The following is a 110,193-nucleotide window of genomic DNA, read 5'->3' as shown; positions in this document are numbered from 1 at the left end:
CGAAGCCCTGCAGGAACTGGCCGAACTCGGCGCGCTGGGCATGGTGGTGCCGGAGGAATGGGGCGGCGCCGGCATGGACTACATGAGCCTGGTGCTGGCGCTGGAAGAGATTGCCGCCGGCGACGGTGCCACGTCCACCATCGTCAGCGTGCAGAACTCCCTGCCCTGCGGCATCCTCAACCGCTTCGGCAGTGACGCACAGAAGGAAGCCTGGTTGAAGCCGCTGGCGCGTGGCGAGAAGCTCGGCTGCTTCTGCCTCACCGAACCGCACGTCGGCTCGGACGCCTCGGCCATCCGCACATCTGCCGTGCGCGAAGGAAATGAGTGGGTGCTCAACGGCGTCAAGCAGTTCATCACCACCGGCAAGCACGCCGACATGGCGATTGTCTTCGCAGTGACCGACAAGGCCGCGGGCAAGAAGGGTATTACCTGCTTTCTGGTGCCGGCCAATGCACCCGGCTACCAGGTTGGCCGTATCGAAGAAAAGATGGGCCAGAAGGCTTCGGATACCACCCAGATCCTCTTCGAGGACTGCCGTATTCCGGCCGATGCGGTGATCGGTGAGGAGGGGCAGGGCTACAAGATCGCCCTTTCCAATCTGGAAGCGGGCCGCATCGGCATCGCCGCGCAGTGCCTGGGCATGGCGCGCGCCGCGCTGGAAGCGGCGGTCAAGTACGCGCAGGAGCGCGAAGCCTTCGGCAAGCCGATCTTCGAGCACCAGGCGGTGAACTTCCGCCTCGCCGACATGGCCACCCGTCTGGAAGCCGCGCGCCAACTGGTGTGGCACGCCGCCAGCCTGAAGGACGCCGGCCGTCCCTGCCTCAAGGAGGCCTCGATGGCCAAGCTGTTCGCCTCCGAGATGGCCGAATCCGTATGTTCGGACGCCATCCAGGTGCACGGCGGCTACGGCTATGTGAGCGACTTCCCGGTCGAGCGCATCTACCGCGACGTGCGGGTGTGCCAGATCTACGAAGGCGCTTCAGACATCCAGCGCCTGGTCATCGGCCGCGCGCTCGCCGACTGAGACAGAGACCCCATGAGTTGACCGGTTCCGCGGACCCCAACGCCTCCAGGACCTCCCTGCCTCCCTCTCCATGCCTGGGGGTGTCCGCGGAACCTTCTTTATTCACAGCCCTGCGCACGCAGGTGGAGACAGCACGATGACCCAGCCGATTGATTTCTACTTCGATTTCTCCTCCCCCTACGGCTACTTCATGGCCGAGAAGATCGACGCGCTGGCCGCCGCCCACGGGCGCAGCGTGCGCTGGCGGCCCTTCCTGCTGGGCGCGGTGTACAAGCACACCGGATCCAGGCTCATGCTCGACGCCCCGCTCAAGGGGCCCTACGTATTCCGCGACTTCGAACGCACCGCCGCCTTCTACGGCCTGCCCTGGGTCCTGCCGCAGCCTTTCCCGGTCGGCACCCAGGTCGCGGCGCGCGCCTTCTACTGGCTGCTCGACCAGGACGAAGCCATGGCCCGCCGCTTCGCGCTGGACATCTATCGCGCCTACTTCGCCCAGGGGCGCGACATCTCGCAGGAAGCCGTGGTGGCGGACGTGGCCGCGGCAGTCGGCGCCGACCGCGCCGCGCTGGTCGATGCACTCGCCGGCGAAGCCATCCGCACTCGCCTGAAGGACGAATGCGCGCGTGCCATCGACAAGGGCGTGTTCGGTTCGCCCTATGTCATCGTCGATGGCGAACCCTTCTGGGGCGTGGACCGCATCCCGCAGATCGAGCGCTGGCTGGAAACCGGCCGGTTCTGAGTGCGGCACGGACGTCCGTGCGACGCATCCTGTTGATTTCGCTCCTCGCCCTGCTTTCTTGAAGGACGTCGGGAACCGATCGCGTCCCGCGCCGCGCGCTGACCTTTGGCTCAGGACCGGACCCGGCCAAGGTCGGGCGGTTTGCTGCCGGCTCCGTCCTCGGCAGGATCCTGCGCCCCCGCCGCCGCCCTGTACCGCCCCGGCGCCACCCCCGTCCATTCCCGGAATGCCCGCGAAAAGCTCTTCTCGTTGTCGAACCCCACCGCCGCGGCGACCTGCTTCACCGGCTTGCGGGTCTGCAGCAGCAGCTTGATGGCGCGCTCGCGGCGCGCCTCGTCTTTCAGGCGTTGCAGCGACACGCCTTCTTCCTTCAGCTGGCGGTGCAGGGTGCGTACCGAGATGTTGAGCTGGGCGGCGACGTCTTCCGCAGTGCGGGCGATGCCCGGCGAGGTGGCGAGGATCTGGCTCACGCTGTGCACCAGCAGGCGGTCGCGGCGGTACTGGTGCACGGTGAGCGGCAGCGCGCGCTGCAGCATGGCGCGCAGGGCGTCTTCGTCGCGGCGCAGCGGCAGGGCGAGGTAACGGGCATCGAAGCTGAAGCCGGCGGCCTCGGCGTCGAAGCGCAGCGGGCCGGGGAAGAGGTAGGGGTAGGCGTCGGCGTGCGGCGGGGCGGGGTAGGGCAGGGTGGTCTCCAGCAGCGCGATGCGCGAATCGATCAGCCAGCAGGCGTAGCCGAGCAGGTTGCGCAGCATGGAGACCAGGCAGAACTCGAGCATCGCGCCGAAGTCCCGCCGCTCGGTGATGCGGATGGTGGCGCTGTGGCGGGTGTGGGCGAATTCCAGCTCCAGGTCGTCGGTGAGCAGGCGGTGGTGGCGGCACCAGCGCTTCAGCGCCACTTCCAGCGTGGGCGCGGTGAGCGAGGCGCGCGCCAGCATGCCGTAGCTGCCCCACGGCAGGCGGCGCGAGAACCAGCCCAGCGCTTCGTCGTCCAGTTCCTGCATGGCCAGCGCGGAGATGGTTTCCATCTGCGCCGCGGTCACACGCGCGGCGGGGTCGGCCAGTGCTGCTTCCGGGATCTGCGCCTGGCGCAGCGCGCTGGCCGGATCCAGCCCTCGTTCGCGGTAGCCGAGGACGATTGCGCGGATGAAGGCGGCCGGAGTGGCAGCGCGGCCGCGGGTGAGCTCGGCAGGGGCGGGGAGGTGGGTCTTCATGGGGTGGAATCCTGCTGTTGTGTGGCAGGAATTGCAACCTTGTTGGCAGGCACGGGGTGGTGTTTGGGGCTAGGCTTCGTCTGAATGGGATACAGCGGCCAGTTAGCAGGTTCCTTCCCCTTGAGGGGAAGGAACCTGCTAATGGAGGCCAGCGGAAACAAGACAAGAGGACGAGGAGACATGAGCACGATCAAATCTGCCATCAACCCGCGCAGCGCGGAGTTTCAGGCCAATGCGGCGACCATGCGCGGGCTGGTCGACGACCTGCGCGGCAAGGCGGCCGAAGTCGCCCTGGGCGGCGGCGAGGCGGCGCGCGCCAAGCACACCGCGCGCGGCAAGCTGCTGCCGCGCGACCGCGTCGGCCACCTGCTCGACCCCGGCACCGGCTTCCTCGAGGTCGGCCAGATGGCCGCCTTCGGCATGTACGACAACGACGCGCCCTCGGCCGGGGTGATCACCGGCATCGGCCGGGTGCAGGGCGTCGAATGCATGATCGTGGCCAACGACGCCACCGTGAAGGGCGGCACCTACTACCCGATGACGGTCAAGAAGCACTTGCGCGCGCAGGAGATCGCCGAGCAGAACAACCTGCCCTGCGTCTATCTGGTGGATTCCGGCGGCGCCTTCCTGCCCAAGCAGGATGAGGTCTTCCCGGATCGCGACCACTTCGGCCGCATCTTCTTCAACCAGGCCAACATGTCGGCCAAGGGCATCCCGCAGATCGCCGTGGTGATGGGTTCGTGCACCGCGGGCGGCGCCTACGTGCCGGCGATGTCGGACGAAACCGTCATCGTCAAGAACCAGGGCACCATCTTCCTCGGCGGCCCGCCGCTGGTGAAGGCGGCCACCGGCGAGGTGGTGAGCGCGGAAGACCTGGGCGGTGGCGACGTGCATACGCGGCTTTCCGGCGTGGCCGACCACCTGGCCGAGAACGACAACCACGCGCTGTCGATCGCCCGCCGCATCGTCGCCAACCTCAACCGCGTCAAGCCGCAGGGCCTGGCGCTGGGCGAGGGCGAGGCGCCGATCTACGACCCGGAAGAGATCTACGGCATCATCCCCAGCGACACCCGCAAACCCTTCGACGTGCGCGAGATCATCGCCCGCGTGGTCGATGGCTCGCGCTTCGACGAGTTCAAGGCGCGCTACGGCACCACCCTGGTGTGCGGTTTCGCCCAGCTCCATGGCTACCCGGTGGGCATCGTCGCCAACAACGGCATCCTGTTCGGCGAATCCGCACAGAAGGGTGCGCACTTCGTCGAACTTTGCGGCCAGCGCGGCATTCCGCTGCTCTTCCTGCAGAACATCACCGGCTTCATGGTCGGGCGCAAGTACGAGAACGGCGGCATCGCCAAGGACGGCGCCAAGATGGTGACCGCCGTCTCCACCGTGCAGGTGCCCAAGATCACCACGCTGATCGGCGGCAGCTTCGGCGCCGGCAACTACGGCATGTGCGGCCGCGCCTACTCGCCCCGCTTCCTGTGGACCTGGCCCAACAGCCGCATCAGCGTGATGGGCGGCGAGCAGGCCGCCAGCGTGCTCGCCACCGTGCGCCGCGACGGCATCGAAGCCAAGGGCGGCGCCTGGAGCGCCGAAGAGGAAGAAGCCTTCAAGGCGCCGATCCGCGAGCAGTATGAACTGCAGGGCCATCCCTACTACGCCACCGCCCGGCTGTGGGACGACGGCGTGGTCGATCCGGCGCAGACCCGCCGCGTGCTGGGGCTGTCCCTGTCCGCCGCGCTGAATGCGCCGATCCAGCCGACCAAGTTCGGCGTGTTCCGCATGTAAGCCCGACGAGGAGCGCAGACACGATGTACGAAACCCTGGAAATCGAACTGCACAAGGGCGTGGCCACGGTGTGGATGAACCGCCCGGAGGTGCACAACGCCTTCAACGCGCAACTGATCGCCGACCTCACTGCGGCCTGCCGCCAGCTCGATGCCGACGAGGCGGTGCGGGTGGTGGTGCTGGGCGGGCGCGGCAAGAGTTTTTCCGCCGGTGCGGATCTGAACTGGATGAAGGCCGCCGGCCAGGCCAGCGAGGCGGAGAATTTCGCCGACGCGATGAAGCTGGCCGGCATGCTGCGCGCGCTGGCCGAGATGGACAAGCCCACCATCGCGCGGGTGCATGGCGCCGCGCTGGGCGGCGGCATGGGGCTGGCGAGCGCCTGCGACATCTGCGTGGCGGGGGAAAAGGCGGTGTTCGCCACCTCCGAGGTCAAGTTCGGCATCATCCCCTCGGCGATCAGCCCCTACGTGATCCGCGCCATCGGCGAGCGCCAGGCCTACCGCTACTTCCAGACCGCGGAGCGCATTGCCGCCGCACGTGCCGCCGAACTGGGCCTGGCGCACGAGGCGGTGGCCACGGAAGAGCTGGACGCCAAGGTCGCCGAGATCGTCGACGCCCTGCTGCAGGGCGGCCCCAAGGCGCAGGCCGCGGCCAAGGCGCTGATCCGCGCGGTGGGCAACCGCCCGGTGTCCGACGCGGTGGTGGAAGACACCGCGCGGCGCATCTCGCAACTGCGCGCCACCCCGGAAGCGGCAGAAGGCCTCACCGCCTTCCTCGACAAGCGCCCGGCGGCCTGGGTGCCGCAGGCCTGACTGCCCTTCACTGTGAGCCATGGACGCCGATCCCGCATGGACCTCCGCGCTGCGCGAGCTGACCCCGCTGCTGGACTGGAGCGGGCTGCCGCTGGACGTGGCCTCGCTGGCGGTGCTGGCCGCCGGCCTGGGCTGGGCGAGCGGGCTGCGCCTGTATGCGCTGGTGTTCGTGCTCGGTGCGCTGGGGCGCTGGGGTGGGGTGCAGCTGCCCGGCGGGCTGGAAGTGCTGGCCAGCCCCTGGGTACTGGGCCTGTCCGGCGTGCTGCTGTTCACCGAGTTCTTCGCCGACAAGCTGCCCTGGCTGGATTCGCTGTGGGACGCGCTGCACACCTTCATCCGCATCCCCGCCGGCGCGGCGCTGGCGGCCGGGGTGATGGGCGACCAGGGTGCCGCGCTGCAGGTGGCCGCTGCCCTGCTGGGCGGTTCGCTGGCGGCCGGCACGCACTTCGCCAAGGCCGGCGCGCGCGCGGCGATCAACACCTCGCCGGAGCCGGTGAGCAACGTGCTGACCTCGCTCGGCGAGGACGCGCTGTTCCTCGGCGGGCTGTGGCTGCTGGTCACCAACCCGCTGTGGTTCGTGTTCGGGCTGGCGGTGTTCGTGCTGTTCGCGGGGGCGCTGATCGTGCTGCTGTGGCGCTTCATCAAACGCATTTTCCGGCCGCGCCAGCCAGCGATGAATGGGTAGCCTGGATGCAGGCCGCAGGCCGGAATCCGGGTGTGGCGCGTGCGGGCCTGCCTGGCCGCGTCCCGGATTGCGCTGCGCTCCATCCGGGCTACGTGGTGGGGCATTGAAGATTGATCCCGGCGGCGTCAGCCGGCCGGCAATGACATGACCTGATTCATAGGTTGGGGGAGACAAGCAATGTTTGAAAAAATCCTGATCGCAAACCGCGGTGAAATCGCCTGCCGGGTGATCAAGACCGCCCGCCGCATGGGCATCAAGACGGTGGCTGTTTACTCCGAGGCCGACGCCAATGCGCGCCATGTGCGCCTGGCCGACGAGGCGGTGCTGATCGGCCCGGCGGCGGCGCGCGAGAGCTATCTGGTGATCGAGCGCATCATTGCCGCGGCCAAGGCTACCGGCGCGCAGGCCATCCACCCGGGCTACGGCTTCCTGTCCGAGAACGAGGATTTCTGCCACGCCTGCGACGAGGCCGGGATCGTCTTCATCGGCCCGCCGGTATCGGCGATCCGCGCCATGGGCTCCAAGTCGGAGGCCAAGAAGCTGATGGAAGCGGCCGGCGTGCCGCTCACCCCGGGCTACCACGGCGACGACCAGGCACCCGCTTACCTGCACCAGCAGGCCGACGCCATCGGCTACCCGGTGCTGATCAAGGCCGCAGCCGGCGGTGGTGGCAAGGGCATGCGGCTGGTGGAGCGTACCGAAGACTTCCTCGACCTGCTGGCCTCCTGCAAGCGCGAGGCGGCCTCGTCCTTTGGCGACGACCATGTGCTGGTGGAGAAGTACATCACCCGCCCGCGCCACATCGAGATCCAGGTCTTTGGCGACACCCACGGCAACGTGGTGTACCTCTTCGAGCGCGACTGCTCGGTGCAGCGCCGCCACCAGAAGGTGCTGGAAGAGGCGCCCGCGCCCGGCATGACGGCCGAGCGCCGCGCGGCGATGGGCAAGGCCGCGGTGGATGCGGCCAAGGCGGTGGGTTACGTCGGCGCCGGCACGGTGGAGTTCATCGCCAACCAGGACGGCTCCTTCTACTTCATGGAGATGAACACCCGCCTGCAGGTCGAACACCCGGTCACCGAGATGATCACTGGCCTCGACCTGGTCGAATGGCAGTTGCGCGTGGCTTCCGGAGAAGCGCTGCCGCTCGCCCAGGAACAGTTGCAGATCCGCGGCCACGCGCTGGAAGCGCGCATCTACGCGGAAGACCCGGCCAAGGGCTTCCTGCCTTCCACCGGCAGGCTGGTGCACCTGGCGCCGCCGGCCGAGAGCCTGCATGTGCGGGTCGATACCGGCGTGGAAGAAGGCGACGAGATCAGCCCGCACTACGACCCGATGATCGCCAAGCTGATCGTCTGGGACGTGAACCGCGACCGCGCGCTGGCCCGCATGCTGCAGGCGCTGGCCGACTACCGTGTGGTGGGCGTGGCCAACAACATCGAATTCCTCTCGCGCCTGACCGCCTGCCCGGCCTTTTCCACCGCCGATCTCGACACCGGCCTGATCGAGCGCGAGAAGGACTACCTCTTCCCGCAGGAAAGCGCGGCGCCGGATGAAGTCTTCTTCATCGCCGCGCTGGCCGAGTTGCTGCGTGAATCCGAGCGTGCCGAAAAGCGCGCGCGGCGTGACAGCCACCCGGCCTCGCCCTGGCATGCGCGCGACGGCTGGCGCCTCAACGCCACCGCCCAGCGCGTGCTGCTGTTCCGCTGGCAGGAGCAGGAAGCCGCGGTCACCGTGGCCTACCTGCCGGACGCCTACCGCCTCACCCTCAACGGCCACGGTGTTACCGCGCGCGGCGAGCTCAACCCGCGCGGCCTGCTGCGCGTGGATCTGGACGGCAAGCGCCTGGACGCCACGGTGATCGCCGCCGCCGGCCGCCGTCATGTGTTCGCCCAGGGCCGCGCCTGGCCGCTGGCCGCCATCGACCCGCTGCACCACACCGGTGAGGGCGGTGGCGCCGAAGGCGGGCTGGTGGCGCCAATGCCGGGCAAGGTCATCGCTCTGGTCGCCGCCGAAGGCGCCAAGGTGGAGAAGGGCGCGCCGCTGCTGATCCTGGAGGCGATGAAGATGGAGCACACCATCACCGCGCCGGCCGCCGGCACCGTGAAGGCCTTCCGCTTCGGCGTCGGCGACCAGGTGGGCGACGGCGCCGAACTGGTCGAGTTCGAACCGACTGCGGCCTGAAGGAAAGAGCAGCGGTGCTGCCCGTTCCCCTCACCCCCGCCCCTCTCCCGCGAGCGGGAGAGGGGCGATTCAAGGGTCGCCAAAAGACAATATGGCTGGAGAATGTGAAATGACGCTCCCGAGAAAGGTCCGCCTGGTGGAAGTCGGCCCGCGCGACGGGCTGCAGAACGAGAAGCAGCTGGTGCCGGCCGACATCAAGGTCGAGTTGATCCGCCGTCTCGCCGCGGCGGGCTTGTCCACCATCGAGGTCACCTCCTTCGTTTCGCCCAAGTGGGTGCCGCAGATGGGCGACAACACCGAGGTGCTTACCCGCGTGCTCGGTGGCGCGGCGCCCGCCGGGCTCGACTACCCGGTGCTCACCCCCAACCTCAAGGGCTTCGAGGCCGCACTGGCGGCCGGCGCCCGTGAGGTGGCGGTGTTCGGCGCGGCCAGCGAATCCTTCAGCCAGAAGAACATCAACTGCTCGATCGCCGAGTCGCTGGAGCGCTTCCGCCCGGTCACCGAGGTCGCGCAGGCCGCCGGGGTGCGGGTGCGCGGCTATGTCTCCTGTGTGGCCGGCTGCCCGTACGAAGGCGCGGTGGCGCCGGAAAAGGTCGCCGAAGTCGCGGAAACCCTGCTGGCCATGGGGTGTTATGAAATCTCCCTGGGCGATACCATCGGTACCGGCAACCCGGTTTCGATCCGCCGCATGCTCGACGCGGTGCTGCGCCGCGTGCCCGCCGAGCGCCTCGCCGGCCACTACCACGACACCTACGGCATGGCCGCGGCCAACGTCTGTGCCTCGCTGGAGATGGGGGTGGCGGTGTTCGACGCCTCGGTCGGTGGCCTGGGCGGCTGCCCCTACGCGGCCGGCGCCTCCGGCAACGTCGCCACCGAGGACCTGGTCTGGCTGCTCCATGGCATGGGCATCGATACCGGCATCGACCTCGACGCGCTGGTCGACACGGCCGCCTGGATCAGCGCCGAGATCGGCCGCGAACCGGCTTCGCGTGTGGCGCGCGCGGTGCTGGCCAAGCGGGCGAAAAGCTGCGCGTAGGCCAAGTCGATCGGGGTGCGACAGCGGGCACGAGGAGCACTTGCGTTGTCTATAATGTGTATGAATTCAGTAAAGGATACACATCGTGCGCACCAACATCCTGATCGACGACGAACTCATGCAGAGCACCCTGCGCGCCACCGGGCTCAAGACCAAGCGTGAGGTGGTGGAACTGGGCTTGCGTACCCTGCTGCGTCTGCGTCAGCAGGAGGAGATCCGGCGCTATCGCGGCAAGCTCGACTGGCAGGGTGACCTGGACGCGATGAGAACCGATCGATGATCCTGGTCGACTCCAGCGTCTGGATCGACTACTTCCGTGGCACGGTCACGCCGCAGACCGAACGGCTGGACGCGGTGCTGGGGGTCGAGTTGCTTGCCACGGGCGACCTGATCCTCACCGAAGTGCTGCAGGGCTTTGCCAGTGAGCGCGACTTCGACCAGGCCCGCAGGCTGATGACCGCACTGGAAGTTGTGGATCTGGCGGGCCAGCAGATCGCCATCCAGGCCGCCCGCAACTTTCGCACCCTGTGTGCGCGGGGGATTACGGTGCGCAAGACGATAGACACCTTGATCGCCACCCGCTGCATCGAGTCCGGCCTGCCGCTGCTCTACAGCGACCGCGATTTCGACCCCTTTGTCGAACACCTTGGATTGGTGTCCGCACTGCCGGATACCTGACGGCGAACCGAACACGCCGCACATGGACCAAGCCATTACAACAACGACTGCACCCCCGACCCGACCATGAGCATCCCTTCTCCCTGCATCAACGTCTGCCGCATGGACGCCGAACGCCACCTGTGCGAAGGCTGTCTGCGCACCATTCCCGAGATCACCGGCTGGAGCCGCGCTGACGACGCCGAGCGGCTGCGCATCCTCGCCGCGGTGGCCGAGCGCCGCGCGGCGCGCGCATCTGCCGGGGAGGGCGCGCAGTGAGCGGCGATGCGCTGTGCGTGGGGGTGTGCATGATCGACTGGGATTCCGGCGTGTGTCTGGGTTGCGGGCGCACCGCGGAGGAGATCAACGGCGTGCCGGTGGCCGAGCCGCCGGCGGCGGAGATTCCGCAGCCGCAGCAGTCCGCGGTGAATGCACCGCTGCCGCCCAACGTCGCCGACATGCTCGGGGAGGGCAGCGATTGAGCGCCGCTGCCTGCTTGCCGGACAGCGTGCAGGTCTTCGAGCGCGGCTGGCTGTCGGCCAACAACATCCTCTTCGACGACGGCGACAGCGCCGCGCTGATCGACAGCGGCTACTTCAGCCACGCGCCGCAGACCGTTGCGCTGCTGCATGAGGCGCTCGGCGGCCGTCCGCTCGCGCGCCTGATCAACACCCATTCGCACTCCGACCACATCGGCGGCAATGCCGCGGTACAGGCCGCCTTCGGCTGCGAGATCACCGTGCCGGCCGGCATGCTGGCGGCGGTGCAGAACTGGGACGAGGACGCGCTGCTGCTCAGCGTGGCGGCGCAGCAGGGGGCCCCCTTCCGCGCCGATCACGCCCTGGCCGCGGGTGAGAGCTTCGTTGCCGGCGGGTTGGTCTGGCAGGCGCACGCCGCCCCCGGGCACGACATGGACGCGCTGGTGTTCCACAACCCGGAACGCCGCATCCTGATCTCCGGCGATGCGCTGTGGCGCGACGGTTTCGGCATCCTGTTCGCCGACGTGCTGGGCACCGGCGACGGTGTCGGCGAGGCGCGCCGCACCCTGGAGGCCATCGCCCGACTGCCGGTGGAGGTGGTCATCCCCGGTCATGGCGCGCCCTTCGTCGAGGTGGACGATGCGCTCGAACGCGCCTTCGGCCGCCTGCGCGCCTTCGAGGAAGACGGCGCGCGCATCGCCCGCAACGCCATCCGCGCCTGCATCACCTTCACCCTGCTCGACCGGCGCGAGATAAGCATTGAAGAACTCACCACCCATCTGGCCGAGGTGCCACTCTACCGCGAGGCCAACGCCCGCTTTCTCGGGCTGGGTGCCGAGGCGCTGACCGACTGGCTGGTGCAGGATCTCGTCCGTGCCGGCGTGGCGCGGCGTGACGGCGAACAACTGCTGGTCGCCTGAGAGGGCGAACGGCCGGTTGCCTTGCCCTTCTGAAAGGCGGCGGGACAGCACGCCGGCGCTTGCATGGGGTGCAGCTTTGCCGGGCCGCGCCGGCCACCCGTCCGCCGCTTGCGCTATAGTGAGCGCCTGATCCGGCAACCGCCGGCCGACCCGCCGTTCAGTTCTCCGACCCGCTCCGCCATGCAGATCATCCTCATCAGTGGCCTCTCCGGTTCCGGCAAGAGCGTTGCGCTCAACGTGCTGGAAGATGCCAGCTTCTACGTGGTCGACAACCTGCCCGCGACCTTGCTGCCGCAACTCGTCGCGCATCTGCGCGAGGCCGGCTACAAGCGCGTCGCGGTGGCGGTGGATGTGCGTTCCGGCGACAGCATCGCGGCCTTGCCGGAGCAGGTGGCGGCATTGCGCGGGATGGTGCGCGACCTGCGTTTCATTTTTCTCGAAGCCCGTGACGATGCGCTGATCGCGCGCTTCTCCGAGACCCGTCGCCGCCATCCGCTGGCCGAGGAAGGGGTGTCGCTGGAAGAAGCCATCCAGCGCGAACGCGACCTGCTCGCCGACATCGCCGAGCTCGGCCACCGCGTCGACACCTCCGAGCTGCAGGCCAACACCCTGCGCGCCTGGGTAAAGGATTTCGCCGACATCGGCGCCACTCAGGGCCTTACCCTGATGTTCCAGTCCTTCGGCTTCAAGTACGGCATCCCGCTCGATGCCGACCTGGTCTTCGACGTGCGCTGCCTGCCCAACCCGCATTACGACCCGCGCCTGCGCCCGCTCACCGGGCGTGATCAGCCGGTGATCGACTTCCTTGCCGGGGTGCCCGAAGTCAGCCGCATGGCCGAGGATATCCGCAACTTCATCGACACCTGGCTGCCCGCCTATGTGCGCGACAACCGCAGCTACCTTACCGTGGCCATCGGCTGCACCGGCGGCAAGCACCGCTCGGTGTATCTCGCCGAGTGGCTGGCAGCCCATTTCCGTGGTCGTCTCAGCGTGCTCGTGCGCCACCGCACCGCCGCGCGTCGCGCCAGCGACGCGGGTGGCTTAACGCCGCAGTGAAGCAGTTCCCGCGGCTGGCCGAATGGCTGCCCCTGCTGCGCCCCGGCGACTATCTGGTGCTGCTCGCCGGCGTGCTGCTGTGCGCTTTCGCCACGATGATGCTGTGGCGTGGCGGGGTGCCCGAGAAGGCAGTGATCCGCGCCGGTGGCGAGCTCTTCGGCGAGTACCCGCTCAACGCGCCGCGCCAGGTCGAGGTGCCGGGGCCGCTGGGGATTTCGGTGATCGAGATCGAACCCGGGCGCGCCCGCGTCGCCGTCGATCCCGGCCCGCGGCAGTATTGCGTGCGTCAGGGCTGGCTGACCCAGGCCGGCTCGGTGGCGATCTGCGCCCCCAACCAGATCAGTCTCAGCCTCAGTGGGCGGGGCGGACAGTATGACTCGCTCAACTATTGAACTCACCCCCACGGTCGAGGACCGCCGCATCGCCCGCCATGCGGCCGCGGCCATCGTCCTCACCGTGGCCGAGGCGGCCATTCCGCTGCCCCTGCCCGGAGTCAAGCCGGGGCTGGCCAACATCGTCACCCTCATCGTACTGGCACGCTGGGGCTGGCGCGAGGCGGTATGGGTGGGCCTGCTGCGCGTGCTTGCCGGCAGCCTGCTGCTCGGCCAGTTCCTCGCCCCGGGCTTCTTCCTCAGCCTCTCCGGCGCGGTTGCCAGCCTGCTCACCCTGGGCTTCGCGATGCACCTGCCGAAGCGCTGGTTCGGCCCGGTGAGCCTGTCCATCTTCGCCGCCTTCGCCCACATCGGCGCACAACTGGTGGTCGCCCGCCTGTGGCTGGTGCCGCACGACGGGGTGTTCTACCTCACCCCGGTATTTGCCGCCGCCGCAGTGTTCTTCGGCCTGATCAACGGCCTCATCGCCGCCCGCCTGCTGCGCGACCTGCCGCAAGCGACCTGACCGGGACAGGTAACGACCGCGGTGCTGAGGTGATTGAAGGGCTCAGCGCGCAGCGGCGCGACGCAGTCCGCACAGGGCGGCACGGAAGCCGGCTTGCGGGCGGTTCGTCAGTGTCAGCCGGCCGCCGTGCAGTGCCATGATGCGCGCCACGATGGCCAGCCCCAGGCCGCTGCCTTCGACCTTGCTGTCGCCGCCGCGAAAGAAGCGCTCACCCAACCGTGCCAGGGTTTCCGCCGCAACGCCGGGGCCGTTGTCTTGTACCGCCAGGTGCAGGGTGTCGCCGTCGTCCTCAAGTGTCACCTCTATTGCGGCTTGCGGCGGGGTGTAGCGCAGGGCGTTGTCGAGCAGGTTGCGCAGGGCGATCTGCAGCAGATCGGCGTCGCCAGCCACTTCGGGGGTGTCGGCCGGCAGGCTGTGGGTGATGTGCTGGGAGGCACCGGGGTTGGCCTGGCGCACGGCATCGATGGCGCCCTCGACCAGCGCATGCAGGTCTACCGCGCCCGGCGCGGGCAGCGCGCTGAGCGGGTCCAGGCGGGCGAGGCGCAGCAGTTGCTCCACCAGCCGGGTGGCGCGGTCAACGCCGCATTCGATCTGCTGCAGGGCGTGGTCGCGCTGTGCGTCTTCGCGGCACAGGCGGGCAACCTGGGTGTGCACCTTGAGTGCCGCGAGCGGCGTGCGCAGCTCGTGCGCGGCATCGGCGGTGAAGCGGCGTTCGTTGTCCAGCGTGCGGGTCACACGCTGGAACAGGCGGTTGATCGCGCCCACCAGCGGCAAGGCTTCGGTGGGTACGTCCTGGTCCGGCAGCGCGGCGAGGTTGTCCGGGCTGCGCGCGGCGACCTCGCCGGCCAGGCGGTCGAGCGGGCGCAGGGCGCGCAGCACCGACAGGTAGATCAGCAGGATCAGCACCGGCGAGAGCGCCGCCAGCGGCAGCACCGTCTGGCTGGCCACCTCGAGGGCGGCGCGGTCGCGCAGGTCGATGGACTGCGCCACCTGCACGCGGAAGCGGCCGTCACCCGAGGCCACGTTGAGCACCCGCCAGGAGGCGTCCTTGCGCAGGATGTCGCTGTAGCCGGCCACGCCCAGCACCGGCAGGTTCGGCGCGGCTTCCGAGCGCGCCAGGATGCTGCCGTCGCCGCGGCCGATCTGGAACTCCAGCGGCGGTTCGTAGATGTTGTCCGCGGCGCCGCGCACGGTGGCGAGCCGTCCGGCCAGTTCGCGCAGGTCGTCTTCGTTGTCGTGCAGGATGGCCAGCAGCAGACGCCCGGTCTGTGCCAGGTTGCCGTCCATCAGTTCCTCGGCCTCATGCTGCGCCTGGGTATAGCTCAGCCAGCCGGTGAGCAGCCACAGAAGCAGCACCGCGGCGCACACCGCGCCCAGCAGGCGCCAGCGCAGCGAGCGCAGGCGGGATGGGGCGGTCTTGGCGATCGTGGCGGCTCCTCTCATCGCCCCTCGCCCAGCTGGTAGCCCAGGCCACGCACGGTGCGGATGAAGTCGGCGCCCAGCTTCTTGCGCAGATGGTGGACATACACCTCAACGGTGTTGCTGCCGGCTTCCTCGCCCCAGGCGTAGAGGCTTTCCTCCAGCTGGCTGCGGCTGCGGATGTGCTGGGGATGGCGCATCAGCTCCTGCAGCAGGGCGAACTCGCGGGCGGACAGCGCCACGTCCTGGCCGGCGCAGGTCACCCGCTTGCTGGCCGGGTCCAGGGTGACGTCGCGATGGCTCAGCACCGGCTGGGCCTGCCCGCCGGCACGGCGCAGCAGGGCGCGGATGCGGGCCTGCAGTTCGGCCAGGTCGAAGGGCTTGGTCAGGTAGTCGTCCGCCCCGGCGTCCAGTCCGCCGATCTTGTCGGCCTGGGTGTCGCGCGCGGTCAGCACCAGCACCGGGCTGCGGTCGCCGCGCCGGCGCATCTCCTGCAGCACGGCGATGCCGTCCTTGCCCGGCAGGCCGAGGTCGAGTACGCAGGCGTCGTACTGGTGGCTGGCGAGCGCGGCGAGGGCCTGCTCGCCGTTGCGCACCCAGTCCGCGGCGTAGCCGGCCAGGCTCAACCCGGCGCGGATGCCGTCGCCGAGCAGGGGGTCGTCTTCCACCAGCAGAATGCGCAATTCAGCGTCCTTCCTTGTCGAGACGGGCGAGCAGGGCGCGGGCTTCCTCGCGGCGGCCCTGGTCGGCGAGCTCGCGCCCGGGGCGCGGCGGCGCCTGCAGGGCCTTGCGCAGATGTTCGCGCCCTTCGGCCACGCGGCCTTCATCGACCAGATACTCGCCGTAGAAGAAGTTGGGGTCAATCCCGTCCGGGTTGAGGGCGAGCGACTTGCGGAACAACTCCTCCGCACGCGCCTTGTCGCCGAAGCTCAGCGGCCAGCGCGGCACCTTGGCGTACAGGGTGGCGAGGCTGGTGTAGGCCGAGCCGTTGAGCGCGGCCTCGTCGAGCTTCAGGCTCTCTTCCAGCAGGTCGCGCGCGCGCTTGGCCAGCGACAGCGCCCCCAGGCCGCCGCGGGCACCGGCTTCGCTGGAGACCACGATGCCCTCCCAGATCAGCGCGGGGGCGAGGTTGGGGTGCGACTCGCTGAGCTGGCGGGCCTGCTCGGCGAGGGTATGGTAGAGCTCGGCCTGCTGCTTCTCGGGTTGCCTGTACTTGATTTCCGCCCAGCGCTGCTGGATGGGGCGAATCACTTCTTCAGGTGCTTCGGGCTGTGCCGCGGCGCTCAGGCCGAAGCACAGCGCGGAGGCCGCGAGCAGGTTGCGGATGATGGTGCTGGGGCGTGACATGGAAGGTGTCCTCGTGCGTGGTGTGTGGGGTGGCGTTTAGCGCGCGTCCGCGGGAGCGGAGGCGTGGCGCTTGATGATGGCGAGCTTGCCGGCCAGGCCGCGGTCGAGCAGCCGCGGGGCGGCGCCGTTGAGCCAGGCGAACAGGCCTTCCGGGAAGCCGATGTGGCGCTCGTCGGGGCCGTGCTGCAGCATCGCGACGATCTGCGCGGCAACCGTGTCGGGGCTGTCGCAGGCGCTGCCCAGCGCGCTGTTGAGCGCCACTACCGCGGGCGGGTTGAGCGGCGTGTCGATGGCGCGCGGGGCGACGTGCAGCACGCGTACCGGGGCGTCGGCCAGTTCCCGGCGCAGGGCCTGGGAGAAGGCGCGCAGTCCGGCCTTGGCGGCGGAATAGGCGGCGAAGCCGGCAAACGGAATGCTGCCGAAGGAGGAGCCGATGTTCACGATGGCGGCGGCCGGCTGCTCGCGCAGCAGTGGCAGCAAGGCCTGGGTGAGGTGCATCGGCGCGGCCAGGTTGGTGGCCAGGATGGCGTCCACGGTGGCGCGGTCCTGCGCTTCCAGCAGGCCGAAACCGCCGATGCCGGCGTTGTTGATCAGCACGTTGGCGCGAAAGGCGTGGGCCGCGCCGGCCAGCGCGGCGACGCCCGCCGGCTGGGTGAGGTCCACCGCCAGCCGCTGCACCTCGCTGCCCCCGGGCAGGGGGATGGCGGCCAGACGGGCGGCGTCGCGCGCGGTGAGCAGCAGGGCCGCGCCGGCGCCGGCCAGCTGGCGGGCGAGCGCCTCGCCCAGGCCGCCGCTGGCGCCGGTGAGTACGATGCGGGCGTCCTTCAGTTGCATGGCACGGCCTCGGCTTCGGTCTCGGCCGCAGCGGCCGGCAGGGCGCGGAAGATGTCGCCGTAGAGCTTGAAGAACACCCTGGCGGCGTGCAGCACTTCGGCCTGGTCCTGCGGCGTCATGCGTTCCAGCAGGCGGGCCAGGTGCTGGGTGTGCTCCTGGTCCAGCGTGCCGTGCGAGCGCAGGTAGCTGAAGGCCGCGTCGGGCAGGCCGAGGGCCTGCTGGATGCGGTCGGCGGCGGTGAGCGCCAGGGCCACGCTGGTGCCCTCGAGCACGAAGACCATGCCGAAGAAGGCGGCCGGGTTGCCGCGGTTGATGATGTCCCAGGCGTAGGCCACCATCAGTTCGGCCGGCAGCTCCGGGCGGCTGGCGCGCACCGCGTCGGCGTCGCCGCCGGCGGCGGCGATGTCGTTGAGGATCCACTCCTCGTGACCGATTTCCTCGGCGATGTATTCGGCCACCGCCGGGCGCATCCACGCTAGGCGCTCCGGCAGGCGGCCGCCCAGGGCCATCAGCAGGGGCGTGGTGTGGCGCACGTGGTGGTAGGCCTGGGTGAGGAAGGCAAGGTAGGCGGCGCGGCTGACCTTGCCCTGCAGGCAGTCGGCGACGATGGGCGCGCCCACCAGGTGCTGGCGGTCGGCGGCGGTGGCGTGCTGAAGTTGCTCGTAGAAGGACATTTCGGTTTCCTTGTCGGTGAAGGGCGTAGCGTCGTCGGCCGCGCCGTACAGCGCGGCCAGGGTGTGGGCGTGAGCGGCGGCGATGCGCGCACGGAGCGGGCGGCCGTTGCCGGTGGCCAGGCCGTTGGCGGCGGTGAAGGGGGCGACCGCGGCCCAGTGGGCGACGCGGGCGTAGTCCGGCAGGCCGGCGTTGACCCGCTCGACGAGTCCGCCCAGCGCGGCCGCGTCCGCCCCCTGGGCGGGGACCAGCAGCGCGGCCAGCGCGGGGCGGCCGTCGCCGCTCACCACCGCCTGCATCACCCGCGGGTCGGCCAGCAGGGCCGATTCGATCCACTCCGGCGAGACGTTGCGCCCGAAGGAGGTCACCAGCAGGTTGCCGCGCCGTCCGTCCAGATGCAGATGGCCGCGCTCGTCCAGGTGGCCGAGGTCGCCGGTGGCGAACTCCGTGTCCGCCGGCGCTGTCTGGCCGGCGTAGCCGAGGAAGGCGCGGGTGCGTACCCGCACTTCGCCGTCTGCGCAGCGCAGCGCGGCATGGGCGAGCGCTGCGCCGCAGCCGTCGCCGTCGTCTCCCGGGCGGTTGAGGCAGACCACCGAGCCGGCTTCGGTCAGCCCGTAACCCTGGTACGCGGGGATGCCGAGCGCGCGCGCGTGTTCGATCAGTGCCGGGGCCACGCGGGCGCCGCCCACGGCGACGAACTGCAGTGCCGGGCTGGCGCGCTGTCCGGTGGCGGTCAGCCAGGCGGTCCACGCCTTGAGCAGTTCGGGCACCAGGATCAGGCTGGCGGCGGCGCTGTCGCGCACCTGGCGATCGAGCGCGGCCGGGTCGAAGCCTGCGGCGCCCTGCCAGCCCAGGCTGGCCAGCGGCGGCAGGTGGATGGGCATGCCGCGCAGTAGCGGTGCGTGGATGCCGGCCACGTTCTCCAGCAGCAGGGCGAGCGGCAGCGCCGCGAGGTGGCGCGTCAGCGGCAGCTCGTGCAGGCGCTCGACCACTGCTGCGGCGGTGTCGCGCAAGCCGGCGGCGGACAGGCACACGCCCTTGGGTGCCCCGGTGCTGCCGGAGGTGAAGGAAATCTTGGCGGTGCCGGCGGGCAGCTCCACGGGCGCCACCACCCGGCGCATCCAGTGCAGCCCCTGCCACTGCCCGGTGAGGCAGAAGCCCAGGTCGAGCGCGCCGATGCGTTCGGGCTGGTCGGTGATCACGGTGTCGGCGCCGCTGGTGTGCAGGGCGTGCTGCAGTTGTGCCGCGGTGAAGAAGGCCGGCAGCGGCAGATGCACCCGGCCGGCGTCCTGGCAGGCCAGCTCGGCCAGCACCCAGGGCGGGCCGTTGTCGGCCAGCACCGCCACCACCCGGCTGTCCGCCAGGCGTTCCTGCAGCGCGCGCAGTTCGTCGCGCATCGCGGCCGCGGTCCAGCTGCCGGTGGCACCGCTGAGCACGGTGTCCTGCTGCGGCCGGCGGGCGAGCAGCGCGCTCCAGAAGGCTTCAGCCACGGGCACCTCCCTTCTCCAGCGCGAGGCGCAGGCGCCCGGCTACCACCACCGGGCGGGTGTCGTAATAGCGTCCCCAGGCCTGCGCCTGTGCTCCCATGCGCTGCGGGTCGGCCGGGGCCAGGGCCAGCGGCGGCAGGTCCAGGCGGCGGAAGATGCCGATCAGCTCGCTGGTGGCGGTGAAGGCCACCCATTCGAAGCCGAGCTGGTCGAGGTGGGCGGCCAGCGCCAGGATCACCGCCACGCTGCCGCCCGGGCGTTCGGCGGCCAGGTTGCCGACCTCGACGATGCGCCCGCGCGGCACCGGTTGGCCGGCGAGGCGGGAGATGGCGTGCTCGATCGGCTCGTCCAGGTACTGCTCCAGCATCAGCGCTTCCGACTCCGCACCGCGCCAGCCGGCCGCGGCGACGATGCGCGGCGCCTGTTCGAGCAGCATCAGGTTGGGTGCGAAGCCCGGCACTTCTGCTTCGTAGCGGCGCCGGAAGACGTCGCGGATGAAGTCCTCCGCCGCAGCCCGGCGCGGATGGCCGGCCACCGCGTGGCGTACCAGCGGCTGGTGCTGGGGGCGGGAGTGGATGCGTTGCAGGGCGCCCGTCATGATGGTCCTTGGGGAACGAAGTGTCGCCAAGGTAAGCGGCGGGGATTAAAGCGGGCTTAACCGGGTATCGCCCCGTCAAGGGGGGGGAGGGCTGAGCGCCGCGTTTCAGGCTGCGGGAAGTCGCAATATCACCCGCAGCCCTCCCTGCGGTGAATGCTCCAGTGCGACGTCACCGCCGTAGAGCTGGGCAAGGTCGCGCACGATGGACAGCCCCAGGCCGCTGCCCGGGGCGCGCTCGTCGGCCCGCACGCCACGTGCGAAGACGGCTTCGCGGATGTCCTCGGGCAGGCCGGGGCCGTCATCGTCGATGAGAATGTGGAGTTGCCCGGCGTCGGTGGTGATGCGCGTGCAGACCTGACTGTGTGCCCACTTGCAGGCGTTGTCGAGCAGATTGCCGAGCATCTCCTGGAGGTCCTGCGTTTCGCCGCGGAAGGCGGCGTCTGCCGGGCATTCCTTGAGTTCGAGGTGGAGCCTGCGGTCACCATGCACTTTCGCCATCACCCGCAGCAGGCCGTCGACTGCGGGGCGCAGCGGGGTGCGCAGCCCGCGGGTGCGCACGGCGGCGGCGGCGCGTGCACGGGCGAGGTGGTGGTCGACCTGCGTGCGGGCGGTGGCGACCTGCTCGCGCACCAGTTCGCCGAAAGGGTTGTGTTCATCTGCTGCGGCATTGGCGAGGACGGCCAGCGGGGTCTTGACCGCGTGGGCGAGGTTACCGGCCTGGGTACGGGCACGTGAGACGACCTCGGCATTGGCGGCGAGGGCAGCGTTGAATTCGTCCACCAGCGGCTGGAGCTCTGCGGGAAAGCGCCCTGCGATGGCTGCGCTGCGACCCTCGCGCACCTGCGCCAGCGCCTGGCGCAACGCGGCGAGCGGGCGCAGGCCGATCAGGACCTGCACGATGGCTGCCGCGACGAGGCCGCTGCCGAGCAGGAGCAGTGCACCGCCCAGCGGAGCATTGAAGGCGGCCAGCGGTGCTTGCAGCAGGGCGCTGTCGGCGGAGACGATCAGGCGCCAGGCCACCGCAGGGGCTTCACTGGGGCGAATGACCCGCTCGACGGCGTGCGCGGGGTGTCCTTGGGGGCCAACGATGCGGTGAATGTGGATCTCGCCGTCGGGCGGGGCGTCGTCGGGCACCGCCAGGGTGGTATCCCACAGCGAGCGCGAGCGCAGGCTGCCGGTCTCGGCGGAGGCACCATCGGGCAGGCGGTCGATTTGCCAGTAGAGGCCACTGTAGGGGCGGGCGAAGCGCGGGTCGGAGAGCGCTACGGCCAGGTGCGGGACATCGTCAGTGACCAGCGCCGCAGTGAGCTGGTCGAGGTGGGTGCTGAGTTCGGCGTGGAACTGGCGCTCCAGGTGGCGGTGAAAGAGTTCGGCCAGCCCCCACCCGGCCACAGCCAGCGTGGCCAGTATCCAGGCGAGGGTGCCGGCGAGCAGGCGCAGGCGCAGCGAGCGCTGCCAGCTGGAGCTCATGGCGGGCACTGCAGACGGTAGCCGAGGCCGCGAACGGTTTCGATGAAGCCGGTTGGCAGCTTTTTGCGCAAGCGGGCGATGAACACTTCGATGGTGTTGGAATCGCGGTCGAAGTCCTGAGCGTAGAGGTGCTCAACGAGCTCGGTGCGCGAGACGATCTGTCCGCGGCGGTGCATCAGGTAGGCGAGCAGGCGGAACTCGTGGCTGGTGAGGAGCATCGCCTGACCGTTCGCCGTCACCTGGCCACGGCGGGTATCCAGTACCACGGCGCCGCAGGAGATCTCGGCGCTGGCCTGGCCCGCCGCACGGCGGATCAGCGCGCGCAGGCGGGCAAGCAGTTCCTCCATGTGAAAGGGTTTGGTGAGGTAGTCGTCGGCGCCGGCGTCGATGCCGTCTACCTTTTCGTGCCAGGCGTCGCGTGCAGTGAGGATCAGTACCGGCATGGAGCGCCCGCCGTTGCGCCAGCCGCGCAGCACACTCAGTCCGTCGAGCAGCGGCAGGCCGAGGTCGAGGACCACAGCGTCGTAATCCTCCTGGGTGCCCAGATGGAGGGCGTCGCGGCCATTGTCGGCATTGTCGACCGCATAGCCGGCGGCACGCAGCGCGGTGTCCACCTGGGTGGCCAGGCGCGGGTCGTCTTCCACCAGCAGGAGGCGCATCAGCGTACCTCCTCGCGCTTGTGCCGGCTGCGGCTGCGCAGCAACTCGCCGCTGCGCGCGTCGACTTCGAGTTTGTGTACCCGGCCTCCCTCCTGCAGCAGCTTGATCTCGTAGATCCAGATGCCGCGCTCGTTCTCCAGTTCGACTTCGAGGATCTGGCCGGGATGGCTGTGCTCAAGCGTCGCCAGCACTTCGGTGAGCGGCAGTATCTCGCCGGCCTGCAGGGCGCGGCGGGCGCGTTCGTGGTCGTCGCTGCCGCCGGCCGCAGCCGGCAGGGTCAGTGCGCAGAGCAGGAGAACCAAGGGGGGGAGTGAGGAGATGGGTTTCATGGAGGGGGCAGCGCGCCGGGGGCGGGAGGGTGGCTGTGTCCGTACCTTTTTAGCGCAGCCGAGGTGAACCGGGGATTAACGCTGCCTTCAGGGCGTGTTCAGTATTCGCCGCGCACACTGAGCCGCAGGTTTCAACCATACAACAGGAGATCAATGATGAAAAAGCGCTTACGGATCATCGCCGCGGTGGTGGCGCTGACCTTGCCCCTGAGCGTGCCCGCGGCCTCCATCGACGCCCAGCTGGAGCGCTACGCCACCGCCGCACGCAGTGCCGGCAGCGGTTTCGAAGGATTCGTTGCGGCGCGCGGCGAGGATTTTCATACCCGTCGCTTCTCAGGCGGCCGGCCGGATACGCCATCCTGCGCCGCCTGTCATCGCGACGATCCCCGTCAGCCCGGGCAGACGCGCACCGGCAAGTCCATCGAGCCGGTGGCCTTGTCCGTTTCGCCGGGACGCTATGCGGATCCGGAAAAGATCGAGAAGTGGTTCAAGCGTAATTGCCAGGAAGTGCTGGGGCGCGAATGCAGCGCGCAGGAGAAGGGCGACTGGTTGAGCTACATGCGCAGCCGCTGAACGAGGAGGCCAGAGATCATGAACGGGATGGATAGACGGACAGCCGTGCGGCTGGTGACAACGCTGCTGGCACTGCTGGTGCCCAGCCTGTTCGTGCTCGATCGCGCACGGGCCGGCGGCGACCACTTCTACCCGCCGGTGAACGACCCGGTGGTGGCCGAGGAGTGCGGCGGCTGCCATCTGGCCTTCTCGCCGGCGATGCTGCCGGCGCGCAGCTGGCAGGCGATGATGGCGAATCTGGAGGACCACTTCGGCGACGATGCCAGCCTGTCGCCGCCGACCGTGGCCCATATCGAGCGTTATCTCGTCGAACGCGCAGCCGATGCCGGGGGCGCGCGCTACGCGAGCAGACTGCTGCGCGGCGTTACCGAAGCTCAGACACCGCTGCGCATCACCACGCTGCCGCGCTGGGAACGAGAGCATCGCGAGGTCACTCGTGCCGAGTGGGCCGACCCCAAGGTGGGTTCGAAGGCCAATTGCGCGGCCTGCCATCGCGATGCCGAGCGCGGTTATTTCGACGACGACTGAGAGCGCCGCCGAGATGAACGGACGATGAACACCGCCTTCAGCGTGCGTTCAGCCACCACGGCGCAACATGCATCCACGGTCCGCCGCGCGGGCCGCACATATAAACCTGAAACAGGAGCAAGCACCATGGCCATCAATCGCCGTTTCACTACCTTTGCCGCCGTTCTTGCCTTTGCCGCCGCGCTCGGCGGTTCGGCCGTGCTGGTACCGCCGGCTTTCGCTCAGGATGCCGGCGCCCAGCGCGTCAGCGAGCTGAGCGCCGGGCAGATCGTGCAGCGCCTGGAGGCCGATGGCTATACCGCGATCAACAAGTTCGAGCGCAAACGCGACTACGTCGAGGTCAAGGCCATCGATGCTCAGGGCCGGCGCGTCGAGCTCAAGCTCGACCCGGTAGACGGTCGGGTCATCGAGAGCGAAACGAGGGTGCACGCGCGCAGCCGCGATGACGCCCAGCCGATGCCGCGGCGCTGAGGCGCTGCCAATCATCCACATTCATTGAGCGGAGGGGTTCATGCCAGTCATCCTGTGGGCCTTCGTGGCCTCCGTAGTCGCGCTATGGGGAGTCGATGCTGCGACCTCCGGTGCGGGCGCCGGTTCGCTGCCTTGGGTGGTGCGTACCCAGGGTCTCTACCTTTCCGGCTTGCTGTCGATTGCCATGATGTCGCTGGCGATGGTACTGGCGACTCGCCCGGTGTGGCTGGAGCGCCCGCTCGGGGGCATGGATCGCATCTACCGGCAGCACAAGTGGGCCGGCATCCTCGCGGGCGTGTTCGCCCTGCTGCACTGGCTCGTCGAGATGTCCGACGGGCTGATCAAGTCGGTTTTCGGGCGTGGCGGACGTCCCGCCAAGGAGAGCTTCGCCGGGTGGTTCGAAGGCCTGCGCGATGCCGGGGAGGAACTGGGTGAGTTTGCCATCTACCTGCTGCTGGCGATGGTCGTGCTCAGTCTGCTGAGGCGCTTCCCCTACAAGTTCTGGCGTCATCTGCATCGCGCCATGCCGGTGCTGTACCTGATGCTGGCCTTCCATGCCGCCGTGCTCGCGCCTGTGCAGTGGTGGCAGCAGCCCGTGGGCTTGCTGATGGCGGGGTTGCTCGCTGCAGGCTCGGTAGCGGCGCTGTGCTCGTTGAGCGGTCGCGTCGGACGCGGTCGGCAGGCGCGCGGGCAGGTCGTCTCGGTCAATCGCCCCGCCGCTGACGTGACTTCCGTGGTCTGCCGCCTGGAGGGCGACTGGCGTGGCCACCGCGCCGGGCAGTTTGCTTTCGTCACCTTCGAACGCTTCGAGGGCGCCCACCCCTTCACGATTGCCAGCGCAGACAGCGGCGATCGTACTGTGCGATTCGAGATCAAGGCCTTGGGCGATTACACCCGCAGCCTGCCGCAGCGCCTGCAGGCGGGCATGCCGGTGACCGTTGAGGGGCCTTACGGGCGCTTCGAGCTCGACCGCCGCGACCACCGCGCACGGCAGGTCTGGGTGGCGGGCGGTATCGGCGTGACGCCTTTCCTTGCCTGGCTGTCAGCCTTGCAGAGTGATCCGCGGGGGGCGCCGGAGGCGGACCTGCATTACTGCACGCGGGATGCCGCCAAGGACCCTTTTGCCGAACGTTTGCGCGGCTTGTGCGAGGGCGTGCCGTCGATACGCCTGCATGTTCATGACGGTGCGCGGGGCGATCACCTCACTGCCGCGCAGTTGCACGGCGCGCCGGGGGGTACTCGTCTGCGCACCGAAGTGTGGTTCTGCGGTCCGCAGGGGCTGGCCGACCAACTGCGCCGCGGACTGGCCGGTGAGTGGCGTGTGCGCTTTCATCAGGAGGCGTTCGAGATGCGTTGAACACTCGGTCGTGGGCATGTCCGGCGCTGCCCGCGGCGGAACAATCTTCCGGAACGCCTGCGCGCTTCACGCGTCCAATCCGCCAACGCACATGCAGCGGAGCGAAGATGCGCGCCTGGCTGAAGGCCCTCGGAACGGCACTGGTATGGATAGGCGGACTGGCCTTCGGCCTGTGGGCCGGGCTGTCCGTGGTGTTCGCGGCGCTGTGAGCGGCCTGCGTGGGGCGGCTCAGCGCGTCGACTGGAGGATGGCTTCGGGGATGCGGTCGAGGGGCAGCACGGTGTCCACGCCGCCGAGCTTGATGGCTTCCTTGGGCATGCCGAAAACCACGCAGGTCGATTCGTCCTCGGCAATGGTGCGGGCGCCGGCGTCGTGCATTTCCTTCATGCCGCGCGCGCCGTCGTCGCCCATGCCGGTCATGATGATGCCGGTGGCGTTGCGCCCGGCGAACTTGGCGCAGGAGCGGAAGAGGACATCCACCGAGGGGCGGTGACGATTGACCAGCGGACCGTCGACGACGTCGACGGTGTATTGCGCGCCGCTGCGGTTGACCATCATGTGCTTGCCGCCGGGGGCGATGAGGGCGCGGCCGGGGATCAGGCGGTCGCCGTGGCGGGCTTCGCGGACTTCGATCTTGCACAGGCCGTCGAGGCGTTCGGCGAACATTGCGGTGAAACGCTCGGGCATGTGCTGGACGATGACGATGGGCGGGCAGACCGCGGGCAGGCGGGTGAGCACGGCTTCGAGGGCCTGGGTGCCGCCGGTGGAGGTGCCGATGGCGACGAAGCGCTCGGTGGTGCGCACCATGCCGGCTCCGCTGCCCAGCCCGGCGGCCGGTGCGGCGGCGATGACGGCATCGGCGGTGAGCTTGGGGCGGTGTCCGGGGGCGGGCGCGGTGCTGCCGGCGAGGCGGCGGAGATTGGCGCGCGCGGCGGCCTTGACGGCCTGGACGATGTCGTTGGAGCTGTCCTCGAGGAACTGCTTGAGCCCCATGGTGGGCTTGGTGATCACCGCAACGGCGCCGGCGGAGAGGGCGTTGAGGGCGGCTTCGGAGCCTTTTTCCGCCAGCGAGGAGCAGATCACCACCGGCGTGGGGCGTTCGGCCATCACCTTGCGCAGGAAGGTGAGTCCGTCCATGCGCGGCATCTCGATGTCGAGGACGATGACGTCGGGCCAGGCGCGCTTCATGTGATCGAGGGCGAACAGGGGGTCGGAGGCGGCGCCGATGACTTCGATACCGGGATCCTGGCTGAGGGCCTGCTTGACGACCTGGCGCACCACGGCGGAGTCGTCGACGATCATTACACGGATGGTGGGCAAGGTTTGCTCCTTGTTGCGGGGACATCGCCACGGTCCTGGAAGGCCAGCCAGGCCTCGCCGCTGGCGACGTCGAAGATCAGTTTGCGGTGGCCGTCGCCGCCGAGGTGCTCGGCCACCACCGGGATGCCGCGCTCGGCGAGCAGGCGGTGGGCGACGGTGATGTTGCGCAGGCCGACGTCGAGGGCCGGCGGGCTGCTCTGACGGCCGGGAAACATGTTGCCGCCGCCGAACACCTTGGCCTGGAAATCGGCCGCGCGTGCGCGATGGCGGCTGATCTCGCGGTCGAAGAGCTGCATCGCCTCGTCGGCATAGCGGCCGTCGAGCGGCGTCTGCGGGCTGCGGATGCGGTTCGGCAGCATGAAGTGGCACATGCCGCCGATATGACGGGCGGGGTGCCAGAGGGTGATCGACACGCAGGACCCCAGTACCGTGCGGATGCGTGCGGGCGCCTTGCAGAAGTGCAGGTCGCCGATGCCCAGATAGATCTCTTCGCTCACCGCCATGCCGCGCTCACAGCTTGCGGTAGATGGTCGGCCGCACGGCCTTCAGGGCGTCGGCGTCGACGATGCCGTTGAGGGTTTCCGAATGGCCGACGATGAACCAGCCGCCGGGTTTGAGGCGGGTGAGGAGGTTGGCGACGACCTTGCGCTTGGTGTCCTGGTCGAAATAGATCATCACGTTGCGCAGGAAGATGACATCCATTGGCCCCACCGCCGGCGGGGGCTCGACCAGATTGACCTGCATGAAGCTGATGCGGCTGCGCAGTTCGCGGCTGATCAGGAAGGTGCCCGCCTGTTCGCGCACGCCTTTCAGGCAGTACTTGCGCAGCAGGGCCTGGGGGATGCCGCGGCTGCGCTCCAGCGGGTAGTGGCCGCGGCGGGCGCGTTCCAGCACCTGCGTGGAGATGTCCGAGGCGGTGATCTTCCACGGCGTGCTGCCGAGGTTCTCGGCCAGCACCATGGCCAGGGTGTAGGGCTCCTCGCCGCTGGAGCAGGCCGCACTCCACACTTCCACGCTGCCCGCAGCACGGCAGGCCGGCAGGATGTGCTCGGCGAGAAAGTCGAAGTGCTTGGGTTCGCGGAAGAAATAGGTCTCGTTGGTGGTCAGCAGATCCACCATGGTCTGCAGTTCCTGCGCATCGTTGCCGCTGGCCACCAGGCGGTAGTAGTCGGCGAAGCTGTCGAGGCCGAGGGCGCGCAGGCGTTTGCTGAGACGGCCGACCAGCAGCACCTTTTTGGAAGGCGCGAGATAGATGCCGGCCAGCTTGTGAAGCAGGGACTGGAAGCGGGCGAAGTCCTGGTCGCTGATGCTGGCCGGTACGGCGGCGGCTGAGGGCATGGAGTCCTGTGGCGGGCGCAGATCAGAAGCGCTCGAAATCCTGTTCGTCGAAGGAGGCTGCGCTGACCTTGGGCAGGGGCTTGCCGCCATTGCGCGCCGGAGCAGCGGCCTTGCCGCGCGGGGCTGCCGGGGCCGATGGTTTGGCGCGCGCCGGCGCGCGCGATGCGGGGTTGGCAACGCCCGCGCCGTGCTCCTCGGCGATGCGGAAGAACTGCATCAGGCCCTGCAGCTGTTCGGCCTGCGAGCCCATCTCCTCGGCGGTGGCAGCGAGTTCCTCGGAGGCCGAAGCGTTCTGCTGGGTGGCCTGACTCAGCTGGCCGACGGCCTGGTTGATCTGGGTCACGCCGCCGGCCTGTTCCTGGCTGGCGGAGGCGATCTCCTGCACCAGATCGGAGGTCTTGCGGATCGACGGCACGATCTCGTCGAGCAGGGTGCCGGCCTTCTCGGCCAGCTTGACGCTGGAACCGGCCAGCTCACCGATCTCCTGCGCGGCGACCTGGCTGCGCTCGGCGAGCTTGCGCACCTCGGCGGCGACCACCGCGAAGCCCTTGCCGTGATCGCCGGCGCGGGCGGCCTCGATGGCGGCGTTGAGCGCCAGCAGGTTGGTCTGGTAGGCGATGTCGTCGATGATGCCGATCTTCTCGGCGATCGACTTCATCGCCTCGACGGTGTCCTTCACCGCCTTGCCGCCGTCGCCGGCCTCGGTGGAGGCCTTGGCGGCGATGCCGTCGGTGACGCGGGCGTTCTCGGTGTTCTGGTGCACGCTGGCGGTGGTCTGCTCCAGCGTGGAGGAGATCTCTTCCACGCTGGCGGCCTGTTCGGAGGCCCCCTGGGAGAGCGACTGGGCGGTGGCGGAGACCTGTTCGGAGGCCGAGGAGAGGTTGTCGGCGGCGCTGCGTACCTCGCCGATGATCTGCGACAGCTTCTCCACCATGTTGTGCATGGCGCTGAGCAACTGGCCGGTCTCGTCGGTGCTGGTGGCCTCGATGTCCGCGCTGAGGTCGCCCTCGGCAAGGGCATTGGCGACTTTCACCGCCTCGGCCAGCGGGCGGGTGATGGAGCGCGCGATGAAGAGGCCGAGGGCGAGGGCAAAGACCACCGAGCCGATCAGCATGCCGATCATCAGGTTGCGCACGCTGAGGTAGTTGGCCTGCGCTGCGGCAAAGGCCGTGCGGGCATCGTTGAGGACGTATTCGCGCAGTTCGTTGGCCGCACCCTGGGCTTCGGTTTGCAGCGGATTGACCTTGAACAGCAGGGTCTGGTTGCTCGACAGGTACTCGCCGGCGTTGAGCTGACGGTTGGCGGGGACGATGCCCTCGTCGAAGAGGCGCTTCAGCGCAGCCTCGAGGCGCGTGGTGAGGTTGCGCTGGGCGTCGCTCATGCTGCGCCCGGCGAACGCCTCCCAGAGGGTGTCGAGCTCGCGCTGAATGCGTTCGACGGCGTTGGTGTGCTGGCTCAGCGGGTGGTCGTGAAGTGAAGAGAAGCTGCTCGTGGGGTCGTGCTGCAGGCCCAGCATGATCTGCCCACGGGCCTCGTTCATCAGTACCTCGACGCGCCCGAGATCGGCCACCGGCAGCAGGTTGTCGTTGTACTGGTGTTCGAGTTGGTCATTCACCGTGGCCAGCGAACTCAGCCCGGCCAGCGCGGTGGCCAGCAGGACGGCGAGCAGGACGGCGAGCAGGATGCCGAGGCGGGCGCCGATCTTGAGATTGTTGATGTTCATGATGGACCTCTGCGAGTGCGGGCGTGGTGGCGGGCTCAGTGCGCGGTGTCGTCGCCGTCGCTGCCGCTGCGGGCGCCGACGGCGGCAAGCTGGGCCATTTCGTCGACCGACAGGACACGGTCGATGTTGAGGATGATGACGAATTTGCCGGCCACCTTGCCCATGCCCTGGATGAAGTCGGCGCGGATGCGGGCACCGAAGCTGGGCGGCGGCTCGATCTCGGCGGGGGGGATCTCCAGCACCTCATTGACGCTGTCGACGACGATGCCGATGTCCTGGCGTACCTCGCTGTCCTCGATCACATGGGTCATCTCGACGATGACGATGCAGGTGCGCCGCGCCACCGTGGTCTGGTTGCCGCCGAAGCGTGCGGAGAGGTCCACCACCGGCACCACCGCACCGCGCAGGTTGATCACCCCGCGGATGAACTCCGGCATCATCGGAATCTCGGTCAGCGCGCCGTACTCGATGATCTCCTTGATGTTGAGGATGCCGATGGCGAACACCTCACTGTTGAGCGTGAAGGTGAGGTATTGCTGCGAGCCCTGGTTGCCTGCGCTCAGGGCCAGGCTGGCGGCATTCTTGGCGATGACTTGTCCCATCTCAGGCATCCTCAGAAACGTTCGAAATCCTGTTCGTCGAAGGAGGCGGGGGCCTTCTTCACCGGCTTGCCGGCTTTTGCACGGGCCGCCGGCTTGCTGCGCGCGGGCTTGGCCGCCGGCACCGGGGCGCTGCGGCTGGCAACGGCGACGCGCTCCTCGGTGACGCGGAAGAACTGCATCAGGCTCTGCAGTTGTTCGGCCTGCGAGCCCATCTCCTCGGCGGTGGCAGCGAGTTCCTCGGAGGCCGAGGCACCTTGCTGGGTAGCTTGACTCAACTGGCCGACGGCCTGGTTGATCTGGGTCACGCCGCCGGCCTGTTCCTGGCTGGCGGAGGCAATCTCCTGCACCAGATCGGAGGTCTTGCGGATCGACGGCACCATTTCGTCGAGCAGGGTACCGGCCTTCTCGGCCAGCTTGACGCTGGAGCCGGCCAGCTCACCGATCTCCTGCGCGGCGACCTGGCTGCGCTCGGCGAGCTTGCGCACCTCGGCGGCGACCACCGCGAAGCCCTTGCCGTGATCGCCGGCGCGGGCGGCCTCGATGGCGGCGTTGAGCGCCAGCAGGTTGGTCTGGTAGGCGATGTCGTCGATGATGCCGATCTTCTCGGCGATCGACTTCATCGCCTCGACGGTGTCCTTCACCGCCTTGCCGCCGTCGCCGGCCTCGGTGGCGGCCTTGGCGGCGATGCCGTCGGTGACGCGGGCGTTCTCGGTGTTCTGGTTGACGCTGGCAGTGGTCTGTTCCAGCGTCGAGGAGATCTCTTCCACGCTGGCGGCCTGTTCGGAGGCCCCCTGAGAGAGCGACTGGGCGGTGGCGGAGACCTCCTCGGAGGCCGAGGAGAGGTTGTCGGCGGCGCCGCGCACCTCGCCGATGATCTGTGACAGCTTGCCGACCATGTTGTGCATGGCGCTGAGCAACTGGCCGACCTCGTCGCGCGAAGTGGCCTCTACCTTCACCGTGAGGTCGCCTTCGGCGAGGGCGTTGGCGACTTCGACGGCTTCGTTGAGCGGGCGGCTGATCGAACGGGCGATGAAGAAGGCGAAGCCGGCGCCGAGGATCACGGCGATCAGAGACAGGGTGATCATCAGCGTGCGCGACTGGGCGGCGAGCTCCGCGGCCAGCTGCCCTTCTTCCTCCATCAGCTTGTCCTGATACGCGATCAGCGCCGTGATGCCGCCGATGTAGGCGTTCTGCGCGCTACGCATGTCGGTCATCAGCAGGCGGGTGCCGGCGGCGGTGTCGTTGGCGGCGATCAGCGCGCGCAGGCGGTTGAGGGCGTCGACGTAGCCGGCGCGGGTGTCGTCGATGTCGCGCAGCAGGGCGATGCCCTGCGGGGTCTGGATGGTGGCGCGCAGGCGGTCGAGGTTCTCGGTGATTTTTGCCGAGGACTGCGGGATGCGCGCCATTTCGCGCTCGCTTTCCTGGGCGCTGCTGACCAGCATGGCGTTGCGGGTGGCGCGGGCGACGACGTTGATCTCGTCGAGGACGTTGTTCGCCCACACGGTCTTGATGTAGCGGTCACTGACGATCAGGTCGACCTGCTGGGAGAGGGCGTCGATACGCAGCACGCTGACCACGGCGATGACCAGCATCAGCACGATCACTGCAGCAAAGGCGATGCCGAGGCGGACGGCGATCTTCAGGTTGGCAATCATCGGTGAACTCCAGGGTTGTTGTTCTCTATCGCTATATCGATCGGGTGGAGGCGGGGCCTCAGCGGCCGTGGGCGGTGTCGTGGGCATGATCCTCGCCGCGCGCAGCCAGTTGGGCGAGCGCCTGCACGTCGAGGATCAGCGCCACCTCGCCGCTGCCGAGGATGGTCGAGCCGCCGATGCCGCGCAGGTTGCGGAAGAGGTGGCCGAGCGGCTTGATGACGGTCTGGAATTCGCCGAGGAGCTGGTCGACGACGATGCCGGCCTTCTGTCCGGCAGCCTTGACCACCACGACGTTCTCGCGCTTCGGTCGTGCGCCCGGCAGTTCGAAGAGTTCGCGCAGGCGGATGAAGGGCAGCACCTCGCCGCGCAGGTTGAGGTAGTTGCGGTCGCGCGGCTGGTCCTGCAGCTCCATGCACTCGACCACCATGTCGAGCGGGACCACGTAGCTGGCCTCGCCGGCGCCGACCAGGAAGCCGTCGATGATCGCCAGGGTGAGCGGCAGGCGGATGGAGAAACGGGTGCCCTCGCCGACCTTCGAATCGACCTCGACGCGGCCGCGCAGGCTCTGGATGTTGCGCTTCACCACGTCCATGCCGACGCCACGCCCGGAGAGGTTGGAAACCTGCTCGGCGGTGGAGAAGCCGGCCTCGAAGATGAGACCGTAGATTTCGTTGTCGGAGAGGGTCTGGCCGGCAGCGATGATGCCGCGCTCGACGGCCTTGCGGGTGATCTTGTCGCGATTCAGTCCGGCGCCGTCGTCGACGATCTCGATGACGATGCTGCCGGAGTCGTGGAAGGCGTTGAGTTCCAGGCGCCCGCGCGGGTCCTTGCCGTGCTCGGCGCGCACCTCGGGGGGCTCGATGCCGTGGTCGATGGCGTTGCGCACGAGGTGCATCAGCGGGTCGCCGATCTTTTCCACCACCGACTTGTCGAGCTCGGTCTCGCCGCCGGAGATGACCAGCTCGATGTCCTTGCCGAGCTCCCTGGAGACGTCGCGCACGACACGGTTGAAGCGGTTGAAGGTCTCCCCGATCTGCACCATGCGCAGTTGCAGCGCGGAGTCACGGATGCTCTCCACGAGGCGGCTGACGATGGAGGTGGCCTCGGTGAGATCGGCCTGGCCGGCACGGCTGGCGAGCAGGTTGACGCTGGCGCCGGCGATCACCAACTCGCCGACGAGGTCGATGAGGCGGTCGAGCTTGTCGGCGGGGATGCGGATCAGTCGCGCTTCGGCGGCCTTCTTGTCACTGACCTGCTTCTGCTTGACCACCGCGGCTTCGACCAGCTCGGGCTGCACGACCTTCTGCTCGACGAGGATCTCGCCGAGTTGCGGTGGCGGCGCGGCGAGCGCGCTGTCTTCGTCCTCGTCGGGGGGCAGCAGCGCGGCGGCATTCTGGGTCGCCAGCCCTTCTTCCAGTTCGGCCTGGGTCAGCGCGCCGATGCGCACCAGGATCTCGCCCAGACGCATGCTGTCTTCGGGCAGCGCCATCACCAGCTGCATGTAGTCGGCGAGCTTGCTGCGCGGCGGCAGGATGTGCAGCGTGCATTCGTCGCGGACGAAATCGAACACGCGTTCGATGGCGGCCTTGTCGGCGCTGGAGGCGAAGCTGATCTCGAAACCGAGGTAGCAGGCCTCCGGGTCCATCTCGTCGGCTGCCGGCATGGCGTCGGCAATGGTTTCCAGGCGTTCGATGCTGCCCAGTGAACCGAGGTAGCGCAGGAAGGACAGCGGATCCATGCCGCCGCGCAGCACGTCGGGGCCGAAACGCAGCGAGATGTGCCAGCAGTCGGTCTCCACCACGCCGCCGCCGCTGCTCAGCACCGCGTCGGCGGCCGGGGCGGCAGGGTGGGTGGCGGCGTCCGCGCCGCCGGCGTTGAGCCAGTCGCGCTGCAGGCGGGCAAGGAGGGCGTCGCCCTCGCCCTGCAGTTCGGCGTCGGGGGCTTCGGCGCCGGATTCGAGCACGCCGATGAGGTTGCCCATGTGGTCCGAGCACGCCAGCAGCAGGGCGACGAGGTCGGCATTGGCGTTGATCTCGCCGTTGCGCAGCTTGTCGAGGGCGCTTTCCACCACATGGGTGAAGGCCACCAGGAAGTTGCACTCGATGACCCCGGCGCCGCCCTTGATGGTGTGCGCGGCGCGGAAGATGGCGCCGAGGATGTCGGCATCGTCGGGGCTGTTCTCCAGCTCCAGCAGGGCGGATTCCATCGCCGCGAGCTGTTCGCGGCTCTCGGTGACGAAGACGGAGGTGATTTCATCCATGCTCAGCGCGCCTCCTGGGCCGGAATCAGCATCGGGTCGCCGAACTCGGCGGCCATGTTGTAGAAGTCCACCAGTTCGCGCACCGCCGCGCTGTGGGCGACGATACGGGCCTGCTTGCCGCGCCGCAGCGCTTCACGCTTGAGCAGCACGAGGAGCTGGAAGCCGGCGGTGTCGATCTCGGCGACGGCGGAGAGGTCGAGCTCGAGCTCGTCGCAGGCGCCGAGGGCTTCGATCAGGCTGCTCTTCTGGGCGGCGGCGTTGTAGATCGTCATGTCCTCGACGATCGCCAGGCGCTGGCTGCTTGTGCGGGCCTTGTCAGTCATCGTGTCTCCCTTGTGGCTGTAGGCGCGTGGGCCGGGGGCTCAGAACAGCTCGATCTTGGCGCTGCCCTTGCTGCCGCCGTCCCCCGTGTCCTGGTGGAGGGCATCCTGGTGCACGCTGCGCTGGCTGTCCATCACGTAACGCGCATAGAGCTCTTCGAGGTGCTGGGTCAGCGGCACGTACTTGAAATCGGGGTTGTCGGCCTGCAGCAGGCGCTCGGCGAGCCCGCCGAGGTGCTCGTCGAGGCGGCTCAGGGCCTCGGTGGTGTGCTCGATCTGCTGCCGGGTGACGTCCTGGAACTGCACGCTGGCGAGGGTGTCGAGGAACATCGCGGAGAGTTCTTCGCTGCTCGCCTTGACGGTCTGGATGACGGTCTCCTGGTGGCGCAGGATGTCCTCGTAGCTGCGTCCGAGGCCGATCAGCTGGTCGGCGAACTGGCCGAGCGCGGCCTGCTCCTTGTCGAGATTCACCGTGGACAGCTTTTCCTTCAGCTGGATCTCGATGGTGCCGGCAACGCCCTGGATGCCCTGGTTGATTGCCAGCACTGCCTTTTCGGTTTCCGCGGAGAGCTTGCGAACCTCGTCGGCGACCACGGCGAAGCCGCGTCCGGCCTCACCGGCGCGGGCGGCCTCGATGGCGGCATTGAGGGCGAGCAGGTTGGTCTGCGCGGCGATGTCCTTGATCAGCTTGGTGAGCGACTCCAGCGAACGGGCTTCCTCGACCACCTGGGCGACGCGCGCCTGGTCGTCCTGCGCTTCCTGGATGCGGGCGTCGATGTAGCGGCGCATCTTGTCGATCAGGCGCTGGTTCTGTTCGATGTTCTCTTCGGAGTGCTCGACCAGGTCACTGGACTCTGCCGAGCTGGTGGTGACGAAGTCATTGAGGCGGGTCACCACCGTGTCGATGGCCTGCAGGCGCTCGGTGATGCTGTAGGCGGCCTGCTCGGTCTGCTGCACGACGCTGTCGAGCTGGCTGCGCAGCACGCCGTTGTAGGTCGGTACCGCCTGCAATTCGGCCGCGACTTCGTCGCTGAGCGTACCCATGGTGCGCGAGGACTGTTCGATGCGCTGCTGCGCCGAGGCCAGGCCGAACATCTGGTCGCGGAAGAAGGCCAGCGACACCAGGCGCTGGGCGAGGTAGGCGACGCCGACAATGAGCACGGTGCCCATCGCGTCGCCGAGCGGCTGGGCGATGCCGAGGCCGGTGAGGAACTCGTCGTGGAACCACTCGTTGAGGAAGAACACCGTGGTCCCGGCACCGAGCGCGACCACGACGGCGACGATGATCGAACGTCTGAGGAGGGCGGTGAAGTCCATGGAGGTCGTTCCGTGACGGGGGCCGGCGGCGCTCAGCGCATGACCAGCTTGATGGTGTTGAGCAGTTCGTCGGCGGAGGCGGGCTTGACGATCCAGCCCGAGGCGCCGGCAGCCTTGGCCTCGACTTTCTTGGATTGCTGCGATTCGGTGGTCAGGAAGAGGATGGGCATGAAGCGGTAGGCCGGCAGCTTGCGCACTTCCTTGATGAACTCAATGCCGTTCATGCCCGGCATGTTGAGGTCGGTGATGAGCAGGTCGACCTTCACCCCGCCCTGGAACTTCTTCAGCGCGTCGAGGGCGCTGGAGGCCTTTTCGACGCCGTAGCCGGCCTTGCTGAGAATGCCGGAGATGCTGAGCAGGATGGTGGCCGAATCGTCGACGATGAAGATGGTTTTCATGTTATCTGGAGTCCGCTGCTGTTTTCCTGAGACGGGTCCCGAGGGCGGCCCCAGAGCCGCTTTCGAGGCCCGTCTCGCCTGAGTATACGACGCTTGTGCGGTGCAACTTTAACGCGCTTTGGTGGCAGGTGTGCAAGAGCGGATGGGCTTCTGCGGTGGCTGTAAGTGTTCAGCCTACGTGCTGGCGCAGCCAGGCCAGCAGGCGCTCCCAGCCGTCTGCGGCCTCCGCGCTGCGGTAGCTGGGGCGGTAGTCGGCATGGAAAGCGTGAGGGGCGTCGGGGTAGAGGACGATCTCGCTGGGGCTGGCGGCAGCGCTGAGGGCGTCGCGCATCATGTCCACGTCCTCGACCGGGATGCCCTGGTCCTGGCCACCGTAGAGCCCCAGCACGGGCGCGTGGAGCGCGGCGGCGACGTCGATGGGGTGCTGCGGGGTGTTGCCGGCAGGAGCACCGTCAAGGCGCCCGTACCAGGCCACGCCGGCCTTCAGTTGCGGGTTGTGGGCGGCGTACAGCCAGGTGATGCGCCCGCCCCAGCAGAAGCCGGTGATCGCCAGCTGCGCCGGATTGCCGCCCTGGCTCGGTGCCCACGCCGCGCAGGCGTCGAGGTCTGCCATCACCTGGGCGTCGGGCACCTTGGAGACGATGGCGGAGATGATCTCGGCGACGTTGTCGATCGCCGCCGGGTTGCCCTGGCGGAAGAACAGCTCCGGGGCGATGGCCAGGTAGCCTTCGTGGGCGAGGCGGCGGCAGACGTCCTGGATGTAGGCATGCACGCCGAAGATCTCCTGCACCACCAGCACCACCGGCAATTGCGTGCCGGTTGCCGGGCGGGCGAAATACACCGGCAGGGCGTCGCCGCCCGCGGGCACCGTGGCGTTGCCGTGGCTCAGCCCGGTGGCCGGGGTGTCGATCACCGTCTGCGCCATCACCGGCTGCACCGCGAGGGCGAAACTCGCCGCGCCCAGCGTGGTCATGAAGCCGCGCCGGTCCACGCGGGCGGCGGGCAGCAGGCTGTCGAAATGGGCTTGATCGTTCATCGTCGTCTCCTCTCGTTGTGGGTGGGGATGATGCACTGACTCAATGTAGCCCTTGCCGTTCCGCTCGCCAGGAATTCAGCGCCTCCCGCGCGGCAGGATGATGCGCCCGCCGCGCCGCTGCGCGCCGCTGCCGGCCAGCGCACCGAGGCCGTTGCCGCCATGGGCGTGGCAGATCGCGCAGGCCAGCGCATCGGCGGCGTCGGGGCCGGGGGCCGCGGGCAGGTCGAGCAGGCGCTGGACCATGTGCTGGACCTGCTCCTTGCCGGCCTTGCCATAGCCCACCACGGCCTGCTTGACCTGCAGCGCGGTGTATTCGGCGACCTCCAGGTCGCACGATACCGCGCCGCAGATCACCGCCCCGCGGGCCTGACCGAGCAGCAGGGTGGATTGCGGATTGACGTTCACGAAGACCTTTTCCACCGCCACCTGATCCGGCGAGTAGGTGGCGATGACTTCGCGCACGCCGTCGAGCAGGGTGCGCAGGCGCCCGGGCAGCTCGCCGTCCGCGGTGCGGATGGTGCCGCTGGCGACGTAGCGCAGTTGGCTGCCGAGACGGTCGATGAGCCCGAAACCGGTGATGCGCAGGCCCGGGTCGAGGCCGAGGATGCGCGTGGCGACGCTGCGGGTGGCGGTGTTCATGCGCCGATACTATGCCCTGCGCGCCAGCCAGACGCCACAGACCGCGATGATCATGCCGGCCAGCGCCGGCGGGCCGAGGGTCTCGCCGAACATCGCCCAGGCGATCAGCGCGGTGGTCGGCGGGGTGAGATAGAACAGGCTGGCGACGTTGACCGCGCTGCCATTGCGGATCAGCAGGTTGAGCAGGCTGATCGCCCCCAGTGAGAGCACCAGCACCAGCCACAGCAGGGCGAAGACGAACTCGCCCTGCCAGTCGATGACCATGGTTTCGGTCTGGCTGGCGAGGACTGCGGTGAGCGCCAGCGTAGGCAGGAACTGGATCACCGAGCCGGTGCGCAGGTCGAAGCGCGGGCAGAAGCGCTTCTGGTAGAGCGTGCCGAGGGTGATGGCGAACAGTGCGACCACGGCCGGCAGCAATGGCTGCCACAGGCTTGTTGCGGCGTCGGCAGCCATGCCGGCCTTGTCGCCGACCACCAGGGCGACCCCGGCAAAGCCCAATGCCAGCCCTGCCCACTGGCGCCCCGATACCCGTTCGCCGAGCAGCCAGCCCGCGCCCAGGGCGGTGAGCAGGGGCTGCATGCCGACCACCAGCGCGGTGACGCCGGCCGGCAGGCCGCGGTCGATGGCGACGAAGACGCCGCCGAGATAACAGGCCTGCAGCAGCACCCCGGCGATGCCGATGTGCAGGTATTCACGCGGGCTCTGCGGCCACGGCGCGCGTGCTGCCAGCGCCAGCAGCAGCATCAGGGCGATGACCAGCACGTAGCGTGTGGACAGGAAGCTCAGCGGCTCGGCGTAGGGCAGGCCGTACTTGGCGCCGATGAAGCCGGTGCTCCACAGCAGCACGAAGAGCAGTGGCGCAACGCTGGTCAGCAGGGTCTGGCGGGAAAGTGTCATGCACGCATGGTGCCGCGTCCGCAGCGGCGGCTGCAGTGACACGTCGATGCGCTTCCACCGGTACGCCTGCGGGGGCGTAAACGCCGACGGGCCGCAGTGGCGGCCCGTCGGTGGAAGCCTGCGCGGGGGCTCAGTCTTCGAGCACTGCGGAGGTATACACCTCCTGCACGTCGTCGAGGCTTTCGAGGGCGTCAAGGAGCTTCTGCATGCGCACGGCGTCGTCGCCGGCAAGCTCGGTCTCGTTGGCAGGTTTCATGCTGACCTCGCCGAACTCGGCGGTGAAGCCGGCCTTTTCCAGCGCTTCCTTGACCGCGGTGAATTCCCACGGCCCGGTGATGACTTCGATGGAGCCGTCGTCATTGCTGACGACGTCTTCGGCGCCGGCCTCCAGCGCCGCTTCCATCAGCGCATCCTCGTTGGTGCCGGGGGCGAACATCAGCTGGCCGCAGTGCTTGAACTGGAAGGCCACGCAGCCGTCGGTGCCCATGTTGCCACCGTACTTGGAGAAGGCGTGGCGCACGTCGGCGACGGTGCGGGTCTTGTTGTCGGTGAGGCAATCGACCATTACCGCAGCGCCGCCGATGCCGTAGCCTTCGTAGCGGGCCTCCTCGTAGGTGACCCCTTCGAGCTGGCCGGTGCCGCGCTTGATGGCATTCTCGATGTTGTCCTTGGGCATGGACTCGCCCTTGGCCTTGTCGACCGCCAGGCGCAGGCGCGGATTGGCGCTCAGGTCGCCGCCGCCGAGCTTGGCGGCAACGGTGATCTCCTTGATCAGCTTGGTGAAGATCTTGCCGCGCCTGGCGTCCTGACGCCCCTTGCGGTGCTGGATGTTGGCCCACTTGGAATGACCAGCCATGGGAATGTCCTCGATACTGCCGGTGGATGGAAAACTGGGGCGGCATTATACCCGCCCGCGCGCACGGCGGGCGCGCGGCGGTGGTATGCTCGGCGGGTCAAGAAACGCGGAGCAAGGAATCATGCGAATTTATCTCATGCGTGCGCTGCTGGCCTGCGCGGCGCTGTGTCCGGCGCCGCTGCTGGCGCAAGTGGAGATCAGCTATCACGGCTGCACCGATGCCCATGGCGCACCGGTAGCGACCCTGCTCGATCCGGCCCTCGACGTGGTGGTGGCCAGCCGTGTCGATGCCGCCGCGGCGCGCATCGTGTATAACCCCGAGGTGCTGCCGCAACTGGGCGAGCAGGTGCGGATGTTCTTCTACGCCCAAACCTGTGCGCGGCACAACCTCGGCCTGCCCCTGCTCGACACCCTGAGTGCCGAGCAGGCCGCGCGCGCCGATTGCGCCGCGCTGGAAAGCCTGTTGCGTTCCGGCCTGGTGCAGCCCGCCGGGGTGGCGGCGCTGCAGGCCGCGCTGCAGTTCTCCGCGGCGGAGTGGCTGGTGCTGCCGGGGCCGCCGCGCGACTTCGACCTTGCCGCCTGCCAGCGCCGCATCGCCAGCCGCCCGTCGCTGAGCGCGCCGCCTGCCGGCCAGGAGGCCTGGAACGCCTGCGTGCGGGTGTGCGGCGAAGTCCTGCGGGCCTGCCGCGGCAGCGCCTGCGCGGCGGATTACGAGCGCTGCGTGGCGCGTTGCAATGCCGACTGAACGGAGCTGAAGCCATGACCGAACCCCTGCTCATCGCCCGCAGTGGCGGCAACTCCATCCACCTGCTGCCGCGCCTGGCCAACCGCCACGGCCTCATCACCGGCGCCACCGGCACCGGCAAGACGGTAACCCTGCAGAAGATGGCGGAAATGTTCGCCAGCATCGGCGTGCCGGTGTTCATGGCCGACGTCAAGGGCGATCTCTCCGGCATCGGCGCTCCCGGTGTGGCCTCCGAGCGCCTGCTGCAGCGTCTGGCGGCGATCGGCATCGACAGTTTCGAGCCGCGCGCATGCACGGCGGTGTTCTGGGACGTCTTCGGCGCTGCCGGGCATCCGGTGCGCGCCACCATCTCCGACATGGGGCCGCTGCTGCTCGCCCGCCTGCTCAATCTCAACGACATCCAGTCCGGTGTGCTGCAGCTGGTGTTCAAGATCGCCGACGATCAGGGGCTGCTGCTCCTCGATCTGAAGGACCTGCGCGCCATGGTGCAGCACGTCGGCGACAACGCGAAGACCTACACCACCGGTTACGGCAACGTCTCTGCGGCCTCCATCGGCGCCATCCAGCGTGGCCTGCTGGGCCTGGAGCAGGAGGGCGGCGAGCGCTTCTTCGGCGAACCGATGCTCGATCTCGCCGACCTCATGCAGACTGACGCGCAGGGCCGCGGGGTGGTCAACATCCTCGCCGCCGAGCGCCTCTACAACTCGCCGAAGCTGTATTCCACCTTCCTGCTGTGGATGCTCGCCGAACTCTTTGAGCAACTGCCCGAGGTCGGCGACGTCGACAAGCCCCGGCTGGTATTCTTCTTCGACGAGGCCCACCTGCTGTTCAACGATGCGCCGAAGGCGCTGGTCGACAAGATCGAGCAGGTGGTGCGGCTGATCCGCTCCAAGGGCGTGGGGGTGTATTTCGTCACCCAGAGCCCGGCGGACATCCCCGACAGCGTCCTCGGCCAGCTCGGCAACCGCGTCCAGCACGCGCTGCGCGCCTTCACGCCGCGCGACCAGCGCGCGGTGAAGACGGCGGCGGAGACCATGCGCGCCAACCCGGCCTTCGACGCCGCGGCGGCGATCACCGAACTTGGCGTCGGCGAGGCGCTGGTGTCCTTCCTCGACGACAAGGGCCGTCCGGAGGTCGTCGAGCGCGCAGCCATCGTCGCGCCGGTGTCGCGCATGGGGCCGCTGGATGCGGATGAACGCAGGGCGGCGATCCGCGCCTCGGTGCTATACGGCCACTACGAGCAGGAAGTGGATCGCGAGTCGGCCTATGAAATGCTTCGTGCCCAGGCCGAAGCCGGGGCTGCGCGCAGCGCCCAAGGCGGCGGGCGTGCGGCGCCTGCGGGGCAGGGGCAGCCCGCGGGCGGTGGCGGTTCGGGGGTCGCCGATCTGCTCTTCGGCTCCACCGGGCCGCGCGGCGGCAAACGCGACGGGCTGGTACAGGTGGCCGCGAAGACGGTAACGCGCACGGTGGGCAGCGCGCTCGGGCGGCAGATCGTCCGCGGTTTGCTGGGTTCCTTGCTGGGCGGCAGCAGCCGGCGCTGAGCGCCGCCTCAGCCGCTGTGCCCCAGTGCCTGGCGCGCGGCGCGTTCGCAGAAGCCCTGTTGGTCCAGCACGCGGCAGTGATGCGCGGCGGCGAGTTCGCCGAGGGCGCGGCGGGTGGCGGCGAGTACCGTCGGGGTGTCGGGGTCGGCGAGCAGCAGCAGGCGCTGACTGGGCCCGGTCCACACCACGCAACCGCGCAGGCTGCCGCCTTCCGGCAGATCGATCTCCAGCCAGTGCCCGGGGCTGGCAGTGGCCGCCGGGTGTGGGCTGATTGCCGCCGGGGCGTGGCCGAGGTGATGGAGGATGCGCAGGCCGTTGGCTCCTACCGGCGCGCTCAGCACGGCCTTCGCCGGGGCGGCTGGCGTCACGGCTGGCAGGGGCTTGCCGGTGATCAGTGCGCCGTGCATGGCCATGCACTGCGCCAGTGCCTTGTCGCGCGCGGCTTCGTCCAGTCCCAGTGCGGCCAGCCCCAGATGCAGCTCGCGTACCAGCGCCGGCAGACCCTGCAGCCAGCTCTGCCGCCCAGGGGGATCGGCGGGCGGGTAGGCGCTGCGGATCAGGCGGTCGGCAAGGGCAACGCTGTGGCGCCACTGCGCATGGCCGTCGCCGTGGGTGTAGTGCAGGCGGGCGAGCAGCAGCAGCCACGACGAAGCGAGAAAATTGCTCACCGCCGCCGGGGTGTCGGCGCTCATCAGTGCGTTGATCGCGCGGGTGGCGAGGAGCAGGGAGTTTTCCCGCCGCTCGGCACGTTCGGCGAGCTCGCTGGCGGGTGGTGCCAGCGCAGCGGCGGCGCGGCGGCGCTCGTCTACGAGGGCCTTGAGCTGTGCCTGGACATCGACGTAGGCGGCGGCCTCGGCGGCTGTGGACAGCTGGCGGGTGAGGATGTCCAGGGTGGGGATGAGGGCGTGGTCGCCTGCGCAGTCACGCCCCAGCGTGGCACCCAGTGCGACCAGCGCATCGAGCGTGGCACGGGCGGGGTGGGCGCTGTCGTCGAGCAGCGCGGGGTCGGTGAGGGCGAGGCGCAGGAAGGAGATCCGCAGCCTTCCGAGCAGTTCCGCCACTGCGGGGGCGAGGGCTTCATGGCCGGCGAGGGTGTCGAAGATGCACTCCACGACGGCGACCGCGGCGGCACTGTGCGGTGGCAGCAGTGTGGCCAGTTCGCTGCTGGCAAGCTGAGGCGGGGCGGCATTGTCCTGCTGGGCGGCGAGCCAGTCCAGCACTTGCTGGCGGATGCCGGCGACGAGGGCGGGGTCGAGCGCCACCTGATCGCTTCCCGGGGGCAGCCCCGGGCGGCGGGCGAGGAGCTGGCGGTGGAGGTCGGCGAGCGCATTGGCGCCCCCCGGCGGCGCTGTCTGGGCTTCACCCGCAGGGGGGCGGGCGGCAGGGGGGGCTGCGCTGGTGGCAGGGGCGGCGGCAGGCGGGGGTGGCCGGCGGGCGGGCTGTGCCGGCTTCTCGGCCAGTCCGGCACTGTCGAACTGCGCGATCAGGTCGCGGTACAGCACCCGCAGCGCGCTGCCGAGGGGGTCGGCGCTGCGCTCGACGAAGCGCAGGCGCTGCTCGGGGTCGAGGCCGACGGCATCTGCGAGGGCGCGCAAGGCCCGGCAAACGGCCTCCGGGCCCACCGGGGTCTGCTCGACGGCGGCATTGTGCTGCTGCAGCAGGACCATGAAGTGACGGTGCAGGCGGACCAGCTCGGCACTGCAGCGCTCACGCAGGCGGCGGGCGAGGTCGGTGAGTTCAAGGGTGAATTCGAGGTCTGACTCATGCACCAGACTGATCCGCGAGGCGGTCAGCCCCTGGGCCTGTTCGAAGCCGCGGCGGTCCTTCAGTCCGGCCAGTTCGTCGAAGCACTCGCCGGCGGCGGCAAGAAAGGGCTCGACCCACCGTGCCTCGGTGAAGCCCATGTCACGGGCGAATCCGCCCAGGCAGTCGAGCAGCGCGGCGCGGCTGCGGTCGCGCAGGTTGCCCTGCAAGGGCTGGCGGGGAGCGGGGGCGTCGGTCATCGGCGTATCTGCGGCGGTATCGATGTCCATTATCGGCTACTTGGCGCGATAATGCCCAGCATGGGGCGTTGTGCGCTGCGGCGGCAGGTGCCGCTACAGTCGTGGGAGGCAGGGTGGCGGGGCAGGGAACGGGAGTGGGGCTGCTGTTTGCGCTGGTGGGCGCGGTGGGGTTTTCCTTCAAGGCCATCCTCGTCAAACTCGCCTATCGCCACGGTGTCGATGCGGAAACCCTGCTCGCCCTGCGCATGGCCTATGCGCTGCCCTTCTTCCTGATCATGGCGCTGGTCGCCGGGCGGCGTGCGGTGCGCCCGCTCGGGCGGCGTGACTGGAGCGCGCTGGCGACGCTGGGTTTCCTGGGCTATTACCTGGCGAGCTATCTGGACTTTCTCGGCCTGCAGTACATCACCGCGGCACTCGAGCGCCTCATCCTCTTCCTCTATCCGACCCTGGTCATCGTCCTCTCCGCGCTCTTACTCGGCAAGCCGGTGACGCGGCGCATGGGGGTGGCGCTGGCTCTGTGCTATCTGGGTGTGGCGCTGGCACTTGGCCACGACCTGCAGGTCGGCGGCGAGTTGCGTGAGGTTGCGCTCGGCACCGCCCTGGTGTTCGGCAGTGCGCTGGCCTATGCGCTGTACCTGATGGGCAACGGCGAGGTGGTCGGGCGGCTGGGGTCGATGCGGGTGACCGCGGTGGCGACCAGCATCGCCTGCGTGTTCTGTCTCGCCCAGTTCTTCGCCCTGCGGCCACCGGCAACGCTGCTGCAGCCCTGGCCGGTGCATGGACTGGCGCTGGCGATGGCACTGTTTTCGACCGTTGCGCCGGTGTGGCTGGTGTCCGAGGCGATCCGCCGCCTGGGGGCGGGGCCGGTGTCGCTGACCGGCACCCTGGGGCCGGTGGTGACCATCTTCCTCGGCTGGCTGATGCTCGACGAGATCATCGGCGGCGCGCAGATTGCCGGCGCCGCGCTGGTGATCGCCGGCGTGCTGGTGATGGCACGCCGTTGAATCACTGATCAGTGTGCCTGCGGCATCAGCCCGAGGCGCTCGCAGATTGCCAGCGTCGCTTCGGCCTGGTTCATGCTGTAGAAGTGCAGGCCGGGCGCGCCGGCTTCGAGCAGGCGCTGGCACAGCTCGGTGACCACATCGAGGCCGAAGGCCTTCACCGAAGCGCTGTCGTCGCCGAAGCTCTCGAACTTGCGGCGCATCCAGCGCGGAATCTCGGCGCCGCAGGCGTCGGAGAAGCGCGCCAGCTTGCTGAAGCTGGAGATCGGCATGATGCCGGGGACGATGGGGATGTCCACGTCGAGCGCGCGGGCTTCATCGACGAAGTGCAGATAGGCGTCGATGTTGTAGAAATACTGCGTGATCGCCGAATCGGCGCCGGCGGCGACCTTGCGCTGGAAGGCGATGAGGTCGTCGCGCGGGCTTTTTGCCTGCGGGTGCCACTCGGGATAGGCGGCGACCTCGATGCGGAAGCGCTGCCCGCTTTCCGCGCGGATGAACTCCACCAGTTCGTTGGCGTAGCGGAATTCGCCGGCAGTGCCGACCCCGGAGGGCAGGTCGCCGCGCAGTGCGACGATGCGGCGGATGCCGGCGGCGTCGTATTCGTCGAGGATGTCGCGCAGCTGGGCGCGGCTGGAGCCGATGCAGGAGAGGTGGGGGGCGGCCTCGAAGCCCGCGGCAGCGATCTCCTGCACGGTGGCGAAGGTGCGCTCGCGGGTGGAGCCGCCGGCGCCGTAGGTGACCGAGAAAAAGGCCGGCTGCAGCACGGCGAGTTGATCACGCACGGTGCGCAGCTTTTCGGCCCCTTCGGTGGTCTGCGGGGGGAAGAATTCGATGGAGAGTTCAGGTGTGTGCATGTCGCATCCAGAGGCAATTTAAGGTTCTGTCTGGCCGAGAAAGGGATTGAAGACCGCTACCCCGTCGTAGCGCTGGCCGTGGTTCAGATCCTCGCTGATGACTGTGTGGGCGCCCAGGCGGCGAGCAGCGCACAGGATGGTTGCGTCCCAGTGGCTGAGCTGGTGGCGTTCACGCAAGGAAAGCGCCTCGAGCACGAGCTCGCGGTCCATGGGCTGAACCGGACGGTAGTTGGCGAACTGCTCCACCAGGCGGCGAGGGGCGTCGGTGGGCAGGCCGTGGCGGGGTTGGCGGGCGTTGGCGTAGAACTCCATCAGCACTTGGGTGGATAGACCCCAGTCGGTGCGTGCGATCCATTCCCGCGCCAGCGCTCGCCTGCCTGCATGGTCGGCCGCCAGTGAGGTGGCGTAGATCAGGATGTTGGTGTCGAGGAAGTAGCCCGGGGTCATGGACGGTAATCAGCCCTCAGTTCCTGCACAAGGTGATCGATCTCGCGCGTCAGGCCACGATCGTTGGCCTGCTCGCGCGTGAGCACAGGGGCCTTGCCCCAATGCGTGCCAGCGACGATACGGTCAAGTTCGAATAGCAGGTCATCGGGCGCCTTCTCCTGCGCAGACGGGGCTTGTGGGCTGGGTCTCCGTTTGCGTGCCCGAGAGGGGGTGGGGGGCTCGGCCCTTTCGGCTGGATTGTGCGTGGCAAGCAGGGTTTCCAGCGTGTGCATCAGTTCACCCTGGACGGAGCGATGATTGCGTGCAGCCAGTCTACGCAGCCGCGCAGCCATTTCGTCAGGTACCTGTTTGATGGTCAGTGTGACTGGCATGGGTTTGTGCCTATGGTTCCATAATGCATCCATTATGGCTGGCCGCTACGCCGACGGCAACTCGCCCCGCCGGGTGGGGACGCCGCGCAGTTTTTCGGTGCCTTCCGCGGTTTGCGGGGAAAGCCGGGTCGAGCGTTCAGCCTTGTGCATGCTGCATCCAGATAAAGAACTCGTGGTTGCCGTCGGTGCCAGTGATCGGTGAACTGAGCCAGCTCTTCACCTTCAACCTGCAGGCTGCGGCGCAACTCTGCAGTCGGGCTTCCACAACTGCATAAAGCCTGGTGTCGCGCACGATACCGCCTTTGGAGAGTCCTCGCGGACCGACCTCGAACTGCGGCTTGATCAGCAGCAGCAGGTCGCCGTCGGCGGCGAGCAGCGCCGGCAGTTGCGGCAGCACCAGGGTCATCGAGATGAAGGAGACGTCGCCGACGATCAGGTCGAAACCGCCGGCCGGCATGGCGTCGCCGAGATCGGCGGCGGTCAGTGAGCGGCAGTTGATGCCTTCCAGTGCGGTGACGCGTCCGTCGCCTTTCAGCTTGGCGTGCAGTTGGCCGTGACCGACATCGACGCCGACCACTTTCGCGGCGCCGGCCTGCAGCAGGCAGTCGGTGAAGCCGCCGGTGGATTGCCCGACATCGAGGCAGGTCCTGCCGGCGACAGCGAGACCGGTGTGCGCCAGGGCGCCGGCCAGCTTGAGGCCGCCGCGCGAAACGTAGCGGTCGCTTTCGTCTTCGACAACGCTTAGGACGGCGTCGGCCGGCAGTCCCAGAGACGGCTTGGTGATTGCCTTGCCGTCGACGAGTACCCTGCCTTCGCCGATCAGCCGCTGCGCCTGCGTGCGCGACGCTGCCAGTCCGTGCTGGACCAGCAGGGCGTCGGCGCGCAGCAGGCCGTGGCGGTCGACCGGCGTCTTGACCGGCTTTTCGTCCGCTTTTGCCAGCTGAGGCCGACCGCCCTGGCGGGCATGGAAGGAGTTCATGCTCATCGGGGCGGTCTCGGTGGCAGCTGCGGACGGTCAGTAGCGGTAGTGGTCGGTCTTGTACGGGCCTTCCACCGGCACGCCGATATAGTCGGCCTGCTGTTGCGTCAGCGTCGTCAATTGCACGTTGAGCGTCTTCAGTTGCAGGCGGGCGACCTTCTCGTCGAGGTGCTTGGGCAGCGTATAGACACCCACCGGGTAGTCGGCGGTCTTGGTAAACAGCTCGATCTGGGCGATGGTCTGGTTGGCGAACGACGAGGACATCACGTAGGACGGATGGCCGGTGCCGCAACCGAGGTTCACCAGGCGACCCTTGGCGAGCAGGATGATGCGCTTGCCGTCCGGGAAGATGACGTGGTCGACTTGCGGCTTGATCTCTTCCCACTGGTACTTTTCCAGCGAGGCGACGTCGATTTCGTTGTCGAAGTGGCCGATGTTGCAAACGATGGCGTTGTTCTTCATCGCGGCCATGTGGTCATGGGTGATGACGTGGAAGTTGCCGGTCGTGGTGACGAAGATGTCGGCCTTGTCGGCGGCGTATTCCATGGTGACCACGCGATAGCCTTCCATGGCGGCCTGCAGGGCGCAGATCGGGTCGATTTCGGTAACCCAGACCTGGGCCGACAGGGCCCGCAGGGCCTGGGCAGAACCCTTGCCCACGTCGCCGTAGCCGCAGACGACGGCGATCTTGCCGGCGACCATGACGTCGGTGGCGCGCTTGATGCCATCGACCAGCGACTCGCGGCAACCGTAGAGGTTGTCGAACTTGGACTTGGTCACCGAGTCATTGACGTTGATCGCCGGGAACTTGAGGTCGCCGCGGGCATGCATCTGGTACAGGCGATGGACGCCGGTGGTGGTTTCCTCGGTCACGCCCTTGATCTGCGTCAGGCGCACCGAGTACCAGGTCGGATCGACGGCCAGCTTGGCCTTGATCGCGGCGAAGAGGATGGTTTCTTCTTCCGAACCCGGCTTGGCCAGCACCGAGATGTCCTTCTCGGCCTTGGCGCCGAGGTGCAGCAGCAGCGTTGCGTCGCCGCCGTCGTCGAGGATCATGTTCGAGTAGCCGCCGTCGGCCCATTCGAAGATGCGGTGGGTGTAGTCCCAGTATTCGGTCAGCGATTCGCCCTTCACCGCGAACACCGGGATGCCCTCGGCCGCGATGGCGGCGGCGGCGTGATCCTGGGTCGAGAAGATGTTGCACGAGGCCCAGCGGACTTCGGCGCCGAGCGCGGTCAGCGTCTCGATCAGCACCGCGGTCTGGATGGTCATGTGCAGCGAGCCGGTGATGCGCGCACCCTTCAGGGGCTGGCTGGCGGCGTACTCCTCGCGGATCGCCATCAGGCCCGGCATCTCGGTTTCGGCGATACGGATTTCCTTGCGGCCCCAGTCGGCCAGCGAGAGGTCGGCAATCACGTAATCATTGAATTCAGCCACAGCGTCCATGTGAAGCTCCATGCTATGGCCGGGGGGGGAGGGGGAAAGACACAGCGGCTCACCCGGCATCCCCAACCCGGCAGGGTTGAGAAGCGAAACGCGCTCGGAGCGTTTCGGGTGAGCGCCGTTCAAACGGCCACAGCAGCGGAGCCGTGGCTTTCCGAGCCTGGGGGCCGGCTCATGCGGCACCTCGCAGCGCTCCTCGGAACCTGGCGATTATAGCAACCGCAGCAGCCAAGTGGTGCTCGTGCGCGTGATGGATTTGGCGGGCGTTGACGTTGTCATTTTTGTTCTAGAATAATGAGCATCCAAGCATTCCGCAGGCAGTACGCAATGAGCCGCTCTGGCCCTTTCTTCGCATTCCCCGCGGCTCTCGCATTGACTGCCGGGCTCACCCTCGGTGCGTGCACGACTGTGCCTGTGACGCAGGCCTACGTGCAGGTCGGTGCGACGCCCGGACTGCGTCTGCACGTGCCGCTGTCCGAACTGATGCGTGGGCGTGTGCTGGCAGATCCGGTCACCCTCGCGTTCGCAGGTGGTGGCATCGTGTCTGCGGAACTGTTGAGCGCTGAGGACATAGGCTTTCCCCTGCAGATGGATGTCTTGCCGGCCTATCTGCTCGGGATGCGTGGCACGGAGGTGTTTGCTGGCCTTGCCGATATCCAGCGGCATGAACTCGACGAACTACGGCGCATGCTCTTGGAAGAACTGGGCGGATCGATCGACAGCCTGCAGTTTGAAACCGCGGAAGGGCGCGGGTATGCCGGTCTCGGAGGCTCCCGTTCAGTGTTGTTCCTGCTTGTTGATGCCAATCCGGATGTCATCATGCAGGTTCGTTTCTCAGGGTTCGCTGCAGAGACGGTAGAGCGTCTCTTCATCAGGAGTTTGCGCAAATGAGCGCCAGTCACCCGCTTGCCGCGAGCGAGCAGAACGCGCTCTTCAGGATATTGCGCGCGCTCTTCGGGCCGTCAAATCACAATGTCCTGAGGGCCGCTCAGCATCTCTTCAATACCGCCACGCTAGCCGAAACCGAGGCATTGCTGACGGATCTTCGGCGCTGCAATCGGCGTATCCAGGAGCTGTTGGCCGGTCTTGCCGGGGGTGTTTCCCTTGCGGCGAAGGGTTGGTTGCGCAAGCTGCTGGAAAAGCTGGCGGAGGAACTCGGCAGCGCGGCGTTCTCAATGGAGAGCCCAGCCTGCAGGAACGTGCTTGCCGCACATCGGCGCGCAAGGATCCTGATGACCTTCATGTGACCGTCCGTCAGTGCGACCGCCCGTTGTGGCGCATGATGGATACGATCAGGGTGATCACCGTCAGCGGCATCACATAGCTGAGCATGATCCCGGAGAAGGCTGGCAGCGCGTTGTGCTGCTGCGCGGAAAGCACCAGCCAGGCGGTGTAGGCGGCATAGTAGCCAAGGAATACGCCGCCCTCCCAGCGTGCGATCTCGCGCCCGGTGATGAGGATGGGCAGGCAGGCGAAGGCTACCGCCAGCATCACCCAGAGGTCGAAGTTGCGTGCCGCTTCGGGGACCGGGATGCCGGTAGCCGACACCAGGCCGGTGGCGCCGATGACGGCGAAGATGTTGAAGACGTTGCTGCCCACCACATTGCCTACGGCAATGTCGCGCTGGCCGCGCAGCGCGGCGACGATGGAGGTGGCGACCTCCGGCATCGATGTGCCGACGGCGACGATGGTCAGGCCGATCACCAGGTCGCTGACGCCGAAGGCCTGGGCCACGGCCACCGCGGCATCCACCAGCCAGTCCGCACCCAGCACCAGCAGTGCGAGGCCGCCGACGATGAGGGCGGCCTGCACGCTCCAGTGGCGGTCCCAGTCGGAGCTGGGGATCTCGCTGGCGAATTCCTCTTCGACTTCACGCGAGGCCCGCCGCGACTGGCGGATCAGGAAGACCGTGTAGGCGATCACCAGCGCGAAGAGTATGGCGCCTTCCAGCCGGCTGATGCTGCCATCGAGGGCCATGACCACCATCAGCACGGAGGCGCCGATCATGATCGGCACTTCCTGGCGGATGATCTGCTCGGCCACCAGCAGCGGGGTGATCAGCGCGGAGATGCCGAGGATGAGCAGGATGTTGGCGATGTTGCTGCCGATGACGTTGCCGATCGCCAGATCCGGAGTGCCGCCCAGGGTTGCGCCCACCGATACGGCCAGTTCGGGCGCGCTGGTGCCGAAGGCGACCACGGTGAGTCCGACCACCAGTGGCGAGATGCCAAAGGTGACGGCCAGGCGCGAGGCGCCGCGGACCATGGCATCAGCCCCCACCACCAGGGTGACGAGGCCGAGGGCGAGCATCAGGAAATGGGTCAGCATGGCATCAGTTGAGGCAGCAGTGGGGCGCCAGAATAACAGCGGCCGCCCTCGGCGGGCGGCCGCTGCAAGCGCTTACAGTCCGGCGGCGGCGCGCAGTGCGGCGGCCTTGTCGGTACGTTCCCAGGTGAACTCCGGCTCCTCGCGGCCGAAGTGGCCGTAGGCTGCGCTCTTGGCGTAGATCGGACGCAGCAGGTCGAGGGTCTGGATGATGGCCTTGGGACGCAGGTCGAAGTGAACGGCGATCAGCTCGGCGATCTGCTCGTCGCTGATCTTGCCGGTGCCGAAGGTGTCGACCATCAGGCTGACCGGTCTGGCCACGCCGATGGCGTAAGCGACCTGTACTTCGCACCTGTCGGCGAGTCCGGCGGCAACCACGTTCTTGGCCACGTAGCGGCCGGCGTAGGCGGCCGAACGGTCAACCTTGGAGGGGTCCTTGCCGGAGAATGCCCCGCCGCCGTGGTGGGCCGCGCCACCGTAGGTGTCGACGATGATCTTGCGCCCGGTGAGGCCGCAGTCGCCGTGCGGGCCGCCAATGACGAAGCGCCCGGTGGGGTTGATCAGGTAGCGCACCTTGTCGCCGAGCAGTTCCTTGGGCAGCACCGGCTTGATCACTTCCTCGATCACCGCTTCACTGATCTGCGCGTGGGAGACCTCCGGGCTGTGCTGGGTGGACACCACCACGGTGTCGATGGCCACCGGCTTGCCGTCCACGTACTTCACCGTGAGCTGGCTCTTGGCGTCCGGGCGCAGCCACGGCAGACGGCCATCCTTGCGCAGCTCGGCCTGGCGCTGCATGATGCGGTGCGCATAGTAGATGGGCAGCGGCATCAGGCTGGGGGTTTCGTTGCAGGCGTAGCCGAACATCAGACCCTGGTCGCCGGCGCCCTGATCGAGATCGAGACCCTCGCCCTCATTGACGCCCTGGGCAATGTCCGGGGACTGACGGTTGATGGCGGTGAGGATGGCGCAGGACTTGTAGTCGAAGCCGGTGGCCGAGTCGTCGTAGCCGATGCGGCGGATGACGTCCTGGGCGATTTCCTTGTAGTTGGGGTGCGCGGTGGTGGTGATTTCACCGGAGATCACCACCAGGCCGGTGGAGACCAGCGTTTCGCAGGCCACGCGGGCCTTCGGGTCCTCGGCGAGGATGGCGTCGAGGATGCCGTCGGAGACCTGGTCGGCAACCTTGTCGGGATGGCCTTCGGAAACCGATTCGGAGGTAAAGAGGAATTCTCTGGACATGCGTGCTGCTCCTGAACGACAAAATCCCCGGGTGTGGCGTCGTCGCCGGCTCCGGGGATTGGTCGAGCAGCTGACGCTTTAGCAGAATTTCTTGCGCGCCCTGTAAGCTTGCGCCCGCCCTGCAAGTTGTCGTATTAACTCGGCGGCTAAGCGATAATTATAGTCCTTGTCAGTCCGCGGTCAAACCCCGCTCCTTGCGGGTGCCTTCCGGCCGCCCTTGCGAACGTGTTTACAGAGCTCATCTTCCGCGTGCTTTCCCGCCTGCCGCTGGCCTGGCTGCACCGCCTCGGCGGCTGGGCAGGCTGGGTGGTGTATCGCCTCGATGCGGGCTACCGCCGCCGTCTGCACGACAATCTTTACCGTGCCCTGGGCCGCGAGGATGGCGCCGTGCTGCGCGCTGCGGTGCGGGAAGCCGGTCGCCAGGCGCTGGAGCTGCCGTGGCTGTGGCTGCGTCCGGTGGAGGAGGTGGCGGCAAGCGTGCAGCGGGTGGAGGGTTGGCAACTGGTCGAGGATGCTGTCGAAGGTGGCGCCGGCATCCTCTTCCTCACCCCCCATCTGGGCTGCTTCGAGATCACCGGACAATACCTTGCCACTCACATGCCGATCACCGCACTTTACCGGCCACCGCGCAAGGCTGCGCTGCAGCCGCTGATGGAGGCCGGGCGCACGCGCGGGCAGATGAGCACGGCGCCCGCCGATCTTTCCGGCGTCCGCAAACTGGTCAAGGCTCTGCGCAGCAACCAGGCCGTGGGCATGCTGCCCGACCAGGCGCCGGGGGTCGGCGAGGGCGTGTGGGCGCCATTCTTCCGCCGTCCGGCGTGGACCATGACGCTGGCTGCGCGCATGGCCGAGGTGAAGGGCGTGCGGGTGATCTACACCTGGGCCGAACGGCTGCCGCGCGGGCAGGGCTATGTGCTGCGCTTCAGCCTCGGCCGGGAAGACATTGCCGGCGACACCGTGGCGCGGTGCGCGGCGATCAACCGCGACATCGAGCATCTCATCCTCTCCTGCCCGCAGCAGTACCTGTGGGGCTATGACCGCTACAAGCGCCCCAAGGGGGTGCCGCCGCCCGCAGCCGACGACGGGGCGCAGCGCTGAGATGGGGCGCAGACGCAGCAAGGCGGGTGATGGCGTGGGGGCACGGCTGCTGAGCCGGGTGGGTGTGGCTGCACTTTGGCTGCTGCACTGGCTGCCGTTGCCTGTGCTGGCCGCCTGCGGCCAGGCGCTGGGGCGCGTGCTGTGGTGGTTTGCACGCGGCCGTCGCAGCGTCGTGCTGACCAACCTGCGGCTGTGCTTCCCGGAGCTTGACGAGGGCGCACGGCGCGCCCTGGCGCGCCGCCATTTCGGCGTGCTCGGGCGCAGTCTGCTGGAGCGCAGCCTGCTGTGGTGGGCGCCGCGCGCGCGCCTGCTGCGTCTGGTGAGCTTCGCCGACGAGGGGCGGGTGGATGAACTGCTTGCCGGCGGGCGGCCGGTGATCCTGCTGGCGCCGCATTTCGTCGGTCTCGACATGGGGGGCACGCGGGTCACCATGAGTTTCGACATCGTCAGCATCTACGCCCGCCAGAGCAATGCGGTGTTCGACCGCTGGTTCTTCCACGGCCGCAGCCGTTTCGGCGACCAGCTGCTGCTCGCCCGCGAGGACGGCGCGCGCCCGACGGTGAAGGCGATGAAGGCCGGCCGTCCCTTCTATTACCTGCCGGACATGGATTACCGCCGCAAGGATTCGATCTTCGTACCCTTCTTCGGCGTGCCGGCGGCCACCATTACCGGCCTGTCGCGCCTGTCGCGTCTTGCCGGTGCCGCGGTGGTGCCGTGCGTGACCCGCATGCTGCCGGGCGGGCAGGGTTATCGCATCGAGACCGGCGAGCCGTGGGCGGACTTCCCCACCGACGACGTCGCCGCCGATACCCTGCGCATGAATCGCTGGCTGGAGACGGTGGTGCGCACCATGCCCGAGCAGTACTACTGGGTGCACCGCCGCTTCAAGACCCGCCCGCCGGGCGAGCCCAGGCTTTATTGATCGGCACGGTCGCGGTCGGCGAGGCGCTGCAGGGCGATCGGAAAGCCCGCGCTGCCAAGCAGGGCCGCGGCCGAGACGAGCAATGCGAGACCGGCGCCGGCGCCGCCGAGCAGGGGATGCACCGCGGCAAAGTCGCCGACCAGCAGGACAATGCCGGCGAGCAGGCAGAGTACGCCGGGGATCGCCAGCAGCCAGGCAAGGACGGGAATGTGGAGAGCGGGTCGGTCCATGGCAGGATTGTCGCACGGCGCGGGTGGACGCGCTGCACGCGCTAGAGGACAATCCCGCCATCACTACGGGCGACACACCATTTCCATGCAACTGCGCTTCACCAAGATGCACGGCCTGGGCAACGACTTCGTCGTCGTCGATGCCACCCGCACGCCCTTCGCACTCGACGCGGTGCGCATCCGGCAACTGGCCGACCGCCACTGCGGCATCGGCTTCGACCAGTTGCTGGTGGTCGAGCCGGCCACTCAGGCCGGGGTCGATTTCCGCTACCGCATCTTCAATGCTGATGGCGGCGAGGTCGAGCAGTGCGGCAATGGTGCGCGCTGCTTTGCCCGCTTCGTTCATGACAAGGGCCTCAGTGCAAAGCGCGAGATTCGTGTCGAGACGCGTGCGGGCATCATCGCCCCGCGACTCGAGGACGACGGCCAGGTGACCGTGGACATGGGTGTGCCGGTTCTGGAGCCGGCGCAGATCCCCTTTGTTTCGGATTCTTGCGCTGCTGTCCAGCCCCTGGAGGTGGACGGACAGACCCTGGCGATCACCGCGCTGTCGATGGGCAATCCCCATGCCGTACAGGTGGTGGCCAGCGTCGATGCCGCGGCGGTGGCCGAGCTCGGGCCGCTGATCGAGTCCCACCCGCGCTTCCCTGCCCGTGTCAATGCCGGTTTCATGGAGGTGGTGGCCGCAGACCGCATCCGCCTGCGCGTCTACGAGCGCGGCGCCGGCGAGACCCTGGCCTGCGGCACCGGCGCCTGTGCGGCGGTGGTGGCGGGCATCCTGCGTGGTCTGCTGGCCTCGTCGGTGCGGGTGGAGACCCGCGGCGGCGAGCTGCAGATTGCCTGGCAGGGCCCCGGTACGCCGGTGCTGATGACCGGCCCGGCGGTGACCGTTTTCGAGGGCGAGGCCGAACTCGCCTGATGCCCATCCGACCCGTGGCGGCGCCCCGCCGTCGTCCAGGAGCCCATGTTGATGAATGCCGATGACGTTGTCCGCTATCTGCGCGAACATCCCGATTTTCTCGCCCATCACGGCGAGTTGTTCACCGAGCTCACCGTTCCCCATCCGCACGGCGGGCAGGCCATTTCGCTGGCCGAGCGCCAGCTCCATGCGCTGCGCGAGAAGATCCGCCAACTCGAGGGCAAGCTCGCCGAGCTGATCCGCTTCGGCGAGGAGAACGACGAGATCAGCGACAAGGTCCACCGCTTCTCCCTCGCCCTGCTCGAAGCGTCCGACTACGAGAGCCTGCGCCACGCGCTGTTCCACAACATGCGCGAGGATTTTGCCGTGCCTCAGGTGGCCCTGCGCATCTGGAACAGCGTGATCCGTCATGACAGCGACGACTTCGCCGAGGTCAGCGAGGCGGTGCGCTTTCTCGCCGGCGATCTGCACCAGCCCTACTGCGGAGCGCCGGGCAACATCGAGGTCGTCGGCTGGTTCGGCGAGGCCGCTCCACACGTGCGTTCGGTGGCGCTGGTACCGCTGCGCCGCCAGACCCAGGTGATCGGGCTGCTGGTGCTGGGCAGCGAGGAGGCAGAGCGTTTCTATGCCGAGATGGGCACCCTCTATCTCGGCCGCATTGGCGAACTGGTGTCCACGGCGGTGCTGCGCCAGCTCGGCTGAAAGACATGGATGCCCGGCTGGCGGCAGACGACCCGGAGTGGCTGCGCGACTACCTCGGCTGGCTGGCCAGCCAGCGCCGCGCGGCGCCGCTGACCCTGGAAAACTACCGCCGCGATCTGCTCGCCCTGCAGCGCCTGGCCGGCACCACTGCGGTCGACGCGCTTGCCGCCCATGATATCCGCCGCTTCGTGGCCCGTCTCCACGGCGAAGGGCTCGGCGGGCGTTCCATTGCCCGCCGGCTGTCGGCCTGGCGTGGCCTCTTCGCGTGGCTGGTGCGCCACCGCGGCATGGCGCTCAACCCTGCGCTGGGCATTCGCCCGCCGCGTTCGCCGCGGCGCCTGCCCAAGGCGCTGTCGCCCGATCAGGCGCAGGGCCTGCTCGATGGCGGCGATGGCGAAGGCGTCTTGCAGCTGCGCGATCGCGCGATGTTCGAACTGCTCTATTCCTCCGGCCTGCGGCTGGCCGAACTTGCCGCGCTCGATGTCGGCGGCGACGTCGACGCCGCCCAGGGGCTGGTCACTGTCCTTGGCAAGCGGGGCAAGAAGCGCATCGTGCCGGTAGGCACGGCGGCCCTGCAGGCACTGGCCGACTGGCTGGCTGTGCGCGGCGAGGTGGCGGCGGCCGACGAGGCCGCGCTGTTCGTCAGCCGCCAGGGTGGGCGGCTCAGCGGCGGGGCGATCCGCGCCCGTCTGGCACGCTGGGCACGCGAGGCCGGTGTCGGTGTTCACGTACACCCGCACATGCTGCGCCACAGCTTTGCCAGTCACGTCCTGCAGTCCAGCGGCGACCTGCGCGCGGTGCAGGAACTGCTCGGCCACGCCAGCATCCAGAGCACGCAGGTCTATACTCATCTTGATTACCAGCATCTGGCGCGGGTGTACGATGCCGCGCATCCGCGCGCGCGCAAGTCCTGAGGCCGTTTTCAGGCCTCTCCCCAAAATGGGGATCGGCCCGATCCTCGCGCCTTGCCGCTTCAGGTATGCTCGTCGCAACAACCAATACAACGACACTCCTGGGAGGCCTCTGGCGAGGCAGGGAGGCGGGCAATGAGTACCACGATCACGACCCCACAGACAGAACGCCCTGCCGCCGGCAGCGGCGCAGATCACGTCCACGGCCAGCGTCTGCTGCGCAACGTCGCGCTCTTGCTGGCGCGTTACGAAGTGCGCAAGCTGCGCCGGACCTTTGAGGAATTCGAGCGCGACATCCTGCTGCCCATCCTGCTCGGCGAGATCGCCCTGCACAATCTCGGCGAGCTCGAGAACGGGCATGAGAAGAGCGAGCGCGGGAGTCCGGCGGAGGACGACCAGCCCTGTGACCAGCGTGTGCTGCGTCCGTGCAATGCCTACTCCATCGCTGCCGCCACCGGCCTGCCGCGCGAGACGGTGCGCCGCAAGATCGTCCGTCTGGTCGAGCTGGGCTGGATCAACCGCCGCCACAATGGTCACCTCTACATCAGCTCCGACGCCCTCAGCCGCTTCGGCGAGGTCCTGCAGTCGCGCGAACTGCCCGAACTGCTGGCCATCGCCGACCAGGCGCGCCGGTTGATGGCGCGCTGAAGGGGGCATGGAGGAGCGCGCACGGCGCATCGTCGCCATCCTCGAAGCCGAGGTGAAGGCGATCTGCGCCGACGCCGGACTCCATCCTGAGTCCCTGGAGGGCCTGTGCGACGGCCTGGAGCGTGACGACGAGTGCTGCCGCATGCTCTCCGCGCCGGTGCGTGACGCCCTCCTCAGCCTGCTGCAACTGCGCCGCGACATGCTGGCCATCCGGGTGCATCACCGCTGAGCGGCGCGACGGGGTAGACTGCGCCTCCCTGACTGTCTTCCCCCCTCTCATCCCATGGCCCGACTCATCCTCAAACCCGGCAAGGAACGTTCCCTGCTGCGCCGCCATCCGTGGGTCTTTGCTGGCTCGGTGGCCGAACTCGATGGCCGCGCGCGCGCGGGCGACACCGTCGAGGTGCTCAACGCCGATGGTCGCGTGCTGGCGCGTGCCGCCTGGTCGCCGGAGTCGCAGATCCGCGCCCGGGTGTGGAGTTTCGACGTCGAGGCGAGCATCGACCACGCCTTCTTCAAGCGCAAGGTGGCCGCAGCGGTGGCGCGCCGCAGTGCGCACCCGCTGCTCGCCGGGCAGGCCGGGCTGCGCCTGATCCACGGCGAGTCGGACGGTCTGCCCGGGGTGATTGCCGACCGCTACGGCGACGTGGTGGTGATGCAGCTCACCAGTGCCGGGGCGGACAAATGGCGCGCTGCCATCGTCGGCGCGCTGGTCCAGGCCACAGGCTGCACGGCGGTGTACGAGCGTTCCGATTCCGAGGTGCGCGGCCTGGAGGGCCTGCCGCCCACGGCCGGTTGTGTGCATGGCGAACTGCCGGCCGGGCCGCTGACCATCGTCGAGAACGGCGTCACCATGGAAGTGGACGTGGTCGGCGGGCACAAGACGGGTTTCTATCTCGACCAGCGCGACAACCGTCTGCTCACCGGCCGCCTGGCGGCCGGCCGCCAGGTGCTCAACTGCTTCTGTTACACCGGGGGCTTCTCGCTGCAGGCGCTGGCCGGCGGTGCGGCCGGCGTGCTGTCGATCGACTCCTCGGGGCCGGCGCTGGCCGGTGCGCAGCGCAACCTTGCGCACAACCCCCAGCTTGATGCGAGCCGTGCCGAATGGCGTGAGGACGACGTCTTCCAGGCCCTGCGGGCGCTGCGCGCGGAAGGGCGCAGGTTCGACCTGATCGTGCTCGATCCGCCCAAGTTCGCACCTTCGGCCGCGCATGCGGAACGCGCCGCGCGCGCCTACAAGGACATCAACATGCTCGGCTTCCGCCTGCTCAACCCGGGCGGCATCCTGATGAGCTATTCCTGCTCCGGCGGCGTGGGGCTGGAACTGTTCCAGAAGATCGTCGCCGGCGCGGCGATCGATGCCGGCGTGGACGCGCGCATCATCCACCGCCTGGCCGCCGCGGCGGACCACCCGGTGGGTCTGGCGGTGCCCGAGGGTGAGTATCTCAAGGGCCTGGCCTGCCAGGTGGGCTGAGCGTCGTCCGCGGATTCTTGTTCTGGCTCAAGGCGGGGGCGGGCACGCATCCCTAGTGTAGTGGTGCGTTCTTGATGGAACTTATCTGAAGCCTAGCAAGTTCACGTTGCAGCGGCCTCCTCCTCGTGTGCCGCGGAGCGAATTAGCAGGTTCCTTCCCCTTCAAGGGGGCGAAGCCGGGGTTTCGCGAAGCATGCTTCGCGCCGGCTGAGCGGGCCGGCTGTGCAAAGCCGGCCCTGGACAGGACAGGATGGGGATGGGTTTCTTGTAGGCGCTTCGGAGTCTACCCATCCCCACCCCAACCCGGGAGTCTCCGCTACGCTACGCCGCTACGCAGGCGGCGAGCGGTGCTCGCCGAAACCCCTGCTCCGCCCCCTTGAAGGGGAGGGAGCTTCGTTGTGCAAACTTAAGTTCCCGCAAGAGTGAAACACTACACGAGAGCCTGTTCTCATTCGCGCTGGCGACCGCCATGGCGAATGAGAACAGGCCCTAGGATGCGGTGCAGCGTCACGCCCCGCCAAGCGGGCGGGCGCCCCCGACTCCAGGAGAGAGAATCCATGAACGAACTGCCCCTGTTCAACGAATCCGTATTTCCCTTCGATGCCCGCGGCGTCGCCAAGCGCTTCCGCCATGCCGCCATCTTCGGCGCGCTGGAAGCGCTGATGGATGGCGAGACCATGCGTTTCGTGAACGACCATGATCCCCTGCCGCTGCTCGGCCAGATCCGCCAGCGCTATGGCGACCAGGTCAGCATCGAGTACGTGGCGCGCGATCCCGGCAACATCGTCATCGACTTCGCCATCTGTCTGAGCCCCCGAGAGCAGGACAAGACCCCGGCGGAAAGCGCGCCGGTCGGTGGCGGCTGCGGCGGTGGTGGCGGCGGCTGCGGCTGCTCGGGCGGCTGAGCGGCTTCCCGCCGGGCCGAATCGCGGCCAAGGCCGCGCCTACACGCCGTCAGGACGCGGGGCTGTCGCTTCCCGGTGGTGCGGGCTGGGGCCGTGTTCGCCGACGTGGAAGGCGGTGCCGATCAGCGCCAGGGCGAGCATCAGCAGCATGAAGTAGCGCACCTGCCAGTGGCGCGGTGGCGCCTTGCCGCTGCCGCGCCCGGCATGGCGTTTCACGCTCAGCCCCAGCCAGGCCACCAGCAGCAGCCCGGCACCGAGCAGGCGCGAGGACGTACCACTGAAGTACACCCCGTGCGAGGGGTCATGGCGTGCCGGCATGAAGAACTCCGGCCCGTTCAGCAGCCAGGCGCCGCCGAACACGCACAGCAGGATGACGAAGGCCTGGAAGGTGCGCACGGCGGGCGCTGGCGTGTCGAGCGCGGCTCAGCCGGCGTCCGGCCACAGCTCGCCGCTGGCCATGCGGCCCGGCGGGGTGAGGCCGAAGTGCTGCCAGATCGCCGGCGTGGCCATGCGCCCGCGCGGCGTGCGCTGCAGGTAGCCCTGCTGGATCAAAAAGGGTTCCAGCACGTCCTCGATGGTGTCGGGCGACTCGCCCACCGAGGCGGCCAGGTTGTCCAGGCCCACCGGTCCGCCGCCGAACTTCTCCAGCATTGCGCCGAGCAGCTTGCGGTCCATCAGATCGAGGCCGAGATGATCCACGTCCAGCATGGTCAGGGCGGCATCCGCCACCGCGGCGGTGATGTGTCCGCCCGCCTTCACCTCGGCATAGTCGCGCACCCGGCGCAGCAGGCGGTTGGCGATGCGCGGGGTGCCGCGCGCGCGGCGTGCGATCTCGAAGGCCCCCGCGTCGTCGATCGCCACATTGAGCAGGCCGGCCGAGCGCCCGACGATGTAGCCGAGCTCCTCCGGGGTGTAGAACTCGAGGCGCGAGACGATGCCGAAACGGTCGCGCAGCGGGTTGGTCAGCATGCCGGCGCGGGTGGTGGCGCCCACCAGGGTGAAGGGCGGCAGGTCGAGCTTTACCGAGCGTGCGGCCGGGCCTTCGCCGATCATGATGTCGATCTGGAAATCCTCCAGCGCCGGGTAGAGGATCTCTTCGACCACCGGCGAGAGACGGTGGATCTCGTCGATGAACAGCACGTCATGCGGTTCGAGGTTGGTCAGCAGCGCGGCCAGGTCGCCGGCGCGCTCCAGCACCGGGCCGGAGGTCTGGCGCAGATTGACGCCCATCTCCGCGGCGACGATGTGTGCCAGTGTGGTCTTGCCCAGCCCGGGGGGGCCGAACAGCAGCACGTGGTCGAGCGCTTCGTGGCGATTGCGCGCGGCCTGGATGAAGATCTCCAGCTGCTCGCGGATCTTCTGCTGGCCGACATAGTCGGCCAGGCGCTTGGGGCGCAGCGCGCGCTCGATGGCGTCTTCCTGGCGGTCGGTCGGCTGCGGCGAGATCAGGCGCGGCGCCTGGAGTTTGTCCGTTTCGATCATGGAGAGAAGTTTAGCCGAAGGCGCTGCCCGCTCCGCCCATCGCGTGGACAAAAAAACGGGGAGCCGAAGCTCCCCACTGCGCTGTGTTGCGGGCTCGTTCAGGCGCGGCGGCGGCGCAGGGCGCCGAGGCCGACCAGGCCGATGCCGAGCAGGGCGAGCACGCCGGGCTCGGGTACCTGCAGCGGGCGGGTGGAGAGGGTGAAGCCGAAGGTCAGCGCGGTGCTCTGCCCTTCGACGGTCTGGAAGCCGATGCAGCCCGCGCCGACACCGGCTTCGGCGCAGCTGAGCGGATCGAGTTCGCCGAGCACGCCGCCGATGATCGGGAAGATGTTGACGTAGTACAGGGTGCCGCCGAAATCGAAGCTGAAGTTGAGCAGCCCGCCAGTGAGCACGAAGATGTCGTCGCAGGGCACGGTCGACGACGGGAAGCCGCATTCGCCCGATGTTCCGGTGTTGGTGGTTTCCTTGAAGCGGATCTGGAAGGGCACGATCTGGTTCGCGGTGGCCGGCACGGCAGGATCGATCGGCGTCAGGGTGACGTAGTTGGTCAGCGTGGCCTCGGTGAGCGAACCGGAGCCGGCATTGATGATGTTGTTGTTATGGGTCAGGGTGGTGCTGACGCCCACATAGGGCGCGGCATTCGGCGGTGTCACGCCGAAGTAGGTGTCCACGCTGCCCCGGGCCTCGTTGGCGGCGGCGGGGGCGCCGGTGCCGGAGATCACCAGCGAGCTCTGTTCGCCGTTGCCGGAGGTGTGGGGGGTGCCCCAGCGGATGGTCTGGCCACCGTCGAAGATGCCGTTCTGGACGCCGGCGGCATCGAAGCTGGCGGCGGTGAACTCGCTCACCACCGAATAGCTCCACTCGTTTATCAGGACGGCCTGGGCCGGGGCGCTGAGCAGGCCAAGGGCGAGGGCGCTGCTGGCGATCTTGAGAGTGCTGTTCATTTTATGGCCTCCGCTGTATCTGTCCGGATCTGCGCCGGGGGTGCCGTTTCTACAGCATCAGCCGTGCCAGCATTTCAAGTCATTGATTTATAACAACAAATTTCAGTTGCTCAAGTTGAGTCGTAAGAAAATGCGACTGGAATGGCTGCGCCGGTTGCTGCGGACTACGCCTTCGAGAGTAGCCGCAAGGCTTGCCGGATGCCTTCGGCAACGGCGACATCTTCGGCGAGCCCTTTCATCGCCCCAAGTGCTTCGCGCTCGTTGTAGCCCAGTGCCACCAGAGCGTTGAGGATGTCGCTGCGCGCGTCGGCGGCGGCGTCGGCCGGAGTGCCCTGGGGGAGTCGGGTGCCGGCCAGGGCCGGGAGGGCGTGGCCGAGCTTGTCGCGCAGTTCGAGCAGCAGGCGCTCGGCGGTCTTCTTGCCGATGCCCGGCACCTTCACCAGGCGTCCGGCCTCCTGCAGGGCCACTGCCTGGGCGAGGTCGCTCACCGAGAGGCCGGAGAGCACTGCCAGTGCGGTACGCGCACCGATGCCGGAGACCTTCAGCAGTTGCCGGAAGGCGGCGCGTTCCTCGATGGTGGCGAAGCCGTAGAGGAAGTGGCCGTCCTCGCGGATGGCCAGATGGGTGTGCAGGCTTACCGCCTGGCCGCTGGCGGGCAGGCCGTAGAAGGTGCTCATCGGCACGTCCACCTCGTAGCCGAGGCCGTGCACGTCGACGAGGATCTGCGGCGGGTTCTTTTCGAGCAGGGTGCCGGTGAGGCGTCCGATCATGATCTCAGGTGTCCGGGTCAGTGTGCGCCCGGCCAGCTCGCGAAGGCCAGGGCGGCGGCGAGCAGCAGGCCATGGGCGCAGGCGGCGAGGATGGTCTGGCGGATAGCCGGGGCCAGTTCGGCGGATTGCTCGGCGTTGTCGAGGAGGACCTTGGCGGCACTGAACGAGAACACCAGGGTGATCGCCGCGGCCGCGGCCTTCTGCGGCAGGGCTTCGCGGCCGACCATCAGTACCAGCCAGCCATAGGCTACCAGGGCGATGCACAGGTAGCCCCACTTGGCAGCCTGCGGGCCGAGGCGGACGACCACGGTGCGCTTGCCGGCAGCCTTGTCGCCCTGGTGGTCGGGGAACTGGTTGATGAACAGCAGATTGGCCACCAGCAGGGCGTAGGACAGGCCGGCGATCAGCGGCACGGCGCTGAAGCTGCCGCGCTGCACGTAATCAGCACCGGCGACCACCAGCAGCCAGGCGGCGACGATGCACAGTTCACCGAGGCCGCGGCCGACGAGGTAGAGCGGTGGCGCGGAGTAGGCCCAGGTCACCAGCAGGCCTGCGGCGCCGATGGCGAGCAGCCCGGTACCGGCCTGCCAGGCCAGCCACAGGCCACCCGGCAGTACCGCGAGGAGCAGGCCATAGCCCAGCATGGCGGTCTGGCGGGCGCTCAGTACGCCGTTCTGGATGAAGCGGCTGCCGCCGGTGAAGGGGAACAGGCGCTCTTCGTTGAGGCAGTCGGCATCGCGGTCGTGGTAGTCGTTGATGACGTTGCCACCGGCATGGGCGAGCAGCGCCAGCACGACCGTGAGGATGGCGGTGAGGGGATCCAGCGCCACGCCACTGCCGTGGGCGCTGGCCAGTCCGAGCACGCAGGCGACCAGGGTGACGGCGAGAAAGGGCGGCCGGGTGGCCGCCAGCGCGCGCATCACGGCGCTGCGGAAGTGTTCGGGGGCCGGCTCGGCGGCGGGGAGGGCGGGGCGGCTCACAGCAATACGATGTCGAACTGTTCCTGGGTGTAGCTGGCTTCCGGGTGCAGGGAGATCTTCTTGTCGATGAAGTCGGAGAGCATGGCGAGGGCCTGCGACTCCTCGTCGAGGAAGAGGTCGATGACCTGCGGCGAGGCCAGCACGCGAAACTCGCGGGCGTTGAACTGGCGTGCCTCGCGCAGCAGTTCGCGGAGGATCTCGTAGCATACCGTGCGCGCGGTCTTCACCTCGCCGCGGCCGTCGCAGGTCGGGCAGGGCTCGCAGAGCAGGTGGGCGAGCGATTCGCGCGTGCGCTTGCGGGTCATCTCCACCAGACCGAGGGCGGTGAAGCCGTTGATGCTCATCTTGGTGTGGTCGCGCGCCAGCGCCTTGCGGAACTCCTCCAGCACCATGTCGCGATGCTCGGCGGTCTCCATGTCGATGAAGTCGATGATGATGATGCCGCCCAGGTTGCGCAGGCGCAGTTGGCGGGCGATGGACTGGGCGGCTTCGAGGTTGGTCTTGAAGATGGTGTCGTCGAAGTTGCGTGCGCCGACGAAGCCGCCGGTGTTGACGTCCACGGTGGTCATCGCCTCGGTCTGGTCGATGATCAGGTAGCCGCCGGACTTGAGGTCGACGCGCCGTCCGAGCGCCTTCTGGATCTCGTCCTCGATGCTGTGGAGGTCGAACAGCGGCCGCTCGCCGGTGTAGTGGCCGAGCAGGGGCAGCACCTTGGGCATGTACTGCTGGGCAAAGGCGCTGAGCTTGTGAAAGTTCTCCCGCGAGTCGATGACGATGCGCCCGGTGTCGTCGTCGACGAGGTCGCGCAGGGCGCGCTGGGCAAGGTTGAGGTCTTCGTAGAGCAGGCGTGGCGGGGTGGCGCCGACTGCGCGCGCCTGGATCTCGCCCCACAGCTTGCGCAGGTAGGCGATGTCGGCGGCGAGTTCGTCGTCGCCGGCCGATTCGGCCATCGTGCGGACGATGAAACCGCCGGGTTCCTCGGCGGGTACCAGGCGGGTGAGGCGTTCACGCAGGGCCTCGCGGCCGGCCTCGTCCTCGATGCGCTGGGAGATGCCGATGTGATGATCCTGGGGCAGATATACCAGCATGCGCCCGGCGATGCTGATCTGCGTCGACAGACGCGCCCCCTTGGTGCCGATGGGATCCTTGAGCACCTGCACGGTGAGGTTCTGGCCTTCGCTGAGGATGCGCTCGATGGGTTTGGCCGCTTCGCCGTTGTGGCGCTCGCTCCAGATGTCGGCCACATGCAGGAAGGCCGTGCGCTCCAGACCGATGTCGATGAAGGCCGACTGCATGCCGGGCAGCACACGCACGACCTTGCCGAGATAGATGTTGCCGACGATGCCGCGGCTGGCGGTGCGTTCGACGTGAAGTTCCTGTACCACGCCCTGTTCGACGACGGCGATGCGGGTTTCCTGCGGGGTGCAGTTGATGAGGAATTCGATGCTCATGCGCAAGGGGGAGTCAATGAGAAATGCGCAATGGCGGACTGGCGGCCGCCCTTGCGCATTGCCCATCGGGCGCTACGGCAGAGAATAGCCGAAGGCTTCGAGCAGTTGCGCGGTCTCGAACAGCGGCAGCCCCATGATGCCGCTGTAGCTGCCGGAGATGTGTTCGACGAAGACCGCGGCGCGGCCCTGGATGCCGTAGGCGCCGGCCTTGTCGAGGGGCTCGCCGCTGTTGACGTAGCGGCGGATCTGTTCGGCGTCGAGTTCGCGGAAGCGGACTTCGCTGACGCTTACCCGGCAGCGTGTGCGTTCGCCGTCGCTGACCGCCACTGCGGTGAGCACGCGGTGGCTGCGTCCGGAGAGGCGTTGCAGGATGGCGGTGGCATCGGCGCTGTCGGTGGGCTTGCCGATGATCTCCCCGTCCACCTCCAGCGTGGTGTCGGCCGCCAGCACCGGCTGGCGCTGCAGCTTGCGCCACAGCAGACGGCGCACAGCGGCTTCGGCCTTGGTCAGTGCCAGACGCTCGACGTAGCGCTCGGCCCCTTCGCCGGCAAGCGGTGTTTCATCGACGTCGGCATCCTCGCCGCGTTCGCCGCCGCGGAAGGTGAGGACATCGAACTGCACGCCGATCTGGCGCAGCAGCTCACGCCGGCGCGGGCTGCGGGAGGCGAGGTAGATGCGGGGCGCGGCGGCGGTCATGATGGCGATGTGTTGGTGGAATAACACCGCATTCTAGCCCGCATTTCTCACCCTGGCACGTCACGAGGGGGCCGAGGCGCCGTCGTGGTGCGCCGCACGGAGCGAGCGGCGCCGAAGGCGTAGCTGACACTACGTCGAGGCGGCGCGAGGGAGTACGGCGTGCCACGGCGAGCGTATCGGCACCCGCAGTAGGGACGGGGTGAGAAATGCGGGCTAGCGCGTCCGCCTTCACTCGCGGTGATAGGGGTGGTTCTTCAGTACGCTCCAGGCGCGGTAGAGGGCTTCGGCCAGCAGCGGACGCACCAGGGCGTGGGGGAGGGTGAGGCTGGTGAGGCGCAGTGACTCGTCGGCGCCGGCCTTCAGCGCCGGGTCGAGGCCGTCGGGGCCGCCGACGATGAAGGCGACGTCGCGCCCGTCGCCGAGCCAGTTTTCGAGACGGCGCGCGAGCGCCGCCGTGGTCAGGTCGGCACCGCGTTCGTCGAGCACCACGCGGCGGCAGCGCGGTGGCAGCGCGGCTTCGATGCGGGTCGCTTCGGCGGCCATCATGGCGTCAACGGTCTTGCCGGTGGTGCGCGCCTCGGCCTTGACCTCGTGCAACTGCAGCGGCAGCTCACGCGGCATGCGGCGGGCGAACTCCTCGTAGCCGGCGTTCACCCACGCCGGCATGCGGTGGCCGACGGCGACCAGCAGCAGTTTCACCGTCAGGCGTGGGTGCCGCCGCCCGGGCGCGGGCGGGGTGCGCTGCCCGGCGTCCACAGCTCTTCGAGGCGGTAGTAGTCGCGGATGGCCGGCTGCATGATGTGTACCACCACGCTGCCGAGGTCCACCAGCACCCACTCGCCGCTGTCCTCGCCCTCGATGCTGAGCACTTCCACGTTGGCGGCGCGTGCCTTGTCGTGGACGCTGCGCGCCAGGGCGCGGGTCTGGCGGCCGGAGTCGGCGCTGGCGATGACGATGCGGTCGAAGAGCGCGGTCAGGCGGGTGGTGTCGATGACCTGGATGTCCTTGGCCTTGATGTCTTCGAGAGCGTCGACGACGAGTTGCTGCAGTGCTTGAATGTCCATCAGTTCCGGCGGTAGAGGTGGTGCAGCCCAATATAGTCGAGAACCGGATCGGGCAGCAAATAGCGTGCGCTGCTGCCCTGGGCGAGCAGGTCGCGGATCAGCGAGGCGGAAATTCCCAGCGGGGTCATGTCGAAAGGCAGCACCAGCCCGGCGGGCTGCGCAGCGAGGCGCGCGGGTTCGCGGCACAGGCGGGTGCGGGTGGCCGCCTCCAGTGCCGCCGACAGCACGCCTGGCCAGCGTCGCCCGTGGGGGGCGTGGCCGGGGCGGTTGGCGACGGCGATATGGGCGAGCGTGAACAGGGCCTCCCAGCGGTGCCAGGAAGGCAGTCCGGCGAAGGCGTCGGCACCAAGGATGAGCACCAGCGGGCGTTGCGCGCCGAGTTCGCGGCGCAGGCGCTCGAGGGTCGGCACGGTGTAGCTGTGCGCGCTGCTCAGCACCTCGCTGTCGTCGACTTCCAGCGCGGGATTGCCGGCGGTGGCCAGGCGGACCATTGCCAGGCGGTCTGCAGCGCTGCTGCTGGGGGCTTCGCGGTGCGGCGGCTGGCCGGCGGGTATGAGGCGCACCGCGCCGAGAGCGAGCGCCTCGCGGGCTTCCTCGGCGAGGCGCAGGTGGCCGAGGTGGATGGGGTCGAAGGTGCCGCCGAGGAGTCCGAGCGGGCTGTGCTCAGTCGGCGTGGTTGTCATCGACGATGAGCGGATGGCTGGCTGCGCTTGCGCCCGGCAGGCCGAAGACGTCGCGGGCGTTGATGTAGAAGCTGGCGAACACGGTGGGCAGCAGCACCAGCGGTACCAGCAGGGTGAGCAGGGTGCCGAGCGCCGGCACCGCAAGGCTGATGACGCCGATCAGCATGCCGGGGAGCACCGCGCCGAACAGCGCCAGACCGATGGCGTAGGCGAGGAAGGCGCGCCAGTTGCGCAGGCAGGCATAGAAGCTGAAGAACAGCGCCTTTACCGGTGGCACCTGCCACCAGCCGGCGAGCATGGGGGCGTACCAGTAGGCCATCACCACCGGGGTGGACAGGGCGATGGCGATGAGCAGCGCGAGGGTGAAGGCGGGGCTGTTGACGGCGGCTTCGTCCACCGGGCTGCCGGTCATCACCTTCAGCAGCGTGCCGCCGTCGGCGAGCACGGTGGCCGACAGCGCGAGCAGGCTGGCGATGAGGTAAATGCCGCCAATGGTCACCAGCGGGGCGATGCCGCCACGGAAACCGGAGAAGAGGATGTCGGGGCCGACCTTGCGGCCTTCGTCGATGGCCCGGCAGCCATTGAGCACGCCCAGAGAGAGGATGGGCATCAGCAGCGAGGCGACGGGCTGACCGATGAGCGGGAAGATGCTCACCACCACCAGGGTGAGCAGGAAGCCGAAGGCCATGTAGGTCATCAGCGCGGGATTGGCGCGCCACAGCAGCAGGCCTTCCTTGAGCCAGGCCCAGCCGCGGTAGAGGGGGAGTTGTCGTGCTTGCATGGGAGTGGAGTCTACACGGTGGAAGGCGCCGGCAGTGCGGGCACGGCACTGCGACGCAGACGCAGGATGTCGCGATACTCGTCGGGGTTCTTGACCAGTACCATTTCGCCCTCACGCGGCAGATGAAAGTCCGCTGCACGCGACAGCCAGAAGCGCAGCGCGGCGGCGCGCAGCATTGCCGGCCAGGCGACGGACTCGGCGCTGGTGAACGGGCGCTCGGCGTGGTAGGCGTCGAGGAGGGCGGCGCAGCGCACGGCGTCGAGGCTGCCGTCGGCGTTGGAGCACCAGTCGTTGACGGTGACCGCGACGTCGAAGAGCAGTGCATCGACGCCGGCAAAGTAGAAGTCGATCACCCCGCCGATGTGTTCGCCGTCCCACAGCACGTTGTCACGGAAGAGGTCGGCGTGGATCACCCCGCGCGGCAGCGCGTCCACGGCCACGCCGGCCTGGAAGGCGAGCTCCTCGTCGAGCAGGGTCTGTTCCGCGGCCGTCAGGTAGGGGCGCAGCTGCGCTGCGGTGGCGCTACGCCATGCGGCACCGCGGGGGTTGTCCTGATGGCGGCGGTAGGACAGTCCGGCCAGGTGCAGTCCGGCGAGCATGGCGCCGACGCGCGCGCAGCGCGCACTGTCCGGGCTGAGGTCGGAGGCGCCGCTGAGGCGGGCGACGAGCACCGCGGGCTTGTCGGCGAGGGTGCCGAGGTACTCGTTGTCGCGGTCGGCGATGGGGGCCGGCACCGGCAGTCCGCAGCGCGCCAGATGCGCCATCAGGTGCAGGTAGAAGGGCAGCTCGGCGCGCGGGATGGATTCGAACAGGGTGAGGACGTAGCGCCCCAGCGTGGTGGTGACGAAGAAGTTGCTGTTCTGCACCCCCGCCGAGATACCCTGCAGATGGGCAAGCCGGCCCACCGCATAGCGCTGCAGCCAGAGCGAGAGGGCTTCGGGGGTGACGGGAGTGAAGACGGACATGGGTCGTTCAGGCGCGGCGCTGATTAGCAGGTTCCTTCCCCTTCAAGGGGAAGGACAGGATGGGGATGGGTGTTCGGCGCCACGAGTCTACCCATCGCCGCCGCCCCCTTGGAGGGGAGGGCGTGGTCGTGCCAGCTTTGGCGCGCGTCAGCTCACCAGCTGCGGATCACCCACATCGGCACCGACAGCGTCGGCGCGGCGTCATGATGGCGGACGAAATTGCCGTCGCCCTGCGGGTCGACCAGGTAGTAGGGCGTGCCGTGCGGCGGTGTCACCTTGACCATGTAGAGGCGGCCGCGGATGCGGTACTCCTCGACGGTGTCCTCGCCGCGGCGGACGATGGTCACCTGCGGTTCGAAGGCGTCGTCGGTCATCCCCGGCGGCGGGGGCGGTTCCGGCAGTGGTTGCAGGTCGCTGCGTTGCTGGGCGAAGGCCGGCAGGGCGCAGGCGAGGGCGAGAATGAGCAGTTTGCGATGCATGATGGATTCTCCGCGGGGGTAATGCGATTGTAGCCCGGATGCGCTGGGGCGGAACCCGGGATTCCCTCCACTACAGGTTCAGCATCAGCTCGTGCTCTTCTGGCAGCGGCAGGAAGCCCCGGCTCTCGTAGTGCTTGAAGATCGCCTCCACCACTTCTTCCGGCTTGTCGATGACCTGTACCAGATCGAGATCCTCGGGGTTGATCATGCCCTCGCTCACCAGGCGCTCGCGGAACCAGTCCAGCAGCCCCTGCCAGAACGGCCGATGGACGAGGATTACCGGAATCCTGCGGCTCTTGTTGGTCTGGATCAGGGTCATCGCTTCGAGCAGTTCGTCCAGCGTGCCGAAACCGCCCGGCATCACCACATAGGCGCTGGCGAACTTGACGAACATGAACTTGCGCGCGAAGAAGTGCTGGAAGGTCTGCGAGATGTCCTGATAGGGATTGGCGGCCTGTTCGTGCGGCAGCTGGATGTTGAGGCCGATCGACGGGCTCTTGCCGAAGTAGGCGCCCTTGTTGGCCGCTTCCATGATCCCCGGGCCGCCGCCGGAAATCACCGAGAAGCCGGCGTCGGAGAGCTGGCGGGCGATCTGCTCGGTGAGCATGTAGTACTTGTGATCGGGCGCGGTGCGCGCGCTGCCGAAGATGGACACCGCCGGGCGGATGGCGTTGAGGCGTTCGGTGGCCTCGACGAACTCCGCCATGATGCCGAAGATGCGCCAGGATTCACGCGCATTGAAGCGCGGCGCGGCGCTGGTGATGCCGCGCGGCAGTTTGTCTTTTACGCTCATGTAAACGGGTCGCTGCTGGTTCGGGAAAAGGGGTCAACGATAACCCAGAGGCACGTCCCGATGATGATTTTGCGCTGTCGTGGCAATCTGGGCTCCCTCCCCTTCAAGGGGGCGAAGGCGGGGTTTCGCAGAGCACCGCTCTGCGCCGCCGGAGCGGCGGAGCGGAGCGGGAGACTACCGGGTTGGGGTGGGGATGGGTTTCAATGGCGCCGATAATGACCCTCCCCCTCCCAGCTGCCTCCTTGAAGGGGGAGGGGCGAGGTACTATGCGCCCTTGTAAAGCTCACCGAAAGTCCGCCATGCCCACGCTGCTGCTTGTCGACGGTTCCAGTTACCTGTATCGCGCCTTCCACGCCCTGCCGGACCTGCGCAACAGCGCCGGCGAACCCACCGGGGCGATCCGCGGCGTGCTCTCCATGCTGCGCCGGCTCGAAGCCGAGTACGCCGCCGAATACCGTGCCTGCGTCTTCGACGCCAAGGGCAAGACCTTCCGCGACGACTGGTATCCGGAATACAAGTCCCACCGCCCGCCGATGCCGGACGACCTGCGCGCGCAGATCGAGCCGCTGCACCAGGCGGTACAGGCCGAAGGCTGGCCGCTGCTGTCGGTGGAAGGGGTGGAAGCCGACGACGTCATCGGCACGCTCACCCGCCAGGCCGCGGAACGCGGCTGGCAGGTGGTGATCTCCACCGGCGACAAGGACCTCACCCAACTGGTGCGCCCCGGCGTGCGCTGGGTGAACACCATGAGCGAGGAAGTGCTCGACGAGGCCGGCGTGACCGCCAAGTTCGGCGTGCCGCCCGAGCGCATCGTGGATTACCTGGCGCTGGTCGGCGACACCGTGGACAACGTGCCCGGGGTGGAGAAGTGCGGCCCCAAGACCGCGGTGAAGTGGCTCACCGAGTACGGCACCCTGGACGAACTGGTCGCCAACGCCGACAAAGTGGGCGGCAAGGTCGGCGAGAACCTGCGCCGGCATCTCGACTTCCTGCCGCTGGGACGCAGGCTGGTCACCGTGGCCACCGACGTCGAACTGCCGGTGCAACTGGAAGACCTGCCTGCGCGCGAGGACGACAAGGCGGCGTTGCGCGCGTTGTACGAGCGTTTCGAGTTCCGCTCCTGGATCAGGGATCTGGATGGCGCCGGCACGGCATCGTCTGGCGCCGGACAGCAGAATGAGGTCGAGACCGGCGATCCGCCGGGCGAACCCGGCGCCCACCGCGGCGACTACGTCTGCATCCTCGACTGGCCCACCTTCGATGCCTGGCTGGCGAAGATCGACGCCGCCGGGCTCACCGCCTTCGACACCGAAACCACCAGCCTCGACCCGCTGGCCGCACGCCTGGTCGGCATGTCCTTCTCCACCGTGCCGGGCGAAGCCGCCTACCTGCCGCTCGCCCACCGCGGCGCGGAGGCGCCCGAGCAGCTGCCGCTCGAAGAGGTGCTGGCGAAGCTCAAGCCCTGGCTGGAGTCCGACGCCAGGCCCAAGGTCGGCCAGAACCTCAAGTACGACGCCCACGTGCTGGCCAACCACGGCATCGCCTTGCGCGGCATCGCCCACGACACCCTGCTGCAGTCCTACGTACTGGAGTCCGACAAGTCGCACGACATGGATTCACTCGCCAGGCGCCACCTGGGCCTGACCACCATCCCCTACACCGAGGTGTGCGGCAAGGGCGCCAAGCAGATCGGCTTCGATGAAGTGGCGGTGGAGCGCGCCACCGAATACGCCGCCGAGGACGCCGACGTCACCCTGCGCCTGCACCGCAAGCTGTGGCCGCAGGTCGAGCGCGAGCCGCGCCTGGCCGCGCTCTATCGCGACATCGAACTGCCCACCCTCGCCGTGCTGCTGGAGATGGAATGCAACGGCGTGCTGATCGACCCCTTCCTGCTCGCCGGCCATGGCGAGGAACTCGGCCGCCGCCTGCACGACCTGGAGCGCGAAGCGCACGAACTCGCCGGCCAGCCCTTCAACCTGGGCTCGCCCAAGCAGCTGGGCGAAATCCTCTTCGGCAAGCTCGGCCTGCCAGTGGTCAAGAAGACCGCCACCGGCCAGCCCTCCACCGACGAGGAGGTGCTCGAGAAGCTCGCCGAAGACTACCCGCTGCCCAAGCTGCTGCTTGAACACCGCGGCCTGGCCAAGTTGAAGAGCACCTACGCCGACAAGCTGCCGCGCATGGTGAACCCGAAGACGGGCCGCGTGCACACCAGCTTCTCGCAGGCCACCGCGGTCACCGGCCGGCTCGCCAGCTCCGAGCCCAACCTGCAGAACATCCCCATCCGCACCGCCGAAGGCCGGCGCATCCGCGCGGCCTTCATCGCCCCGCGTGGCCACCACATCGTCTCCGCCGACTACTCGCAGATAGAGCTGCGCATCATGGCCCATCTGTCGGACGACGCCCGTCTGCTGGAGGCCTTCGCTCACGGCGAGGACGTGCACCGCGCCACCGCCGCCGAGGTCTTCGGCACCACGCCGGCAGAAGTCAGCAGCGAGCAGCGCCGCTACGCCAAGGTGATCAACTTCGGCCTCATCTACGGCATGAGTGCGCACGGTCTGGCGAAGAACCTCGGCATCGAACGCGCCGCCGCCCAGGGCTGGATCGACCGCTACTTTGCCCGTTATCCCGGCGTGGCCGCCTACATGGAGCGCACCCGCGTCGAAGCGCGCGAGCGCGGCTACGTCGAGACCGTCTTCGGCCGCCGCCTCTACCTGCCCGAGATCCGTGCCAGCCAGGCCGGCCGCCGCCAGGCCGCCGAGCGCGCGGCGATCAACGCCCCGATGCAAGGCACCGCCGCCGACCTGATCAAGAAGGCGATGATCGCCACCAGCGCCTGGCTGAAGGCGAAACGGCTGCAATCGCGCCTGATCCTGCAGGTGCACGACGAATTGGTGCTGGAAGTGCCGGACGCCGAACTCGAGCTCATCCGCCGGGAACTGCCCGCGCTGATGGGCGGCGTGGCCGCACTCAAGGTGCCGCTGCTGGTGGAGGTGGGGGCGGGGGCGAACTGGGATGAGGCGCACTGAGCATGTCCCGAGGGTAGGGGGAGACTGAGCTGACCCCAATTCCCAGCGTCCCTCCCCCTTCAAGGGGGAGGACAGGAGGGGGATGGGTTGGGTTGCCAGCAAACCTCGCCAGCACGATCGCCTTCAACACTACCCGCATACGCCGCCTGATACTCGACAGGCAGCAGATTCGCTTCGGATGAGCATGTTTGATCTAACATAAGCAGCAACCCCGCAGCCCGCACGGAGGCCTCAATGAACAGCGCCCTGACCCGCCCCGCTCCGATCAGCATCCGCGACTACCTGGACGGCGAGAACCTCACCGACGTCAAGCACGAGTACCTCGACGGCGAAGTCGTCGCCATGGGCGGTGCAAGCGCCAGGCATGGCCTGATCGTCACAGGCCTTAGCCTTGCAATTGGCCCACACGCCCGCCGCAAAGCCTGCCAGCTCTTCATGTCCGACATGAAGCTGCGCGTCGACCATGCCGACCAGACCTACTTCTACTACCCTGACCTGCTGCTCGCCTGCGATCCGCAGGACGGCGACCCCTACTACCGCAGCCGCCCCTGCCTGCTTGTGGAAGTACTGTCACCCACCACCGAGCGCATCGACCGGCGCGAAAAACTCTTCGCCTACCAGACCATCCCCTCGCTGCGCGAATATCTGCTGGTCGACCCGGAACAGCGCTGCGTGGAGATCTACCGCTTCGGCCAGAGCGTGCGGCACGAAACCTGCACGCAGGGCAGCTTCCGCCTCGACTGCCTGGAGGCGGAGATTGCGCTGGATGAGGTGTATCGGGACGTGGAGGCGTTGTGATGCATGAGCGCTAGGCGGCTGTCAGCACCCCGCACGTCGCCGTAGATATTGTGTGCCACCGCCCGCCGCCAGCCCCGGATTTCGGTCTACGGCCTGCATCCACGCCACGGCTCTGTACTCTTCTGTTGCAGGAGGTCAAGGCGAGCAGGCTGGGGGCGAGTCGGGTAGTTTGACTTTCTGCGGGTTCGGCTTCGGTGCACCGTCAGGCCGCGGCAGGCAGGTACCAGAGTACGAGAGGTATAATGCGGCGCCTGCGCCACTAGGCGTGCCCGTGCCTAACCTAACGTCTGCAAAGGTTATCCCTTGTCCCTGACCATCCTCGGCCTGTCCGGCGCCCTGACCCACGACCCCTCTGCCGCCCTCTACATCGACGGCAAGCTCGTTGCCGCGGCGGAAGAAGAGCGCTTCGTGCGCGACAAGCACGCCAAGCACCGCATGCCCTACGAATCCGCGCGCTTCTGCCTGGATTTCGCCGGCATCAAGCCCAAGGACGTCAGCGCGGTCGCCATCCCCTTCGCGCCGATCAGCATCTTCGACAAGGCGCGCTGGCACTACGCCAAGCGCTACTGGTACGCGCCCGATCGCGGGCTGGACGCCATCCTGATGGGCAACCGGCGCTTCCATCGCTACAAGAAGCGCATCGAATGGTGCCTGCAGCAGCTGGGCTTCGATTTGGCCAAGACCGAGATCGTGCCGGTCGAGCACCACCTTACCCATGCCTCCAGCGCCTACCACTGCTCCGGCTTCACGGAAAAGACCGCCATCCTGGGCATCGACGGCAAGGGCGAGTACGCCACCACCTTCTTCGGCTACGGCGAGAACGGCCGCATCCACAAGATCAAGGAGTTCTACGACCCGGATTCGCTCGGCGGCCTGTACGGTGCGATCACCGAGTACCTCGGCTTCGAGATGCTCGACGGTGAGTACAAGGTCATGGGCATGGCGCCCTACGGCGACCCGGACAAGTACGATTTTTCCCGCCTGGCCAAGTTTGAAAATGGCGAACTGGTGGTCGACACCGATCTCGCCAACGTCATCGGCCTGCGGCGTTACAAGGAAAACGGCAAGGGCTACTACTTCTCGCCCAAGCTGATCGACTGGCTGGGCCCGATGCGCCACGGTGACATCGCCGACGAGCCCTACATCCACTACGCGGCGAGCATGCAGAAGCTGTTCGAGGATCTCGCCCTGCAGATGATGGACTACTACCTGGGCGACATCCTGCGCGAGACCGGCAAGCTGGCCTTCGCCGGCGGCGGTGCGCTCAACGTCAAGCTCAACCAGAAGATCATCGCCCGCCCCGAGGTCAAGGAGCTCTTCGTGCAGCCGGCTTCCGGCGATTCGGGTACCGCGGTGGGCGCCGCTGCCTACGTCTCGGTGCAGCGCGGCGTGCCGGTGGAGAAGATGGAGCACGTCTATCTCGGCCCCTCGTACAGCAACGAAGACGTCATTGCCGCCTGCGCCCGCCATCCGGCGCAGCCCAAGTGGCAGAAGATTGATGATGTGCCGGCGCACATCGCCAAGGTGCTGGCCGACGGCAACCCGGTGGCCTGGTTCCAGGGACGCATGGAATTCGGCCCGCGCGCGCTCGGTGGGCGCTCCATCCTCGGCTGCCCCAGCGCCCCCGGGGTGGCCGACCGCATCAACGAGCAGATCAAGTTCCGTGAGCGCTGGCGCCCGTTCTGCCCCAGCATGCTCGATACCGTCGGCCCGCAGATGCTCGGCACCGACCACCCCGCGCCCTTCATGACCTTCACCTTCGAAGTCGCCGAGGGCTGGAAGGAGCGCGTGCCGGAAGTGGTGCACGAAGACGGCACCTCGCGCGCCCAGGTCCTCAAGCGCGAGTTCAACCCGCGCTACTACGACCTGATGAAGGAACTGGAGAAGCTCACCGGCAACGGCGTGGTACTCAACACCTCGCTCAATCGGCGCGGCGAACCCATGATCTGCTCGCCCACCGACGCGCTCAACATGTTCTTCGGGTCGGATCTGCAGTATCTCGTGATGGAGGATGTGCTGGTCGTGAAAACCCTCGAAAGCTGATCAATCCCATGAGCAAGGTCGTCTACTTCTCCAGGATGTTTCAGGCCGTGCCGCACCTGGCGCAGGTCGCCTCGCAATTGCCGGGGACCTTCGTGACCACACGCAGTTCGACCCTGAAAGCCACTCGCCACCTTTACCCAGCCTTGGATTCGGCACGCTTTGTGCGCTGGTTGGGACCCTTCAGCCAAGGCGCCCGCCTGCTCAAGAATGCAGACGTGATTGTTACCGGCTCCCCTTACCGCAGCTTCCTGAAAAACTTCAGCGCCAAGAAATGCACTGTCTTTCATGGCACCTACATGCTGCTCAGCAAGCACGCCCTCCTCGCCAACGCGCATTTCGACCTGCTCTGCGTCACGGGCCCGCGCATGCAGCAGATGATCCAGCGCTTCGCGTCGGAAATTCAAGTAAATACTGTCAGGACTGGTTTTCTTCCCTTTTGTGAGTTTCCCGTCGCAACTGCCGAGCACCGAGAGCGAACATTGGGCGCGCTCAATCTTGACCCTTCGCTGAAAACTGTCGTCTATACCTCCAGCCGCAGAAGCATAGGCTCGTGGGACTTGGTGGCCGAGCAACTCGTCAGAACCACGCCAGCCTCATTCAATCTGGTTCTGCGTCCCCACCCCAGTCAGTCATTGACGTCCCGCCGCATCGACCGCGCCAGCTTCCGCCGGGTAACCCAGCTTGCCGCATCACGCCCCAATACCTTGGTCGATCTCACGGCTCAGGCTCTTTCGTCCCTGCAGTCGGTTGCCGACCTACTGATATCGGATGCTAACTCACCGGCTGAGGAGTCCTTGTTCTATGATGTTCCGCAACTTTTTATTGAAACTCCCATATTTGGTGCGGAGGCAATGAGAACGATGGCTCTGCGAGAAGAGATGCATCCAGATGACATTGCCCAGCTGCTTACGCTGTTCGAGTGCGGACGCCGGCAATTCGTGGACGGGCCGATGAATTTCGCTCAATCGATTGAACGGGCGATTCTCGATGCGCCAGTTTACGCTTCGCGACGCCAGGAGTATTTTTCCTGGGTCTTTGGCGAAAGAGATCGATGTGCCCACAAGCGCGCTGCTCAAGCGATAAAGACCTTCCTGCTTTCCTGATCAATCATGCTCAATAACACATCTATCCTGGTCACTGGTGGCACTGGCTCATTTGGTCACACGTTTGTACCGATGACCCTCGCCAGATACAACCTCAAAAAGATCATCATCTTCTCCCGTGATGAAATGAAGCAGTGGGAAATGGCCAAGATTTTCCAGGGAGACCCCCGTGTCCGCTTCTTCATCGGCGACGTACGTGACAAGGACCGCCTCTACCGCGCGCTGGATGGCGTCGACTACGTGGTCCATGCCGCAGCGACCAAGATCGTGCCGACCGCCGAGTACAACCCCTTCGAGTGCATCAAGACCAACATCAACGGCGCCATGAACCTGATCGACGCCTGCATCGACAAGGGCGTCAAGCGCGTGGTCGCGCTGTCCACGGACAAGGCCTCAAGCCCGGTTAACCTGTACGGCGCCACCAAGCTCGCGTCGGACAAGCTGTTCGTCGCGGGCAACTCCTACGCCGGCGGCCACGACACGCGGTTTGCCGTGGTTCGCTACGGCAATGTGATGGGCTCGCGCGGCTCGGTCATTCCCTTCTTCCTGTCCATCAAGGACAAGGGCGTGTTGCCGATCACCGATGAACGCATGACCCGCTTCATGATCTCCCTGGAGCAGGGCGTCGAGCTCGTCTGGCACGCCTTCGACGACATGGAGGGCGGCGAGATTTACGTGAAGAAGATCCCGTCGATGAAGGTCACCGACCTCGCGCGCACCATCGCCCCGGAAGCAGCCCTGGAGTTCGTCGGCATCCGGCCGGGCGAGAAGCTGCATGAGCAGATGATCGGCGAGGAAGACTCCTTCTACACCTACGAGTACCCGGAGCACTACAAGATCCTGCCCGCCATCAACAACTGGGCAAACTGTGCGAACCGGATCAAGGACGGCAAGAAGGTCCCGGAAGGTTTCAGCTACACCAGCGACAACAACCCGGAGTGGATGTCGCCGGACGAACTGCGCCGCTGGGTCGCCGACAACCAGGGCAAGATCGGGAAGATCTGACCATGATCCCCTACGGTCGCCAGGAGATCACCGAGGAAGACGTCGAAGCCGTCGTCGCCGTATTGCGCTCCGATTTCCTCACCCAGGGTCCGATGGTCCCGCGTTTCGAGCAAGCCATCGCGGACTACTGCGGTGGGGGACACGCGGTCGCCGTCAACAGCGCCACCTCCGCCCTGCACATCGCCTGCCAGGCGCTCGGCCTGGGCCCGGGCGACTGGCTATGGACCAGCCCGATCACCTTCGTCGCATCGGCCAACTGCGCGCTGTACTGTGGCGCACAGGTCGATTTCGTGGACATCGATCCGCGCACCTACAACCTGTGCCCCCGCGCCCTGGAGCACAAGCTCATCGAGGCCAAGCCTGCCGGCCGCCTGCCCAAGGTGGTCGTCCCGGTACACCTGTGCGGACAGCCCTGCGACATGGCAGCCATCCACCGGCTTTCCAGGGAGTACGGTTTCCGCATCATCGAAGACGCTTCGCATGCCATCGGCGGCCGGTATCAGGGCGAACCCATCGGCAACTGCCGCTACAGCGACATCACCGTGTTCAGCTTCCACCCGGTCAAGATCATCACCACCGCCGAAGGCGGCATGGCGCTGACCCAGGACGCCGGACTGGCCCACAAGATGGCCCTGCTGCGCAGCCACGGCATCACCCGCGACCCGGCGCAGATGACCCACGAGGCCGATGGTCCCTGGTACTACCAGCAGATCGAGCTCGGCTTCAACTACCGCATGACCGAGTTGCAGGCCGCGCTCGGCGTGAGCCAGATGGCGCGCCTCGACGACTACGTCGCCCGCCGCCACCAGCTCGCCAAGCGCTACGACGCTTTGCTTGCGGACCTGCCGGTCACCCGGCCCTGGCAGCATCCGGACAGCTACTCCGGCCTGCACCTTTACGTCGTCCGTCTGCAGCTCGACCAGATCGGCAGACCCCACCGCCAGGTCTTCGAGTCGCTACGCGAGCAGGGCATCGGAGTGAACCTGCACTACATCCCGGTGCACACACAGCCCTACTACCAGCGGATGGGCTTCAAGGCCGGGGACTACGCCGAGGCGGAGCGTTACTACGCCGAGGCGATCAGCCTGCCGATGTACCAGACCATGACTCATGCACAGCAAGATGCCGTCGTGGCCGCTCTGGCATCCGCGCTTGCTCCCATACGCTGAACGGACCGCAGCTATGAGTAGCGCGTCTTCAAGCGGTATCGGCCTCAGGATTGCCCTGGGCACGGCGCAGTTCGGGTTGCCCTACGGCATCTCCAATGCCCGTGGGCAGATCACACAGGACGAAGGCAGGGCCATCATCGCCCAGGCCCGATCCGCGGGCATTCACACCATCGACACGGCCATTGCCTACGGCAACAGTGAGGCGTCTCTGGGAGAACTGGACGTCTCCGGCTGGCAGATCATTACCAAGTTGCCGGAGATGCCCGTTTCCGGCGACACCGTGGCGGACTGGGTTGCGGCACAGCTCGACGGCTCTCTCCAACGACTGCGGACAGACTCCGTCCACGGACTCCTGCTGCACCGCCCCGCTCAACTTCTCGGTCGAGATGGGCAGGCGCTCTACCACGCGCTGCTCGCAGAACGCGAAGCTGGAAGAGTCGGCAAGATCGGCATCTCGGTTTACTACCCCGCGGAACTCGAGCAGATGCCGCCGTCCATGAAGTTCGACATCGTCCAGGCGCCGTTCAACGTTCTCGATACGCGCATGGCCCGCTCCGGGTGGGCTGCGAGATTGCAGGATGCGGGCTGCGAGCTTCATGTCCGTTCGATCTTCCTGCAGGGTTTGCTGCTCATGCCCCGCCCGGCTCGCCCTGCGTATTTCTCCCGCTGGAACACCCTGTGGGCGGGCTGGGAGCGCTGGCTGCAGGACACCGGCCTGTCTCCGCTGCAGGCCTGCGTAAGGTATGCACTGAACGCACCCGGCATCGACAAGGTGGTGGTCGGCGTCGACAGCGCCGAGCATCTCGCGGAGATTCTGGCCGCCGCGGATGGCGAGATGCCGCCACTGCCAGCCAGCCTTCATACTGACGACACCGCCCTGCTGAACCCCGCACTCTGGAACCGCTCATGAAGATCGTCGCCATCGTCCAGGCCCGGATGGGCTCCACACGCCTTCCCAACAAGGTAATGAAGGCCATCGGCGGCGTTCCGAAGCGCCGATCAGCTTGCTCAATGCGTTGAGAGTTTCGGACAGCCGCGCGGTATTGAAGCGTCCGCCCCCTCCCTGCGATGACCCACCTCCGCAAACCCTGCCGAATGGAAACTCAGATGAAGACAATTCGCCTGGGCGTTATTGGACTTTCACCGGGAAATGGGCACCCCTACTCCTGGTCGGCGATCTGCAACGGCTACGATCATCTTGAGATGGAGCGGTGCGGATTCCCCGTCATTCCGAGATACCTTGAGAAACAGCGTTTCCCGGAAGATCGGATTCCACTAGTTGAGGTGAGCCATGTCTGGGCCCAGGACGCTCATATCGCCAACCATATTGCGAAAGCGGCTCTGATACCGAACGTGTCGGAGGACCCTACCGACATGATCGGCGCAGTGGATGGTGTACTTCTCGCGCGTGACGACGGTGAGAATCACCTCCATTACGCGTTACCATTCCTCGAAGCTGGGGTTCCAATATACGTCGACAAGCCCCTTGCCCTTTCGCGGCGCGACGCCGAAACCATGTACGCTGCACAGCACTATGCTGGTCAATTGTTCTCCTGCTCGGCATTGCGATACGCCAATGAGTTCATGCTGTCGCACGATGACCATCTGCATCTTGGCACGATCCGCGCGATTCACGCCATGACCCCGAAGAGCTGGGACAAGTATTCGGTTCATGTGATCGAGCCGGCGTTGAACTTGATCCCAGACAGAGGAGCCATCCTGACAAGCAACGCTTGGGCTAACAATGGCACCCAAACTCTATCCGTAGTCTACGAGAGTGGCGTTCAACTGCATGTTCATGCAGCGGGGGACATCGCCGCACCGCTGTCCATTCGCGTCATAGGCACGTCCGGCTGGAAAGACCTCTCATTCCGTGACACATTCTCTGCATTCAAGTCGGCCCTTGAGGCATTCATTCAGTCAGTCCGGGAAAGGCGACCGGTTATCGAAGAATCTTTCACACTTGAAGTCGTCGACCTAATTGAGGCCGGGAGAGAAAGCAATTGAGCAGGACAATTCTGATAACAGGTGGAAGCGGCAAGTTCGGCAGAGTGCTGGTGGCTCATTTTTTAGCCGCGGGCGACACGGTTGTCACGACTTGCCGTAGTGATCAGTCCCGAGTCAGCCTGCAGAGTGAGTACAGCGGCATCGAGAGAGATCGTTTTCACGTCGTTCAGACCGACCTTACGCGCGCGAATCAGGCTGAGGAGTTAGCCGCAGCATTGCGGGAGTTAAGGTTGGCACCTGACTGCCTGGTGAATAATGCCCGCAGCGTCGAGTACCTGGCATTGAAGGAGAATGGCCGGGTCTCGCGATCCGATTTCGCGGGCGAGTTCCTGATGGATGTCATCGTCCCGTACGAGCTGACAATGGAATTGGTCGAAGCTCAGGGCAGCGCATTGCGACGGATCGTCAATATCGGCTCCATATATGGTCTGGTTGCCGCCAATCCATCGCTTTATACTGATCCCGTGCGCCAGTCGCCAATCCATTACGGCGTGGCGAAAGCCGCACTAACACATCTCACAAAAGAACTTGCGGTTCGTTTGGCCGGTCGTGGAATCGACGTGAATTGCGTTGCCTATGGGGGCGTCGAGGGGCGGGTGGATGAAGCATTTAAAGCACGCTACGGAAAACTTTGTCCAAAGGGCAGAATGCTCCGCGAGGACGAGATTGCAGGGCCGGTGGCATGGCTGCTGAGCGATAACTGTAGCGGCATGACAGGCCAAACACTTGCAGTGGACGGCGGTTGGAGCGTGTGGTGAATCAACGGATCGCAATCATCCTCGCACGCGGCGGCTCCAAGCGGCTTCCGCGCAAGAATGTCATCGACTTCTTTGGAAAACCCATGTTGGCCTGGTCAGTCGAGGCCGCGTTGGAGTCGGGCGCTTTTCAAGAGGTGCTGGTTTCCACAGACGCCCCCGAAATTGCGGAACTGGCCGTACGCTATGGTGCATCGGCACCATTTCTGCGCGACCAGGCGGCCGATGATCACGCTACCTCCAGCCAAGCCACCATCGTGGCGCTTTCTCAGGCGGAGCAGCACTGGGGGAAGCGCTACGCTACCGTAGCGCAGTTCATGGCGAACTGTCCGATGCGCACCGCAGACGACGTACGGGCGGCGATAGACGCCTTCGACCAGTCCAGCGCTTCAGCTCAGATCAGCTGTTTCCGGTTCGGATGGATGAATCCATGGTGGGCGGCCAAAGTGGGGCCCGACGGACAACCCGTCGCGATGTTTCCCGAAGCCTTGAGTGCGCGCTCTCAGGATTTACCGCCCTTGTATTGCCCTAGCGGCGCGTTGTGGTTAGCCCGCCGGGATAGTCTGCTCGCCGCGGGAAGTTTCTATGCCCCAGGGCATGTTTTTCATGAGCTATCGTGGGTTTCTGCCATGGACATCGATGACAAGGAGGATCTTCAGATGGCGAAAGCTTCCTTCCTTGTGCGGAACGAGCGCTCGATCTGATGCCACCCGTCTTCCGAGTCGTCTTCCGCACCGATGCTTCCCTGCAGATCGGCACCGGCCACGTGATGCGCTGCCTCACGCTGGCCGACACCCTGGCCGGGCACGGCGCGGAATGTCACTTCATCTGCCGTGACCACCCCGGCAACCTGATCGACTTCATCGGCGGCAAAGGCTTTGCCACCCACCGCCTGCCGGTTCTGTCTCCGGTCGATACGGACGCGCCCGGCCCGGCGCACAGCCACTGGCTGGGCGCAACGCAGAGCCAGGATGCCGAGGCCTGCGCACCCATCCTGGAGGCGCTGCACCCGGATTGGCTGATCGTCGATCACTACGCACTGGACGCCTGCTGGGAGCTCGCCCTTCCGCCGCGCTACCGCAAGCTGATGGTGATAGACGACCTGGCGGACCGGCCCCATGCATGCCAAGTCCTGCTGGACCAGACCTTCGGCCGTGATGCGGCGGACTACCGCCCCCTGGTTCCGGATGCCTGCCGCCTGCTGTGCGGCTCGCAGTACGCCCTGTTGCGTCCCGAGTTCGCCGCCCTGCGCCCCTACAGCCTGCAACGCCGCGCGCAACCTGTCTTGCGCGAGTTGCTCATCTCCATGGGCGGCGTAGACAAGGACAATGCAAGCGGTCAGGTGCTGCAGGCACTGCGCACCTGCCCCCTGCCCGCGGACTGCCGGATCACCGTAGTCATGGGCGCAACGGCGCCCTGGCTGGACGAGGTCCGCAAACAGGCACAAGACATGCCTTGGCCAACCCGGGTGCTGGTTGGCGTCAGCGACATGGCGCGGCTGATGGCCGACAGCGATCTGGCGATCGGCGCCGCCGGAGCGACCGCATGGGAACGCTGCTGCCTCGGTCTGCCGGCAATCATGCTGACCTTGGCCGACAATCAGGTTCAGGTTGCACGGGGCCTCGCGCAGAGCGGCGCCGCACTGGTGATCCGCGAGGTCCAGGAGGTCGCGAACCAACTTGCCGCATTGATCGCACCGCTGGTCACACAGCCGAAAACCCTTTTAGCCATGAGCCGGTCGGCGATGAGCATCGTCGACGGTTGTGGCGCAGAAACCCTTGTGCGGCTCATGGAGGCCTGACGTGACGCTGCCCTCGCACGCTCGCTTACGCCCGATGGATTCCGGTGATCTCGAACGGGTACTGACTTGGCGCAATCACCCCGGAATCCGCCGCTACATGTACACCCAGCATGAGATCACGCTGGAGGAGCACATCCGTTGGTTCGAGCGGACCTCCACCGACCCCGACCGCCATCTACTGGTGTTCGAGCTCGGTACAACTCCGCTCGGCTTCGTCAACATTCACCGGATCGCGCAAGGCGGCATCGCCGACTGGGGGTTTTATGCTGCCCCGGACGCGCCAAAGGGCATGGGAAGCCTCCTCGGGCAGGCCGTGCTACGCTATGCCTTTGTCGACGCCGGACTGCATAAACTCTGCGGGCAGGCACTCGCCTTCAATGAAGGCTCGATCCGATTCCATCGGTCCCTCGGCTTCAAGCAGGAAGGCCTCCTGCGCCAGCAGCATTTCGACGGCCGGCACTACCACGACGTGGTGTGTTTCGGCCTATTTGCCTGTGAATGGCAATTGAACGATTGAGAGAAACGCACATGTCGAACACCCCGAGCATCCACATCGCCGGCCGGCGTATCGCCGCAGACACACCGCCCTACGTCATCGCCGAGCTCTCGGCCAACCATAACGGCAAGCTCGCGACAGCACTGGCAATCATCGAGGAGGCGAAGAAGGCCGGTGCCGATGCGGTCAAGCTGCAGACCTACACTGCCGACACCATCACGCTCGATTGCGATTCCGAGCAGTTCCAGATTCACGGCGGCCTGTGGGACGGCAAGACTCTCTACCAGCTCTATCAGGAAGCGCACATGCCCTGGGACTGGCATAAGCCGCTGTTCGAGCACGCCCGCAAACTCGGCATCACCATCTTCAGCTCGCCGTTCGACACCACCGCGGTCGATCTGCTTGAAGACCTCGACGCCCCGGCCTACAAGATCGCCTCCTTCGAGGCGGTGGACCTGCCGCTGATCAGGTACGTCGCCAGCACCGGCAAACCGATGATCATCTCCACCGGCATGGCAGATGCAGAGGAAATCCAGGAAGCCATCGACGCAGCGCGCAGCGGCGGCTGCCAGGAACTTGCCATCCTCCACTGCGTGAGCGGCTACCCCGCCCCGGCGGAAGACTACAATCTGCGTACTATTCCCGACATGATCGAACGCTTTGGGCTCGTGACTGGACTTTCGGATCATACAATCGATAACACCACCGCCATTGCCAGCGTTGCACTGGGCGCGGCCATCATTGAAAAACACTTTACTCTTGACAGAAAAGGTGGCGGGCCCGACGACAGCTTTTCTATTGAGCCGGAAGAGCTTCGTTGCCTGTGTCAAGGCTGCCGTACTGCGCATGCTGCTTTGGGGGTTGTTGGTTATCAAAGAAAGGAAAGCGAAAAAGATAACGTCAAGTTCAGACGCTCGCTCTATGCCGTCAAGGATATTAAGGCTGGAGATGTCTTTTCCATGGACAATGTTCGCAGCATCAGGCCTGGATACGGCTTGGCGCCAAGGTTCTTGCCTGAAATACTGGGCAAGAGGGCGTCGTGCGACCTTGTTGCGGGAACGCCTTTGTCATTGAATGGCGTTAGTGATTGGTTGTCTTAAGTATATGGGCGGATAAATAGGTGAAAGTCATGCTGCACCCGGGTTATATGCCCGCAGAGAGGTTGCGTTCTCTTATTCATGATCATCCATGCCTGATGCTAATCAGGCACCGTGACAAAGGGGTTTCGGCGTTAAGGGAGCAGGGGCTTTCGATCAGTGTTTATCCTGATCATAAAGACGTTTCTTTAACCGGCCGGCTGAAGAACGACTTTATAAAGATATGGCTGGATATTGTCGACGATCATCAGACTTCCATGATATTTGGAAGGACTTTGAGGTACGGTAGCGAGGTCTTCAAGTTTAACGAAATTCTCATGATGTGTTGTTCATTTCAGAGCTGGCTGGAGAAAGAGAGCCCGGATCTGATTGTTTTCACGTCTACGCCGCACAATATTGAAAACTGGGTGCTGGCAAGAATTGCTGAGTCTATCGGCATCCCAGTCGTGTACTTTCAGGCGAGTTTCTTTCCGTGGAGGCAGTTTATTCTCAGAGGACTAAAAAGAGAGCCAACCATTGTTCGGCCACGGTCCGCCGCAATTACGGGCCAGGACAGGGCGTTCTTTGAAGAGTATGTTCAGAGGAAGAAAGGGGGGCTCGAGCAGGCGATGCCCTTGTACGAGATCAGTCGGCTAAAAAGTAACAACTGGAGGGTTCTTTCTTTCAACAAGGAGTTGAAGGTCTTTATGAAAAGCCCGGGGCGGGCGCTTGAGAAAATCAAGGCTTATTCCGCTTACGCGCGACTGAACGGAAAATTTGAAGACTTGAAGTATGTTGCATTGTTTCTGCATTATCAGCCGGAGCGTACAAGTATCCCTGAGGGGTACGGATTTGGGGTGCAATTGGCGGCTATTGCTGCGCTGCAGCAGTCTTTACCGCCAGATACATACCTGGTGGTCAAGGAGCATCCGTCTACATATACGTACAACTTCAGCAAGAAGTACCGAAGCGAAGGGTTTTACGAACTGATTGCTTCCCTTGATCGTGTGATTCTATCTCCTCTAACGGCAGATCCCTATGATGTGATTGATGGGAGTGTTGCTGTTGCCTCGATTACTGGAACCGTTATCGGTGAGTCATTTGTTCGTGGTAAACCCTGTATTGCTTTCGGGGCTGGCCCGATGCAGGTTGTTGATTCTCCTTCGTTTCACCGATACGAATCAATGGAAGGTCTTCGCTCGTTCCTTGCGGGGTTGGGGGGGCTTGGTGCTTCTGACGTGGAGAAGTACTTCTCAAGGGTGTGCGATACAACCTTTTCGGGGTTGTGTTCCTCGGATGTGCATTACAGCGAATCAGCAAGAACGTCTTATCTTGTTTCCTCCCTTTGCATGGGTTTGAATCATCTCCTAGGGAATGTAGGCGCCATAGACGGGTTGAGCGATCTGCCTTCCGGTGGGTCATGAGCTCGCTCGCGAGTGCTCTGTGAGAGGGCTGATACGTGGATTTTGCTTTTTGATTTAATCATGAGGGCGTGGAGTTGTTTTTATGTTCAAGAGCATTAAAAAGTATATTCAACTTACTCGCTCCAAGAATTTTCCGCTGAACAGGATGGTAAGCAAAGGCTTTGCGCTTCCCGGCGAGCAGGTGCATGTTGATTTTCTGAGAGAGTACGACTCGCGCGGCGAGGATTTTGATATTGAAAGCACAAGTTATTATTTAAGGATAGTAAACAACCGAGGCAGGGCGCCTGAAGAAACCGAGTTCTATAGCCTGCCAGACGGCCTTAGTGTAATGCCAAAGTGGTGGGTGATGCCCTGGGGTGCTATCGAGAGAAAGGCCAGACGTGAGGAGACTGAAGCCTGTGCGCGCGCCCGGGCGCGGCGCTATGCAGAAAAGTTCTTGGCACTGTATCGGTCGGTGCTCACGGAGGGTTTCAAGGATGGCAGGGGTGGGCCCATAAGGGGCTTTAAACTTGTTCATCCTGTTCATGGCGAGGTCTTTAATTATATAGATGGTCATCACAGGGTGGCGATAGTCAGGCACCTTGCAGATAATAACATTGACTCCATTGATCGATTGAGAACAGTCAGCATTAAGGTGGTGGAGAGGGAATCCCTGACGGGAAGCGGAAGTTATCATTACAGCCAGATGGTGTGCGGATATAATGATAATGATGCATATCTGCTTTTCGATCATGTGTTCAACAGATGGATGCAGGGGTCAGTGAACTCCTCTGAGTCGGAATTGGTATCGCATCGATAGAATCTGAAGTTGGAGGGCGATAAAAGGCAGTGAGGTTTTGCTCACGGCCGTGGTGTGTGAAGTGCTCTCGCAACAAAGGAATTCAACACCTTTGCCATGCAGGACTCCTTGGGATGCATTCCGTCATAGAAATCTGTGGCCTCACAACCGACAGCAGCCGGATTGTATGAGCCGGCGACCTTGACACCCAGTCGCTTGCCCATAGCCACAAAGGACTCCTCGACCTCCAGAAACACCCGGCGCTCCTTCTCCATCCGTGCATAAACTGCCGGATGGTAGGGAGACAGGACGATCACTACGTTCGCCCTGCCCTTGTAGTGCGACACCAGGCGTTCGAAATCGTCTTGGCGGGCAGCGTCGAAAACGTAGGATTTCATTGAGTAATCCAATGCCCTGTCTATGTTCCGTATTCCCTGGTCGTGCGTTCGGCTTACATAGGTCAGTCCATACACCCTGGAGCCATCAGCCCTGATCTTGGCGCGCGTTTCATGAAAATCATGCGCAGGGAACGTGTTGTAACTCAGATTTACCGCGCGATAGAAATCATAGAATCCCGCAGCCGATTCACGCCGCTGCTCGAAGTTGATGGCTGGAGGCATCCGTCCTTCCTTCAGGGCCATTTGGGCAGCGTTGTATTCATTGGCGATGCTCCGCCAACGCTTCTGTCTGGAGTTACCATTGAAAAGCCAGGGGTCCCCGCCGATGAGCACCGTTTCTGGCTGGAACCTTTCAAAAGCCATCCCCAGCAGGGCAATCCCGTCTTCCAGTGAAGCTCCGCTGACTGCGAGGTTCAGGGGCTTGCCCCCCAGAACATTGGCCCCCACCTGCATGATTCTTGAGGAACCGATGATCAGGGTATCCGGATGCATGGTTTCGAAGGCAATACGGCTTTTGACAAACAACCGTTCATCCATGTTCGAGGCATAAACGGCGTCTCTGCCCACCAGCGCCTGGGCCAAGGCTGTCTCGGCCCCGGATCTGGCTTTGGAAGAGAACAGCTGGCTCCCCAGCCCCCCGAGCAGAATGATCATCACACCCAGCGCGCCGATCACCTTGAAGAAGCGGGCCCTTGGAATGCTCACCCGATTCCTGAAGGGAAGCTCTACGAACTTCCAGGACAGGAAGGAGAGACAAAAAACAGAGCCAACGCCCACGAGCATGGTGAGCGGACTCAATTCTTCATAAACATGGCGCAGGAAGGCAAAGACAGGCTGATGCCACAAGTAGGCACTGTAGCTGACCAGACCTATGCCCACCATCACGCGGCTGCCGAGGAGCCGGCCCACCCAGTTAGCGGGAGTGGAAAACAGTATGAGCAGTGCCGCCCCAAGGGTTGGCAGAAGTGCGTAGTAACTGGGGAAGGGGGTGGCGCTGGAGTATGTCAGGAAAGCGGTGACAATCAGCAGCAGCCCGGTAAGACTCAACGTTTCACCAGCAAGGCCGAGATCACTCTTCCAATTGTTCCTGAATCCGTAGAACGCGATGAAGGCCCCAACCGCCAGTTCCCACAGGCGCATGGGTAGCAGGAAGAAGGCCGCGTCCGGAGCGTTCTGGGACGCCCAAAGACATAATCCGAAACTGCCAAGCGCAAGCATGCTCAGCAGCGCTACCATCCCCCTTTTTCCGAAACGCCAGGTCATCAGGATGAGCAGCGGGAAAAAAATGTAGTACTGCTCCTCAACAGCCAGACTCCAGGTGTGGAGAAGTGGCTTCAGCTCAGCCGCGGTTTCGAAATAGCCTCCATCTTTCCAGAAGTGGAAATTTGAATAGAACATGGTGGCTGCGAGCACGCTCTTCGAAAAAGCATGCAACTCGAATTGATCGAGCAACAAGAACGCTGCCGGGATGGAGGCCGAAACGACGAGGAAAAGCGCGGGCAATATGCGCCGAGCCCGACGCTCCCAGAACTGCGAGAGACGAAAGGTTCCCGCATCCATTTCAGAAAGGATGATGGATGTGATCAGATAGCCACTGATGACGAAGAAAACATCGACACCGATGAAGCCGCCAGGCAGGAGATCTGATCCGGCATGAAAGAGAATGACGGGAACAACGGCCAATGCTCGAAGCCCGTCGACTTCACGTCTGTAGTGAATCATATGACCAATGCGAATATCGCTTGCATTTCAAGAGGGCCTGCACGCTTGTGCAGGCCAGGCATGCCCCTTACACCAGTTTTCGCCGATGCGGCAGTGCTGCGCCCCCTGTGCAGCATCATGAGAAGACGACAGCGCGGGTTCGTATGAGAGGGGGCGGGGCTGTGAACGGAAAAACGGGCACCGAAGTGCCCGTTTAGCTTCAGATCGTCGGGAGACGATTAGAAGCGGTGACGCAGACCGATGTTCAGGCCGCGGGTGTAGTCGTCGCCACCAAAGCCAGCGTTGTTGCCGAAGTCGGCCTTGCCAGCGGTGTTGCCGGACAGACGGGCATATGCAGCATACACGTTGGTGCGCTTGGACAGGCTGTGGGTGTAGCCGAGAGCCCACTTGTTCTGCTTGGCATCGTCGAACTTGTTACGAGCATAGGAAACGAGTACGGAACCCGCTTCGCTGACCGGCACGGTGGCGCCAATCATCCATTGCTTTTCCTTCGGGGTGCTGGTCAGCTTGCTCTGGCCGTATGCGGCGCCGAGCTTCAGGACGCCGAAGTCATACGAAGCAGCCAGATCCCATACGGTGTTGGTGGGGCCAGCGGGCGCATCAATTTTGATGCGGTGGTAGTTGGCACCAACCATCAGCGGGCCGTTGTTGTACACCGGGGAGATCGCCCAGATCTTGGCGTTGCCGGTATTCTTCGCGCCCTCGTCATCAAGGCCGTTGAAGGTGTAGCCAGCGGTCACGGTGAAGCCGCCGAAGTTCGGGGAGATGTAGGCGACGAGGTTTTCCAGGCGGTCAATGTTGCCGTTGGCCGTGCCGACTGCACGGTGGGCGCCAAGGGAGTAGATGCCGCGAGCGCCGTTGACGGCGCCAACGGTGCCGTTGCCGAACGGATCAACAGAGGTCAGCAGGTTGAACTGCGGGGTGAAGAGGTAGCCGGCGGCGATAGTACCGAAGTTGCCGGACAGGGCCAGCATGGCTTCACGGGTTGCCGGAGCATCGTTGTTAACCACGCCGTTGTTGATGTTGAAGACGTACTGGAAGGACACTGCGAGGCCGTTGCCAAGGTCTTCGGTGCCGCGGAAGCCCAGACGGCTGCCGGATTGCAGGCCGGTGTCAACGCCAGTGCGGGACTTCTGGTTGGCGGTCATCGACTTGGTGGTGTGCTGCAGGCCGACGTCCATGATGCCGAACACGGTCACGTTGGACTGAGCGAAGGCCGGGGCGGAAACCAGACCAGCCACAGCCAGTGCAATCAGTTTCTTCTGCATGTATTTCTCCTCTTGCTTGAAGTTGAGGCCGCGTCAGTGACCCGGCCCGTTGACCTCTCTAACGAGAAGTTGGGTGGATTCTGCAAACCTCGGCGTGACACCGCAAGCGCGGAAGGGAGAAAGCTGCACATTCGGTCAAATCTTGTTGCATCGGCGCAACAGGGGCGCGAAAGGGGCGTGGATGCTGCAGTGCACGATGGCGGGGAATGACGACGGCTTGCGGCGTCCGGGGGCTGTGCATGACGCTGGCAGGGTGTTGCAGGGCTGCCGCTGCAGGGGCGGCGGGAGGCTGGCCGGGAGTCAGCGCGAGCTGTCGTCGGCGTCGCCGTCGGGCGGGTTGGCCGCGGCGACGCGGTAGCTTTCCGTGGCCCAGGCGCCGAGGTCGATCTGGCGGCAGCGTGCGGAACAGAAGGGGCGCCAGGTGCTTGCCGCGGTCCACTGTACGGCCTTGCCGCAGGTTGGGCAGTTGACGCTGCGCGGGGTGCCGGCGGTCTGGCTCACAGGCTGCAGAAGGTGAGCTCGAAGGCCACGTCGCGCTCTGCCAGACGCGGGCGGGCGAGGGTTTCGGGCATCACGAAGCGGATGTTGATGGCGTACTTGTTGGCGCTGATCTCGGGCACCACGGCTTCGCTGTTGGCCACCTGCAGGCGCAGCATCTGGGCGCTGCGTCCGCCCATGGTGAGCTGGTAGGTGCCGCAGCGCGCGATCTGCTGTTCGCCGCGGCCGCTGGCGCGCAGCAGGCGCAGGACGATGTCGAGGCCTTCGCGGATGGGGGTCATCGGCGCCAGCCAGCCTTCGAGGTCGCGGCGGCGGTGGTCGGCGTCGCGGTTGAGCCAGAAGTGGTAGGAGGGCAGGTCGAACTGGCAGACCCCGCCGGGGATCGAGGCGCGGCTGCGGATGCCCATCAGCCAGTCGTTCTCGCGCAGGTACTGGCCGATCTTGCCGGCCATGGCGAGCAGCGAGGCGGAGGCCTGCTCGATCTCGTAGAGCGCGCCGGAGAGCGCCTGTTCGGAGATCTCCGGGTTGTTGCGGAAGCCCATGAGGATCTGGCGCTGGCGTTCGAGTTCCTGCACCAGGTCGACCTTGAGATCGGCGCGCGAGGCCACTTCGAGTACCTCGAAGAGGGTGATGAGCGCGGTGTGGTGATCCTGCGGGGCCTGGCCGCGCAGGAAGTGGGCGATCTTGCGGTAGAGATCCTCAAGGCGCAGGAGCGTGCGGATACGCTCGTTGAGAGGGTATTCGTAGCTAATCACCGCGCCATGCCTGCAAGTTGGGAGGTCTCCTTGGTTGCGGGGCATGATAGCACAGGGTTTTGCCGGTGCCGGCGGGGTTTTGCCCGGCGCGCGGCGCTGCCTGCGCATATTTCTTTAGCAGTGCCGGGTGAAGGCGCTGCGCGATGCTTCAGCCAGGCCTTGCGGCCTGCGCGGCGGGTGGCTGGAGGTCCTCGAAGGCAGCCGCGGTACCGAGGCTCATGGCGACGCTGTCCAGGCTGAGGGTACCGTTGGCGTCGGTATCGAAGAGCTGCCAGTGGTCGGCGCTGCGACGATAGAGTTCGAGGCGGCGCTGGTCGATGTCCACCAGCAGGTACTCCTGCAGGCCGGGCAGTTTGCGGTAGGCGGCGAACTTGGCGCCGCGGTCGAAGGCGGCGGTGGATGCGGAGAGTACTTCGACCACCAGAACGGGGTGTTCGATGACCAGCTCGGCGCGGCGGTCGCGCTCGTCGCAGGTGACCATCACGTCGGGGTAGAAGCAGGCATCCGCGGCTTCGACGAGGAGTTTCATGTCGGCGACAAAGGTCTGGCAGGGCGTGCCCTTGAGATGCTCGCGCAGACCACTGCCGAGGGCGAGGGTCACAATTGCGTGTTCGCGCCTGACGCCGACCATGGCGAAGACCTCGCCGGCGAGGTACTCGTGCTTTTCGGCCTGTTCGGCTTCCCAGCGCAGGTAGATCTCGCGGTCGATGGCGGCGACCGGTTGTGCTTCACCCATCACGGGCTCCTGCTTGCTGTGTGCATGATGGCCCACTTTAGGCAAGTTGCCGGAGACGGTCAATGTTGGCCTGGCGCGAGTGCCGAGTACGTGGTGGTTCTTGCGCTTGCCGTGCCGGCCGGGGCTGGCTATTCTCGAAGCTGTTGATGAGGAGCCGACCCGCCATGGCCTTGCCGCAGAACGCCCCCGTGTTTGATCTGGACGCCTACATGAGCTGGGAAGAGGTTCAGGAACTGCGCCACGAGTATCTCGCCGGCGAGGTGTTTGCCATGTCGGGCGGCACGGATGCGCATTACACCATCCTGCTCAATGCTGGTTCAGCCCTCAAGGCCGCACTGGCGGGCAAGCCCTGCCGGACTTTTGTCTCCGGGATGAAGCTGCGCATCGAGCGTGCCGAGGCGGTTTTCTATCCGGATGTCTTCGTTACCTGCGACGAGCGCGACCGTACGCCGGAATCCGCCCTGGCCAAGCAGTACCCGGCACTGGTGGTGGAGGTGTTGTCGGAATCGACCGCTGCCTTCGACCGCGGGCGCAAGTTCGGCATCTACCAGCACATCGACACCCTGCAGGAATACCTGCTCATCGAGCAGGATCGCCGCCATGCCGATCTGTTCCGCAAGAACGCCGAAGGCCTGTGGGTGCTGCATCCGGTCGCCGAGGGGCAGGTGGTCCGTCTGCACAGCATCGGCGTGGACGTGCCGCTGGCGACCCTTTACGAGGATGTCGAGCCGGGCGCGGCGGCTGCCAGATAGCGCAGGTGCAGTGCATCCACCTGGCGGTGGAGGTCGGCGAGGCTGCCGCTGTTGTCGATGATGTCGTCGGCGGCGGCGAGGCGCTGCGCGCGGCTGGCCTGGGCGGCGATGATGGCGCGGATCTGCGCCTCGTCGAGGGCATTGCGCCGGCGTACGCGCTCGATCTGCAGCGCTTCAGGGCAGTCGACCACGCAGATGCGCGTGCAGCGTGCGCGGTAGTCGCCACTTTCGATCAGCAGCGGCACCGCGAGGATGATGTAGGGGGCGCTGGCAGCAGCGCAGCGGCGCGCGCTCTCGGCGCGGATGAGGGGGTGGAGGATGGCCTCCAGGCGGGCGCGCGCGTCGCCGTCGGCAAAGGCGAGGGCGCGCATTGCCGGGCGGTCGAGGGCGCCGCGGGGGTCGATGATGGCGTCGCCGAAGGCTGCGCGCAGGGCGGAGATGGCTGCGCCGCCGGGAGCGGTGAGCTGGTGGGCGATGTCGTCGGTATCGACGATGGCCGCCCCCAGCTCGGCGAAGCGCGCGCAGGCGGCGCTCTTGCCGCTGCCGATGCCTCCGGTGAGGCCGATTACCGGGTTATTAACCCGCATTTCTCACACCATCCCTACTGCGGGTGCCGATGCACTCGCCGTGGCACGCCGTACTCCCTCACGCCGCCTCGACGTAGTGTCAGCTACGCCTTCGGCGTCGATCGGTCCGTGCGGCGCACCACGGCGGCGCCTCGACCCCCTCGCGACGTGAGGGTGTGAGAAATGCGGGTTAACCCGGCAATCAAATACCGTTCGGGCTGAGCCTGTCGAAGCCCTGTCGGCACGAACGCCCTTCGACAAGGCTCTCCTGAGCGTAGCCGAAGGGCTCAGGGCGAACGGAATAGCGTATTTCGTTGCCGGGTTAGTAACTGACATGGGCGGGCAGTCCGGCAGTCACACAGGGCGTCGGGGCTGAGCCCTTCGGCGGTGCTCAGGACCGGCCTGTCGAAGCCCGTTCGAAGGCACTGCCATCAAGTGCCCTTCGACAGGCTCAGGGCGAACGGCGTACCCGTTTCCTGCGTCTGCTTTGCCACACCCGCGGCGGGGCTCGCTTCGCTCAGGGCAAACGGTAGTGGCTGTCTCCAGGACTCGCCCGGCCGCGCCCACGGCAGGGTTTGTGCCAATCCGGCGCAAGGGCGCAGCCGGCTTGATCGGCATCAGGGTTCCGTGCATGGCTGCGGGGTGGTGCCCGCAGGCAGGGCGGCGCTTGCCAGGCGGGTGTCGATCTCGCTCTGCGGGCCGCGGATCTGCAGGCTGTGGGTGGTGATGCTGCGGCTGGTGATGCCGGCGCTGCGCACGCCGGCGCGGCGCAGGTTGGCCAGATGCTGGTTGGCCGCGGCTTCCGACTTGAACAGCCCGAGCGAGACCGAATACTGCGTGGGGCCAGCCTCCTGGGTGATGAAGAAGTCCGTCACGCCCAGCGCGCGCAGTTCGCGGCCCTTGCGGTCGGCGTATTCGCGGGTGCCGTCGGGGGGGATGCGCACCCACCACGACGAGGTCGTCGTGGTGCTGTCGCGGCGCACCTCGAAGAGGGGGCCGTCGAAGCTGCGTGCGAGGGTGTCGGCAGCTTCGCCGCCGAGCCCACCGAGGCTGACGCACGCGGCTTGTGCCACCGGCAGTGCGCCGGCGGGGGCGGCAGGAGCAGGCGCTGGCTGTGAGGGGGCTGGCTGGGCTGGCGGCGCCGCGGGGGGACGTTCGCCGTCGAGGGCGATGCGCTCGGGGTGGAGCTGGTTGGTCAGGCGCTCAGGTTCGCCGGCAGGTGCCGCAGTGCCGAAATAGCCCTGGTTGGCCGCCAGGGCCAGCAGGTTGAGCAGCAACAGGACGATGAACAGCAGGCGCAGGATGGACATGGCGTGCGGGGGTGGTCGCCGGGAGCCGTCAGGCGGCTCCCGGCGAAGGGTCAGCCGAAGCGCGGGAGGTGGGCGAGGGACTGCGCCACCGCTGCGGCGGGGTAGTCGTAGTTCTCCAGCTTGCCGCCAAAGAAGCGTTCGTAGGAGCTCATGTCGAAGTGGCCGTGACCGGTGAGGTTGAAGAGGATGGTCTTCGGCTCGCCGCTTTCCTTGCACTTCAGGGCTTCATCGATGGCCGCGCGGATGCCGTGGCAGGACTCCGGTGCGGGGATGATGCCTTCGTTGCGGGCGAACAGCACCCCGGCTTCGAAGGTGGCCAGCTGCGGCACTGCCACGGCTTCGACCAGCCCTTCGTGGAAAAGCTGCGAGACCAGCGGCGAGTCGCCGTGGTAGCGCAGGCCGCCGGCGTGGATGCCGGGGGGCATGAAGTCGTGGCCGAGAGTGTACATCTTCATCAGCGGGGTGAATCCGGAGGCGTCGCCGAAGTCGTAGGCGTACTGGCCCTTGGTCAGGGTCGGGCAGGAGGTCGGTTCCACCGCCACGCAGCGCAGGTTCTGCGCACGCTTGTCGCCGGCGGCCTTGTCGGCGAGGAAGGGGAAGGCGATGCCGCCAAAGCTGGAGCCGCCGCCGCAGGGGCCGATCACCACGTCGGGGTAGAGGCCGATCTTGTCGAACTGCTTCTTCGCCTCGAGGCCGATGATGCTCTGGTGCAGCAGCACGTGGTTGAGCACCGAGCCGAGGGTGTAGTTGGTGTCGGCGCGCCCGGCGGCCTCTTCCACGGCCTCGGAGATCGCCAGGCCGAGCGAGCCCTGGTTGTCGGGGTCGCGGGCGAGGGTGTCGCGGCCGGTCTGGGTCATCTCCGAGGGGCTGGCGAACACCTCGGCGCCCCAGGTCTCCATCATCAGGCGGCGGTAAGGCTTCTGCTGGTAGCTCACCTTGACCATATAGACGCGCACTTCCATGCCGAACATCTGCCCGGCGAAGGAGATCGACGAACCCCACTGGCCGGCGCCGGTTTCGGTGGTCAGGCGCTTGATGCCGGCCTGGCGGTTGTAATAGGCCTGCGGGACGGCGGAGTTGGGCTTGTGCGAACCCGCCGGGGAGACGCCTTCGTACTTGAAGAAGATCTTCGCCGGGGTGCCCAGCGCGCGCTCCAGGCGCACTGCGCGCATCAGCGGCGCCGGACGCCAGATCTTGTAGATCTCGCGCACTTCGTCGGGGATGGCGATCCAGCGCTCGGCGCTCATCTCCTGCTCGAGGATGGCGCCCGGAAAGATCGCGCCCATCTGCTCGGGGGTGGCGGGGTTGCCGTCGGGCCCCAGCGGCGGTGCCGGCGGGTTGGGCATGTCGGCGACGACGTTGTACCAGTGGGTGGGGATTTCGTTCTCGTCGAGCAGGATGCGCGTGGCTTCAGTCATCATTTCTCCGTCATGTCGTGTGGCGTCGCACTGGCGCCGGAATGCCGCCGTCGTGGTGCGTGGGCTGCGCCGTCCGGGCGAATATTAGCCCATCGGGGCGCCCGGCGGCAGTGCCCGGGCGGCGATCGCCAGGCCCTGCAGGACCAGTGTGTCCTCCTTGCACAGGGGCATCTGCAGCAGGTCGGCGAAGCGCGCCGCGGCGCCACCGGTGAGGATGCAGCAGGCCTGCGGCTGTGTGGCGACGCGGGCGTAGAGGGCGTTGACCGCGCCGGCCTGGGCGAGCAGGCAGCCGCTGACGATGGCATCGGCGGTGTTGCGCGGGAAGTCGCAGTATCGACCGTCGGCCAGCGGCAGCTGGGCGGTGTTGCCGGCGAGGGCGCGCAGCATCAGGTCGACGCCGGGGAGAATGACGCCACCCCGGAAGCGGCCGTCGGCGTCGAGCACGTCAGCCGTGGTTGCGGTGCCGGCGCTTACCACCAGGCAGGGGCCAGGGTGCAGGTGGCGGGCGCCGATCAGCGCCGCCCAGCGGTCCGCACCAAGCTGGGCGGGGTTGTCGTAGGCGTTGCTGACCCCCGCGCAGTGTGCGCTGGCGTGCAGCCATTGCAGTGCGCACGGCGCCAGCGCGGCGGTCATGGCGGCGCCGAGCGCGGCGCCGGCGACATTGCATGCAAAGGCGCGCTCAAGGCGCGGATGGCGGGCACACACGGCACGCAGCCCTGCCACTTCGCTGTGGTTCAGCGCGCCGCTGTCGAGCCATGCGCCGGGTGCCGCGTCGTTGGCGAGAACGGCCCACTTGATGCGCGTGTTGCCGGCGTCGATGAGCAGGATCATGGTGCCGCCCGCAGCGAGACTTCGCCGGAGAGGATGCGCTGCAGGCCGCCGGAGGTGTCGAGCAGCAGCGCGCCGTCGTCATCGACGCCGGCGCAGCGGCCGTGCACCGTGCTGCCTTCGCCCTCGATGCGCACCGGCAGGTCGGCGAAGGCATTGCGCTGCATCCACGCCCCGCGCAGGGCGGGGAAGCCGGCACTGGCATAGGTCGCGAAGAGGTCGTGGAGCTCGGCCAGCACGCGCCCCAGCAGGGCGTCGCGCGATGGCGGCTGGCCGTGGCTGGCGAGGTCGGTGATGCCGTTGTGTCCGGGGATGGCGGCGTCCGGCGGCAGCCCCAGGTTGATGCCGATGCCGATCACCGCCGCCGGGGTGCGCCCACGGCCGGGGATCAGCTCGACGAGAATGCCGGCCACCTTGTCGCCATTGATCAGCACGTCGTTGGGCCACTTCAGCTGCACGCCGGGGATGGCGAGGCTCTCCAGTGCGCGGGCGACGGCAATGCCGGCGACCAGCGAGAGCCCGGCCGGTACCGGGCTGCCGGTCGGAAAGCGCCACAGGGCGGAAAAGGTCAGGCTGGCGCCGGGCCAGGCCATCCAGCTGCGCCCGCGCCGGCCGCGCCCGGCGCTCTGGCGCTCGGCGAGCAGGACGTGGATGCGGCCGTCGTCGGCGGGCGGATGGTCCACCAGTGCGCTGTTGGTGGAAGCGCATTCGTCCACCGCGCGGATGGCAAAGGCGCCGGCACGGAGGCCAAGTGCCTGCAGGCAGGCCGGAAGGTCGAAGGTGGCGGGGGCGGCGATCATGGCGGTAACGCTGGCGTGAGGCCCGCCATTATCGCGGAAAGCGCACTGTCTGCGCTGCCCCGTGGGCAGGGGCGGGATGCTCCTCCCCCTTCAAGGGGGAGGCAGGGAGGGGGATGGGGTATTGCTTGCGCGGTTCAGACCCATCCCCACCCCAAGCCGGGAGTCTCCCCTTTGCTCCGCCGCTCCGGCGGCGCAGAGCGGTGCTCTGCGAAACCCCGCCTTCGCCCCCCTTGAAGGGGAGGGGGCCACGCCTTAACGACCGTTCATGCAATTGCTCTATGGCCGAGAACTCCCTCAGCCCTGCTCCACCCCTGCCTCGCCGCCGCGCCCGTCATCCATGCCGAGCTCCTGGATCTTGCGGGTGATGGTGTTGCGGCCGATGCCGAGCAGCTGCGCGGCATCGATGCGCCGTCCGCCGGTGCTGGCCAGGGCGCGACGGATCAGCGTGCGCTCGAACTCCTGGGTGAGGAGGTCGAACACTGCGCCTGGCTGCGTGGCGATGAGGCGGTCGGCTTCGGCGCCGAGGGCGTCGGACCACTTCTGTGCCGGCGTCTCGTTCTGCGGTTGCTCGCGGATCTCCGGCGGCAGGTCGTTGACCTCGACGGTCTGCCCGGGGGCCATCACCGTCAGCCAGTGGCAGAGGTTCTCCAGCTGGCGGACGTTGCCCTGCAGGGGCAGGGCCTGCAGGTACTTGAGGGCGGCCTCGGAAATGCGCTTGGCCTCCACGCCAAGATCCTGAGCGCTCTTCTGCAGGAAGTGGCGGGCGAGGATGGGGATGTCCTCGCGCCGTTCGCGCAGCGGCGGCAGGCGCAGGCGGATGACGTTGAGGCGATGGAAGAGGTCTTCGCGGAACAGCCCCTGGCGCACCCGTTCTTCAAGGTTCTGGTGGGTGGCGGCGATCACCCGCACATTGGCCTTCACCGGCTGGTGGCCGCCGACGCGGTAGAAGTGGCCGTCGGAGAGCACGCGCAGCAGCCGCGTCTGCAGCTCCGGTGGCATGTCGCCGATCTCGTCGAGGAACAGCGTGCCGCCGTCGGCCTGCTCGAAGCGTCCGCGGCGCTGGGTGGCGGCGCCGGTGAAGGCGCCGCGTTCGTGGCCGAAGAGTTCGGATTCGAGCAGGTCGCGCGGGATGGCGGCGGTGTTGATGGCGACGAAGGGGCCGTCGCGGCGCGGGCTGTGGCGGTGCAGGGCGCGCGCGACGAGTTCCTTGCCGGTGCCCGACTCGCCGTTGATCAGCACGGTGGCGTGGGACTGGGCGAGGCGACCGATGGCGCGGAAGACTTCCTGCATCGATGCGGCCTGGCCGAGGATCTCCGGTGCGAGGGCGGTTTCCTCCTGTGCCCCAAGCTGGTGCGTGCACTGTTCGAGGGCACGGCGTACCAGCGCCACCGCCTGATCGACGTCGAAGGGCTTGGGCAGGTACTCGAAGGCGCCGCCCTGGAAGGCTGCCACCGCGCTCTCCAGGTCGGAATACGCGGTCATGATGATTACCGGCAGCTGCGGGAAGCGCGCCTTGAACTTCTGCAGCAGTTCGAGTCCGGACTCTCCCGGCATGCGGATGTCGGAAATCAGCGCCTTGGGCGGACTGCCCTCGTCTTCGAGGGCCTTCAGCACCTCGGTGGCGGAGGCGAAGCTGCGGTGGTCGATGTTCTCGCGGCCGAGCGCCTTTTCGAGCACCCAGCGGATGGAGCGGTCATCATCAACGATCCAGACTGTATTCATGGCCTATGCACTATTTTGGTGCGAGCTGGCCTGAGCACAAGGGTTCAGGTCCGCTCGGTGATGGGCAGCAGGATGGTGAAGCAGGTGTGGCCGGGCCGGCTGTTCACTTCAATCATCCCCTGGTGCTGCTCGATGAAGCTCTGGGCCAGCGAGAGGCCCAGTCCGCTTCCGCCTTCCCGCCCCGAGACCAGTGGATAGAAGATCTTGTCGCAGATCTCTTCCGGGATGCCGGGGCCGTTGTCGATCACTTGCAATTCCAGTGCCAGCTTGAAACGGCGCTTGGCCAGCGTGACCTGGCGCGCCACGCGGGTGCGCAGACGGATCTCGCCGCGACCGTCGAGGGCCTGGGCGGCGTTGCGGACGATGTTGAGGATGGCCTGGATGAGTTGCTCGCGGTCGGCGGTGAGCTGGGGCAGGCTGGTGTCGTAGTCGCGCCGCACGCTGAGGTTGGGAAACTCGGCGAGGATCAGCCGCCGCACGCGTTCGAGGACGTCGTGAATGTTGAGCTGCGCCGGGCGCATCATGCAGTGCGAGGTCAGCAGGCGGTTCATCAGGTCCTGCAGGCGGTCGGCCTCGGCAATGATGACTTCGGTGTATTCGCGCAACTGCGGGTCGTCGAGCTCGTGTTCGAGCAGTTGCGCGGAGCCGCGGATGCCGCCGAGCGGGTTCTTGATCTCGTGGGCGAGGTTGCGGATCAGCTCGCGGTTGGCCTGCTGCTGCTGCAGCAGCTGCTCTTCGCGGGCAACGCGCAGTTGCGCGTCGATGGGGCGGAATTCGAGCAGCAGGCGCACGTTGTCGGCCTCCACCGGGCTTACCGTGCAGTCCAGGTGGAGGGCGTCGCCGCCGGGGCGCTGAATGCGCAGGTCCTGCCCGGTGTGGCTCCAGCTGTGGTGCAGGGCGCTTTCCAGCGCGGCCATCAGGCCGGCCGGCTCGCCCCCGAGCAGGCGGGTCAGGGGCATGCCGAGGAGCTTGCGCTGGCTGATCGCGAAGAGGTTCTCGGCGCTGGGATTGAGGTGGCGGATGAGCAGGCGGGCGTCGAGCAGGACGACTGCGGAGGAGAGCAGGTCGAGTCCGGCGAAGGGGTTGCTGCCGGGCGGAGAGGAGTCGTGTCGGGCCATGTGCGCGGTGTGCGTTTGCTGCGGTTTGCTGGCGACCAGGCTGCAGTCGGTCGGCAATCCGCAAGCAAGACGCGCGCCAGCGGGCCGGCTTACCTCAGGCTGCGCAACTCGCGCTGGATGGCCTCGATGTTGCGCTGGTGCAGTTCGACCTTGTCCTTGAAGGGCTGCAGGCGATCGAGCACGCGCTGGTAGTTGCGTTCGTTGCCGTGGCGGATGCCTTCCTGCTCGGTCAGTGCGGCCTGGGCCTCGGCGAGCGCGGCCTGTTCGGTGGCCAGTTCGCCTTCGAGGATCTGCCGCCGGGTGCCGTCGCGGGCGCGCTGGTCGCCTGGGGTGACGCGCGGGAAGTCGCCCGGTGTGGTGGCGGGGGGCGCAGGGGTGGTGGCCGGCGCCGGCGTGCTCGCCGGTGCCGGGACGGTGGACACGCGCTGATCGTCGGAGAGCACGGTACAGTTCCCTCGGGCGGCGCCGCGGTCATTGGTGTAGGTGACGCGGCCTTCGGCATCCACGCACTTGTACACCTGGGCGTGGGCCGGTGCGGCAAGCAGGGCGGTGAGCAGCAGGAGCAGGCGGGTGGGCAGGTTCATCGTGCGATGATAAGCGATATGACTTGCGGGTGGTGTGATCACGGGCCCCGGCGGGCAGATTACACCCGAAAAAAAGGGACGGGCAATGCCCGTCCCTTCTTAACGCATGAACCGCCTGAACGATTACAGGCTGTAGTACATGTCGAACTCGACCGGGTGAGTGGTCACGCGCAGGCGGTTCACTTCCTCGGACTTCAGCTCGATGAAGGCATCGATGAAGTCATTGGAGAACACGCCGCCGCGGGTCAGGAACTCGCGATCCTTGTCCAGTTCGGCCAGCGCCTGGTCCAGGCTGAAGCACACGGTCGGGATCAGCGCGTCTTCTTCCGGCGGCAGGTCGTAGAGGTTCTTGTCGGCCGGGTCGCCCGGGTGGATCTTGTTCTGGATGCCGTCCAGGCCCGCCATCAGCAGCGCGGCGAAGCACAGGTAGGGGTTGGCAGCCGGATCCGGGAAGCGCGACTCGATGCGACGACCCTTGGGGTTGGCGACGTAGGGGATGCGGATCGAGGCCGAGCGGTTGCGCGCGGAGTAGGCCAGCTTGATCGGCGCTTCGTAGTGCGGCACGAGGCGCTTGTAGGAGTTGGTCGACGGGTTGGTGATGGCGTTGAGCGCCTTGGCATGCTTGATGATGCCGCCGATGTAGTACAGCGCGGTCTCGGAGAGGCCGGCGTAGCCGTTGCCGGCGAAGAGGTTCTGGCCGTCCTTCCAGATCGACTGGTGGACGTGCATGCCGGAGCCGTTGTCGCCGACGATGGGCTTGGGCATGAAGGTGGCGGTCTTGCCGTACTGGTGGGCGACGTTGTGCACGATGTACTTCAGCGTCTGGGTCCAGTCGGCGCGCTTGGTCAGGGTGCTGAACTTGGTGCCGATCTCGCACTGGCCGGCGTTGGCCACTTCGTGGTGGTGCACCTCGACCGGGATGCCGGCGCCTTCCAGGGCCAGGCACATGGCGGCGCGGATGTCGTTGAGGCTGTCGACCGGGGGGACCGGGAAGTAGCCGCCCTTGACCTTCGGACGGTGGCCGGTGTTGCCGCCTTCGAACTTGTCGGCGGTGGACCAGGCGGCCTCTTCGGAGATGATCTTGCTCATCACGCCGGACATGTCGACCGACCATTCGACGGCGTCGAAGATGAAGAATTCGGGTTCCGGACCGAAGAAGGCGGTGTCGCCGATGCCGGTGCTCTTCAGGTAAGCCTCGGCGCGCTTGGCGATCGAGCGCGGGTCACGGTCATAGCCCTTGCCGTCGGACGGTTCGACGACGTCGCAGGTCAGCACCAGGGTGGTTTCGTCGAAGAAGGGGTCGATGTAGGCGGAGGAAGCGTCCGGCATCAGGATCATGTCGGAAGCCTGGATGCCCTTCCAGCCGGAAATCGACGAGCCGTCGAAGGGGTGGCCGTGCTCGAAGTGTTCCTCTTCGAAGGCGGACACCGGCAGACCGACGTGCTGTTCCTTGCCGCGGGTATCGGTAAAGCGCAGGTCCACGAAGCGCACTTCGTTTTCCTGGATCATCTTCATGACGTCTTGAGCGTTCATATTCACTCCTGGTGAGCTGAGGCGAAATTCGGGGTAACGGTGACTCCGTTACGCCCTTAAAAGCAGTATCCGTGCCAAGGTCCTTCGGGCGCGCAGGCTATTGTGACACAAGGGCCATTGGGCGGCGTGCGCGGCATTGATGGCACCATTCTGGTGCGCAAATTGGCATGCATGCCCCGTCATGGGGCGATGTGGGCATGAAAAGTGATCCTGCGGAAGGCCGGACGGTCCGCAATGGCGCAGCGCGCGCGCTCTTTGAGTGCATGAAGGCCTGCCGGTGGCACTTCCGGGAGCAGGACTTCGATCTCGACGCGGTCACCGAGATAGTGCAGCTGCACCCGTCTGGGTTCCAGCGCCAGCGGCGCCAGCAGTTCGCTGACCAGTGCTTCCACTTCGGGGCGCCCGGGCAGCGGTCCGGGGGCCATGTTCTGCAGCACGCCGTCGTCTTCCGGGTCGATGTGCACCAGCACCTCCTGCACCTCGGGGTGGGCGGCGCGCACGCGCAGGTAGACGGCGTCGGAGATGTGGTGGCCTTCCGACACCGAAATGCGCGGGTCGACCAGCACGTGGGCATCGCACAGCACCTTGTCGGCCATGCGGCGGGTGCGCAGGTCGTGCAGGCCGACCACGCCGGGGGTGGCGGTGATGGTGGCGCGCAGGCGCTGCAGTTCGGCTTCCGGGAGGCCGGTGTCGATCAGTTCGCGCAATGCCCGCCAGCACAGGCGCAGGCCCATGCTGAGGATCAGGAAGCCCACCACGGCGGCGGCCAGGGGCTCCAGAAAGGGGTAGCCGGCGAGGCTGCCGCCGATGCCCGCGGCCACCACCAGCGACGAGGCGGCGTCCGAGCGCGCGTGCCAGGCGTTGGCCTCCAGTACCGGCGCGCGCAGGCGGCGCGCGGCGCGCAGGGTGTAACGGAACAGCCCCTCCTTGGCAAACAGGGTGAGCAGCGCCATCGCCAGTGCGGCGCCATGAATCTCGGGCAGTGCTTCCATGTTCTGCAGGCGCAGCCCGGAACTCCACAGGAAGCCAACGCCCACCGCGCCCAGCACGGCGCCCAGCACCAGGGTGGCGGCGGTCTCGATGCGGCCGTGGCCGTAGGGGTGGTTCTTGTCTGCCGGGTCGGCGCCGCGGCGCGCGGCGACCAGCACCATCAGGTCGGTAATGAGGTCCGACAGGGTATGGGCGGCATCGGCGACCAGGCTGAAGGCATTGGCAGCCAGGCCGACGATGACCTGGCCGATGGCGAGCAGGGTATTGGTGACGATGGCCACCAGCGTGACGCGCTGCACCGCGCGGCCGCGCTCCTGCGAGGCCGCGGGGGTGGTCGGACTGGGAAGAGGGTGGGGCATGTGCGGTTCCGGTGTGCGCGGTATACTGATCAGTTCCAGGCGCATGCCGCTTCGCGCATGCGCGCCAACCCGCGAATTCTAGCCGGATCGACGCCATGGCCACCCTCTCCGATTTGCTCAGGCTCGCCGCCGAACGTGCCCGCGACTGTCAGTTGCCCTATCAGGGCGCGCTGACCCCGAAGGAAACCCTTGAGGTCTGGCAGCAGGCCCCCGGTGCCAAGCTGGTCGATGTGCGCACGCGCGCCGAGCTCGACTGGGTCGGGCGCATCCCCGGTGCCGTGGAGATCGAGTGGCAGGGCTATCCCGGCGGCCAGCTCAACCCGGCCTTCACCGCGCAACTGCGCCAGCAGGTCGATCCCGAGGCGCTGGTGCTGTTCATCTGCCGTTCCGGGGTGCGCTCCGATGCTGCGGCGCGGGCCGCGCTCGCGGCTGGTTACTGCAACTGCTACAACGTGCTGGAAGGCTTCGAGGGTGACCGCGACGCCAATGGCCAGCGCAACCGCATCGGCGGCTGGCGCCACGCCGGCCTGCCCTGGCATCAGGGCTGACAGTCAGGCCCGTTCATCCGCATTCGAGAACCGCACCCACCATGCAAGTCGCCCCCATCGCCTTCGACCGTTTCAACGCCCTTGCCGACAGCGAGGCCCAGGAACGCATCCGCGCCGCGCGCGCGCGCCTGGGCCAGCGTGCCGTGCTGCTCTGCCATCACTACCAGCGCGCCGACGTCTACCAGCACGCCGACCTCACCGGCGACTCGCTCAAGCTCGCCCGCCTGGCCTCGCAGACCGATGCCGAGTTCATCGTCTTCTGCGGCGTGCATTTCATGGCCGAAGTCGCCGACATCATGTCGCGCCCCGGGCAGACCGCCATCCTTCCCGATCTCGCCGCCGGCTGTTCGATGGCCGACATGGCCAACCTTGCCAAGGTCGAACGCTGCTGGCGCGAGCTCGGCGAAGTGCTGGAAACCCCGGACGCCCAGATCACCCCGGTCACCTACATCAACTCCGCCGCGGACCTGAAGGCCTTCTGCGGCGAGCACGGCGGCATCGTGTGCACCTCCACCAACGCCCCGGTGATCCTCGACTGGGCCTTCGCCCAGCGTGACAAGGTGCTGTTCTTTCCCGACCAGCACCTCGGGCGCTGGACCGGCTACAAGAAGGGCATTGCCCTCGACGAGATGGTGGTGTGGGACCCCGACCTCGAATACGGCGGGCTCACCCCCGAGCAGATCCGCAAGGCCAGGATCCTGCTGTGGAAGGGACACTGCTCGGTGCACCAGATGTTCCAGGAAAGCCACATCCGCCGCTGGCGCATGCAGCACCCCGAGGGGCTGGTGATCTCGCACCCGGAGAGCAGTCTCGAGGTGTGCATGAACTCCGACTACGTCGGCTCCACCGAGTACATCATCAACACCATTGCCGCAGCCCCCGCCAATACGCGCTGGCTGGTCGGCACCGAACTCAACCTGGTCAACCGCCTCGCGGAAGAAATGAAACCGCAGGGCAAGATCGTCCAGTTCATGGCCCCCACGGTGTGCATGTGCTCGACCATGCAGCGCATCGATCCGCAGCACCTGGCGTGGTCGCTGGAGAACCTTGCCGACGGCAAGGTGGTCAACGCCATCCGCGTACCGGCGCATGAGGCGGAACTGGCCCGTGTGGCACTGGAGCGCATGCTGGCGGTGTCCTGACCGGCTGCGGGCGTCAAATTGACGCTGCCGGGTGCAGCAACTACGATGAAAGTAGAACTTCAGCCATCGCGCTGAGCATTGCCGTGGATGCCGCAGGCCGCAGGGGTGGCCGCGCTGACGGCCAGAGGGGTGTTCTTCATGAGCGCGTCGATCCAGGGTGCTACCGCCGCCGGGTTTGCCCAGCTGCAGCGCATGCAGGCCGAACGCACTGCGGCGCAGGCCGAGGCGCGCGCCGATGCGCTTGCCGATGCGGCTGCGGAGGCGCGCCGCGAGGCCGATGCGGCGGTGAAGCGCGCCGACGACGTGGAGATCGACTTCGAGCGCGCGCGCAGCACCGCCGACACCCTGCGCCAGGCGGTGAGTACCGCACAGGGCTTCGACGAATTGCCGGCACAGATCAGCGAGCGCATCGAGCGCCTCGCCGCTGCCGTGAGCCGTGAGGAAAATGCCGCGGCAGAAGTCTATGGGCCGGCTGCGGAGGTCGCCACACCGGCGGCGCCGCGTCCCGGCGCGCTGGTGGACGTGCGCGCCTGAGCGGGTTCAGACGCGGATGAAGGCGGCCACCAGAGGATCGCGGCGGAGCGCTTCGAGGTCGCTGGCGCTCGGTAGCTGAGGGCGGTCGCGGTCCACGTTGACCATGCACAGAAAACCCAGATGTCCACCCGCGCTGGCGCGGAACTGGTGCCAGCTCTGCGCCGGGACATGCACCAGATCGTGAACGCCGATGGCGCGCACGGCACCGTCCACCAGGCAGGCGCCGCCGCCGGAGAGGATCAGCACGGCGTGTTCGTGCTCGTGGCGCTCAAGGGTGGAGTGGCCCTCGGGGGCGATCTCGAAGTAGCGCAGCTCGCAGCCCAGTCCGGTGCTGCGGAACAGCAGCTGGCGGCTGATGTCGCGGAAGGGCGCGCTGCCCTCGGGCTTGTAGTCGAGGACGTCGACGTCCTCCCAGCGGCAGGGGGCGCTGCGCCGGCGCAGGGGCGGGTGGCTCATGGGGTGTTCTCCAGGGCATGGACGCGGCGCACGAAGTCACCCGCGGCAGTGCGCAGGTCGGCGGCCTCGAGCAGTGCGCCGCCGATCAGCAACATCACCTCGCGGCCGTAGAAGCCCACCATTTCCTCCACCCGGGCCGGGCTCATGCCGCCGGCCGGCACCGGCATTGCCGGCCGCAGCCCGCCCCAGGGGCGGCGCGCGGCGTCGGCGATGTCCTGGCAGCTGGCCGCCGTGTAGCCGAAGCGCCCGCCATGATTGGGGTAGATCACTGCGTCGGCGCCGGCGAGGCGGAAGAGCTTGCCGATCAGCGTCGCGGGGGCGATGCGCGCGGCGCCGCCAAGGGCCGGGTGGGCCATCACCGCAAGGCCGCTGGCGGCGATCTCCTGCACTGCGCCGAGGCCGCTGATCATCGGTGCCAGCATCACCATGCGCACCCCGGCTTCACGTGCGGCGCGCAGTTGTTCGCCGATCCGCAGCGGGCCGCCGCTGATGTTCGGCACATACACGCACTGCCGACCGCTGGCGCGGTTGGCGGCGTCGATGGCGCCCTGCACGGCGGCCACGCGCGCGGCGAAAGGCGCGCTGTGCTGGTCGGCGAGGCCGTGGTCGTCCTTGATGAAGTCGATGCCGGCCGCCGCCAGCGTGCCGGCCAGCGCTGCCAGCGCGGCAGGGCTGCTGCCCTGTGGCTTGAGAGCGCTGCAGGTCAGCGGGCGTGCCGTGGCGCCGCACAGGGCGCGCAGTCCGCCAGTGCCGTGGCTGGGGCCGCCGAAGGCGCGCAGTGCAGCCTCGGGCAGGTCGACGTCGACGAGGCTGACCTCTTCCTGCAGGGAACAGTTGCCGAACAGCATGTTGAGGAGCTGCCCGGCCTCGCCGCCGGTGGTCTCCATGGCAATGCCGAGGGTGACGCGAAAGTGCCCGGGACCGTCGGCGGCGATGTCCTCGACGCGGGCGACGACCTCGTCGTGGATGCGCTGCTCGGTGATTGCCGCCGGCGGCATCTCCACGCTCTGTTCGATGGCAAGCGCGCGGGCGCGGGCGTCGATCGCCGCGGCGCTGGCGCGAATGCGGTAGCTGGCCTGCAGTCTGTTCATGAAAGTGGTTTAATTGTACCTAGAAACCTCAGTTGGACGTGTTCGAGTGTGCGTCTGGCGAGCCGTCTGGCAAGGCGCGACGACGCGGCATGGTCTTCCACGGCCGGATTTGCACATCCGACCGGCTCCGGCGGCGCGGCGCAT

General features: G+C 66.9%; 117 protein-coding genes and 1 riboswitch (1 of these 118 only partly in view). Of the genes, 53 read left to right on the top strand and 64 right to left on the bottom strand.

Going from position 1 to position 110,193, the window contains the following annotated elements; translation table 11 throughout:
• A protein-coding gene (locus C8261_RS14130) for an acyl-CoA dehydrogenase (protein ID WP_107494366.1) crosses the window boundary here: on the top strand, positions 1 to 1,024 show its 3' portion. 110 nt of this gene lie to the left of the window's left edge; 1,024 of the gene's 1,134 nt are visible here — the last part of the coding sequence; its start codon lies off the left edge, out of view; the stop codon is at positions 1,022 to 1,024.
• 136 nt (positions 1,025 to 1,160) lie between these two features.
• A complete protein-coding gene (locus C8261_RS14125) occupies positions 1,161 to 1,763 on the top strand; it encodes a 2-hydroxychromene-2-carboxylate isomerase (protein ID WP_107494365.1) in 603 nt (200 codons plus the stop codon).
• Between the two features lie 110 nt (positions 1,764 to 1,873).
• Here the strand turns inward: C8261_RS14125 and C8261_RS14120 are convergent, their stop codons facing one another.
• A complete protein-coding gene (locus tag C8261_RS14120; RefSeq protein WP_107494364.1) occupies positions 1,874 to 2,974 on the bottom strand; it encodes an AraC family transcriptional regulator in 1,101 nt (366 codons plus the stop codon).
• Positions 2,975 to 3,154: 180 nt separating this feature from the next.
• On the opposite strand from C8261_RS14120, the gene C8261_RS14115 reads away from it, so the two are divergent.
• The 13 genes from C8261_RS14115 (at position 3,155) to C8261_RS14055 (ending at position 13,485) form a co-directional block, all read left to right on the top strand.
• On the top strand, positions 3,155 to 4,762 hold the full coding sequence (locus tag C8261_RS14115) for a carboxyl transferase domain-containing protein (RefSeq protein WP_107494363.1): 1,608 nt from the start codon (positions 3,155 to 3,157) through the stop codon (positions 4,760 to 4,762).
• A 23-nt stretch (positions 4,763 to 4,785) separates the two neighbouring features.
• Positions 4,786 to 5,574, top strand: a complete 789-nt coding sequence (locus C8261_RS14110) for an enoyl-CoA hydratase/isomerase family protein (protein ID WP_107494362.1) — start codon at positions 4,786 to 4,788, stop codon at positions 5,572 to 5,574.
• A 19-nt stretch (positions 5,575 to 5,593) separates the two neighbouring features.
• Entirely contained in the window at positions 5,594 to 6,259 is a 666-nt protein-coding gene (locus C8261_RS14105; protein ID WP_107494361.1) for a DUF4126 domain-containing protein, read from the top strand.
• A gap of 177 nt (positions 6,260 to 6,436) precedes the next feature.
• On the top strand, positions 6,437 to 8,440 hold the full coding sequence (locus C8261_RS14100; protein ID WP_107494360.1) for an acetyl/propionyl/methylcrotonyl-CoA carboxylase subunit alpha: 2,004 nt from the start codon (positions 6,437 to 6,439) through the stop codon (positions 8,438 to 8,440).
• Between the two features lie 109 nt (positions 8,441 to 8,549).
• On the top strand, positions 8,550 to 9,476 hold the full coding sequence (locus C8261_RS14095) for a hydroxymethylglutaryl-CoA lyase (protein WP_107494359.1): 927 nt from the start codon (positions 8,550 to 8,552) through the stop codon (positions 9,474 to 9,476).
• Between the two features lie 85 nt (positions 9,477 to 9,561).
• Positions 9,562 to 9,756 (top strand): type II toxin-antitoxin system VapB family antitoxin, encoded by a 195-nt coding sequence (locus C8261_RS14090; RefSeq protein WP_107494358.1) that lies wholly within the window; start codon positions 9,562 to 9,564, stop codon positions 9,754 to 9,756.
• Positions 9,753 to 10,154, top strand: coding sequence for a type II toxin-antitoxin system VapC family toxin (gene vapC / locus C8261_RS14085; RefSeq protein WP_107494357.1), 402 nt, complete (start codon positions 9,753 to 9,755; stop codon positions 10,152 to 10,154). The genes C8261_RS14090 and vapC overlap by 4 nt, the downstream gene beginning before the upstream one ends.
• Before the next feature lie 66 nt (positions 10,155 to 10,220).
• Positions 10,221 to 10,412, top strand: coding sequence for a DUF1289 domain-containing protein (locus C8261_RS14080; protein WP_107494356.1), 192 nt, complete (start codon positions 10,221 to 10,223; stop codon positions 10,410 to 10,412).
• The gene (locus C8261_RS14075) at positions 10,409 to 10,615 is read left to right on the top strand and encodes a DUF1289 domain-containing protein (protein ID WP_107494355.1); all 207 of its coding nucleotides are present in this window, start codon (positions 10,409 to 10,411) and stop codon (positions 10,613 to 10,615) included. The genes C8261_RS14080 and C8261_RS14075 overlap by 4 nt, the downstream gene beginning before the upstream one ends.
• Positions 10,612 to 11,532 (top strand): MBL fold metallo-hydrolase, encoded by a 921-nt coding sequence (locus C8261_RS14070; protein WP_107494354.1) that lies wholly within the window; start codon positions 10,612 to 10,614, stop codon positions 11,530 to 11,532. The genes C8261_RS14075 and C8261_RS14070 overlap by 4 nt, the downstream gene beginning before the upstream one ends.
• Before the next feature lie 180 nt (positions 11,533 to 11,712).
• Positions 11,713 to 12,588 (top strand): RNase adapter RapZ, encoded by an 876-nt coding sequence (rapZ, locus tag C8261_RS14065; RefSeq protein WP_107494353.1) that lies wholly within the window; start codon positions 11,713 to 11,715, stop codon positions 12,586 to 12,588.
• On the top strand, positions 12,585 to 12,980 hold the full coding sequence (locus C8261_RS14060) for a NusG domain II-containing protein (RefSeq protein WP_235864932.1): 396 nt from the start codon (positions 12,585 to 12,587) through the stop codon (positions 12,978 to 12,980). The genes rapZ and C8261_RS14060 overlap by 4 nt, the downstream gene beginning before the upstream one ends.
• A complete protein-coding gene (locus C8261_RS14055) occupies positions 12,961 to 13,485 on the top strand; it encodes a Gx transporter family protein (protein ID WP_181358953.1) in 525 nt (174 codons plus the stop codon). Before C8261_RS14060 ends, C8261_RS14055 begins: the two co-directional genes overlap by 20 nt.
• A 42-nt stretch (positions 13,486 to 13,527) precedes the next feature.
• Here the strand turns inward: C8261_RS14055 and C8261_RS14050 are convergent, their stop codons facing one another.
• The 9 genes from C8261_RS14050 to C8261_RS14010 form a co-directional block, all read right to left on the bottom strand.
• Positions 13,528 to 14,928 (bottom strand): ATP-binding protein, encoded by a 1,401-nt coding sequence (locus C8261_RS14050; RefSeq protein ID WP_219905211.1) that lies wholly within the window; start codon positions 14,926 to 14,928, stop codon positions 13,528 to 13,530.
• Complete coding sequence (locus tag C8261_RS14045; RefSeq protein ID WP_107494352.1) at positions 14,925 to 15,587, bottom strand: response regulator; 663 nt, start codon at positions 15,585 to 15,587, stop codon at positions 14,925 to 14,927. Before C8261_RS14045 ends, C8261_RS14050 begins: the two co-directional genes overlap by 4 nt.
• 1 nt (position 15,588) lies before the next feature.
• Positions 15,589 to 16,251 carry a TRAP transporter TatT component family protein gene (locus C8261_RS14040; RefSeq protein WP_181358952.1) on the bottom strand — a complete coding sequence of 221 codons (663 nt, stop codon included), beginning with the start codon at positions 16,249 to 16,251 and terminating at the stop codon, positions 15,589 to 15,591.
• Between the two features lie 36 nt (positions 16,252 to 16,287).
• The gene (locus C8261_RS14035; protein WP_107494351.1) at positions 16,288 to 17,085 is read right to left on the bottom strand and encodes an SDR family oxidoreductase; all 798 of its coding nucleotides are present in this window, start codon (positions 17,083 to 17,085) and stop codon (positions 16,288 to 16,290) included.
• Positions 17,076 to 19,247 carry an AMP-binding protein gene (locus C8261_RS17770; protein WP_146161688.1) on the bottom strand — a complete coding sequence of 724 codons (2,172 nt, stop codon included), beginning with the start codon at positions 19,245 to 19,247 and terminating at the stop codon, positions 17,076 to 17,078. The genes C8261_RS14035 and C8261_RS17770 overlap by 10 nt, the downstream gene beginning before the upstream one ends.
• Positions 19,240 to 19,842 (bottom strand): thermostable hemolysin, encoded by a 603-nt coding sequence (locus tag C8261_RS14025; RefSeq protein WP_107494349.1) that lies wholly within the window; start codon positions 19,840 to 19,842, stop codon positions 19,240 to 19,242. Before C8261_RS14025 ends, C8261_RS17770 begins: the two co-directional genes overlap by 8 nt.
• Before the next feature lie 105 nt (positions 19,843 to 19,947).
• Complete coding sequence (locus tag C8261_RS14020; RefSeq protein WP_107494348.1) at positions 19,948 to 21,312, bottom strand: ATP-binding protein; 1,365 nt, start codon at positions 21,310 to 21,312, stop codon at positions 19,948 to 19,950.
• Positions 21,309 to 21,971, bottom strand: a complete 663-nt coding sequence (locus tag C8261_RS14015; RefSeq protein ID WP_107494347.1) for a response regulator — start codon at positions 21,969 to 21,971, stop codon at positions 21,309 to 21,311. Before C8261_RS14015 ends, C8261_RS14020 begins: the two co-directional genes overlap by 4 nt.
• Positions 21,971 to 22,300, bottom strand: coding sequence for a PepSY domain-containing protein (locus C8261_RS14010; protein ID WP_107494346.1), 330 nt, complete (start codon positions 22,298 to 22,300; stop codon positions 21,971 to 21,973). The genes C8261_RS14015 and C8261_RS14010 overlap by 1 nt, the downstream gene beginning before the upstream one ends.
• A gap of 156 nt (positions 22,301 to 22,456) precedes the next feature.
• Here C8261_RS14010 and C8261_RS14005 point away from each other — a divergent pair, with 156 nt between their 5' ends.
• The 4 genes from C8261_RS14005 to C8261_RS13990 all read left to right on the top strand — a co-directional run bounded on the left by C8261_RS14005 (position 22,457) and on the right by C8261_RS13990 (position 25,229).
• Entirely contained in the window at positions 22,457 to 22,873 is a 417-nt protein-coding gene (locus tag C8261_RS14005) for a DUF1924 domain-containing protein (RefSeq protein WP_107494345.1), read from the top strand.
• Positions 22,874 to 22,891: 18 nt separating this feature from the next.
• Entirely contained in the window at positions 22,892 to 23,401 is a 510-nt protein-coding gene (locus tag C8261_RS14000) for a diheme cytochrome c (RefSeq protein WP_235864931.1), read from the top strand.
• A 126-nt stretch (positions 23,402 to 23,527) separates the two neighbouring features.
• Positions 23,528 to 23,872, top strand: coding sequence for a PepSY domain-containing protein (locus C8261_RS13995; RefSeq protein WP_181358951.1), 345 nt, complete (start codon positions 23,528 to 23,530; stop codon positions 23,870 to 23,872).
• A 40-nt stretch (positions 23,873 to 23,912) separates the two neighbouring features.
• A complete protein-coding gene (locus C8261_RS13990; protein WP_107494343.1) occupies positions 23,913 to 25,229 on the top strand; it encodes a ferredoxin reductase family protein in 1,317 nt (438 codons plus the stop codon).
• 228 nt (positions 25,230 to 25,457) lie between these two features.
• Here the strand turns inward: C8261_RS13990 and C8261_RS13985 are convergent, their stop codons facing one another.
• The 14 genes from C8261_RS13985 to C8261_RS13920 form a co-directional block, all read right to left on the bottom strand.
• Complete coding sequence (locus C8261_RS13985; RefSeq protein ID WP_107494342.1) at positions 25,458 to 26,531, bottom strand: protein-glutamate methylesterase/protein-glutamine glutaminase; 1,074 nt, start codon at positions 26,529 to 26,531, stop codon at positions 25,458 to 25,460.
• Entirely contained in the window at positions 26,531 to 27,046 is a 516-nt protein-coding gene (locus tag C8261_RS13980) for a chemotaxis protein CheD (RefSeq protein WP_408003223.1), read from the bottom strand. Before C8261_RS13980 ends, C8261_RS13985 begins: the two co-directional genes overlap by 1 nt.
• A gap of 13 nt (positions 27,047 to 27,059) precedes the next feature.
• On the bottom strand, positions 27,060 to 27,887 hold the full coding sequence (locus tag C8261_RS13975; protein ID WP_107494340.1) for a CheR family methyltransferase: 828 nt from the start codon (positions 27,885 to 27,887) through the stop codon (positions 27,060 to 27,062).
• Between the two features lie 22 nt (positions 27,888 to 27,909).
• Positions 27,910 to 29,610 (bottom strand): methyl-accepting chemotaxis protein, encoded by a 1,701-nt coding sequence (locus C8261_RS13970; RefSeq protein ID WP_107494339.1) that lies wholly within the window; start codon positions 29,608 to 29,610, stop codon positions 27,910 to 27,912.
• Between the two features lie 35 nt (positions 29,611 to 29,645).
• Positions 29,646 to 30,212, bottom strand: coding sequence for a chemotaxis protein CheW (locus tag C8261_RS13965; protein ID WP_107494338.1), 567 nt, complete (start codon positions 30,210 to 30,212; stop codon positions 29,646 to 29,648).
• 11 nt (positions 30,213 to 30,223) lie between these two features.
• Positions 30,224 to 31,867: a methyl-accepting chemotaxis protein gene (locus C8261_RS13960; RefSeq protein ID WP_107494337.1), complete on the bottom strand. Its 1,644-nt coding sequence runs from the start codon at positions 31,865 to 31,867 to the stop codon at positions 30,224 to 30,226.
• 58 nt (positions 31,868 to 31,925) lie between these two features.
• On the bottom strand, positions 31,926 to 34,127 hold the full coding sequence (locus tag C8261_RS13955) for a chemotaxis protein CheA (RefSeq protein WP_107494336.1): 2,202 nt from the start codon (positions 34,125 to 34,127) through the stop codon (positions 31,926 to 31,928).
• Positions 34,128 to 34,129: 2 nt separating this feature from the next.
• Entirely contained in the window at positions 34,130 to 34,450 is a 321-nt protein-coding gene (locus tag C8261_RS13950; protein WP_107494335.1) for an STAS domain-containing protein, read from the bottom strand.
• Positions 34,451 to 34,489: 39 nt separating this feature from the next.
• A complete protein-coding gene (locus tag C8261_RS13945) occupies positions 34,490 to 35,764 on the bottom strand; it encodes a methyl-accepting chemotaxis protein (protein WP_107494334.1) in 1,275 nt (424 codons plus the stop codon).
• A gap of 32 nt (positions 35,765 to 35,796) precedes the next feature.
• On the bottom strand, positions 35,797 to 36,162 hold the full coding sequence (locus C8261_RS13940) for a response regulator (protein WP_107494333.1): 366 nt from the start codon (positions 36,160 to 36,162) through the stop codon (positions 35,797 to 35,799).
• Between the two features lie 169 nt (positions 36,163 to 36,331).
• Complete coding sequence (locus tag C8261_RS13935) at positions 36,332 to 37,198, bottom strand: dienelactone hydrolase family protein (protein WP_107494332.1); 867 nt, start codon at positions 37,196 to 37,198, stop codon at positions 36,332 to 36,334.
• Between the two features lie 75 nt (positions 37,199 to 37,273).
• Complete coding sequence (ruvC, locus tag C8261_RS13930; protein WP_107494331.1) at positions 37,274 to 37,837, bottom strand: crossover junction endodeoxyribonuclease RuvC; 564 nt, start codon at positions 37,835 to 37,837, stop codon at positions 37,274 to 37,276.
• Positions 37,838 to 37,846: 9 nt separating this feature from the next.
• Positions 37,847 to 38,734: a DMT family transporter gene (locus tag C8261_RS13925; RefSeq protein WP_107494330.1), complete on the bottom strand. Its 888-nt coding sequence runs from the start codon at positions 38,732 to 38,734 to the stop codon at positions 37,847 to 37,849.
• Between the two features lie 130 nt (positions 38,735 to 38,864).
• Positions 38,865 to 39,590 carry a YebC/PmpR family DNA-binding transcriptional regulator gene (locus tag C8261_RS13920; protein ID WP_107494329.1) on the bottom strand — a complete coding sequence of 242 codons (726 nt, stop codon included), beginning with the start codon at positions 39,588 to 39,590 and terminating at the stop codon, positions 38,865 to 38,867.
• Between the two features lie 121 nt (positions 39,591 to 39,711).
• On the opposite strand from C8261_RS13920, the gene C8261_RS13915 reads away from it, so the two are divergent.
• A complete protein-coding gene (locus tag C8261_RS13915) occupies positions 39,712 to 40,335 on the top strand; it encodes a hypothetical protein (protein WP_146161687.1) in 624 nt (207 codons plus the stop codon).
• Positions 40,336 to 40,349: 14 nt separating this feature from the next.
• Positions 40,350 to 41,876, top strand: coding sequence for a helicase HerA-like domain-containing protein (locus tag C8261_RS13910; RefSeq protein ID WP_107494327.1), 1,527 nt, complete (start codon positions 40,350 to 40,352; stop codon positions 41,874 to 41,876).
• An 8-nt stretch (positions 41,877 to 41,884) separates the two neighbouring features.
• Here C8261_RS13910 and C8261_RS13905 read toward each other — a convergent pair whose 3' ends face one another.
• On the bottom strand, positions 41,885 to 43,909 hold the full coding sequence (locus tag C8261_RS13905) for a DUF1631 family protein (RefSeq protein ID WP_107494326.1): 2,025 nt from the start codon (positions 43,907 to 43,909) through the stop codon (positions 41,885 to 41,887).
• A 104-nt stretch (positions 43,910 to 44,013) separates the two neighbouring features.
• On the opposite strand from C8261_RS13905, the gene C8261_RS13900 reads away from it, so the two are divergent.
• A complete protein-coding gene (locus C8261_RS13900; RefSeq protein WP_235864930.1) occupies positions 44,014 to 44,883 on the top strand; it encodes a DMT family transporter in 870 nt (289 codons plus the stop codon).
• Positions 44,884 to 44,891: 8 nt separating this feature from the next.
• On the opposite strand, the gene metF is transcribed toward C8261_RS13900, so the two are convergent.
• The 5 genes from metF to ahcY all read right to left on the bottom strand — a co-directional run bounded on the left by metF (position 44,892) and on the right by ahcY (position 48,980).
• Positions 44,892 to 45,737: a methylenetetrahydrofolate reductase [NAD(P)H] gene (metF, locus tag C8261_RS13895; RefSeq protein ID WP_107494324.1), complete on the bottom strand. Its 846-nt coding sequence runs from the start codon at positions 45,735 to 45,737 to the stop codon at positions 44,892 to 44,894.
• An 18-nt stretch (positions 45,738 to 45,755) separates the two neighbouring features.
• Positions 45,756 to 46,184, bottom strand: coding sequence for a PIN domain-containing protein (locus tag C8261_RS13890; protein ID WP_107494323.1), 429 nt, complete (start codon positions 46,182 to 46,184; stop codon positions 45,756 to 45,758).
• Positions 46,181 to 46,555 carry a FitA-like ribbon-helix-helix domain-containing protein gene (locus C8261_RS17205; protein WP_146161686.1) on the bottom strand — a complete coding sequence of 125 codons (375 nt, stop codon included), beginning with the start codon at positions 46,553 to 46,555 and terminating at the stop codon, positions 46,181 to 46,183. The genes C8261_RS13890 and C8261_RS17205 overlap by 4 nt, the downstream gene beginning before the upstream one ends.
• 136 nt (positions 46,556 to 46,691) lie before the next feature.
• Positions 46,692 to 47,540 (bottom strand): TlyA family RNA methyltransferase, encoded by an 849-nt coding sequence (locus tag C8261_RS13885; RefSeq protein ID WP_107494322.1) that lies wholly within the window; start codon positions 47,538 to 47,540, stop codon positions 46,692 to 46,694.
• Positions 47,541 to 47,570: 30 nt separating this feature from the next.
• The gene (ahcY, locus tag C8261_RS13880; protein ID WP_107494321.1) at positions 47,571 to 48,980 is read right to left on the bottom strand and encodes an adenosylhomocysteinase; all 1,410 of its coding nucleotides are present in this window, start codon (positions 48,978 to 48,980) and stop codon (positions 47,571 to 47,573) included.
• 103 nt (positions 48,981 to 49,083) lie between these two features.
• Positions 49,084 to 49,181, bottom strand: a riboswitch (S-adenosyl-L-homocysteine riboswitch).
• 123 nt (positions 49,182 to 49,304) lie between these two features.
• Between ahcY and C8261_RS13875 the strand changes: the two genes are divergently transcribed.
• Together C8261_RS13875 and C8261_RS13870 are read left to right on the top strand one after the other, a co-directional pair.
• Entirely contained in the window at positions 49,305 to 49,868 is a 564-nt protein-coding gene (locus C8261_RS13875) for a hypothetical protein (RefSeq protein ID WP_107494320.1), read from the top strand.
• The gene (locus C8261_RS13870) at positions 49,865 to 50,224 is read left to right on the top strand and encodes a hypothetical protein (RefSeq protein ID WP_107494319.1); all 360 of its coding nucleotides are present in this window, start codon (positions 49,865 to 49,867) and stop codon (positions 50,222 to 50,224) included. The genes C8261_RS13875 and C8261_RS13870 overlap by 4 nt, the downstream gene beginning before the upstream one ends.
• Positions 50,225 to 50,231: 7 nt before the next feature.
• On the opposite strand, the gene C8261_RS13865 is transcribed toward C8261_RS13870, so the two are convergent.
• Together C8261_RS13865 and metK are read right to left on the bottom strand one after the other, a co-directional pair.
• Positions 50,232 to 51,305, bottom strand: a complete 1,074-nt coding sequence (locus C8261_RS13865) for a calcium/sodium antiporter (RefSeq protein ID WP_107494318.1) — start codon at positions 51,303 to 51,305, stop codon at positions 50,232 to 50,234.
• 72 nt (positions 51,306 to 51,377) lie between these two features.
• Entirely contained in the window at positions 51,378 to 52,544 is a 1,167-nt protein-coding gene (metK, locus tag C8261_RS13860) for a methionine adenosyltransferase (RefSeq protein ID WP_107494317.1), read from the bottom strand.
• Positions 52,545 to 52,769: 225 nt separating this feature from the next.
• On the opposite strand from metK, the gene C8261_RS13855 reads away from it, so the two are divergent.
• Both C8261_RS13855 and C8261_RS13850 read left to right on the top strand, forming a co-directional pair.
• Positions 52,770 to 53,642, top strand: a complete 873-nt coding sequence (locus tag C8261_RS13855; RefSeq protein WP_107494316.1) for a lysophospholipid acyltransferase family protein — start codon at positions 52,770 to 52,772, stop codon at positions 53,640 to 53,642.
• Positions 53,643 to 53,691: 49 nt separating this feature from the next.
• Positions 53,692 to 54,564, top strand: a complete 873-nt coding sequence (locus C8261_RS13850) for a lysophospholipid acyltransferase family protein (RefSeq protein ID WP_107494388.1) — start codon at positions 53,692 to 53,694, stop codon at positions 54,562 to 54,564.
• Here C8261_RS13850 and C8261_RS13845 read toward each other — a convergent pair.
• Entirely contained in the window at positions 54,558 to 54,794 is a 237-nt protein-coding gene (locus C8261_RS13845) for a hypothetical protein (protein ID WP_107494315.1), read from the bottom strand. The two genes, C8261_RS13850 and C8261_RS13845, sit on opposite strands and share 7 nt — an antisense overlap.
• Positions 54,795 to 54,879: 85 nt before the next feature.
• Between C8261_RS13845 and dapF the strand changes: the two genes are divergently transcribed.
• The 7 genes from dapF to C8261_RS13810 all read left to right on the top strand — a co-directional run bounded on the left by dapF (position 54,880) and on the right by C8261_RS13810 (position 60,352).
• On the top strand, positions 54,880 to 55,713 hold the full coding sequence (dapF, locus tag C8261_RS13840) for a diaminopimelate epimerase (protein WP_107494314.1): 834 nt from the start codon (positions 54,880 to 54,882) through the stop codon (positions 55,711 to 55,713).
• Between the two features lie 51 nt (positions 55,714 to 55,764).
• The gene (locus C8261_RS13835; RefSeq protein ID WP_107494313.1) at positions 55,765 to 56,415 is read left to right on the top strand and encodes a DUF484 family protein; all 651 of its coding nucleotides are present in this window, start codon (positions 55,765 to 55,767) and stop codon (positions 56,413 to 56,415) included.
• 5 nt (positions 56,416 to 56,420) lie between these two features.
• Positions 56,421 to 57,329, top strand: coding sequence for a tyrosine recombinase XerC (gene xerC / locus C8261_RS13830; RefSeq protein WP_107494312.1), 909 nt, complete (start codon positions 56,421 to 56,423; stop codon positions 57,327 to 57,329).
• Positions 57,330 to 57,461: 132 nt separating this feature from the next.
• On the top strand, positions 57,462 to 57,974 hold the full coding sequence (locus C8261_RS13825; RefSeq protein ID WP_235864929.1) for a helix-turn-helix domain-containing protein: 513 nt from the start codon (positions 57,462 to 57,464) through the stop codon (positions 57,972 to 57,974).
• A 7-nt stretch (positions 57,975 to 57,981) separates the two neighbouring features.
• Entirely contained in the window at positions 57,982 to 58,203 is a 222-nt protein-coding gene (locus C8261_RS13820) for a hypothetical protein (protein WP_107494311.1), read from the top strand.
• 54 nt (positions 58,204 to 58,257) lie between these two features.
• A complete protein-coding gene (locus tag C8261_RS13815) occupies positions 58,258 to 59,448 on the top strand; it encodes a class I SAM-dependent rRNA methyltransferase (RefSeq protein ID WP_107494310.1) in 1,191 nt (396 codons plus the stop codon).
• A 556-nt stretch (positions 59,449 to 60,004) separates the two neighbouring features.
• Positions 60,005 to 60,352 carry a DUF2249 domain-containing protein gene (locus C8261_RS13810; protein WP_107494309.1) on the top strand — a complete coding sequence of 116 codons (348 nt, stop codon included), beginning with the start codon at positions 60,005 to 60,007 and terminating at the stop codon, positions 60,350 to 60,352.
• 39 nt (positions 60,353 to 60,391) lie between these two features.
• Here C8261_RS13810 and C8261_RS13805 read toward each other — a convergent pair whose 3' ends face one another.
• The 14 genes from C8261_RS13805 to C8261_RS13740 form a co-directional block, all read right to left on the bottom strand.
• Positions 60,392 to 60,748, bottom strand: coding sequence for a hypothetical protein (locus C8261_RS13805; RefSeq protein ID WP_107494308.1), 357 nt, complete (start codon positions 60,746 to 60,748; stop codon positions 60,392 to 60,394).
• Positions 60,749 to 60,775: 27 nt separating this feature from the next.
• Entirely contained in the window at positions 60,776 to 61,834 is a 1,059-nt protein-coding gene (ruvB, locus tag C8261_RS13800) for a Holliday junction branch migration DNA helicase RuvB (RefSeq protein ID WP_107494307.1), read from the bottom strand.
• A gap of 98 nt (positions 61,835 to 61,932) precedes the next feature.
• Entirely contained in the window at positions 61,933 to 62,778 is an 846-nt protein-coding gene (locus tag C8261_RS13795; protein WP_107494306.1) for a THxN family PEP-CTERM protein, read from the bottom strand.
• A gap of 164 nt (positions 62,779 to 62,942) precedes the next feature.
• The gene (ruvA, locus tag C8261_RS13790) at positions 62,943 to 63,548 is read right to left on the bottom strand and encodes a Holliday junction branch migration protein RuvA (RefSeq protein WP_107494305.1); all 606 of its coding nucleotides are present in this window, start codon (positions 63,546 to 63,548) and stop codon (positions 62,943 to 62,945) included.
• Between the two features lie 17 nt (positions 63,549 to 63,565).
• Positions 63,566 to 64,528 (bottom strand): prenyltransferase, encoded by a 963-nt coding sequence (locus C8261_RS13785; RefSeq protein ID WP_408003222.1) that lies wholly within the window; start codon positions 64,526 to 64,528, stop codon positions 63,566 to 63,568.
• The gene (gene rng, locus C8261_RS13780; RefSeq protein WP_107494304.1) at positions 64,525 to 65,979 is read right to left on the bottom strand and encodes a ribonuclease G; all 1,455 of its coding nucleotides are present in this window, start codon (positions 65,977 to 65,979) and stop codon (positions 64,525 to 64,527) included. Before rng ends, C8261_RS13785 begins: the two co-directional genes overlap by 4 nt.
• 72 nt (positions 65,980 to 66,051) lie before the next feature.
• Positions 66,052 to 66,675 (bottom strand): Maf family protein, encoded by a 624-nt coding sequence (locus tag C8261_RS13775; protein ID WP_107494303.1) that lies wholly within the window; start codon positions 66,673 to 66,675, stop codon positions 66,052 to 66,054.
• Positions 66,676 to 66,903: 228 nt separating this feature from the next.
• A complete protein-coding gene (gene rlmH, locus C8261_RS13770; protein ID WP_107494302.1) occupies positions 66,904 to 67,374 on the bottom strand; it encodes a 23S rRNA (pseudouridine(1915)-N(3))-methyltransferase RlmH in 471 nt (156 codons plus the stop codon).
• A 2-nt stretch (positions 67,375 to 67,376) separates the two neighbouring features.
• The gene (rsfS, locus tag C8261_RS13765) at positions 67,377 to 67,739 is read right to left on the bottom strand and encodes a ribosome silencing factor (protein WP_107494301.1); all 363 of its coding nucleotides are present in this window, start codon (positions 67,737 to 67,739) and stop codon (positions 67,377 to 67,379) included.
• A complete protein-coding gene (gene nadD / locus C8261_RS13760) occupies positions 67,739 to 68,422 on the bottom strand; it encodes a nicotinate-nucleotide adenylyltransferase (protein WP_107494300.1) in 684 nt (227 codons plus the stop codon). The genes rsfS and nadD overlap by 1 nt, the downstream gene beginning before the upstream one ends.
• The gene (locus C8261_RS13755) at positions 68,403 to 69,203 is read right to left on the bottom strand and encodes a BPSS1780 family membrane protein (protein WP_107494299.1); all 801 of its coding nucleotides are present in this window, start codon (positions 69,201 to 69,203) and stop codon (positions 68,403 to 68,405) included. Before C8261_RS13755 ends, nadD begins: the two co-directional genes overlap by 20 nt.
• A gap of 11 nt (positions 69,204 to 69,214) precedes the next feature.
• Positions 69,215 to 70,168, bottom strand: a complete 954-nt coding sequence (locus C8261_RS13750; protein ID WP_107494298.1) for a homoserine kinase — start codon at positions 70,166 to 70,168, stop codon at positions 69,215 to 69,217.
• A gap of 152 nt (positions 70,169 to 70,320) precedes the next feature.
• The gene (locus tag C8261_RS13745) at positions 70,321 to 70,647 is read right to left on the bottom strand and encodes a DUF2782 domain-containing protein (RefSeq protein ID WP_107494297.1); all 327 of its coding nucleotides are present in this window, start codon (positions 70,645 to 70,647) and stop codon (positions 70,321 to 70,323) included.
• A gap of 70 nt (positions 70,648 to 70,717) precedes the next feature.
• Positions 70,718 to 71,440: an LOG family protein gene (locus C8261_RS13740; protein WP_107494296.1), complete on the bottom strand. Its 723-nt coding sequence runs from the start codon at positions 71,438 to 71,440 to the stop codon at positions 70,718 to 70,720.
• 299 nt (positions 71,441 to 71,739) lie between these two features.
• Here C8261_RS13740 and polA point away from each other — a divergent pair, with 299 nt between their 5' ends.
• From polA to C8261_RS17195, 16 genes are all read left to right on the top strand, one after another.
• Entirely contained in the window at positions 71,740 to 74,466 is a 2,727-nt protein-coding gene (polA, locus tag C8261_RS13735) for a DNA polymerase I (RefSeq protein ID WP_107494295.1), read from the top strand.
• A 234-nt stretch (positions 74,467 to 74,700) separates the two neighbouring features.
• Positions 74,701 to 75,264, top strand: coding sequence for a Uma2 family endonuclease (locus C8261_RS13730; RefSeq protein ID WP_107494294.1), 564 nt, complete (start codon positions 74,701 to 74,703; stop codon positions 75,262 to 75,264).
• 303 nt (positions 75,265 to 75,567) lie between these two features.
• Positions 75,568 to 77,307 (top strand): carbamoyltransferase family protein, encoded by a 1,740-nt coding sequence (locus C8261_RS13725; protein WP_107494293.1) that lies wholly within the window; start codon positions 75,568 to 75,570, stop codon positions 77,305 to 77,307.
• Between the two features lie 8 nt (positions 77,308 to 77,315).
• The gene (locus C8261_RS13720) at positions 77,316 to 78,410 is read left to right on the top strand and encodes a hypothetical protein (RefSeq protein ID WP_107494292.1); all 1,095 of its coding nucleotides are present in this window, start codon (positions 77,316 to 77,318) and stop codon (positions 78,408 to 78,410) included.
• Positions 78,411 to 78,416: 6 nt separating this feature from the next.
• Positions 78,417 to 79,415 (top strand): UDP-N-acetylglucosamine 4,6-dehydratase (inverting), encoded by a 999-nt coding sequence (gene pseB, locus C8261_RS13715; protein WP_107494291.1) that lies wholly within the window; start codon positions 78,417 to 78,419, stop codon positions 79,413 to 79,415.
• Between the two features lie 2 nt (positions 79,416 to 79,417).
• Positions 79,418 to 80,584 carry a UDP-4-amino-4,6-dideoxy-N-acetyl-beta-L-altrosamine transaminase gene (gene pseC, locus C8261_RS13710; RefSeq protein ID WP_107494290.1) on the top strand — a complete coding sequence of 389 codons (1,167 nt, stop codon included), beginning with the start codon at positions 79,418 to 79,420 and terminating at the stop codon, positions 80,582 to 80,584.
• 13 nt (positions 80,585 to 80,597) lie between these two features.
• Entirely contained in the window at positions 80,598 to 81,494 is an 897-nt protein-coding gene (locus C8261_RS13705; protein WP_107494289.1) for an aldo/keto reductase, read from the top strand.
• Positions 81,491 to 81,604, top strand: a complete 114-nt coding sequence (locus C8261_RS17860; RefSeq protein WP_107494288.1) for a cytidylyltransferase domain-containing protein — start codon at positions 81,491 to 81,493, stop codon at positions 81,602 to 81,604. Before C8261_RS13705 ends, C8261_RS17860 begins: the two co-directional genes overlap by 4 nt.
• Positions 81,605 to 81,691: 87 nt before the next feature.
• Entirely contained in the window at positions 81,692 to 82,591 is a 900-nt protein-coding gene (locus C8261_RS13695) for a Gfo/Idh/MocA family oxidoreductase (protein ID WP_181358949.1), read from the top strand.
• Positions 82,588 to 83,349 carry an SDR family oxidoreductase gene (locus C8261_RS13690; RefSeq protein ID WP_107494286.1) on the top strand — a complete coding sequence of 254 codons (762 nt, stop codon included), beginning with the start codon at positions 82,588 to 82,590 and terminating at the stop codon, positions 83,347 to 83,349. Before C8261_RS13695 ends, C8261_RS13690 begins: the two co-directional genes overlap by 4 nt.
• Positions 83,346 to 84,050 carry an acylneuraminate cytidylyltransferase family protein gene (locus tag C8261_RS13685; RefSeq protein WP_219905210.1) on the top strand — a complete coding sequence of 235 codons (705 nt, stop codon included), beginning with the start codon at positions 83,346 to 83,348 and terminating at the stop codon, positions 84,048 to 84,050. Before C8261_RS13690 ends, C8261_RS13685 begins: the two co-directional genes overlap by 4 nt.
• Complete coding sequence (pseG, locus tag C8261_RS13680; protein WP_107494284.1) at positions 84,050 to 85,147, top strand: UDP-2,4-diacetamido-2,4,6-trideoxy-beta-L-altropyranose hydrolase; 1,098 nt, start codon at positions 84,050 to 84,052, stop codon at positions 85,145 to 85,147. Before C8261_RS13685 ends, pseG begins: the two co-directional genes overlap by 1 nt.
• Before the next feature lies 1 nt (position 85,148).
• Positions 85,149 to 85,664 (top strand): UDP-4-amino-4,6-dideoxy-N-acetyl-beta-L-altrosamine N-acetyltransferase, encoded by a 516-nt coding sequence (pseH, locus tag C8261_RS13675; protein WP_219905209.1) that lies wholly within the window; start codon positions 85,149 to 85,151, stop codon positions 85,662 to 85,664.
• An 11-nt stretch (positions 85,665 to 85,675) separates the two neighbouring features.
• Complete coding sequence (gene pseI, locus C8261_RS13670; protein ID WP_107494283.1) at positions 85,676 to 86,743, top strand: pseudaminic acid synthase; 1,068 nt, start codon at positions 85,676 to 85,678, stop codon at positions 86,741 to 86,743.
• Positions 86,744 to 86,763: 20 nt separating this feature from the next.
• Positions 86,764 to 88,143, top strand: a complete 1,380-nt coding sequence (locus C8261_RS17200) for a hypothetical protein (RefSeq protein ID WP_146161684.1) — start codon at positions 86,764 to 86,766, stop codon at positions 88,141 to 88,143.
• Positions 88,144 to 88,225: 82 nt separating this feature from the next.
• Positions 88,226 to 88,942 carry a hypothetical protein gene (locus tag C8261_RS17195; protein WP_146161683.1) on the top strand — a complete coding sequence of 239 codons (717 nt, stop codon included), beginning with the start codon at positions 88,226 to 88,228 and terminating at the stop codon, positions 88,940 to 88,942.
• 41 nt (positions 88,943 to 88,983) lie between these two features.
• Here the strand turns inward: C8261_RS17195 and C8261_RS13665 are convergent, their stop codons facing one another.
• The 5 genes from C8261_RS13665 to C8261_RS13645 all read right to left on the bottom strand — a co-directional run bounded on the left by C8261_RS13665 (position 88,984) and on the right by C8261_RS13645 (position 94,298).
• Positions 88,984 to 91,041, bottom strand: a complete 2,058-nt coding sequence (locus C8261_RS13665) for an acyltransferase family protein (protein WP_107494282.1) — start codon at positions 91,039 to 91,041, stop codon at positions 88,984 to 88,986.
• Between the two features lie 218 nt (positions 91,042 to 91,259).
• A complete protein-coding gene (locus C8261_RS13660) occupies positions 91,260 to 92,309 on the bottom strand; it encodes a porin (protein ID WP_107494281.1) in 1,050 nt (349 codons plus the stop codon).
• A 300-nt stretch (positions 92,310 to 92,609) separates the two neighbouring features.
• On the bottom strand, positions 92,610 to 92,810 hold the full coding sequence (locus tag C8261_RS13655) for a DNA gyrase inhibitor YacG (protein ID WP_107494280.1): 201 nt from the start codon (positions 92,808 to 92,810) through the stop codon (positions 92,610 to 92,612).
• The gene (zapD, locus tag C8261_RS13650) at positions 92,807 to 93,562 is read right to left on the bottom strand and encodes a cell division protein ZapD (protein ID WP_107494279.1); all 756 of its coding nucleotides are present in this window, start codon (positions 93,560 to 93,562) and stop codon (positions 92,807 to 92,809) included. Before zapD ends, C8261_RS13655 begins: the two co-directional genes overlap by 4 nt.
• Positions 93,563 to 93,710: 148 nt before the next feature.
• A complete protein-coding gene (locus C8261_RS13645; RefSeq protein ID WP_107494278.1) occupies positions 93,711 to 94,298 on the bottom strand; it encodes a Uma2 family endonuclease in 588 nt (195 codons plus the stop codon).
• Positions 94,299 to 94,462: 164 nt separating this feature from the next.
• Between C8261_RS13645 and C8261_RS13640 the strand changes: the two genes are divergently transcribed.
• Entirely contained in the window at positions 94,463 to 95,050 is a 588-nt protein-coding gene (locus C8261_RS13640; RefSeq protein ID WP_107494277.1) for a Uma2 family endonuclease, read from the top strand.
• On the opposite strand, the gene coaE is transcribed toward C8261_RS13640, so the two are convergent.
• The 10 genes from coaE to C8261_RS13590 all read right to left on the bottom strand — a co-directional run bounded on the left by coaE (position 95,011) and on the right by C8261_RS13590 (position 106,278).
• Entirely contained in the window at positions 95,011 to 95,637 is a 627-nt protein-coding gene (coaE, locus tag C8261_RS13635) for a dephospho-CoA kinase (RefSeq protein ID WP_107494276.1), read from the bottom strand. The genes C8261_RS13640 and coaE overlap by 40 nt on opposite strands.
• A gap of 596 nt (positions 95,638 to 96,233) precedes the next feature.
• Complete coding sequence (locus C8261_RS13630) at positions 96,234 to 96,926, bottom strand: SPOR domain-containing protein (protein WP_235864928.1); 693 nt, start codon at positions 96,924 to 96,926, stop codon at positions 96,234 to 96,236.
• A 50-nt stretch (positions 96,927 to 96,976) separates the two neighbouring features.
• Positions 96,977 to 98,344, bottom strand: coding sequence for a TrpB-like pyridoxal phosphate-dependent enzyme (locus tag C8261_RS13625; protein WP_107494383.1), 1,368 nt, complete (start codon positions 98,342 to 98,344; stop codon positions 96,977 to 96,979).
• An 84-nt stretch (positions 98,345 to 98,428) separates the two neighbouring features.
• Positions 98,429 to 99,175, bottom strand: a complete 747-nt coding sequence (locus tag C8261_RS13620; protein WP_107494275.1) for a type III pantothenate kinase — start codon at positions 99,173 to 99,175, stop codon at positions 98,429 to 98,431.
• Positions 99,172 to 99,972: a biotin--[acetyl-CoA-carboxylase] ligase gene (locus C8261_RS13615; RefSeq protein WP_107494274.1), complete on the bottom strand. Its 801-nt coding sequence runs from the start codon at positions 99,970 to 99,972 to the stop codon at positions 99,172 to 99,174. Before C8261_RS13615 ends, C8261_RS13620 begins: the two co-directional genes overlap by 4 nt.
• Before the next feature lie 294 nt (positions 99,973 to 100,266).
• Entirely contained in the window at positions 100,267 to 101,694 is a 1,428-nt protein-coding gene (ntrC, locus tag C8261_RS13610) for a nitrogen regulation protein NR(I) (protein WP_107494273.1), read from the bottom strand.
• A gap of 44 nt (positions 101,695 to 101,738) precedes the next feature.
• The gene (gene glnL / locus C8261_RS13605) at positions 101,739 to 102,812 is read right to left on the bottom strand and encodes a nitrogen regulation protein NR(II) (RefSeq protein WP_107494382.1); all 1,074 of its coding nucleotides are present in this window, start codon (positions 102,810 to 102,812) and stop codon (positions 101,739 to 101,741) included.
• A gap of 89 nt (positions 102,813 to 102,901) precedes the next feature.
• Positions 102,902 to 103,396 (bottom strand): DUF4124 domain-containing protein, encoded by a 495-nt coding sequence (locus tag C8261_RS13600; protein WP_107494272.1) that lies wholly within the window; start codon positions 103,394 to 103,396, stop codon positions 102,902 to 102,904.
• 123 nt (positions 103,397 to 103,519) lie between these two features.
• The gene (glnA, locus tag C8261_RS13595) at positions 103,520 to 104,929 is read right to left on the bottom strand and encodes a type I glutamate--ammonia ligase (protein WP_107494271.1); all 1,410 of its coding nucleotides are present in this window, start codon (positions 104,927 to 104,929) and stop codon (positions 103,520 to 103,522) included.
• A 179-nt stretch (positions 104,930 to 105,108) separates the two neighbouring features.
• Positions 105,109 to 106,278, bottom strand: coding sequence for a cation diffusion facilitator family transporter (locus C8261_RS13590; protein WP_107494381.1), 1,170 nt, complete (start codon positions 106,276 to 106,278; stop codon positions 105,109 to 105,111).
• A 95-nt stretch (positions 106,279 to 106,373) separates the two neighbouring features.
• Here C8261_RS13590 and C8261_RS13585 point away from each other — a divergent pair, with 95 nt between their 5' ends.
• From C8261_RS13585 to C8261_RS13575, 3 genes are all read left to right on the top strand, one after another.
• Positions 106,374 to 106,826 carry a rhodanese-like domain-containing protein gene (locus C8261_RS13585; RefSeq protein WP_107494270.1) on the top strand — a complete coding sequence of 151 codons (453 nt, stop codon included), beginning with the start codon at positions 106,374 to 106,376 and terminating at the stop codon, positions 106,824 to 106,826.
• 41 nt (positions 106,827 to 106,867) lie between these two features.
• A complete protein-coding gene (nadA, locus tag C8261_RS13580) occupies positions 106,868 to 107,968 on the top strand; it encodes a quinolinate synthase NadA (RefSeq protein WP_107494269.1) in 1,101 nt (366 codons plus the stop codon).
• An 87-nt stretch (positions 107,969 to 108,055) separates the two neighbouring features.
• Entirely contained in the window at positions 108,056 to 108,502 is a 447-nt protein-coding gene (locus C8261_RS13575) for a hypothetical protein (RefSeq protein ID WP_107494268.1), read from the top strand.
• A 6-nt stretch (positions 108,503 to 108,508) separates the two neighbouring features.
• Here the strand turns inward: C8261_RS13575 and C8261_RS13570 are convergent, their stop codons facing one another.
• Entirely contained in the window at positions 108,509 to 108,958 is a 450-nt protein-coding gene (locus C8261_RS13570; protein ID WP_107494267.1) for a cupin domain-containing protein, read from the bottom strand.
• Complete coding sequence (locus tag C8261_RS13565) at positions 108,955 to 110,049, bottom strand: RuBisCO large subunit C-terminal-like domain-containing protein (RefSeq protein ID WP_107494266.1); 1,095 nt, start codon at positions 110,047 to 110,049, stop codon at positions 108,955 to 108,957. The genes C8261_RS13570 and C8261_RS13565 overlap by 4 nt, the downstream gene beginning before the upstream one ends.
• Positions 110,050 to 110,193: the final 144 nt, after the last annotated feature.

The organism is Pseudothauera lacus (assembly GCF_003034845.1).
Taxonomy (GTDB): domain Bacteria; phylum Pseudomonadota; class Gammaproteobacteria; order Burkholderiales; family Rhodocyclaceae; genus Pseudothauera; species Pseudothauera lacus.
Note: the sequence above shows the minus strand (reverse complement) of the source record. Positions and strands in the feature narration are given on the sequence as shown.

Excerpts from the sequence above, each read along its gene's own strand:
- C8261_RS13965 (WP_107494338.1), bottom strand. The coding sequence starts at position 30,212 with ATGGGACAAGTCATCGCCAAGAATGCCGCCAGCCTGGCCCTGAGCGCA.
- C8261_RS13945 (WP_107494334.1), bottom strand. The coding sequence starts at position 35,764 with ATGGACTTCACCGCCCTCCTCAGACGTTCGATCATCGTCGCCGTCGTG.
- vapC (WP_107494357.1), top strand. The coding sequence starts at position 9,753 with ATGATCCTGGTCGACTCCAGCGTCTGGATCGACTACTTCCGTGGCACG.
- C8261_RS14110 (WP_107494362.1), top strand. The coding sequence starts at position 4,786 with ATGTACGAAACCCTGGAAATCGAACTGCACAAGGGCGTGGCCACGGTG.
- ruvC (WP_107494331.1), bottom strand. The coding sequence starts at position 37,837 with ATGAACACCGCCACCCGCAGCGTCGCCACGCGCATCCTCGGCCTCGAC.
- C8261_RS13750 (WP_107494298.1), bottom strand. The coding sequence starts at position 70,168 with ATGTCCGTCTTCACTCCCGTCACCCCCGAAGCCCTCTCGCTCTGGCTG.
- metK (WP_107494317.1), bottom strand. The coding sequence starts at position 52,544 with ATGTCCAGAGAATTCCTCTTTACCTCCGAATCGGTTTCCGAAGGCCAT.
- C8261_RS14000 (WP_235864931.1), top strand. The coding sequence starts at position 22,892 with ATGAACGGGATGGATAGACGGACAGCCGTGCGGCTGGTGACAACGCTG.
- rng (WP_107494304.1), bottom strand. The coding sequence starts at position 65,979 with ATGAGCATCGAATTCCTCATCAACTGCACCCCGCAGGAAACCCGCATC.
- C8261_RS13620 (WP_107494275.1), bottom strand. The coding sequence starts at position 99,175 with ATGATCCTGCTCATCGACGCCGGCAACACGCGCATCAAGTGGGCCGTT.
- C8261_RS14040 (WP_181358952.1), bottom strand. The coding sequence starts at position 16,251 with ATGTCACGCCCCAGCACCATCATCCGCAACCTGCTCGCGGCCTCCGCG.
- nadA (WP_107494269.1), top strand. The coding sequence starts at position 106,868 with ATGCAAGTCGCCCCCATCGCCTTCGACCGTTTCAACGCCCTTGCCGAC.
- C8261_RS13835 (WP_107494313.1), top strand. The coding sequence starts at position 55,765 with ATGAATGCCGATGACGTTGTCCGCTATCTGCGCGAACATCCCGATTTT.
- C8261_RS13755 (WP_107494299.1), bottom strand. The coding sequence starts at position 69,203 with ATGCAAGCACGACAACTCCCCCTCTACCGCGGCTGGGCCTGGCTCAAG.
- C8261_RS13845 (WP_107494315.1), bottom strand. The coding sequence starts at position 54,794 with ATGGACCGACCCGCTCTCCACATTCCCGTCCTTGCCTGGCTGCTGGCG.
- C8261_RS13585 (WP_107494270.1), top strand. The coding sequence starts at position 106,374 with ATGGCCACCCTCTCCGATTTGCTCAGGCTCGCCGCCGAACGTGCCCGC.
- C8261_RS13810 (WP_107494309.1), top strand. The coding sequence starts at position 60,005 with ATGAACGAACTGCCCCTGTTCAACGAATCCGTATTTCCCTTCGATGCC.
- C8261_RS13875 (WP_107494320.1), top strand. The coding sequence starts at position 49,305 with ATGAGCCGCTCTGGCCCTTTCTTCGCATTCCCCGCGGCTCTCGCATTG.
- C8261_RS13985 (WP_107494342.1), bottom strand. The coding sequence starts at position 26,531 with ATGATCGTCGACGACTCCGCCGTGGTGCGCCAGGTCGTCAAGCAGGCC.
- C8261_RS13705 (WP_107494289.1), top strand. The coding sequence starts at position 80,598 with ATGAGTAGCGCGTCTTCAAGCGGTATCGGCCTCAGGATTGCCCTGGGC.
- ruvB (WP_107494307.1), bottom strand. The coding sequence starts at position 61,834 with ATGATCGAAACGGACAAACTCCAGGCGCCGCGCCTGATCTCGCCGCAG.
- C8261_RS13730 (WP_107494294.1), top strand. The coding sequence starts at position 74,701 with ATGAACAGCGCCCTGACCCGCCCCGCTCCGATCAGCATCCGCGACTAC.
- C8261_RS13950 (WP_107494335.1), bottom strand. The coding sequence starts at position 34,450 with ATGACTGACAAGGCCCGCACAAGCAGCCAGCGCCTGGCGATCGTCGAG.
- C8261_RS13640 (WP_107494277.1), top strand. The coding sequence starts at position 94,463 with ATGGCCTTGCCGCAGAACGCCCCCGTGTTTGATCTGGACGCCTACATG.
- glnA (WP_107494271.1), bottom strand. The coding sequence starts at position 104,929 with ATGAACGCTCAAGACGTCATGAAGATGATCCAGGAAAACGAAGTGCGC.
- C8261_RS13820 (WP_107494311.1), top strand. The coding sequence starts at position 57,982 with ATGGAGGAGCGCGCACGGCGCATCGTCGCCATCCTCGAAGCCGAGGTG.
- C8261_RS14095 (WP_107494359.1), top strand. The coding sequence starts at position 8,550 with ATGACGCTCCCGAGAAAGGTCCGCCTGGTGGAAGTCGGCCCGCGCGAC.
- C8261_RS13960 (WP_107494337.1), bottom strand. The coding sequence starts at position 31,867 with ATGATTGCCAACCTGAAGATCGCCGTCCGCCTCGGCATCGCCTTTGCT.
- C8261_RS13990 (WP_107494343.1), top strand. The coding sequence starts at position 23,913 with ATGCCAGTCATCCTGTGGGCCTTCGTGGCCTCCGTAGTCGCGCTATGG.
- ruvA (WP_107494305.1), bottom strand. The coding sequence starts at position 63,548 with ATGATCGGACGCCTCACCGGCACCCTGCTCGAAAAGAACCCGCCGCAG.
- C8261_RS13815 (WP_107494310.1), top strand. The coding sequence starts at position 58,258 with ATGGCCCGACTCATCCTCAAACCCGGCAAGGAACGTTCCCTGCTGCGC.
- pseB (WP_107494291.1), top strand. The coding sequence starts at position 78,417 with ATGCTCAATAACACATCTATCCTGGTCACTGGTGGCACTGGCTCATTT.
- nadD (WP_107494300.1), bottom strand. The coding sequence starts at position 68,422 with ATGACAACCACGCCGACTGAGCACAGCCCGCTCGGACTCCTCGGCGGC.
- C8261_RS14020 (WP_107494348.1), bottom strand. The coding sequence starts at position 21,312 with ATGAGCTCCAGCTGGCAGCGCTCGCTGCGCCTGCGCCTGCTCGCCGGC.
- C8261_RS14100 (WP_107494360.1), top strand. The coding sequence starts at position 6,437 with ATGTTTGAAAAAATCCTGATCGCAAACCGCGGTGAAATCGCCTGCCGG.
- C8261_RS14025 (WP_107494349.1), bottom strand. The coding sequence starts at position 19,842 with ATGACGGGCGCCCTGCAACGCATCCACTCCCGCCCCCAGCACCAGCCG.
- C8261_RS13865 (WP_107494318.1), bottom strand. The coding sequence starts at position 51,305 with ATGCTGACCCATTTCCTGATGCTCGCCCTCGGCCTCGTCACCCTGGTG.
- rapZ (WP_107494353.1), top strand. The coding sequence starts at position 11,713 with ATGCAGATCATCCTCATCAGTGGCCTCTCCGGTTCCGGCAAGAGCGTT.
- C8261_RS13600 (WP_107494272.1), bottom strand. The coding sequence starts at position 103,396 with ATGAACCTGCCCACCCGCCTGCTCCTGCTGCTCACCGCCCTGCTTGCC.
- C8261_RS13625 (WP_107494383.1), bottom strand. The coding sequence starts at position 98,344 with ATGACTGAAGCCACGCGCATCCTGCTCGACGAGAACGAAATCCCCACC.
- C8261_RS17205 (WP_146161686.1), bottom strand. The coding sequence starts at position 46,555 with ATGCCAGTCACACTGACCATCAAACAGGTACCTGACGAAATGGCTGCG.
- C8261_RS14125 (WP_107494365.1), top strand. The coding sequence starts at position 1,161 with ATGACCCAGCCGATTGATTTCTACTTCGATTTCTCCTCCCCCTACGGC.
- C8261_RS13915 (WP_146161687.1), top strand. The coding sequence starts at position 39,712 with ATGCGAATTTATCTCATGCGTGCGCTGCTGGCCTGCGCGGCGCTGTGT.
- C8261_RS13975 (WP_107494340.1), bottom strand. The coding sequence starts at position 27,887 with ATGCCCTCAGCCGCCGCCGTACCGGCCAGCATCAGCGACCAGGACTTC.
- C8261_RS13565 (WP_107494266.1), bottom strand. The coding sequence starts at position 110,049 with ATGAACAGACTGCAGGCCAGCTACCGCATTCGCGCCAGCGCCGCGGCG.
- rsfS (WP_107494301.1), bottom strand. The coding sequence starts at position 67,739 with ATGGACATTCAAGCACTGCAGCAACTCGTCGTCGACGCTCTCGAAGAC.
- C8261_RS13905 (WP_107494326.1), bottom strand. The coding sequence starts at position 43,909 with ATGGACATCGATACCGCCGCAGATACGCCGATGACCGACGCCCCCGCT.
- C8261_RS14105 (WP_107494361.1), top strand. The coding sequence starts at position 5,594 with ATGGACGCCGATCCCGCATGGACCTCCGCGCTGCGCGAGCTGACCCCG.
- glnL (WP_107494382.1), bottom strand. The coding sequence starts at position 102,812 with ATGGCCCGACACGACTCCTCTCCGCCCGGCAGCAACCCCTTCGCCGGA.
- C8261_RS14120 (WP_107494364.1), bottom strand. The coding sequence starts at position 2,974 with ATGAAGACCCACCTCCCCGCCCCTGCCGAGCTCACCCGCGGCCGCGCT.
- metF (WP_107494324.1), bottom strand. The coding sequence starts at position 45,737 with ATGCACACACCTGAACTCTCCATCGAATTCTTCCCCCCGCAGACCACC.
- pseC (WP_107494290.1), top strand. The coding sequence starts at position 79,418 with ATGATCCCCTACGGTCGCCAGGAGATCACCGAGGAAGACGTCGAAGCC.
- C8261_RS13940 (WP_107494333.1), bottom strand. The coding sequence starts at position 36,162 with ATGAAAACCATCTTCATCGTCGACGATTCGGCCACCATCCTGCTCAGC.
- C8261_RS13570 (WP_107494267.1), bottom strand. The coding sequence starts at position 108,958 with ATGAGCCACCCGCCCCTGCGCCGGCGCAGCGCCCCCTGCCGCTGGGAG.
- C8261_RS13720 (WP_107494292.1), top strand. The coding sequence starts at position 77,316 with ATGAGCAAGGTCGTCTACTTCTCCAGGATGTTTCAGGCCGTGCCGCAC.
- C8261_RS13870 (WP_107494319.1), top strand. The coding sequence starts at position 49,865 with ATGAGCGCCAGTCACCCGCTTGCCGCGAGCGAGCAGAACGCGCTCTTC.
- C8261_RS14050 (WP_219905211.1), bottom strand. The coding sequence starts at position 14,928 with ATGAGAGGAGCCGCCACGATCGCCAAGACCGCCCCATCCCGCCTGCGC.
- polA (WP_107494295.1), top strand. The coding sequence starts at position 71,740 with ATGCCCACGCTGCTGCTTGTCGACGGTTCCAGTTACCTGTATCGCGCC.
- C8261_RS13970 (WP_107494339.1), bottom strand. The coding sequence starts at position 29,610 with ATGAACATCAACAATCTCAAGATCGGCGCCCGCCTCGGCATCCTGCTC.
- pseG (WP_107494284.1), top strand. The coding sequence starts at position 84,050 with ATGCCACCCGTCTTCCGAGTCGTCTTCCGCACCGATGCTTCCCTGCAG.
- C8261_RS13575 (WP_107494268.1), top strand. The coding sequence starts at position 108,056 with ATGCCGCAGGCCGCAGGGGTGGCCGCGCTGACGGCCAGAGGGGTGTTC.
- C8261_RS13745 (WP_107494297.1), bottom strand. The coding sequence starts at position 70,647 with ATGCATCGCAAACTGCTCATTCTCGCCCTCGCCTGCGCCCTGCCGGCC.
- pseI (WP_107494283.1), top strand. The coding sequence starts at position 85,676 with ATGTCGAACACCCCGAGCATCCACATCGCCGGCCGGCGTATCGCCGCA.
- C8261_RS14115 (WP_107494363.1), top strand. The coding sequence starts at position 3,155 with ATGAGCACGATCAAATCTGCCATCAACCCGCGCAGCGCGGAGTTTCAG.
- C8261_RS13995 (WP_181358951.1), top strand. The coding sequence starts at position 23,528 with ATGGCCATCAATCGCCGTTTCACTACCTTTGCCGCCGTTCTTGCCTTT.
- C8261_RS13925 (WP_107494330.1), bottom strand. The coding sequence starts at position 38,734 with ATGACACTTTCCCGCCAGACCCTGCTGACCAGCGTTGCGCCACTGCTC.
- C8261_RS17860 (WP_107494288.1), top strand. The coding sequence starts at position 81,491 with ATGAAGATCGTCGCCATCGTCCAGGCCCGGATGGGCTCCACACGCCTT.
- C8261_RS17195 (WP_146161683.1), top strand. The coding sequence starts at position 88,226 with ATGTTCAAGAGCATTAAAAAGTATATTCAACTTACTCGCTCCAAGAAT.
- C8261_RS13590 (WP_107494381.1), bottom strand. The coding sequence starts at position 106,278 with ATGCCCCACCCTCTTCCCAGTCCGACCACCCCCGCGGCCTCGCAGGAG.
- dapF (WP_107494314.1), top strand. The coding sequence starts at position 54,880 with ATGCAACTGCGCTTCACCAAGATGCACGGCCTGGGCAACGACTTCGTC.
- C8261_RS13695 (WP_181358949.1), top strand. The coding sequence starts at position 81,692 with ATGAAGACAATTCGCCTGGGCGTTATTGGACTTTCACCGGGAAATGGG.
- C8261_RS13920 (WP_107494329.1), bottom strand. The coding sequence starts at position 39,590 with ATGGCTGGTCATTCCAAGTGGGCCAACATCCAGCACCGCAAGGGGCGT.
- C8261_RS13825 (WP_235864929.1), top strand. The coding sequence starts at position 57,462 with ATGAGTACCACGATCACGACCCCACAGACAGAACGCCCTGCCGCCGGC.
- ntrC (WP_107494273.1), bottom strand. The coding sequence starts at position 101,694 with ATGAATACAGTCTGGATCGTTGATGATGACCGCTCCATCCGCTGGGTG.
- C8261_RS13910 (WP_107494327.1), top strand. The coding sequence starts at position 40,350 with ATGACCGAACCCCTGCTCATCGCCCGCAGTGGCGGCAACTCCATCCAC.
- C8261_RS13665 (WP_107494282.1), bottom strand. The coding sequence starts at position 91,041 with ATGATTCACTACAGACGTGAAGTCGACGGGCTTCGAGCATTGGCCGTT.
- C8261_RS14005 (WP_107494345.1), top strand. The coding sequence starts at position 22,457 with ATGAAAAAGCGCTTACGGATCATCGCCGCGGTGGTGGCGCTGACCTTG.
- C8261_RS13775 (WP_107494303.1), bottom strand. The coding sequence starts at position 66,675 with ATGACCGCCGCCGCGCCCCGCATCTACCTCGCCTCCCGCAGCCCGCGC.
- C8261_RS13935 (WP_107494332.1), bottom strand. The coding sequence starts at position 37,198 with ATGAACGATCAAGCCCATTTCGACAGCCTGCTGCCCGCCGCCCGCGTG.
- C8261_RS13615 (WP_107494274.1), bottom strand. The coding sequence starts at position 99,972 with ATGATCGCCGCCCCCGCCACCTTCGACCTTCCGGCCTGCCTGCAGGCA.
- C8261_RS13885 (WP_107494322.1), bottom strand. The coding sequence starts at position 47,540 with ATGAGCATGAACTCCTTCCATGCCCGCCAGGGCGGTCGGCCTCAGCTG.
- ahcY (WP_107494321.1), bottom strand. The coding sequence starts at position 48,980 with ATGGACGCTGTGGCTGAATTCAATGATTACGTGATTGCCGACCTCTCG.
- C8261_RS13660 (WP_107494281.1), bottom strand. The coding sequence starts at position 92,309 with ATGCAGAAGAAACTGATTGCACTGGCTGTGGCTGGTCTGGTTTCCGCC.
- C8261_RS13645 (WP_107494278.1), bottom strand. The coding sequence starts at position 94,298 with ATGGGTGAAGCACAACCGGTCGCCGCCATCGACCGCGAGATCTACCTG.
- C8261_RS13630 (WP_235864928.1), bottom strand. The coding sequence starts at position 96,926 with ATGTCCATCCTGCGCCTGCTGTTCATCGTCCTGTTGCTGCTCAACCTG.
- C8261_RS13795 (WP_107494306.1), bottom strand. The coding sequence starts at position 62,778 with ATGAACAGCACTCTCAAGATCGCCAGCAGCGCCCTCGCCCTTGGCCTG.
- C8261_RS14010 (WP_107494346.1), bottom strand. The coding sequence starts at position 22,300 with ATGAAACCCATCTCCTCACTCCCCCCCTTGGTTCTCCTGCTCTGCGCA.
- C8261_RS13955 (WP_107494336.1), bottom strand. The coding sequence starts at position 34,127 with ATGGATGAAATCACCTCCGTCTTCGTCACCGAGAGCCGCGAACAGCTC.
- xerC (WP_107494312.1), top strand. The coding sequence starts at position 56,421 with ATGGATGCCCGGCTGGCGGCAGACGACCCGGAGTGGCTGCGCGACTAC.
- coaE (WP_107494276.1), bottom strand. The coding sequence starts at position 95,637 with ATGCGGGTTAATAACCCGGTAATCGGCCTCACCGGAGGCATCGGCAGC.
- C8261_RS14055 (WP_181358953.1), top strand. The coding sequence starts at position 12,961 with ATGACTCGCTCAACTATTGAACTCACCCCCACGGTCGAGGACCGCCGC.
- C8261_RS13740 (WP_107494296.1), bottom strand. The coding sequence starts at position 71,440 with ATGAGCGTAAAAGACAAACTGCCGCGCGGCATCACCAGCGCCGCGCCG.
- C8261_RS13890 (WP_107494323.1), bottom strand. The coding sequence starts at position 46,184 with ATGACCCCGGGCTACTTCCTCGACACCAACATCCTGATCTACGCCACC.
- C8261_RS14035 (WP_107494351.1), bottom strand. The coding sequence starts at position 17,085 with ATGCAACTGAAGGACGCCCGCATCGTACTCACCGGCGCCAGCGGCGGC.
- C8261_RS14080 (WP_107494356.1), top strand. The coding sequence starts at position 10,221 with ATGAGCATCCCTTCTCCCTGCATCAACGTCTGCCGCATGGACGCCGAA.
- C8261_RS14015 (WP_107494347.1), bottom strand. The coding sequence starts at position 21,971 with ATGCGCCTCCTGCTGGTGGAAGACGACCCGCGCCTGGCCACCCAGGTG.